Below are 111,885 nucleotides of genomic sequence, written 5' to 3'. Positions count from 1 at the left end.
CCATCGGAAAAATGCTGCTGGTGCTATTGGCAGAGGCCGGCTTCCAGCCGGTCGCCTTGGTACGCAGCGCCACGACGGCGCAGCGACTGGCGGAAAGCTTTTCCGGCGAGATCGTCGCGCAGGCGCCGCTGCCGCCGCTCGATGCGGTGCTTGATGCGGTCGGCGGCGAGCCGGGTAACGGGCTGTTCCGCCATATCCGGCGCGGCGGCGCCTTCGTGCAATATGGCGCGCTGAGCGGGGCGCAGCTCGATCCCATGCTGGTCGCCGCCCGGCGCGACGAGGTCGCCTTCTCCTTCCTCTGGCTGCGCAACTGGGTGCATTCCGCGCCGCGCGCCGCGATCGAAGCGGCGTTCGAGCGCAGTTTTGCGGGCATCCGCGCCGGCCACCTGGGCTCTGCCGTGGATGGCGTCTTTGCGCTCTCCGAGCTCCCCGCGGCGCTAGCCCGTCAGGACGATACGGCACGCACCGGAAAACTGCTCCTTGCGCCGTGACGGTTGAAAAGGCGTGGACACTGGCCCATTTCCCGTGGACCTCGCCAACCGCAATAGGTAGCTTCCGGCCATGACGACGTTTCTCTTCGAGAACCCGATCTTCCTCGAGCACCACACGCCGGAGGGCCACCCGGAGCGGTCGGACCGTATCCGGGCGATCAACCTCGCGCTGGAACACGAGCGCTTCTCGCCGCTCGTGCGCGAAAAGGCGGCGCAGGCGAACGAGGATTTCGTGCTGCTCGCCCATCCCGAAAGCCATCTGCGCGCCGTCATGGACGAGATGCCCGAAGAGGGCATCAACCAGGTCGAGGCGGATACCTATGCGAGCCCGGCGAGCCTGCAGGCCGCGCTGACCGGCATCGGCGGGGCGATCGGGGCGATCGATGCGGTCTTTTCCGGCAAGGCGGACAATGCCTTCGTCGCGGCGCGCCCGCCCGGCCACCATGCCGAGCGCAACAAGGCGATGGGCTTCTGTTTCTTCAACAATGCCGCGATCGCCGCCCGCCATGCGCAAAGGGCTCATGGTGCGGAGCGCGTCGCCATCGTCGACTGGGACGTGCACCACGGCAACGGCACGCAGGACATTTTCTTCGACGACCCCTCCGTGCTGTTCTGCTCGACGCACCAGATGCCGCTTTATCCCGGCAGCGGCGCGAAGGACGAGACGGGGGCGGGCAATATCGTCAACGCGCCGCTTTCGGCCAATGACGGCAGCGATCATTTTCGCGAGGCTTTTCGCTCGCGCGTGCTGCCGCGCGTTGCCGATTTCCGGCCGGACGTGATCATCATTTCCGCCGGCTTCGATGCGCACCACCGCGATCCGCTGGCGCAGATCAATCTCGTCGCCGACGATTTCGACTGGGCGACGGCGAAGATCATGGAACTTTCCGAAAAATCGGCGAACAACCGGGTGGTCAGCCTGCTGGAAGGCGGCTACGACCTCGAAGGCCTCGCCGAATCCGCCGCCACCCATATCTATCGCCTGATGAGAGGCTGACCATGACCAACGCTGTTCCCACTGCCCCCGATGTCTCCGCCCTCTCCTTCGAACAGGCCGTCGAGGAGCTGGAAAAGATCGTTGCGGCGCTGGAGCGCGGCGACGTGCCGCTCGACCGGTCCATCGAGATCTACGAGCGGGGCGAGGCGCTGAAGAAACATAGCGAGACGCTGCTTTCGGCCGCGGAAAACCGCATCGAAAAGATCCGCCTCGACCGCGCCGGCAAGCCGCAGGGCACGGAGCCGCTCGACGGGGCGTAAGCCTACAACTGATCTGCGATCGCGGCCTTGTCGATGATCGACCAGACATTGCGGATGCGCCCGTTCTGAAATTCGTAGAAGACGTTTTCCGTGAACGCGACCTTCCTGCCGTTGACGGGGAGGCCGAAGAGTTCGCCGACGGGCGTGCAATCGAACAGCAGCCGGCTGGCGATGCGCGGCGGGTCGGCCATCAGGAAATCGATGGTGAAGCGAAGATCGGGAATCGCCCGAAAATCGCCTTCCAGCATGGTGCGATAGCCTGACAGGCCGATGCGCCCGCCGTTGTAATGCACGTCCTCATGCACGAAATCGCCGAGGTTCGGCCAGTCCTGTGCGTTCAGGCAGGCGATATAGCCGTGGTAGCGCGTCGCAAGCTCGTCCTTCGTCATGCCGTTCTTCCTCCATCGGGACAATATGGCGTGGTGCGGCGCAAAAGCCAGATGCGCTGAAAGCTTGACCACAGCGTCAACAGGATCGCGCTATCCGCCTCGCCCGCCGCCCGCTAACATCCGCCCATGAACCAACGACAGGAGGGCGTGATGAGCTTCTTTCCCGGCAAGGACCCGGAGGCGGGGGACGCGGCGGCGTGCGATGCGCTGGAGCATCTGATCATTCCGCGCACCAGCGATATCGGCGGTCTGGAAGTGCGGCGCGCGCTGCCGACGGCGAAACGCCGGCTCGTCGGGCCGTTCATCTTCTTCGACCGGATGGGGCCGGCGCTGTTGCGGGCGGGCGACGCGATCGACGTCAAGCCGCACCCGCATATCGGGCTGTCCACCGTCACCTATCTCTTCGACGGCGAGATCAAGCACCGCGACAGCATCGGCACCGAAATGGTGATCGCGCCCGGCGACGTGAACCTGATGACGGCGGGGCGCGGCATCGTGCATTCCGAGCGCTCGCCGGAAAACCTGCGCGGCAGGCCCATGTCGATTTCCGGGCTCCAGACCTGGCTGGCCCTGCCCGACAGCCACGAGGAGATGGCGCCCGTCTTCGCCCACACCACGAAGGCCGAACTGCCCTCGTTTTCGGCCGACGGCATCACGGGACGCACCATCATCGGCCGCTATGAGGGCCACGCCTCGCCCGTCGATGTGCCGACGGACACGCTCTATGTCGACCTGACGCTCGCGCCCGGTGCCGTGGCGCCTCTTGCGGCAGAATGGGAGGAGCGCGCGGTCTATGTGCTCTCCGGCACGCTGGACGTGGCCGGCGACGTCTTCGAGGCGGACCGGCTGCTGGTGTTCCGCGCGGGCGATGCGATCACGCTGAAGGCGGGGCCTGAGGGCTGTCATATCATGCTGTTCGGCGGGGCCGCGCTCGGCTCCAAGCGCTACATCTGGTGGAACTTCGTTTCCTCCTCCAAGGAGCGCATCGAGCAGGCCAAGGAGGAATGGCGCACCGGCCGCTTCGACATCGTGCCTGGCGACGAAGAGGAATTCGTGCCGCTTCCAGCGGGGTGATGCATAGTCGACAGAATATATGAGATAAGGACGCAAAGGAGCGGCCTGCCCGTTTTCGCGCTTCACGTCTTGGCAGGTCCGCCCCCGCTTCCAGTGTCATCCTGGCTTGACCCGAGCATGACGGAGGAGAGGTGGCTTGACATATCCATAGCCAAATAGCTATACGTTATTCATAGTCATCGAGGTATGGATCAAGTGACCGAAGCGCATGATATGCTGTTCCGCACGCTGGCGGACCCGACCCGGCGCGCGCTCTTCGAGCGGCTCTGCCGCGAGGGCGAGAAGACGGTCGGGGCGCTGACGGCGCAGGCCGGCGTCTCGCAGCCGGTCGTTTCCAAACATCTGAGCCTGCTCAAGCAGGCGGGCCTCGTGCGCGACCGGCATCAGGGGCGCCAGACGCATTACAGCGCCCAGCTCGGCGCGCTTGCGCCGCTGATCGACTGGACCAGCCAGATGGCCCGGTTCTGGGAGACGCGCTTCGACGATCTCGAAAATTTGCTGAGGAGAATGGATCAATGAGTGACGCAACACCCGAGATGCGCGCCGTCGTCGTCGAGCGCGAGATCGCCCATCCGCCGGAAAAGCTTTGGCGCGCGCTGACGCAGCCGTATCTGATCTCGGAATGGCTGATGAAGACCGATTTCGCGCCCGTCGTCGGCCATGATTTCACGCTGCGCGGCGATTGGGGGAGTGTCGATTGCCGCGTCCTGACGGTCGATCCCGGCAGGACGCTGACCTATACGTGGGATCATGCGCACGACGACCCGGCCTTCGATCTCCGGAGCGCGTGGTGAGCTTCACGCTGACGCCGACCGCCACGGGAACGCATCTGCGCATGGAGCAGACCGGCTTCCGGCCGGAGCAGAAGCAGGCCTTCGGCGGCGCACGGTATGGCTGGGAACAGCATTTCACGAACCTCGAGCGGGTTCTGGCAGGAATCGCATAACGCGGAGCAAGGACCATGACCGGCGAGACCACCAAGAAACCAGCAAAGAAGCAGGCCGCGCAGCCCGTCCTGCTGTCGGGCGGCAATCCACAGATCGCCAAGGGATATGGCGATGAGCCGATCCAGGCCTATATCGCGGCCATGCCGGGCTGGAAGAGCGATGTCGGGCGCCGCCTCGATGCGCTGATCGAGAAAACCGTGCCGGATGTCCACAAGGCGGTGAAATGGAACTCGCCGTTCTACGGCATCGAGGGCGACGGCTGGTTTCTCGGCCTGCATTGTTTCAACACATACATCAAGCTCGCCTTCTTTCGCGGCACGGCGCTCGATCCCGTGCCGCCGGTTGCCTCGAAAACCGCCGAGACGCGCTATTTCCACATTTACGAGGGCGACACACTCGACGAAACGCAGCTTGCCGACTGGATCCGGCAGGCAAGCCGGCTTCCCGGCGAGCGCATGTGAGGAGCAGGAAAAAATGGACCAGGTAAAGGGCGAACCGGAATCCCCTTCCCGTCTGATCGACAGGAGGATCGAAGAACTCGCCGACTGGCGCGGCGAAACCCTGGCCAGGCTGCGTGCCATCATCCGCCAGGCCGATCCCGACATTGTCGAGGAATGGAAATGGCGCGGCGTGCCGGTCTGGGAGCATGACGGCATCATCTGCACCGGCGAGACCTACAAGGCGGCGGTGAAGATGACCTTCGCCAAGGGCGCATCGCTGCCCGATCCTGCCGGCCTGTTCAATTCCAGCCTGGAGGGCAATACGCGCCGCGCCATCGACGTGCATGAGGGCGAGGCGATCGACGAGGCGGCGCTGACGGCGCTGGTCCAGGCCGCCGTCGCCTTGAACACGGCGAAACGCCCAAAGAAGAAGAAGTAGGAATCAACACAAGTCGAGCGCGGGCGGCCGGCGTCCGCAAATTGCCCCAATTGCCCGGGAGAACTCCGGCAGTGCGTCGGTTTGTGCGGTATCAATCCGGCGAAATACGCTCTAGACTTGCCGGAACGGTTGAAATCGCGCGCCGCATTCTGCATGTGACAGGCTAACGCGGTCAAACCGCATGCCCGGGTCGGGCTCCACAGCGGAGTTTCGGCACGCGGGCGAGAACACGAGGCATGAGAGTGACACAAGCACCCGCCACACCGCTGCTCGACAAGGTCCACATTCCGGCGGACCTGAAGGGCGTGGACGATCGCGACCTGCCGCAGCTGGCAGCCGAACTGCGCGCCGAGATGATCGACGCGGTGTCGCGCACGGGCGGGCATCTGGGCGCGGGTCTCGGCGTGGTCGAGCTCACCATCGCCATCCACAAGGTGTTCGACACGCCGAAGGACCGGCTGATCTTTGACGTCGGCCACCAGTGCTATCCGCACAAGATCCTTACCGGCCGCCGCGACCGCATCCGCACGCTGCGCCAGGAAGACGGCCTTTCCGGCTTCACCCGGCGCGCCGAGAGCGAATACGACCCCTTCGGCGCCGCCCATTCCTCGACCTCGATTTCCGCCGGCCTCGGCATGGCGGTCGCGGCCGATCTTTCCGGCGAGAAGCGCAATGTCATCGCCGTCATCGGCGACGGCGCCATGTCGGCCGGCATGGCTTATGAGGCGCTGAACAATGCCGGCGCGCTCGATGCCCGCCTCATCGTCATCCTCAACGACAACGACATGTCGATCGCGCCGCCGACGGGCGCCATGAGCGCCTATCTGGCGCGGCTTGCCTCCGGGCGCACCTATATGGGCTTCCGCGACCTCGGCAAGAAACTGACGGCCTATCTCGGCAAGAAGATCGACCGCGCGATCACCCGCGCCGTCGAGCATGCGCGGGGTTATGTCACCGGCGGCACGCTGTTCGAGGAGATGGGGTTCTACCATATCGGCCCGATCGACGGGCATTCCTTCGAGCACCTCCTGCCCGTGCTGCGCAATGTGCGCGACAATTCCAAGGGTCCGGTGCTGATTCACGTCGTCACCCAGAAGGGCAAGGGGTATCCGCCGGCCGAGGCCGCGGCCGACAAGTATCACGGCGTCAACACCTTCGACGTCATCACCGGCGCGCAGGCGAAGGCCAAGCCCAATGCGCCCGCCTATACCGCCGTCTTCGCCGATGCGCTGGTGCAGGAAGCCGGTTTCGACGAGAAGATCGTCGGCGTCACCGCCGCCATGCCGAACGGCACCGGCCTCGACAAGCTGGCGGCCGCCTATCCCATGCGCACCTTCGACGTGGGCATTGCCGAGCAGCATGCGGTGACCTTTGCCGCCGGCCTCGCGTCCGAAGGCTACAAGCCGTTCTGCGCGCTCTATTCCACCTTCCTGCAACGCGGCTACGACCAGGTCGTGCATGACGTGGCGATCCAGGGCCTGCCGGTGCGTTTCCCGATCGACCGCGCCGGTTTCGTCGGCGCCGACGGTCCGACCCATGCGGGCTCCTTCGACACGACCTATCTTGCGACGCTGCCCGGTTTCGTCGTCATGGCGGCCGCCGACGAGGCCGAGCTGAAACATATGGTGCGCACCGCCGCCTCGTATGATGCCGGCCCGATCTCCTTCCGCTATCCGCGCGGCGAAGGTGTCGGCATCGACATGCCGGCGCGCGGCGAGATCCTCCAGATCGGCAAGGGCCGCGTCGTCAAGCAAGGGTCGAAGGTGGCGCTGCTCTCCTTCGGCACGCGGCTGGCCGATTGTCTGCTCGCCGCAGAAGACCTCGATGCCGCAGGCCTTTCCACCACGGTTGCCGATGCGCGTTTCGCCAAGCCGCTCGACCACGACCTCATCCGCCAGCTCGCCCGCCACCACGAGGTGCTGATCACCATCGAGGAAGGCGCCGTCGGCGGCTTCGGCAGCCATGTGCTGCAATTCCTCGCCATGGAAGGCCTGCTCGACCACGGGCTGAAGGTGCGCCCGCTGGTGCTGCCGGATATCTGGATGGAACAGGCCAAGCCCGACGCCATGTATGCCAAGGCCGGCCTCGACCGCGCCGGCATCGTCTCCACCGTCTTCAAGACGCTCGGCCAAAAGGCCGTGGGTGTCGGGGCAGCCGGGTGATATAAGCAAACACCGCCCAGGACCCACCAGGGACGGTTTGAAGGACCAAGCTCGGATTGAACCCGCGAGCAGGTGACGCGATGACCACCGCCAGCGCGTAAATGCGCCGCGCGGGGCTTGCCACCCGCGGCGCGAGGCGTCATGAGAGGCAATGTCCGAACCCACAGAAACCATCCGCCTCGACCAGCTCCTGCTGAATGCCGGTCTCGTTGCCAGCCGTTCGCGGGCGCGCGACGCGATTTCGCGCGGCACCGTCAAGGTGAACGGCCGCACCGTCACCAAGCCGAGCTCCACCTTCCCCGCCTCCGCGACAATCGAGATCGATGACCCCGCGCAGGCCTATGTCTCGCGTGCGGCGCTGAAGCTGAAGGCGGCGCTCGACGACTTCGGCCTCGATCCGGCAGGGCTCGATTGCCTCGACATCGGCGCCTCGACCGGCGGCTTCACCGATATCCTGCTGGAGCGCGGCGCCAGCCATGTCATCGCGGTGGACGTCGGCCACGACCAGCTGCACCCGCGGCTGCGCGCGGACGAACGCATCACGAATTACGAGGGGCTGAACGCGCGGGTGCTCGACGAGGACCATCTCGAAGGGCGCGAAATCGGCGCGGTCGTCTCCGACGTCTCCTTCATCTCGCTGAAGCTGGCGCTGCCGCCGGCGCTGACCATGGCCGAGCCCGGCGCCTTCTGCGTGCTGCTGGTCAAGCCGCAGTTCGAGGCGGGCCGCGAGGCGATCAGCAAGGCGGGGCTTCTGAAGGACCCGGACAGCGCGCCTGCGGTTGCCGCGGAGCTGGAGCGCTGGCTCGTCGAGGACATGGGCTGGACGAGCCTCGGCCTCCTGCCCTCGCCGATCACCGGGGGCGACGGCAATGTCGAATTCCTGCTCGGGGGCCGCAAGCCATGACGACGGAAACGCTGACCATCGCGCGGCTCGGCTCGGGCGGCGACGGCATTGCGGAGGCGCCCGGCGGCCCGGTCTACGTGCCCTTCACGCTGCCCGGCGAGACCGTTGCTGTGGCGCGCGTGAAAAACATCGGCACGGTCATGTCGATGTCGGTCGCCTCGCCCGAGCGCGTCGCGCCGCCCTGCATGCATTTCGGCCCGGACGGCAAGAACGGCACTTGCGGCGGCTGCACGCTGCAACATGCAAGCGATGCGCTCTACCACGAATTCAAGCGAGAACTCGTCGTGCACGCGCTGAAATCCAAGGGCCTGACGCCCGAGGTGGCGCCGCTCGTCATCGCCCGGCCGGGCGAACGCCGCCGCGTCGTCTTCACCGCGCGCAAGACGGAAAAGGCCGTGCTGCTCGGCTTCAACCAGGCCGGCAGCCACCACATCGTCTCCATCGACCACTGTCCGATCTCGAGCGACGGCATTATTTCCAGGCTCGACGCGATCCGCCGGGTCGCCGGCGCCATCGCCACCAGCAGCGAACCTTTTCGCGTCACGGTGCTGGAGACGCTCGTCGGCCTCGACCTCGCCTTCGAGGGCATCAAGAAGGTGGGCGACAAGGAACGGCGCGCCGTCACCGCCTGCGTGCTTGCGCTGCCCGGCATCGCGCGGGTCTCCACTGACGGCGAGATCCTGATCGAGCCGCAGCGGCCGGTGCTCGACTTTTCCGGCGTGCGCGTTTCGCCACCCGCCGGCGGCTTTACCCAGGCGACGAAGCCGGCCGAGGATGCGATGGCCGAGCTGGTGCTTGCGGCCCTCGGCAAGGCGAAGCGCGTCGCCGATCTCTTCGCCGGCTCCGGCACCTTTGCGCTGCGGATCGCCCGGCAGGCCAAGGTGCATGCGGTGGAAGGCGAGGAGAAGGCGGTGAAGGCGCTGGACCAGGCCGCGCGCAACACGCAGGGCCTGAAGCCCGTGACGGTGGAAAAGCGCGACCTCTTCCGCCGCCCGCTGATGGCCTCCGAACTGAAGGTTTACGACGCCGTGGTCTTCGATCCGCCGCGCGCCGGCGCGGAAGACCAGTGCAAGGAACTCGCCCGCTCCGGCGTGAAAACCATCGTCGCCGTCTCGTGCAACCCCGTCAGCCTCGCGCGCGACCTTTCGATCCTCACCGCCGCCGGCTACCGCATCCGCCAGGTGACGCCGATCGACCAGTTCCTCTGGTCGGCCCATGTCGAGGCGGTGGCGGTGCTGGACAGGTAGCGTCGGCCGTCCTGTCAGGCGCCGGCCGCGGATCGCGGCACATGAAGCCGGGCGCAGGCGAGCGCGACGGCCCTGTCGACGGGCACGATGCGCTCCGAAAACTCGGGAAGCACGTGATCCTCCATCCAGGTCTTTTCGGGAAAACCGGTTCCCACTTTTCCCCGACAAACTCTAGCGGCGCGCCATGAAGGCCTCGAAGGCGGCGCGGGCTTCCGGGCTTTTCAGCTGCGCCGCGAAATGCCCCGCCTCCTCGTCGATGCGTGCCGCCACCTCGCCACGCTCGCCGCGGATGAGGCCCCGGGCGATCGCGAGCGCCTTCGACGGCTTGGCGGCAAGGCGCGCTGCGGCGGCAAGCGCGTGCTCCTCCACCAGGCCGGGCTCGACGACGGCGTAGATGAGGCCGGCATCCCGCGCGGCGGTGGCGGAAAAGCCGTCGCCCGCGGCGAGCAGCGCGAAGGCGCGCTGGTGGCCCATCAGGCGCGGAGCGAGCAGGCTGGAGGCCGCCTCCGGCACCAGTGCCAGATCGACGAAGGGCGTTCGGAACTCCGTGCGGATCGAGGCATAGGTCAGGTCGCAATGCAGGTGGATCGTCGTGCCGATGCCGATCGCCAGGCCATCGACGCCGGACACCAGCGGCTTGCCGTGGGCGGCGAGCGCATGCAGGAAGTCGATGACTTCCCGGCCCATCGTACCGCCCATGGCGAAGGTCATGAAGTCATTGAGGTCGTTGCCGGCGGAAAAACAGCCCTCGCTGCCGAGGAAGACGGTCGCCCGCACCGCCTCGTCCGCGTCACCGGCCTTCAACGCATCGGTCATCGCCTGGTACATGGCGCGCGTGATGGCGTTCTTCTTGTCGGGGCGGTTGAAGCGGATCACCATGACGCCGGGGGCGTTTTCCGGGCGTTCGATCAGGATTTGGTCGGTCATAGTGTCCTCTTCTTTCGAATGATGTCCGTGCGGTTTTCGGGCGTGGTGGCACCCCCCTCTGCCCTGCCGGGCATCTCCCCCTCAAGGGGGGAGATTGGATGGAGCACCGTTGCGCGTCCATCGCGAAGGGCGCTTCTAGAACTCAGTTCCCGCCTCTTGCCGATCTCCCCCCTTGAGGGGGAGATGCCCGGCAGGGCAGAGGGGGGTCGCGACTGTCTCAGCCCAGAACCGCCCGCGCCGCCGCAAGGCTCGCGGCACCCGACATCACGCGATCCCGCAAGGCCGCCGTCTCGCCGATGATGTTCTCGGCGGCGAAGCGGCAAAGCGCGGCGCGCTCTGCGTTGCGGCCGTCGCCGCCGTCGGCGAGTGCGCCCTTGGCGAGGTAGGCGCCGGTCAGGACGAGGCCGAAGAGGCGCTGGTAGGGCGTGGCGCCGGCGAGCGCTTCGGCTTGCTTTCCGTCCGCGAGTGTCGCGAGCAGCCATTCGGTGGCGGCTTCGAGGTCGGCGATGCTGGTCTCCAGACGGACGCCGGTTTCACCGAGCGCCGGCGTGTTGGCGGCGCCGGCCCTAGCGGCGATGTCGCGCAGTTCGGCGATGAAGCCGCGCACCTGGGCGCCGTCCGACAGCGGCAGTTTGCGCGTGACGAGGTCGATTGCCTGGATGCCGTTGGTGCCCTCGTAGATCGGCGCGATGCGGGCGTCGCGGAACAGGCGGGCGGCACCCGTCTCCTCGATGAAGCCCATGCCGCCATGCACCTGCACGCCGAGCGAGGAAACATCGACGCCGGCATCGGTGGCGAAACTCTTGGCAATGGGGGTGAGCAGGCTGGCGCGCTCGCTCCAGTGTCTGGCCTCCTCGCCATGCGCCCTGTCGACGGCGTGGGCGCAGGCATAGGTGATGGCGCGGGCACCCTGGGTCAGCACCTTCATGGTCAGGAGCATGCGGGCGACATCCGGATGTTCGATGATGGGGCTCATGCCAATTCCCTGCCAGCCGGGCGCCTTGCCCTGGGTGCGATCCTTCGCATAGGCAACCGCCTTCTGCGTCGCGGCCTCGGCGATCGCCACGCCCTGCATGCCAACGGCGAGCCGGGCATTGTTCATCATGGTGAACATGCAGGCGAGGCCGCGGTTTTCCTCGCCCACCAGCCAGCCGATCGCGCCGGCCTCCTCGCCGAAGCGGCCGTCGCCGTAGATCATCGTGCAGGTCGGCGAGGCGTGGATGCCGAGTTTGTGTTCGATCGAATGGCAATAGGCATCGTTGCGGGGGCCGAGCGAACCGTCCTCGTTGACGAGGAATTTCGGCACGAGGAAGAGCGAGATGCCGCGCGTGCCCGCCGGCGCATCCGGCAGGCGGGCGAGCACGAGATGCACGATATTGTCGGTAAAATCGTGTTCGCCATAGGTGATGAAGATCTTCTGGCCGAACAGGCGGTAGGTGCCGTCGTCGCGGCGTTCGGCGCGGGTCTTCATGACGCCGAGGTCCGAGCCGGCATGGGGCTCGGTCAGGTTCATCGAGCCCATCCATTCGCCCGAGACCATTTTCGGCAGATAGGTGGATTTCAGGTGGTCGGAACCGTGCACCGTCAGCGCCTCGATCGCACCCATCGTCAGCGTCGGGCCGATCGCGAAGGCCATGGAACCGCTGTTCCACATTTCGAGCGCCGCGACATGCAGCATGTGCGGCAGCCCCTGCCCGCCGAAATCCGGCGATGCCGTCAGCGCGTTCCAGCCGCCTTCCGCCCAGGCCTTGTAGAGCGCCGGCCAGCCGTCGGGCATTTTCACCGCGCCGTCGGCAAAGCGCGCGCCCTGCCTGTCGCCGATTTCGGCGAGCGGGGCCACTTCCTCGGTGGCGAACCGGCCGGCTTCGGAAAGGATGGCATCGACGAGGTCGTCCGTGAGATCGCCGAGATGGCCGCCTTCCAGCGCAGGCGTCAGCCCCGCCACATGTTTCAGCGTGAACGCAATCTCCTCGACCGGCGCCTTGTACATGTCTATCCTCCTCCACGACGTGCTGGCGGGCAGATTATTGATTTTTACGTAAACGTCAACTTTCCGAAGCGATCCCAAACGGAAACAGGCCGGCCGGTGGTTAGACCGGTCAGCCTGCCTTATGTGCCGGGGGGACCGTCCGGCACTTTGAAATCAACCCTTATCTATAGGGCGAGATGCACTGGCGACGCGGGCCGCCATAGGGCTGGTAGGTGTTGTCGTAAGCGCGATACGAACGGTAGCGGTTTGCGCACCAGTTCACATGCGAACCACCGCCGACATAGCCGCGATCGTTGGCGATAGCGCCGCCGACGATCGTGCCGACGCCGAATGCGGCGAGCGGGAACCAGAAGCCATTGTGGTAGCGGTAACCATCGCGCTGGTAGCGGTAGCCGCGGTGGCCACGATACCAGCCACTGCGATAGCCACGGTCGCCACGCCAGCCGACATCGCGATCCCGGCCGCGCCAGCGGCGGCTGTCACGGTAGTAGCGGCGGTCGTTGTTCCAGTTGCGGCCGCGATCGAAGCGCTCGGCGCGCCAGGTGCTGCGCGAGCCGCGATCGTAACCGCCGCGCCGCCAGATCCGGCGATTGTGATCGCGCACGAGCTGCACCGAGGTGCCACCTTCGGTCGCAGTCGTCTGGATCTTGGCGACGGGAAGCGGCATGGCGTTGGCCGGCACGACCGGCGTGGCGGCGAAAAGCGCCGACATCGCCATCGCAAGGACTTTACTGATAAATTTCATGACAATTCTCCCTAGGCGTGCCCTTCAGCATTTGCTCGAACGGCAATTTGAACGCGAAACGCACGAGAGTCCCTTTCGTTCCATATGCGGTCTTCCGGCGCGCGTTTCAATGGCTCTGTTCGTCACAAATTCGGGAGCCTTGTTCTGGAACCTTGGGCGGATTAGCGCTCCGTTAACCATGTCTCGTTCACCATGCCCGCTTGATCCGGCGCGGGATTCGAACAGGAGCGTCCATGAACCCGAAGCATCTTTCCGGCCTGGCGGCCCTTATCCTGCTGGCGGCCCTGCCCTTTTCGGCGCGCGCGGTCGATGTGGAACCGTGGAGAAAGCCGGAAAACGCCATCGTCATCGACGCTTATGAGCTGAACGAGATCGATTGGTCGGAAATGCTGTCCGACAAGCGCATCGCCGGCTTCATTTCCAAGGCTTCCGACGGCCTGCCGGAAAGCTACAGCTGCAAGGGCGAGCACAGCGGCGACACGGTGGCGCACTGCAAGACCATGTGGCGCAAATATGCAGTGAGCCGCGAACTCTACGAGACCCGCCGGCTGCTCGCGCGCTCGAAGGGCCTGCTCTGGGGCGCCTATCACCTTGCGCGACCGGGCAACCCGGTCGACCAGGCCAACCATTTCCTCGACTATGCCAATCCGCAGGACGACGAGATGATGGTGCTGGATATCGAGGGCATCGATCCGGACACCTATATGTCGCTTGCGGATGCGCAGGTCTTTGCCGGCCATATCAAGACGCGCACGGGCCGCTATCCGGTGCTCTACACCAACCATTCGACGGCACGCTACATCGCCGCGCACCGCGACGAATACCGCATCCTGTCGCGCCTGCCGCTCTGGTATGCCCGCTACAAGCCGGGCATCGAGGGCGCCTTCCCGATGGGCAACTGGGACAATTATGCGCTCTGGCAGTTCTCCGCCGGCGTCAACTGCTCGAAGCGCCGCTGCCCCTACCGCGTGAAGGGCGCGCTCAACGACATCGACGTCAACGTCGCGCCGATGGACAAGGCCGCACTCGGCAAGGCCTGGGCCTTCGGCGGCCTCGTGCCGGAAAAACCCTTCGAGCCGGTCGACGAGATGCTCACCGCCTCCATCCCCACCGGCGGCGCGCTGAAGGCGACCGTCGAAGCCGCGGCCTCCATCGGCGCCGAGGCACAGACGACCGGCGCCATCACGCTCGCCTCCGGCACGACGGCGTTATTCCCGGTGACGGTGACAGCCGAAGTCCGCGCCGGCCTCGCCGCCAAGGGTGCCGCGACTGCGGCGCTTGGGCAGCGGGTGGTCGACGTGACGCCGCTGAATTATCAGGATTTTTGAGAGACCCGCACTCAGCTCGCGTGCTTGACACCCCCCTCTGCCCTGCCGGGCATCTCCCCCTCAAGGGGGGAGATCGGCAAGAGGCAAGGACATCGCGTCAAAGGCACCCTTTATTTTGGGCGAAACGCCTGCTCCATCCAATCTCCCCCCTTGAGGGGGAGATGCCCGGCAGGGCAGAGGGGGGTCTATCGCCCCTCCGCCTCACGCCTCGATCGACACATCCCCGATCGGGCGCGAGCAGCAGGCGAGGATGTAGCCTTCCTCGATTTCGTCGTCGAGGATGCCGCCGTTGTGGCGCATATCGACTTCGCCGGAGACCTTCATGACCCGGCAGGTGCCGCAGAGGCCGCCCTCGCAGGCCGCGCCGATGCGCACGCCGGCCGCGCGAGCCGTTTGCAGGATGGTCTGGCCGGGCGGGCATTTGGCGTCCTTGCCGGCCATGGTGAAGGTGACGGTCGAGATCGCCTCCGCATCCACCTCGCCCGCACCGCCGCGAATGGCGAGCTCTTCGGGGGCCGGTGCCGCGGCCGGCTGGAAACTTTCCTCGTGGTAGCGCTCCATGTTGAAGCCACAGACCTTCAACATGTCCCGCACGCCGCGCATAAAAGGTTCCGGGCCGCAGCAGAAGACGGTGCGGTCGCGGAAATCGGGGGCGAGCAGCGAGAGGCGGGCGGCATCGATGCGGCCGCGCAGGCCATGCCAGCCGTCGCGCGGATTGTGCCCCTCGACGACGAAGCCGAGCGCGAGGTTCGGCATCTGGGCGGCGAGACATTCGAGCTCCGCCTTGAACAACAGGTCCTCCGGCTTGCGTGCGCAGGTGACGAAGGCGACATCCGACTGCGGCGCGCAATCCGACATCCAGCGCGTCATCGACATCATCGGCGTCACGCCGGAGCCGGCCGAGATGAACAGGTATTTTTCCGCCGGATAGCGCACGAAGGAAAAATCGCCGAGCGGGCCGAAGGCCTTGAGCTTCACGCCGGGGCGCAGGTTGTCGAACATCCAGCGCGTGCCGATCGAGTTCTTCTGCACCTTCACCGTCACGGAGACGGCGAAGGGGCGCGAGGGCGTCGAGGACAGCGTATAGGTGCGCATCACCGGATCGTCCGGCGCCACCGGCAGCTCCAGCGTGACGAACTGGCCCGGCAAGTAGCGGAACCAGTTGTCGCGATCCGAGCGGAAGGTGAAGGTCATCACATCCGTCGTCTCCGCCGTGACGGCGATGCATTCCAGCAGGTGCTGGCGATCGTTCCACGGATGGAGTTCGTCGAAATGGTGGAAATGGCTCGCGACCGTCATGTCAGGCCACCCGCGAGAGCGGCTTCTTGGCGCCGTCGAGCCGTTCGATCATGAAGTTGGCATACCATTCGACGAACTGCATGACGCCGCCCTCGTCCTCCGGCGAATAGGGGCCGGGCTGGTAGGCGGGCGAGCGGATGCCGAAGGCGTTTTCCTCGACGATCTTGCGGTCCTGGTCGTTTGTCTCGGTCCAGACATGGGTGAGCTCGTCGAGACGGTAGTCGATGCCTTCCACCGCATCCTTGTTGACGAGCCACTTGGTGGTGACCTGCGTCAGCTCGGGGCCGAGCGGGATGACGCGGAAGGTGATGGCGTGGTCGGCCAGCACATGGTTCCACGTCGTCGGATAGTGGAAGAGCAAGAGCGTGCCGATATGGCTTTCCAGCACGTCGCTCGACAGCGGGCGCTGGACGGCGCGCGCGCCGGACATGGTGTAGCTCTCGGCATCCTGGATCAGCGGCATGCGCGCGGCGCGGAACTGGCCGGTCGGCGACATGCGGAACTCGCTCGGCAGGCCCGCCGCCTCGCACTTCGCCCAGTGCCCGGCGATGACCGGATCGTCCTTTGCGCCCTGCACGCCGGTGGCGCTGGGGGCTTCCGGATAGGTGCGGCAGAGTTCCGGATGGTTGGCGGCGCAGTGGTAGCACTCGCGGTTGTTTTCCCAGACGAGCTTCCAGTTGCCCTTCTCGATGATCGTGCTTTCGAAGGCGACCTTGGTTTCGCCGAGGCGATGGCGCGCGAGATAGGGCTCGACCAGATTGCGGAAGGCGGAGAAATCCGGGGCCTGGTCGGCCAGGCAGATGAAGATGTAGCCGCCGACGGTCTCGCAGTGGATTGGCTTCAGGCTGTGCTGCGTCTTGTCGAAGTCCTCCGCCATGTGGCGGGCGAAGAGCAGCGAGCCGTCGAGCTCGTAGGTCCACTGGTGATAGGGACAGACGAGCTTTGCCGACGTTCCCTTCTGCTGGTTGCAGACGCGCGAGCCGCGGTGGCGACAGGAATTGTGCAGCGCGCGCACGGTGCCCGTGCGGTCGCGCGTGACGACCACGGGATAATCGCCGACCTGGACGGTGAAATAGTTGCCGGCCTTGGGGATCTCGCAATCATGGCCGATGAACAGCCAGTCGCGATACCAGATCGTCTCCATGTCGAGCTTGTAATGGTCGGGGTCAATGTAGAAGGCCTGCTCGAGGCTGTAGCCATCGCGCCGGTTCTTGAGCTTGCGGAGCACGTCGCTGCGAATGTCCATGCCGGATCCTCGGAAAATCTGAATTGGGGCCAAGGCGCGCGGAAGGAGACGGCATCCAGGCAGCAGGGCGCCGGGAATGCACGCATCCCGGCCGCCCGCCGCAGCCAGTCACGATCGTTTCTCCAGGCTGGTTTCCGGGCTGAGGAGCGTTCTTCGGGGCATGACCTTGTCGGGTCATTTCCCTTCGAACCGTCGCGGCGCCTTCCCAGACCTCCCGTCCAGTGACGTATGCCGCGTCTTGCTCCAACACCGTTGCGGGGGCAGCGCCGGATTTCAACCGGCTTCCCAATTCTCCAGGCTCCTTTCGGGGCGTGGCACCTTGAGTGTGCTTATCTAACCGCAAGTATCGCCGCACGACATGTCGGAAAACGACATGTCGTCATGATTTGGCGACAGGATTGTCGCGCGGTTAAAAAGCGGGGTGCGGAGATTTCTGCATATATGTCAGGGTGATATGCCTAGCTTTGCGGCAGTGTGCCCATCCCCTCGGCAGTTTGCTGCCTACGATCATGCTCTTGTCATATTGCGACCCGCCGCATGTGCCTGCGAGGAATGGGGAGCGGGCCGGAAAGGATTGTTTAACGTCGTTTGCATAAACTTCCCCGCGATCAAGGCGCGAGAGCATTTCCGCTTATCTTCGAATCGCGAAAACGCTCTTTCTCCTCGTTTGTACGCAATTCCGGACGCAAAACCGCTACGCACTTTTGCTGGAATTGCTCTTAGATGGGGTGCTCGCCACGTGCAGCAGACGAAGTTCCGATATTACGACGCCGTCGCCTACAAGCGCGCGAACCCGCCGAAATCCGCCGTGCACACGGAATTCCTGCGCACCGGCCGCATCGATCGCAACCTCGACTGGTTGCCGAGCGAGAAGCGTTACCTCACCTACCAGGAGGTCGCCGACCGCACCGGACGCAAGCTGGAACGGGCGGGCAGCGTCACGCATGACCGCATCAACGGCTTCCACCGGTCGATCCAGTTCCCCAAACTGATCTTCCACCGCACGCTCGCCCACACGCCGCATCTCGGCTATTGCCACATCACGGTCGCCAATTCGCGCTTTGCCGAATTCGAGAGCGTGCAATGGGCCTTCTACATGGCGAACTTCTTCTCCGACATCGGTGACGAGGAGCAGTTCTTCGCCGGCATTTCGCAGAAGCCGGGCCGCATGTATTTCGCCGTCGCCATCGTGCCGGGCGAGGAGGAAGGCCGCTTGCGGATCGACCGCAAGGTGCGCGGCAACGGCGTGATTTTTCGCACGGACGATCCTGCCCTCGCCATGAAGAACGTGCTGATGCTCGGCGCCCGCGACGAGGCGCTGCGCAAGATCATCCGCGCGATCTAAGCCCTATAAAGCAGCCATTCCTTGCCCGCCGGCACTTCGTCGCCGCGTCCGTAGACGACCACGAGATCGCCGCCCGCGCCCTTCGCCTCCGCAAGCGCCCGCTCGCAGGCGGACGACAGGTCGAGTGCGCTGTCGGCGCGGTCCGACATGCAGACACCGGCCGAGAGCGTCAGGTGGCCGAGATTGCGGCCCGTGCGCGGATCGCGCAGCGCGATCGTCTGGAAGGCTGCGCGCAGGAGATCGATCAGCCGCGTCACCTCGCTTTCGTCGGCGGTGTGGAACAGGAAGCCGAAGCGCAGCCCATCGATGCGCACGGCGAGCTCTCCGGCCGGGAAGACCTGGCGGATCAGCCCGCCGTAGAAGCTCACGAGATGCTCCGACAGGGCTTCGATCTGGGCGGGCGAAAAGCGGCGGTCGGCATCGACCTCGGCGACCGCGACGCCGCAGAGCATCGGCAGGTCCGGATTGGCATAGATGCGGGCAATCGCCTTGTTGAAGGCGCGGCGGTTGCCGAGCTTGGTCGGCGGATCGACGAATTTCATCGCCTCGAACTCCGCCATCTCCTTCTGGATGCCGTCCATGACGGCCGATTGCGCGGCGACCTTTTCCGCCATTTCCGCCGTGTGGGTGACGCGCAGCTCGGTCGCCCGCTGCAGGGCTTCGAGCGACGAGCCGAGCGCGCCCTCGCCCGCCGCGCTGCGGATGACCTGCGAGGCCTCGCCGATCAGGCGGCCGTAGTCGGACAGCGACGAGCGCTCCTGAGTGAGCAGCTCCATGAAATTGCCCATCTCGCTGCTGATCGCGCCGGCGGAGCGTTGCAGCACGCTCGCCTCGTGCTGGTGCGGCAGGTATTTTCGGCCGAGCTCGTCGAGGGCTGCCTGCGTCTTGTATTTGCCGAGCGCGATGAAATCGCGCACCAGGTCCGGGTTGGCGCCGGCATAGGCCTCGTAGACCAGCTCGTAATTGCGCGGCAGGCCATCGATGCCCATCTGCTTCATGGCCGTTGCGACGCGGAGCGCGATATCGGTCGTCGAGGATTTCTTGTGAGCCATCAATACGGGACCTGTGTGCGGGACGTTTCATCTCCTTGTAACAACCTCCGCTTTCAGTCGCTCTAATCGGGTCGCTCGCATTTTAGGCAAACCGCCCCTCATCCGGCCTGCCGGCCACCTTCTCCCCGCAAGCGGGGCGAAGGGGATATGCCGCCCTGTCTTTTCCCAGCCAATACCCGTCCGTGGGGCAAGTCCCCTCTCCCCGCTTGCGGGGAGAGGGTTAGGGTGAGGGGCAAACCCGCACCGCCGGCCCTTGGCATTTCCCGGCAAAGGGCGGTAAAGGAGGCCGGAAGCGACGGAAGGGCGAGATGGCAGATATCGTGGATACGCGGACGGAACCGGAGGCAGCGCTTGCCCGCGCGTGCGAGGTGCTCGGCCGCGGCGTGCCGGTCGCCATTCCCACCGAGACGGTCTACGGCCTCGCCGCCGACGCCACCAATGCGCTCGCCATCACCCGCATCTATGAAATGAAGGGCCGGCCGCGTTTCAATCCGCTCATCTGCCACATGGCCGATCTAGCCATGGCGGAAGAACACGCGGTCTTCGATCCGCTGTCGCGGCAGCTCGCCGAGGCCTTCTGGCCCGGTCCGCTGACGCTGGTGCTGCCGATCCGGCCGGACAGCGCCATCCATCCGCTCGCCCGCGCCGGGCTGGACACGGTCGGCATCCGCGTGCCGACGGGTTTTTCCAGCCGGCTGCTCGCCGCCTTCGGCCGGCCGCTCGCGGCCCCCAGCGCCAACACGTCCGGCCGCATCAGCCCGACCACCGCGCGCCACGTCGCCGAGGATTTTGGCGCGAAGCTGGAGCTGGTGCTGGATGCGGGGCCTGCCGTTGTCGGGCTCGAATCCACCATCCTCAAGGTCGAGGGCGAGACGATCCGGCTGCTCCGGCCCGGCGGGCTCGATGCCGCCGAGGTCGAACGCATTACCGGCCGCCCGGTGCTGCGCAACGACAAGGCCGGCGCGACGATCGAGGCGCCGGGCATGCTCGCCTCGCATTATGCGCCCGATGCACCCGTGCGGCTCGATGCCCGCGACGTGCGGCCGGGTGAAGTGCTGATCCGTTTCGGCGGCACGCCGCTGCCCGGCGAGGCCGATGCGGCGCTTGTGCTGGATCTGAGCCCCAATGGCGATCTTGCGGAAGCGGCCGCCAATCTCTTCGGCTATATGAAACAGGCGGATGCGACGGGCGCTGCCGCCATCGCCTTTTCGCCGATCCCCTCGACCGGCCTCGGCGAGGCGATCAACGACCGTTTGCAGCGCGCCGCCGCACCCCGCGGATAAAGGAAACACGATGGTCCAGGCAAAGCTTTCCCCCGATCTCGTCGCCCGCTTCGCCGCCATCACCGGCCCGGCCTACGCGCTTGTCGAAGAGGGCGACATCGCGCCCTATCTCGTCGAAAGCCGCGGGCTCTATCACGGCACGTCGCCGCTGGTGCTGCGCCCCGGTTCGGTCGCCGAGGTCTCCGCTATCCTGGCGCTCGCGACCGAGACACGCGCGGCGATCGTGCCGCAGGGCGGCAATACCGGCCATGTCGGCGGTGCCGCGCCGCGCGAGGGCGAAGCCGATATCGTGCTGTCGCTGTCGCGCCTCAACCGCATCCGCGATGTCGACCCGGTCGGCAATGTCATCGTCGCCGATGGCGGCGCGGTGCTGGCGGACATCCAGAAGGCCGCCGAGGCGGTCGACCGGCTGTTTCCGCTGTCGCTCGGGTCGGAAGGCTCCTGCCAGATCGGCGGCAACCTTTCCACCAATGCCGGCGGCACCGCGGTACTTGCCTATGGCAACATGCGCCAGCTCTGCCTCGGGCTGGAAGTCGTGCTGCCGACCGGCGAGGTCTGGAACGGGCTGCGCCGCCTCAAGAAGGACAATACGGGTTACGACCTGCGCGATCTCTTCATCGGCGCGGAAGGCACGCTCGGCGTCATCACGGGGGCGGTTCTCAAACTGTTTCCGCGACCGCTCGGCCATGAGGTGGCCTTTGCGGGGGTGAAATCGGTCACTGACGCGCTCACCCTCTTCGAACGCGCCTCCAGCCGCTGCGGCCATGCCCTCACCGGCTTCGAACTGATGCCGCGTCTCGGCGTCGAGTTCACCACGCGCAACATTCCCGGCGTGCGTGATCCGCTCGCCACCCCGCACGACTGGTATGTGCTGGTCGACATCTCGACCTCGGACGCCGCGGAAACGGCGACGCGCATGATGGAGGCGCTGCTGGCCGAAGGCATCGAGGCGGGGCTGGTGGAGGATGCGGTGATCGCCTCGAGCGAGGAGCAGCGCCGGGCGCTCTGGCATATGCGCGAAAGCATGTCGCCGGCGCAAAAGCCCGAGGGCGGCTCGATCAAGCACGACGTCTCCGTGCCGGTCTCGGCCATTCCGGCCTTCATGGCCGAGGCGGACGCGGCGGTGATGGCGGCCATTCCGGGCGCGCGCATCTGCTCCTTCGGCCATATGGGCGACGGCAACATCCACTACAACATCTCGCAGCCCGTCGGCGCCGACAAGCAGGCCTTCCTCGACCGCTGGAGCGAGATCAACCATCTCGTGCACGGCATCGTGCTCTCCTACAATGGCTCGATTTCCGCCGAACACGGCATCGGCCAGCTGAAGCGGGACGAACTGGCCGCCGTGCGCGAGCCGATCGAGATGGACCTGATGCGGCGGGTGAAGCGGTCCTTCGACCCCGCCGGCATCATGAATCCCGGCAAGGTCGTCACTGTCTGAGCGCGTGGGTCGCGCCCGTCAGACCAGGACCATGCCGCCATCGACGACGATCGATTGGCCGGTGACATAGTCCGAACCCGATGACGCGAGAAACTGGGAAATACCGATCAGGTCATCCGCCGCCGACGACCGGCCAAGCAGGATGCCGGAGGAAAAGTTCTCGAAGGCTTCGTTCTCGCGGCTGGTCAGGCCTTCATCCTTGAAGCCCTTGTCGATGAGCTTCCACATGTCGGTCGCGACCACGCCGGGGCAGATCGCGTTGACATTTATCTTGTGGGCACCGAAGGCCCGGGCCGCCGCCTGGGTCAGCGCCACGACGGCGAACTTGCTGGCACTGTAGTGCGCGAGCGGCTCATAGCCCTGCTTGCCGGCGATCGATGCGGTATTGACGATCTTGCCGCCGCCGCCCTGGCGGATGAATTACTTCACCGCCTCCTGAATGCCGATCAGCACGCCAAGCCCGTTGACGTCCATGACGCGATGCCAGTCGTTTTCGGTGATGTCGAGAAATTGCCGCACCTGCGCGATGCCGGCATTGTTGAACATGACGTCGAGACGGCCATGGGCGGCGACAGTGGCCTCGATCATCGCCTTGACGCTGGCGCGATCGACCACGTCGACGGCAACGCCGATCGCCGTTCCGCCCGCGCTGGTGATGCTCTCGGCAACGCTTCTGGCACTCTCTTCGTTGATATCGGCGATCGTCAATCTGGCGCCGGCGCCGGCAAGGCCGCGGGCAATCGATTCACCGATACCGCGACCGGCCCCCGTTACGATGATGGAACGATCTTTGACGCTGTTGGACATGGCTTCCTCCCTGTTGAACCCTCGCGGGGTCGGATGGAGAAGAGCAAAGGCCGTGCCATTTTTCTCTGATTGAGGATAATCAATAAGTTACGCCGTAAACGGCGACGCGGCCACCCATGGCATGTGTGGCACACGCCACAGGCGGTGTGGCGCGGCGCCACACATACCGCGGCATGAAGGATCAGCCGCCGGTGCGCAATTGCGCCAGCGACATCATCAGGTCGGCGCTGATGCCGGCGGAGCCGGAGCCGTTCAGCACGGACAGCGCCGGATCGACGGTGGTCTGGTTGTCGAGATCGTAGAGAACGGCGAACTTGACGATCATCTTGGAAACCTTCTCCGGGTCCTGCAGGTCCTCAAGCTTGAGATAGCGCTCGATCATGCTGGCCTGGGCATCGATATCGGCGCTGCCGATCTCGTCCGGCAGCTGGTAGATCGTCTTGAATACCTGGAACAGCGCGTCGTCGGCGAGCATGTCGTAGGGGCTGGAGATGGTTGCCGCCTTGCGCTCGAAATAGAGCGCCAGGCGCACGCCGGCATTGTCGTTGCCGGCCTCCTCTTCCAGTTTCTGGCGCACATAGCTGTCGAGCGTCTCGTAGATGCCGCGGCGCGACTGGATCTGCGCGTCGTCCGGACGCTCGACCAGGCCTTCGGCATTGAAGTTGAACGAGGCGACGAGCTTGCGGTAGTCGCGATCGGCCTGCTGGTTGACGAAGCTCTTCGGGTCGTCGAGGTCGGAGGTGAAGATCTTTGCCATGAACTCGGCGTCGACGCTTTCCGGATCGATGCCGTTGGCCGTGAGCACGAAGGCGACGAGGCGCGGATCGGCGAGGAATTCCTTGACCGATTCCACCTTCTGCATCTGCACGGAGTAATATTTCGCCTCCTCCTCGGCGAGCGTGCGGTCGTCCTTCGTGCCGAAACGGGATTTCTCCACCACATAGGCGCGCGACATCACCAGGATCTCGGCCTCGGATTGTGCCAGCTTCGGCACGGTGATGTTGCCGTCCGACCCGAAATTGAACGCCTTGGCGAGTTCGACGTAGCGCTCGTCCTTCAGCTGGTACACATAGCTCCTCGGATCGTTGAGGTCGCTTTTCAGCACGTTCTTGATCGTCAGCGGCGTCACCTTGGCCGGATCGAGGCCGAAGGCTTTCAACGCGAAGTCGTAGATCGTCGCTTCGCCGACAAAATCCTGCACGGTCTTCACCGCGCCGATCTGGCTCTTGAAGCGGTTGATCGCGAGCTCGTCCGCCTCGTCGTCGACGTCGTTGTAGCGGATCATGTAACTGTTGGCGGTCGTCGTGGTCTGCGCGGCCGTCTGCGGCGGATCGCCGGGCGCAAGCGTGCCGTCCTCTTGGAAGTTGAAGGCGGCGCGCAAGGCCTGGTACTGTTCCTTGTCGGCACCGCCGAACAGGTTGATGTAGCTCGTGGGGTTGTCCGGGTCCGGATCGCTCTCGATGATGTTGCGGATCGTCAGGTTGGTGACGGCCGGCTTGTCGAGCCCGAAGGCGACCTTGAGATAGGCGACCAGGCGCGGGTCGTTGGCGATCTCGTCGGCCGTGGTGATGCTGCCGATCCGGCTTTCGAAATAGTCCCGGTGGATCAGCGCCGCCGCCGTCGTCACGCGCGGGTTGGAGAGCGTGTAGAGTTCCTTCGTGCTGGCCTTCTGGGCGTCGGTCTGCACGGTGCCTGCCACCGCCGTGCCGTCCGCCTCGAAATTATAGGCGTAGGCGAGCACCTGGTATTTGTCGACATTGGCAAGCACACCGTTCTGGCTGGCGATCTCCGCCTTCAGCGCGGCGATGCGCGCCGCCGCCTGCGCGCGCGGAACGAGCACCGCGTCGAGATCGGCGACGGCGACCTGCTTGTCCGCCAGCTCCGTCTGGTATTCCGCCCGCCGGGTCTGGAACAGCGTGATCTCCGCCCGCTTGCCGTCGATGATTTCCTCCAGCTCCGCCGCCGGCAGGCCGTTGGGATTGGTGGAGAGCGTGGCGATCTCGGCTTCCAGCGCGGTGATGCGCGTCTGCATGGCGGGAATGTCGGTTTGCAGCTTGGTGATGCGCTTCAGATGGCTCTCGCGCAGTTCCAGCGGCTCCAGCGCGTCGCTCGCCGCCTGGCGGGCCGCCAGGGCATCCGCCGCCCGGCCGCCGAACTGGGTGTTGAAGAAGCTGTTCGGGTCGTCGAGGTCGCTCGTCAGCACGTTGCGGATCGTCTGGCGCGAATAGGTATCCGCGTTGATGCCGAAGGCGGTCAGCATGTAGTTGCGCAGGCGGTCGTTGTTCAGCAGCTGGTCGACGCTCGTCACGCTGTCGATGACGGCATTGTAGTAGCGCGTCTCCTCCTTGATCGCCGTGCCGGCATTGGCGGCGGTCGACGAATAGAGGCCGATGATCTCGTCGAGCTGCACTTCGGTCTGGGCCGTGGCGGCCGTCGAGGCCTCGAAGCTGAAGGCGTTGGCGAAGGTGCGGTAGCGTTCGTCCGTCAAGAGGTTGACGAAGCTGTTGGCGTCCGACAGGTCGCTTTCCAGGACCTTGCGCATGAAGGCCTTGGCGTAGCTCATCTCCTCCAGGCCGTGGGCTTTCATGGCATAGGTATAGAGCCGGTAATCGTCGAGGAACTCGTCCACCGAGGTGACCTTGCCGATCGTCTCCTTGTAATAGGCCGTGTCGCGCGCATTGACCGTTTCGTTCGCCGTGCGGTCCAGCGACGTCAGCATGTCGCGCGTGATGAGGTTGTAACTCGTATAGGTGGACAGCATCGAAAGCTCTCTTTTGCGGGCGCGGGCAGGCCGATCAGATGCCACTTTCGCGCGCGAGGCTTGTCCCGGCCTGTCGACGGGGCGGCACATATCGGTGTGCCCGCGTTCACCTCTCCTAAACCCTAGCCCGTGGAGTTTTGCTAACCATCAGGAACTGCAAAGTTTTCTTAACCGCGATTTTTAAGCGGCTCGGAAGGGGCCGCGCCTATTCTCGCCCTCAGAGGACGAAAAGTCCCGATGAGAAGACCGGACACCGGCTCTCAAGGAAAACAAGGGCGAAAGACATGCTGAATACCGTTTCCAAGCCGGCCTGGGCCGGCACCACGCTCCGGCTCGATCCCAAGCGCTTCCCGCAGCAGGTGACATTCGAGCTGCGCACCGAGGGAACCGACGCCACGATCACGCTCGACGAACGCGGCGCCGTGATGCGCAAGGTGCTGCCGTCGAGCGGCCTGCCGCTCTCGATAGCCCTGCCGCCCCGCGCCTTCAAGGGTGTGGCCGCCCGCGCCATCGACCACGGCAACGGCCAGGTCACCGTCACCCTCGAACTGCACCATGACGACCCGGACCTCTGCATCCCGCTGCTGGTGGCGCACGATCTCTGCGATATCGCCGCCGACTGGCGCAGCTGGGCGGACGCCTATCGCATTCCCATGCTGATGGTCGAGGCCGACGGCATCGCCCGGCCGCTCGACGACAACCTGACGGTCGGCAACCGCCCGGCAAAACCGCGCCGCCGCCACTCCTTCTTTGCCGACCGCCGCCCGCGCTTCCTCGTGCGCCGCACGACCGGCAAGCTCGGCGTGCAGATGAAGATCAACGGCCGGGAGATCACCGCCCGGAGTTGAGCCTGCGGTGAAAAAATGACCTCCGAGAAGCCGGCCGTCCCCTGCGGCCGGCTTTTTCATGTGCTCTTGCCTGTTCCCCCAGGAACACTTTTCACGCCCGCGGCGTGGGAAACAGCGTCAACAACGCGAAGCAAGGGACAGATCGCCATGGCAAAGTTCATCACCACCCTCCTCGGCCGCATCCGCACCGTCGAGACCACCACCACCGAACGCGCCCGCCCGCCCCGCCGCGGCTTCGAGATCGCCCCGCACCCCTCCATGCTGCGCCGCCTGGAAGACCGTCCGCAGACCGGCGCCCGCAGCCCGCGGCACCGCTGAAGCTCAGGCGAAGGGGATCGCGATCGTCAGGGCGAGGAAGAGGCAGAGGCCGACGATGCCGTTGAACCTGAAGAGTGCCAGGCACTGTTCCGGGTCGTCGATATCGAGGGTGGCGATCTGCCAGGCGAGCATGAGGGCCGCGATGGCGAGGCCGAGCCAGGCGACGAGGCCGACGCCGGCGAACCAGAAGGACAGCGCGACCAGCACGACGGTCAGGCCGTAGAGGCCGATCAGCCACTGCGCCGTGCGCTCGCCGAACAGGCGCGCGGTGGAGCGCACGCCGATCAGCGCGTCGTCTTCCTTGTCCTGGTGGGCGTAGATCGTGTCATAGCCGATCGTCCATGCGATGGCGGCGATATAGAGCGTGACGGAGGCGCTCGACACTTCCGCGAATTCCGCCGCCCAGCCCATCAGCGCCCCCCAGGAGAAGGCCATGCCGAGGAAGAATTGCGGCCAGTCGGTAAAGCGCTTGGCAAACGGATAGATCGCGACGACGGCGAGCGAGGCGACACCGAGCCCGATGGTGAAGAGATTGAATTGCAGCAGCACGAGGAGGCCGACGAGCGCCTGCAGGCCCATGAAGATCTTCGCCTGCCGGCGCGTGACGCGGCCGGACGGCAGCGGGCGCGAGCGGGTGCGGGCGACGGCCTGGTCGATCTCGTGGTCGACGAGGTCGTTATAGGTGCAGCCGGCGCCGCGCATCGCGACGGCGCCGACGAAGAACAGGAAGATCTGCGTGACGAAGCGCATCGTATCGAACGTGCCGATCGCCGCCGAGACATTGGCCGCTAAAGCCGTCGACCAGAGGCAGGGCAGCAGCAGCAGCTGCCAGCCGATCGGCCGGTCCCAGCGCGCCAATTGCGCATAGGGCCAGGCACCGCGCGGCAACACGCGGTAGACCCAGTTTCTGGACGGCGCATCGGCGACGCGGCCGGAATCGGACGGAGAGCTGATCATGTCCCTCAATCGCAAGCGGCACCGCGCCGGTCAAGCCGGCGCGGTGCCGCAGCGCTCAAGGCACCGTGAAATCGAAGCGGTAGGTGGCCGAAAGGCCGATCAGCAACTGGTCGCGGTCGCCGCGCTGTTTGACCAGGCTGGACTTGGCCGCGTCGCCGACGAGGCGCTTGTATTCGGCAAAGGCGCTCGTCTCGATCTTCTCGTTGACCTGCCAGGTGATCGCCGCACCCGCGCCGACCGAATGGATGCCGCCGTCCGGATCGTAGGCGGCAAGGCCGGATTTGGCGACCTGGTTGCGGTTCACGCCGTAATAGGTGTCCATGTAGTCGTTCGAGGCGAGCGTCACGCGGGGACCCGCGGAAACGCGCACGTCCGGCCGCACGTCGACGAAGGCGTCGGCCGCGATATCGGCGACGATGCCGTCATGGCTGCGGATGCCGTGGCGCACTTCGCCGCGCACGCGCAGCCAGTCCGTCGGATAGGCTTCGGCGAAACCGCCGAGTTCGCCGCCGAACTTCACCGGCGTCAACCCGCGCAGATCCTTCGAATCGTCGTCGTCGCGCGGCATGATGAGCTTGCCGGTGGCGCCGGCACGAAAACGGCCATTGTCGATCAGCGCGAAGGACGGATTGTCGTTGCGCGAGGAGAAACGCACCGTGCTGCCGGCCTTGCCGAGCGAGATCATCGGCGTGACCTGGAACAGGTATTTTTTCGCGCCCTCGTAACGCGGCGCGGCAAAGCCGGCAGCGCCGACCTTCAGATACCAATCGCCGGACCAGAAATAGCCGCCATCGCCGGCAAGGGCGGAAACGGGCGCAAAAAGGAGAGCGGCTGCAGTCATTGCGGTCGAAACACGGATACTCAAAACACAATCCTCGCTTCACCGGCTGGCCCGCCGCGGGCCGCCGAAACCTTTGATTGCGTCAACATTAGCCGTCTTTCATTACCGTTTCGCTAACCATCCGCCGGGTCGGCCCCACAGGAACGATTCGCCCCAGTCTGCGTTTTCTGCGGGATGAAACCCAAGTCCGAAACCAGGAGTTTCCCGATGACCGTCAGCACGATGGAACTGAAGTTGCAGGCAATCCGCACCGACGAGGGGCTTTCGCGCAAGGAGAAGATCGAACGGCTGGAAAAGCTGCGCACCGAGGCCCGCGCCCTGCAACGCGCCGCCAGCGAAAGCGCGATGGTGGAGGATGACGGCTGGTACGAGGACGTGCACCTGATCGACACGGAGCTCGAAAATCTCGGCCGCAGCGCGCCGGAACAGGGTGCGGCCACGCTCTGACGCCGCGCAACCCTTGACCTTTCAGCCCCATCCCCTTAACCCGCCAACAACCAAGGACGGATCGAGGGTATGGGCATGAAGGTTCTGTTGATCGGATCGGGCGGACGCGAGCACGCGCTGGCCTGGAAGCTTGCGCAATCCCCCCTCCTCACCACGCTCTATGCCGCCCCCGGCAATCCCGGCATCGCCGAATGCGCGACGCTCGTTCCCCTCGACATCGACGACCACGCCGCCGTCGCCGCCTTCTGCAAGGAAAACGGCGTGACCTTCGTGGTGGTCGGACCGGAAGCACCGCTCGTCGCGGGCATTGCCGACGTGTTGCGTGCCGCAGGTATCGACGTGTTCGGCCCCTCGGCCGCCGCGGCGCAGCTCGAAGGCTCCAAGGGCTTCACCAAGGATCTCTGCGCCAAATACGACATCCCGACCGGCGCCTATCAGCGTTTCACCGATGCCGCTTCCGCCAAGGCCTATGTCGAGGCTGAGGGCGCGCCGATCGTCATCAAGGCCGACGGGCTTGCCGCCGGCAAGGGCGTGACCGTCGCCATGACGCTCGACGAGGCGCTCGCGGCCGTTGCCGACTGCTTTGACGGCGCGTTCGGCGCGGCGGGCGCGGAAGTCGTGGTGGAAGCCTTCCTCGATGGCGAGGAGGCGAGCTTCTTCTGCCTGTGCGATGGCGTGAACGCGCTGCCGCTCGCCTCCGCCCAAGACCACAAGCGCGTCGGCGACGGCGACACCGGCCCGAACACCGGCGGCATGGGCGCCTATTCGCCGGCCCCCGTCATGACGCCCGACATGGTCGCGCGCACCATGCAGGAGATCATCGAGCCGACGATCCGCGGCATGGCGGCGGATGGCCATGCGTTCCAGGGCGTGCTCTTCGCCGGATTGATGATCACCGCGAAGGGTCCCGAACTCATCGAATACAATGTGCGTTTCGGCGATCCGGAATGCCAGGTGCTGATGATGCGGCTCGAAAGCGACTTCCTGCCCATCCTGCATGCGGCCGCGACCGGCCGGCTCGACACGGTTTCCGCCGGCTGGCGCGATGCCCCGGCGCTCACCGTCGTCATGGCCTCGAAGGGGTATCCTGGCGCCTATGAGAAGAACACGCCGATCCTCTCGCTGCCGGCCGACGACGCGGCGACGAAGGTGTTTCATGCCGGCACAGGCCTGAAGGACGGCCAGCTCGTCGCGACCGGCGGACGCGTGCTCAATGTCACGGCCGTCGCACCGAGTGTCGCCGAGGCGCAAAAGGCGGCCTACCAGGCGCTCGACCGGGTCGAATGGCAAAACGGCTTCTGCCGCCGCGACATCGGCTGGCGTGCCGTCGAGCGCGAAAACGGCTGAATCCGGCCGACAAAAAACGCGTGATCGTTCAAAGTTTACCATTTCCCCTGACGGGACCGTAACCGGCGGGCGCTATTCTCCTCTCAACCCTGAGGGAGAACCGTTCATGCGTACCCTGCTGCCGACCCTTGCTTTGATGCTTTTCGCCGCTCCGGCCTTTGCGGGCTCGATCGAACCGCTCGCCAGCGCCACCGTCGACGGCACCAGCGTCGAGACGATCCGCTGCGAGGATTGTCCGGCGCTGAAGCCAAAGGCCAAGTCTGTCACCTACCATGTCGACGCCATCGAGCCCGGCACGCAGAAGGTGGAGATCCGCGAGCAGAACGGCGAGCGCAAGGTGTTTCGCACGGAAGCCTGGATGGGCGGCTCGCCCGTGCTCTTCGTGAGCAAGGCCCCGGCGGAGACGGTGCAGGCCGCCGACGCCGAAACGCCGCTGGACGAGAAGGCCACTGCGACGGAAACCGTCGATGCCGGCGCCAGGACCGGCGCGCTCGACGAGAGCGCAGCGCGCGCGGCAAGGACTGCCGCCATGGCCACTTCACGGGAGTTTGATCCGGCAGGATTTGAACTTCGGCTCAACTGACCGCATACTGGCGGTCCCTGCCTCTCAGTCCCTCCAGGCTGACAGCAATCCGCGAGAGCGGACGTTTTGCGCCCCTGACCTCAAGCGGGGGCGCAATCGTGTCGGCCGGCTTCTCCCAAATCGCTGACGAGCTGGTCGACCTCAAGGTCGGAATAGACGGCGATGCCGTTTCGGCGCAACAGCGCTGCCGTCACCCCCTGCCCCGCATGCCTGATCCCTGAAAAGCTGCCGTCATAGACGAAGCCGGAGCCGCAGGACGGGCTGCCGTCGATCAAGAGCGCATGCAAACAGCCGTTTTCCCGCGCGACATCGAGCGCGATGCGCGCGCCGTCGATATAGGCCGCCGAAACATCCCCGCCGGAAAGCTCCAGCACGCGCGCCCGCCCGTCGAGCACGTCGTCGCCATCGCACCCCGCTTCGATCTCCGCCGGCGGCCGCGGCACCTGGAAGCCGCCCGCAAGCTCCGGACAGAGCGTCACCAGCCGCCCCTCCGACCGCCAGCGATCGACGGCGTCGTGCAGGAGCGGTTTCGCCGAGCCGTTGTAACGGACCGGCAGGCCGGCAAGACAGGCGCTGATGAGGATTTTTCCCGACATCAGCGCCTTCCCCTCATCCCGTTATCCTGGAGAAATCCGCCACCGTGCCGGTTGCCGCGCGGATGGCGGCGAGAAGTGCCAGACGGTTGGCGCGGATGGCCGGGTCCTCGTCGTTGACGAGCACGTCCGTGAAGAACTGATCGACCGGCGCGCGCAGTGCCGAGAGCGCTTCCATGGCGGAGCGGAAGTCTTCGCAGGCGACGGCGGCGGCGGCCTCCTTCGAGGCGGTCTCCACGGCGGCGTGGAGCGCCTTTTCAGCGTCGAGCTTCAGCAGGTCCGCCGAGACTGCGCCTTCGACGACGGTGCCCTTCTTCTCTTCGGCGGCGAGCAGCTGCGTCGCGCGCTTGGTGCCGGCAAGCAGGTTCTGGCCGTCTTCCGAGGTGATGAACGCCGTCAGCGCCTCGACACGGCGGGCGACCATCAGGAGGTCGTCAGCCTCCGGCGTCAGCACGGCGTCGATCAGGTCGTGGCGCGCGCCGAGATCGCGGAGGTAGACCTTCAGGCGATCGTGGAAGAAGGCGATGAGGTCCGCATCCTTCGCGACCGACGCGAGCGGCAGGCGGATGTTCTTTTCGAGCAGCATGCGGATGACGCCAAGGGCCGCGCGGCGCAGCGCATAGGGGTCCTTCGAGCCGGTCGGCTTCTCGTCGATCGCCCAGAAGCCGGTTAGCGTGTCGAGCTTGTCGGCAAGCGCCACGGTCACGCCGATCTTGTCGCCCGGCAGGCGGTCGGAGGGGCCGTTCGGCTTCCAGTGGTCCTCGATCGCCTCGGCGACCGCGGCGTCCTCGCCCTGGAGGATTGCATATTTGCGGCCCATGATGCCCTGGAGTTCCGGGAACTCGCCCACGGCTTCAGTGCGCAGGTCGGCTTTCGCGAGCACCACGGCGCGGTCGACGAGCGCGGTATCGGCACCGGTCACCTTGGCGAGTTCGGCGGCGAGCCTGCGGATGCGCTCGACGCGGGCACCCTGCGTGCCGAGCTTGGCATGGAAGGTGACGTTCAGCGCGTCGAGCTTGGCCATGCGCTGGTCGAGCGGCTTTGCGAGATCGAGGTCGAACTTTTCGGCGGATGCCTTCAGCGTGTCGAGGTCGGGCAGGTCGCGCTGGTCGCGCTGCCAGAAGTGCTTGGCGTCCGACAGGCGGGCGCGCACGACCTTACCGTTGCCATGCACGATCTCCTTGCCGCCGTCCTTGGCCTCGATATTGGCGATGAGGATGAAGTGGTTGGAAAGCGTGTCGGCGCCCGGCTTGCGGGTGACGAAACATTTCTGGTTGGTCTTGATGGTCAGGCGGATGATTTCCGACGGGATCGCCAGGAATTCCTCCTGGAACGTGCCCATCAGCACCTGCGGCCATTCGACGAGGCCGGAAACTTCCTCCAGCAGGCCCTCGTCCTCGACCAGTTCGAGGCCGTTGGCGAAGGCGATATTGTTGGCGTCCGTCGCGATGATCTGCTTGCGGCGCTCGGCATCGAGCACGACCCTGGCCTTTTCGAGATTGGCGGAATAGTCCTCGAAGCGGCGCACGGTGATGGCATCCGGCGCATGGAAGCGGTGGCCGTAGGTGACGTTGCCGGCCACCAGCCCGTCGACCTCGAAGGGCACGACGCGCGTCTCTTCCGTCTCCGAGCCGAAGGTGCAGACGATCGATTGCAGCGGGCGCACCCAGCGCAGCGCGCCGGGTTTTGCCGAGGCGGCGCCGGAGCGCATAGACTTCGGCCAGGGGAAATTGCGGATGATGCCCGGCATCACCTCGGCGATGATCTCATCGGCCGGGCGGCCCGGCTTGACCGTATGCGCGACGTAGAAATCGCCCTTCTTGGGATCGCTGTGCACATGGGCCTCAGCGACCGATGCCAGGCCCGCCTTGCGCAGAAAACCCTGGATCGCCTGCTCGGGCGCCGAGGTCGCCGGTCCCTTGATATCCTCGCGCACGTCGCTCGAGCGGGCATTGAGGCCGCGAATATCGAGCGTCAGGCGCCGCGGCGTCCAATATTCGCGCGCACCCTCATAGGTCAGGCCCGCCTCCACCAGCGCGTCCGTGACGAGTTTCTTCAGATCACCCGCCGCCTTGCGCTGCATGCGGGCGGGGATTTCCTCGGAGCGGAGTTCAAGCAGAAGATCGGGCATAAGGGTCACTGACTGGTGGAGTTTTCGACTGGCGGGGACTTAGCAAGCCCCATGCAAAAAGTCATCCAGTGATTGCCCGAAAAGTCGCATATCAGGCCGCGTCGTGAACGGGGATGCGCGCGATGTCGGCCTTCTTGCGTTCGGCCTCGATCTTGAGTTCGTATGCCGTCTGCAAATTCATCCAGAATTCCGGTGTGGTATCGAAGAATTTCGCGAGACGAAGCGCCGTGTCCGACGTGATGCCGACACGGCCTGCAACGATGCGTTCGACACGCGTGCGCGGCACGTTCAGTTTACCCGCCAGTGCGCCGGCGCTCATCTCCAGCGGTGCCAGATAGAGGTCGTTCAGGATTTCCCCCGGATGAATGGGCGGCAGCTTTACCGAAACCATGACGTCATTCCTATCTCAGTGGTAGTCGACAATTTCGACATCTTCCGGCCCCGCATCGGTCCAGCGAAAACAGATCCGCCATTGCCTGTTGATACGGACCGAATGCTGGCCGTCCCGATTACCGACCAGTTTTTCCAGCCGATTTCCCGGCGGTGAACGAAGGTCGTCCAGGGTGACCGCCGCGTGCAGCACGGTGAGCAACTGTTGGGCACGTCGAACGAGTTCAGGCGGAAACCCCTTCTTCACCGTGCCGTCGGCGACCGATTCGACAAGCTTCCCCCTGTACGAGCGGATCATTTCATTGCCTTCGCATTTGTATCATTGAATGATACATCCGTCCATCCACTGTTTCTGGCGGACCTACCACCCGCCGCCACCGCCCCCACCGCCGCCTCCCCCCGAGGAGCCGCCACCGCCGCCGCCGCCGGAGGAGAAGCCGGAGGACGAGCTTCTGGGCGGGGCGGGGAGCGAGGCGGTCATGGTGCTGGCCATGGAGCCGGTAAAGCCGCCCATCTGGTCGGAGAAGCGGCCGGAGGAGAAGCTGTCGCCGTGATACCAGGCGGGCTGGTAGGCGGCAGCGGCGGCACCGGCCGCGGCAGCCGCGAGAAGCCAGCGGTCGAAGGTTTCCGACCAGGGTTTTTCGACGCCGAGCGCCACGGCATAGGGCAGCAGCGTTTCGAAATGGCGGGGCGACATTTCCGGCGCGCCGGCCATGTTCATGCGGTCCTTTTCGGCGAGCGTCAGATATTGGCGCAGGCCCTCGATGCCGTCCATCAGCTTGCGGCCGAGCGGTGTCGGTGCGCCCATCAGGAAGAAGAAGACGAGATTGGCGACGATGATGCCGCCGACGGCGGCAAAGAGCGGCATCTGGCCGGAGGCGGCGCTCGTGACGAACAGCGCGACGGTGATGCTGCCGAAGACGGTGAGCGACACGAAGCCGACGAAGGCGATGATGACGACGGCGAGGATGCGTGCGCCGAGCGATTTCGCCCGCTTGAAATTCTGCCCGAGCGCCACGGCGAAGATCGACACGAAGACCGAGGCGAAGAGCGGCAGGATGACCAGCGCGATGCCGTCCTCCGAGAGCCCGCCGAAGATCAGCAGGGTGGCCAGGCAGACGAGCGACAGGAGGATGCCGCCGATCACCTGCGGCCAGTTGGCGAGGTAATATTTGCGCCGGTGCTCCTTTTCCATCGCATCGCGAAAATCGCTGCCGAGCGTCTGCACGCGCTTGCCGTTGCTCTTGTCGATGACGAGGCTGGCGCCGGGGCTTTTGAGCGCGTTGAGCAGAACCTTCTCGCCCGTCGGCAATTCGCCCTCGACGGGTTTTTCCGTGCGGGTGACGGTGAGCGAGGTCTTGAGGTCGGTGAGCTCGACCAGCCCCTTGACCGCGAGGTTGAGGAAGGCGGCCGACACCGCCGTCCAGCCGCGTCCGCCAAAACCCTTCTCCTCGATATAGTTGACGAGGGCGGGCGACAGGCCCTCCGGCGCATCCCAGCGCGGCACGACGACGCCCCCCGGCGGATCGCGGCCGACGGAGAGCCAGGCCCAGAGATAATAGCCGACGACGAGGACGAGACCGCCGAAGGCCAGGAAAAGGCTGCGGTTGTCCTTGAAGAACAGTGCGCGTTCTTCCGCCGCCGTCGGCTTGTCGATGCTGCCGGCCGGCATCTTCACGCCGATCGTCAGGCCCTCCTGCGGCCCAAGCTCCCGCGTCGTCTCGAAAGTCGCCCGGTTGCCGCGATTTTCGGCGCGGGCGTTCTTGTCGGTGGCGCCGAAGGGGCCGGTGAAAAAGGTCAATTCCTCCGCATTCACGCCCGGCGGCAGCGTGACCGTCGCGCTCGCCCGGTGGATCGGGAAGGCCCATTCGGTGCCGGTGACGTTCCAGAACAGTTCGTCATGCGTGTCGAAGAACCGGATCTGCCGCGTCGTCTCGTAGGTCAGGCGGTATTGGTGGAAGCCGGGATCGATGAGCACATCGGCGGAGCCGAAATAGATGCGGACGCCGCGGCGGATGCTTTCCGTGCGGTAGGGTTCCGGACGGCCGTCGCGCTCGACGCTGAGGATCTTGAAGCCGACTTCGCGCTCGCGGCCTTCGGCGTCGACGAAGGTCAACGGGAAATCGCGGTAGATGCCGCGGCGGATCTGGTTGCCCTCGGCATAGACGCGGATCGCCTCCGTCACCGTCAGCGTGCCGTTTCTGGCGACCGCGATATCGGAATGGTAGCGGTCGAAATATTCTTCCGCCCGGGCCGCGCCCCCGACCAGAAGGCAGAGCCACAGCGTCAGGAGGGCGGCAATCCGCATCATGAAGAACTCCAGATCTAGAACTTTACGGTCGGCACGGCCCGGTCGGCCGGGTTTTCGATCTCGAAATAGGGCGCCTTCAGGAATTTGAAGAGACCGGCGACGAGGTTCGAGGGGAAGCTCTCGACCTTGACGTTCAGATCGCGCGCCGCACCGTTGTAGTAGCGCCGCGACATCTGGATCTCGCCTTCCAGCGTTTCCAGCGTCTGCTGCAACTCCGCAAAGTTCTGGTTGGCCTTGAGGTCCGGATAGGCTTCGGCGAGCGCAAAGATGCGGCCGAGCGCCTGGCTCAGCATGCCTTCCGCCTGGGCGCGGCCGGCGACGTCGCCGGCGGGCACGGCCTGGGCGCGGTTGCGCAGGTCCACGACGTTTTCCAGCGTCTCCTTTTCGTGCGCGGCATAGCCCTTCACGGTTTCGATGAGGTTGGGGATGAGGTCGGCGCGGCGCTTCAGCTGCACGTCGATGCCGGACCAGGCCTCCTCCTTCACCTGCCGTGCGCGCACGAGGCCGTTGTAGATGATGATGGCGTAGATGACGACCACCGCCGCGATTGCCAGACCGATCATGAGGTTCTCCGCTCCTTCAGTGCGTTCTGCCCTGAGCTTAGCATCCGAAGCGCCGCAGGAAAGCCCCGCAAGGCCGGATGAAGCGTCAATTTTCCCAAAGACATCAGCGTCCTGTCACCCCGGGAACCGCGGAAGGACGGGCTTTCATCGATAGTCGCTTCATCAACAACACGAACCCCGAAGCAACCGCCATGAAAGCCCTCGTCCTCACCATCAACGTTATCGGTTTCACCGCCCTCTTCCTCGCCTATACGATGGGTGCAGCGGTCGACCGTCCGAAGGGTGTACGCCGGGCGCTCCAGACCTATGCCGGCCAGCTCCCCACCGGCGCCTTCCCCACCCTGAAGCCCGTCTGGGAACTCGGCGTAAAGGCTTCGACGCTGGCCTGAACGAAAACGCCTCCCCGGCGAAACCGGAGAGGCGAAAACAGTCGCAATGTTTGCCGTGTCAGATGGAGCGGGTGATGCCGCCGTCGACGCGGATGTTCTGGCCGGTGATGTAGCCGGCACCGTCGGAAGCGAGGAAGGCGACCGTGGCGGCGACCTCCTCGCTGGTGCCGTAGCGCTTCATCGGCACGCCGTCGCGCCGCTCTTCCGTCGCCGGCAGGCTGTCGATCCAGCCGGGCAGCACGTTGTTCATGCGGATGTTTTCGGCCGCATAGGTATCGGCGAAGACCTTGGTGAAGGAGGCGAGGCCGGCGCGCGCGACCGCCGAAGTCGGGAACATGGCGCTCGGCTCGAAGGCCCAGGCGGTCGAGATGTTGATGATCACGCCGGATTTCTGTTTCTGCATGATCGGGGTGACGAGACGCGTCGGGCGCACGGCGTTCAGGAAATAGACGTCGATGCCGGCGTGCCAGTCCTCGTCGGTCAATTCGAGGATCTGCTTGCGCGGGCCGTGGCCGGCGCTGTTGACCAGCACGTCGATGCGGCCCCAGCGCTCCATTGCGCCGTCGACGAGGCGCTTCAGGTCGTCGTTCGACTGGTTGGAGCCGGTGACGCCGAGGCCGCCGAACTCTTGCGCCAGCGCCTCGCCCTTGCCGGAGGAGGAGAGCACGGCGATCTTGAAGCCGTCCGTCGCCAGCCGCCGGGCAGCCGCCGCGCCCATGCCGCTGCCGCCTGCGGTGATGATTGCCACTTTTTCGACTGTCATGCCTTGTCCTCCCGGTTGCGTCTATGCCGCGTCCTTATTCCAGTTCACGCCGCCCGCATCCGTCAGCAGGAAGGCCTCGCCGCATTCCTTGGCCAGCACACGAACGCGCGCGATATAACGTTCGCGCTCTGTCACGGAGATAACCCCGCGGGCATTCAGCAGATTGAAGATGTGCGACGCCTTGATGCACTGGTCGTAGGCCGGCAGCACGCATTTGTGCAGGCGCTGGTTATCGGCATCGCCCGGGGCGCCGGCGGCCAGAAGCGCCTGGCATTCCTTTTCCGCATCGATGAAGTGGCGGTGCAGCATGGCGGTGTCGGCGAATTCGAAGTTGTGGCGGGAATATTCCTGCTCGGCTTGCAGGAAGACGTCGCCATAGGTGATCTTCTCGTCACCCTCGCGGCCGTTGAAGTTCAGGTCGTAGACGTTGTCGACGCCCTGCACATACATGGCGAGGCGCTCGAGGCCGTAGGTCAGTTCGCCGGCGACGGGCGCGCATTCGATGCCGCAGACCTGCTGGAAATAGGTGAACTGCGAGACTTCCATGCCGTCGCACCAGCATTCCCAGCCCAGCCCCCAGGCACCGAGCGTCGGGCTTTCCCAGTCGTCCTCGACGAAGCGCACGTCATGCAGCAGCGGATCGAGGCCGATCGCCGCCAGCGAGCCGAGATAGAGTTCCTGAAGGTTCGAAGGGTTCGGTTTCAGGATGACCTGGTACTGGTAATAGTGCTGGAGACGGTTGGGATTTTCGCCGTAGCGGCCATCCGACGGGCGGCGCGAGGGCTGCACATAGGCGGCGCGCCACGGGCGGGGGCCGAGCGCACGCAGCGTCGTTGCCGGGTGGAACGTGCCGGCGCCCACTTCCATGTCATAGGGCTGAAGCACCGCACAGCCCTTGTCCGCCCAATAGTTGTGCAGCGTCAGGATCAGCCCCTGGAAGGAGCGCGTCGGGTTCATATGGTCAGGCAGGGTGGCTGAGGTCATCGGTTTCGTCCGGGCATTCTTTGAAAAAGCTGGCGGACTGGTGCCACGATGCGCCGGAAGGGTCAAGGGATGGGGAGGCGTTAGGCAGTAGGCAGTAGGGAGTAGCGAAGGGAATAGGCCACGCGTCTCTTCCGCCCTACAGCCTGTCGCCTGTTTCCTCAGTGCCGTTCGAGCGAGCGGAACAGGCCGGAGCCGGCGGCCTGGGTGACGGCCTGCACGCGCTGGGGTGCGAGGTCCGGCACCTGATGCAACTGCCGGCGCAGGCCCGCGGGCACGCGGGCGCCATACCAGGCGGCGAGCATCGGGAGTTCGCGGCGCAGCGTGCTCTTCGCCTGCCAGCCGAGCGCCTCCAGCGCACGCGTATCGAGCGGCGGGCGGCCGACATTGTCGGGCCGGCCGGCGGTGAAGCTCACGCCGGAGACCGGGTCCTGCACGGCATCGAGCACCAGGCGGGCGACGGAGAGGATGTCGTGCAGGTCATCGCCCGCGACATTGTAGGTGGCGTTTTCCGCGCCCCGGGTCACGACCGTGCGCAGCGCCGCGCAGAAATCCGTCATGGTGACGAAGGCGCGCGTCTGCATGCCGTCGCCATGCACCGGCAGCGGCCGGCCGACGGCCGCAAGTTCCAGAAAGCGCGGCAGAAGCTTTTCGGTGTTCTGGCGGGTGCCGACGATGTTGACCGGGCGCAGCACGCGGATATCAAGGCCGAAGGAGCGGCGCAGCCCCGCGATCAGCATTTCGGCGGCGGCCTTGGAGGCGCCGTGCGGATTGTCGGGAAGCAGCGGCGCAAGCTCGCCGACCAGCCCGCCACTGCCGGCGCCATAGACCTCCGCCGAGCTGACATGGATCATCAGCGGCACGTTGCGGCGGCCCATCGCCTCCACCAGCACCTGGGTGCCCAGCGCATTGGCGAGCGTAAACCGTTCCGGCACGGAAAAGGCGCGTTCGACATGGCTTTCGCCGGCCGCATGCACGACGAGATCGGCATCCTTCAGAACCTCGGTGACGAGATCGAGATTGCCGACGTCGCCTTCCTGGAGCGTCACGCGGCCCGTGCGGAAGGCGGCGTCGAGATGGGACATGTCGGCGGCATAGGTGAAGGAATCGAGCACGCGCACGCGGGCATTCGGGCAATGCTGGAGCAGGTCGTCGACGATGTGCGAGCCGACGAAGCCGGCACCGCCCGTCACGACGATGGTGCGGATCCGATCGAGATCGAGCGAGGCCATGGCATACTCCGTTCATCGCAGGCGCTTTGCGGGACGCCGTCATGGCAACCCTAGCCGTTAAATCGGGTTTCCTGCGCGCAGGAGCAACGCCAACCTTGGGCTGCAAAGGAATAAATGCGGCATTAACCTTACGACGGTTGGTTAATGTACCGGCACGGCACGGCGCGAGCCGCAGGCCGCTCCCGTAACGGCACAAAAACGTGCCGAAAGGCTATTCGTCGTCGCGGCGCAGGCGGTATTCGCCGGTTTCCGGATCCTTGACGAGCGTGCCCGTCGCGCCGGTGCGGCGTTCCTCCTCGCCGCGCTTGCGCAGCTTGCTCAACCGCTCGGCATCGGACACGAACTTGCGATAGCCGAACCAGGCAAGGCCGACGACCAGAAGCAGAAAGATGATCTGGGCCATCGCCCCTCCCCTATTGTTTTATCGTACGCGCTGTCAGGAAAGGCCGAAGCGGCCCCACAGCGCTTTTTCTTCCGCGAGACTGGCCACCGCCGCCACGCCGGCCGAGCTTATACGCTCCGCCACGTCGCCGGAAAGCCCCCCGACGCCCGGCGCCTTGCGGCCAAACAGCCCCTTGGGCGCCGAAACCAGCTCCAGCCGCGTCTTCGGCCCATATCGCCGCTTCAGCTCCGAGCGCATGTCCGAGAGACCATCGACCAGGCCCAGCGCGACGCCGCGCCCGCCGGTCCAGAACAGGCCGGAAAACAGGTCCGGATCGTCGGCGAGTTTCGCCCCGCGGCGGTCCTTCACCATGTCGATGAAGACCTGGTGGATTTCGAGTTGCAGGGATTTCAGGTATTCGATCTCGTTTTCGCGCTCCGGCTGGAACGGGTCGAGGATCGCTTTGTTGGTGCCCGCGGTATAGACGCGCCGCTCGACGCCGATCTTCTTCAGCATTTCCGGAAAACCGAAGCCGCCGGACACGACGCCGATCGAACCGACGATCGAGGTGGGATCGGCAAAGATTTCGTCGCCGGCGAGCGCGATCATGTAGCCGCCGGACGCCGCGACATCCTCGACGAAGACCAGCACGCGCTTGTTCTTCTCCGCGGCGAGCTCCCGGATGCGCTGGAAGATCAGCCGCGACTGCACCGGCGAGCCGCCGGGCGAATTGATGGAGATCGCCACCGCCGGCGCATCACGATAGGCGAAGGCCTTTTCCAGCGCCGGCGCTGCGGTCGAAAGGTTCAGCGGCGGCCGGAACTGGCTGCCCGCCGCCATGATCGCCCCTTGCAGCCGGACGACGGGGATCGCGATCCCCTCCTTGCGAAACCTCTTCGGCACCAGCGACTTCAAAAATCCGGCCATCGCGCGATCCTGTCTCCTGTTTCCTTGCCCGGCTGATGTATGCACGGCGGGGGAAAACACAATGGCGAGTGCCGAAATTCAGGGTTTTCGCAGGCGCGGATAGCTCGCGCGGCCATTGTTGAGATCGTCCACGAAGAGTGTGAAGGCGTGGTGCGGGCCGTCGTGCATGACGAGGGGCATGCGCAGGGCGAGGCGGGCGCGGGAGCCCTTGATGGCGGTGACGAGGATGCGCAGCGCGCTTTCGCCGGCGCGGGGGTGGATGGGGGTGATTTCGATGCCGCCGAAGCGGCGGCCGCAGGCGGCGAGGATTTCGCCAATCGATTCCGGGCGGGCGATGAGCGAGAGTTGGCCGCCGGGTTTCAGGATGGCGCCGGCCGTGCGGATCCAGCGCTCGAAGAGGTCGTCCTCCATGGCATGCGCCTCCGCCTTCAGCGCGTCCGGCGTGCGGCGGTCGGCGCCGTCGTTGAAGGGCGGGTTCATGATGACGTGATCGTGAACGTCATCGGCAAGGCCGGCGGCGACGCGCGCCCTGCCGATGAGCGCAACGTCGGCTTCGAGCACCGAGACACGGCCGGCGAAGGCGGCGTTCAGGTCCAGGGCGAGCGACTTGCGGGCGAAACCGGCCATGAGCGCAGAACGCTCGACGAGCAGCACCTCCGCTTTTTCGAGACGGGAGGCGACGGCGAGCCCGGCTGCACCGGCGCCGGCGCCGAGATCGGCGACGCGCATCGGCCCCTCGCCGCTAACGAGGGCGGCGAGCAGCATGGCGTCCATGCCGGAGCGGTGCCCGATGCCCTTCGGCTGGACGACATGGAAGCGGCCGCGGTGGAAGGCGTCGACGGTTTCGGTGACGGTCATGGGTGGGGCGCCTCGTGGGAAACGAAGCGTGTGCCGCCTTCCCCCCTCTGCCCTGCCGGGCATCTCCCCCGCAAGGGGGGAGATCGGTCCGCTGCAACGTCTCGCCCCAAACAGGTGTCGATGGGTAAGCTATGCGCCCTCCCCTTGCCAATCTCCCCCCCTGAGGGGGAGATGCCCGGCAGGGCAGAGGGGGGTGCCACGTATGCCGCCTCCCCCGAAAGAAAGCCCGCCATCATCACGGCCGCAACTCCGCCGCCAGCCCCGCGCCCTTGAGGATGCGGCGTGCCTCGTCTTCCCGGTCGCCTTCCACCAGGAAGCGGCGCGGCAGCATGCCGAGCGAGCCTTCGAGGATGCTCATCGCCTCGTCGGCGATCAGGCAGTGGATGCCGGCCTCCTTCATCAGGCTTTCCGCGAAGGAAAGCAGGACGGCGTCGTTGGTGCGGATCAATTCGATCATACGGGTTCTTTTTCCAGCCATAATTGCCGAGGCGGGACAATTCGCCTCTTGCCGCAGGAAGCCCCGCTTTCTATTGTCTTTCAACAAAAATGAACAGGAGTCCGGGCATTTGGGCGTCGTGATACCGCTTGAAGAAGGCAAAAACAAACAGGCATCGGTGAAGCCGCTCGTCGATCTGACAAAGGCCGACATGGAGCGGGTGAACCAGCTTATCCTGTCGAAAGCCGGCTCCGACGTGCAGATGATCCCGGAGGTCGCCAACCACCTGATCTCTTCGGGCGGCAAGCGCCTGCGCCCCATGCTGACGCTCGCCGCCGCCTCGATGTTCGGCTACGACGGTGACCATCACATCAAGCTCGCGACCAGCGTCGAGTTCATGCACACGGCGACGCTGCTGCATGACGACGTCGTCGATGAAAGCGACCTTCGCCGCGGCAAATCCACCGCGCGCATGATCTGGGGCAACCAGGCGAGCGTGCTGGTCGGCGATTTCCTGCTCGGCCAGGCTTTCAAGATGATGGTCGAGGTCGGGTCGCTGGAAGCGCTCGACGTGCTCTCGACCGCCGCCACCGTGATCGCGGAAGGCGAAGTCTTGCAGCTGTCCGTCGCCAAGAACATGGAGACGACCGAGGACGACTATCTCCAGGTCATCCGCGCCAAGACGGCGGCGCTCTTTGCGGCCGCATCGGAAGTCGGGCCGATCATCGCCAACACCAACCGGGCCGAGCGCAACGCGCTGAAATCCTACGGCATGAATCTCGGCCTCGCCTTCCAGCTCGTCGACGACGCGCTCGACTATGGCGGCAAGGCGGCCGATCTCGGCAAGAATACCGGCGACGATTTTCGCGAGGGCAAGATCACGCTGCCGGTCATCCTCGCCTGGCGCCGCGGCACGACGGAAGACCGCGCCTTCTGGCGGGAAGCCATCGAGGGCGGCAAGAGCGACGATGCCAACCTGGAGCGCGCCTTCGGCCTCATCACCCGATATGGCGGCCTGACGGATACGATCGCCCGCGCCCAGCACTACGGCATGATCGCCCGCGACGCACTCGCCCCGCTGCCGGCATCGCCATGGAAGGATGCGCTGCTCGAGGTCATCGACTTCTCGATTGCCCGCGTCAGCTGACGGTTGTCAATTGGGGCGGTCGTGGTAAACTTCTCGATGGAACGGCCGCTCCCTTGTGGCGCTTTCAACGGTGACCACGTTAGCACTTGATGCTCGGCGCGCGCCGTTCCACTTCCCCGATGAAAAACGGCACGGCAGGATTTTCTTGCCGCACCGCGCCAAAAAAGCCATTCTCTGCCGTCATGAGTCCGTGACTGATTTGGGCCTGATCGTGGCCGGATTTGGCGCGACCGGCCTCCGGGGCGAACTCTACACTTTCTGGCGAAAGGCATTTTGATGCGGCATTCCCTTCTCCTTCGGCTTCTCTCCGGCGTGGCGATAGCGGCCAGCATCGTGCTTGCCGGTTCCCTGGCCGGCCCCCAGGCGGCCTATGCGGAGGACAAGCCCGCAGCGGCAGCCGCCGAGGAAACGCCGTTCGATCCCTTGAGCGTCAACACCTTCTCCGGCGCGTTCCTGGCCGCCCGCACCGCGGATTTCGACAAGGACTACGTGACCGCCGTCGCGCTCTACAAGATTGCGCTGCAGTTCGACGCCACCAACACCGACGTCAAGCAGCGCCTGATGGTGACGCAGCTGATGAACGGCGACTTCGAGGAGGGCGTGAAGCTCGCCGATGCGCTGCGCAACGACCCGGCCGTCGAGCGCATCACCGCCGTGGTGCGTGGCATGGAGGCGATCCGCAAGCGCGAATACAAGAGCGCGGAAAAGATCCTCGTCTACAAGGGTCCGAACGATCTGGACCGCATGATGAACGACCTGCTGCTCGCCTGGGCCAAGTTCGGCGACGGCAAGTCGAAGGACGCGATCAAGCTGATCTCCCGCATGGACGGGCCGGAATGGCTCGCCATCTTCAAGAACTACCATGCCGGCGCACTCGCCGCCGCGGCCGGCGACAAGGCGACGGCACGCGCCCGCCTCAACGACGCGGTGCTCGACCGCAATGGCGCGAGTGCAGCACCGGATACGTTCATCCGTGCCGTCATGGCGCTCGCCCGGCTGGAAGCCCATGAGGGCAACAAGCAGAAGGCGCTCGATGCGATTTCGGTCGGCGACAGCTTCATCACCAGCTACGCGCCGCTGAAGGCGCTGCGTCAGAGCATCGAGGCCGGCGAAAAGCAGGAACAGCAGGTGCGCACGGCAGCCCAGGGGGCTGCCGCCGTGCTGTTTTCGATCGGCGGGGCGCTGAACCGCGAAGGCGCGGAAGACATCGTCTCGCTCTATATGCAGGCGGCGCGCGCGCTCGACCCGGATAGCGACGACATGCTGGTGCTGCTCGGCGGGCTTGCCGAAAACCAGAAGAAGCCGGAACGCGCCATCGAATATTACCGCGCCGTGCCGGAAAAATCGCCGATGCGGCGCATTTCCGAATTGCAGCTCGGCCTGAACCTCGCCGATACCGGCAAGGTGCCGGAAGCCAAGAAGCACTTGCAAGAGCTGATCGAGGCCGATCCGTCGGACCTGCGCAGCTATCTGGCGCTCGGCAGCGTGCTGTCTGATGCCAAGGACTACAAGGACATGGCGGCGCTCTATGACCGCGCGGTCGAGGCCATCGGCCCGGTGCCGACGCGCAACCACTGGAGCGTCTTCTTCCAGCGCGCCATCGCCTATGAGCGTCTGAAGGAATGGGAAAAGGCCGAGCCGAACTTCCGCAAGGCGCTGGAGCTCAACCCGGAACAGCCGCAGGTGCTGAACTATCTGGGTTATTCCTGGGTGGACATGAACATCAACCTCGACGAGGGGCTGGACATGATCCGCCGCGCCGTCAGCATCAAGCCTGACGACGGGTACATCGTCGACTCGCTCGGCTGGGCCTATTACCGCCTCAACCGCTTTTCCGACGCCGTGGCGGAGCTGGAGCGTGCGGCGGAGCTGAAGGCCGGCGACCCGACGATCAACGACCATCTGGGGGATGCCTACTGGCGCGTCGGCCGCAAGCTGGAAGCTACCTTCCAGTGGAACCGTGCGCTCGGCCTGAAGCCGGAAGAGGCGGAAATCCCGAAGATCAAGGTGAAGATCGAGAACGGCCTGCCCGAACTCAAGAAGACCGAGCCGGCTTCCGCCGAAGCCAAGGACGAAAAGCCGGTGGAGAACCCCTCGCCGGAAGGCACGGCGGTCGACCGCAAGTCCTGACCACATGCCGGCAGAAGACAGCCTGGCGGGTTTCACGCTTATCGAACCGGCGCCGGCCAAGATCAACCTCGCGCTCGCCGTCATCGGCCAGCGCGAGGACGGTTATCACCTCCTCGAAAGCCTCGTGACCTTCACAGCCTATGGCGACCGCATCGGCCTGTCGCCGGCGGCGGAAGACCGGTTCACGCTGTCCGGCCGCTTTGCAGAGGCGCTCGCGGCCGATGGCGACAATCTCGTCATCCGCGCGCGCGACCGGCTGCGGGCCGCGCTGGAGCGGCGCGGACAGGCGGCTCCGCCCGTGCACATCCATCTCGAAAAGAACCTGCCCATCGCGTCCGGCATCGGCGGCGGATCGGCGGATGCGGCGGCGACCCTGCGCGGGCTTCTGGCACTCTGGCAGGCGGATCTGCCGAAGAGCGAGCGCGACGCCATCGCCATCGGCCTCGGCGCCGACGTGCCGATGTGCCTTGTCGGACAGCCGCTGATGGCCCGCGGCGTCGGCGACAGCCTCACGCCGCTGACCATGCCGTCCATGCCGATCGTGCTCGCCAATCCCATGGTCGGCGTCTCCACGCCGGCAGTCTTCAAGGCGCTCGCCTCCAAGCACAATCCGCCCTTCGTTCCCGTCACCGGCCGGGAAGATTGGGTGAGCCTGCTGTCGCGGTTGCGCAACGACCTGGAAGCCCCTGCCCGGCAGCTCTGCCCCGAGATCGCGTCTCTTTCGCAGAGCCTCTCGGCCACGGGCGCGGATCTCGTGCGCATGTCCGGTTCCGGCGCGACGTGCTTCGCGCTATACCCGTCGGATGACGCCGCAAAGGCCGCGGCCGCTGTCCTTGGCGAGCAACACCCGCAGTGGTTCTTCGTGGCGACCCGCACAATTGGAGCAACCCATGGCACGCATTGACGAGACAAGGTCCTTCATCCCGGTCGGCATCGCCGTGCTCACCGTCTCCGACACGCGCACCCCCGATACGGATCGATCGGGCGACACGCTCGTCGCCCGCATCGCGGAGGCAGGCCATCGCCTCGCCGCCCGCGCCATCGTGACGGACGACGTCGCCGAAATCCGTGCAACGGTGGAGGCCTGGACGCGCGACGACGCGATCGACGTGGTCATCACCACCGGCGGCACGGGTTTTACCGGCCGCGACGTGACGCCGGAAGCGCTGGAGCCGATCTTCGAAAAGCGCATGGACGGCTTTTCCGAGGTCTTCCACCGCATCTCCTATGACAAGATCGGCACCTCGACGATCCAGTCGCGCGCGACCGGCGGCGTCGCCAACGCCACCTTCATCTTCGTGCTGCCGGGCTCGCCGGGCGCCTGCAAGGACGCCTGGGACGGCATTTTGAAGGCGCAGCTCGACTATCGCCACATGCCCTGCAACTTCGTGGAAATCATGCCGCGCCTCGATGAACACCTGAAGCGCACCGCCGGCTGACCTGTTCCATGGGTGACTGCGCGCCGCAGCATAGCCCCCTATGACTTTCCCAGCAATCGAAAAGTTGAGGAGAGACCAATGGGACGCACGATCAACGGCACCAACCGCGCAGACCGCTTCGTACAGGGCAGCAGCTTCGACAATGTCGAAGTGACGATTTTTGCGCGCGGCGGCAACGACACCATCATCCTCAACCGCACCGACGATTTCGGCGGCCGCAACCAGGTGGATGCCGGCGCCGGAAACGACAGCGTCGTCAACATGAAGGAAGACGGCAGCGTCATCCTGCTCGGCGCCGGCAACGATACCTATGTCGGCACCGGCTTCGGCTCCTTCGTCAACGAGCGCGCCGACATCGTCAAGGCCGGTGCCGGCAGCGACAAGATCGTCGTCAGCACCTTCAAGAGCAGCTATTTCGGCGAGGGCGGCAACGACCGCTTCTTCTCCGTCGGCGAGCAGAACACCTTTCATGGCGGCTCGGGCGTCGATTCGATCAGCTACCTGCCGCGCGACGACGACAATGTGGTCGGCGGCTCCGGCGTCGGCATCGATCTCGGCTCGGGCCTGGCGCAGACCGGCTCCAACCGCTTCGAGCGCCTGATCAGCATCGAGAATGCCGCGGGCACCAATGCCGGCGACATTCTCTTCGGCTCCGGCGTGGCGAACCTCTTGAAGGGTCTTGGCGGCGACGACCAGATCGCCGGGCGCGGCGGCAACGACGTGCTGACCGGCGGCCGCGGCATGGACCTGTTGCAGGGCGACAGCGGCGCCGACCGTTTCGACTTCAACGGCGTGTTCGAATCGGCGGTGGGTGCCCGGCGCGACGTCATCCTCGACTTCAGCGACGGCGACAAGATCGACCTGCGCGACATCGACGCCGATGCCGGCCGCGGCGGCAACCAGGCCTTTTCGTTCATCGGCGGCAACGGCTTTTCCGGCGATGCCGGCGAGCTCCGCTTCGAAGGCGGCGTGGTGTCCGGCGACGTCAACGGCGATGGCCAAGCAGACTTCGAGATCGAGGTCCAGGGGCTTGGCAGCCTGTTCCGCAGCGATTTCCTGCTCTAGCAGTATGTCAGGTTCAGACTGAACCAGACATACTGCTAGTTTCCTTTGTTTTCGTTTGTCTTTTCGGGAAAACCGGTTCCCACTTTTCCCTGACAAACTCTAATCCGCGATCTCGGCCCGCATCGCCCTGACGGCCCAGGCGGGCACGATCTCGGCGACCAGTTTTACGCCCGAACCGCTCGCCACGTCGGCGAGCGCCATGCCGGTGCGCACGGTCGCCGACGCCTGGCGCTTGCTGACGAGAAAACCCTGCTCCAGCGGCGCGGTGCGCCGGGCAAAACGCTTGAAGAACGGCCGGCGGTGGCTGCGCGACGCGAGGAAGCGCGCCGGGTTCTTGCTCATCGAGACATGGTCGGCGATGGCATCGACCCAGCCCGTCAGCGGGCGCGCGCCCGGCTCCAGCAGCAGCAGCCAGTCGCCGCGCGCCGAGCGCACCACATCCTTCATGTCCCAGTTCGTCAGGAAGCGGCAGCCGGCGGCATCCGCCACCCTGGCCGAGCCGTCGCGCGAGCCGTGGTCGAGCACGATCACGTCGCGCACCAGGCCCTGCACGGCGCCGATCACCAGCGCCGACAACGTCTGCGCAAGCTCGGCCTCGTTGTCCCGGCATTCCATGATGATTGTCAGCATCCCTCTGCAATACCGCATCGCAGCATGAATTTCCACCGCCCTCGCAAGGCTATGTTCCGGCATGGTTAGCCCGCATGGTTAGCGGCAAACGGAATTTTGTTCTTGCATTGTTCTCATATCGGCGATAGGAATATAGTCATTGAACCGGGGCCCTGCCCCGCCGGAGACAGCCATGAACGATCTTGCCGATCTCAGGCAGGGTGCACTCGCGCCCGGCCACACGAAAGACGTTGCCGAAGCGCTGATGGCACAATCGGGCATGCGCGTCGAGGCGGAACGCCGGCGTGGCCGTGGCGCCGGGCTCAACTTCACCGGCCGGTTCGAGCCGGTGACGCGGGAGACGGTCGACGACGGCTGGCAGACGCTGGAAGACCTGCCGCCCTTCCGCACCGAGGTGCAGGTGGAAAAGCCGCGCACGATCATCACCAGCAACGATTCGCCCGACATCCCCTTCGACCGCTCGATCAACCCCTATCGCGGCTGCGAGCATGGCTGCATCTATTGTTTCGCCCGGCCGACCCATGCCTTCATGGGCCTCTCCGCCGGCCTAGACTTCGAGGCCAAACTCTTTGCCAAGCCGGATGCGCCGAAACTCTTGGAGCGCGAGCTTTCCAAGCCCGGCTACAAGCCGCGCGTCATCGCGATCGGCACCAATACCGATCCCTACCAGCCGATCGAGAAGGAATGGCGCATCATGCGCCAGATCCTCGAAGTGCTGGATGCCGCCAACCATCCGGTGTCGATCGTCACCAAGTCGGCGCTCGTCATGCGCGACATCGACATTCTCGGCCGCATGGCGGCGCGCGGGCTGGCCTGGGCGGGTATTTCTGTCACCACGCTCGACCGAAAGCTGGCCCGCACCATGGAGCCGCGCGCCGCGACCCCGCCGCGCCGGCTGGAAGCCATTCGCGCGCTGTCGGAGGCCGGCATTCCCGTCGCCGTCATGATGGCGCCGGTCATTCCCGGCCTTAACGACCACGAGATCGAGCGCGTGCTCGATTCGGGCAAGGCGGCCGGCGCCTGCGAGGCGAGCTATGTGCTGCTCCGCCTGCCGCTGGAGGTGAGCCCGCTCTTCCGCGACTGGCTGCTGCAGCACTATCCGGATCGCTACCGCCACGTCATGTCGCTGGTGCGCTCCATGCGCGGCGGCAAGGATTACGACGCCGAGTTCGGCAAGCGCATGAAGGGCGCCGGTCCCTATGCCTGGCAGATCGCCCGGCGCTTCGAGATGGCGGCCAAGCGGCTGGAACTGACCCGCACCCGCCGCAGCCTCGCCAGCGACCAGTTCGTGCCGCCCTCGGGCATCGGCGTACAGCTCTCGCTGCTTTGAAGGCTGCGCCCGACAACCAAATCTGACGGGCGTCCGCGCCCGGCACCATCTTCCGGCCCGTCTTCCCCGGGCGCGCCGGTTGCACCTCCGGCATCCGCCTCCTGCCGGGGGACTTGCAGGGAATCGGATGGATGTGCGAGGTTCGCCGCATGTCCCGTCCCGCATCCTCCGATTCCCGCCTTCTTTTCGACCTGCCCGAAGGGCCGGATTTCCTGATGGAGCTTGCCGCCCGCAAGCGCGGCCTCTGGCCGGTCGCCGGCACGGACGAGGCCGGCCGCGGCCCGCTCGCCGGTCCCGTCGTCGCGGCGGCCGTGGTGCTCGACCCGGACAACATCCCCGACGGCCTGAATGATTCCAAGCAGCTCACCGCGGCCAGGCGCGAGCAGCTCTTCGCCCTCATCCTGCAATCGGCCTTCGTCTCCGTCGCTTCCAGTTGTTCGCAGCGCATCGACGTCATCGACATCCGCAAGGCGAGCCTCGACGCCATGCGCCGCGCCGTCGCCGGCCTGGAGGTCACGCCGAAGCTGGTGCTGGCCGATGGCCGCGACATCCCGCCCGGCCTCGCCTGCGAGGGCCGCGCCGTCGTCAAGGGCGACGCCCGCTCGCTCTCCATCGCCGCCGCCTCGATCGTCGCCAAGGTCATGCGCGACCGCATGATGGCGCGGGCCGAGGCGACCTTCCCCGGCTACGGCTTCGCCCTGCACGCCGGCTATGCCACCGAGGTCCACCGCAAGGCCATCCAGGCCATCGGCCCCTGCCGGCTGCACCGCATGAGTTTTCGCCCGCTGAGGCAGGAATAATCCCGCCCTGTTCCATCCGGAACAGCGGACGTCGGGGCGATATGGGAAAGTCTGGTCACTGGACGAGAGAGGCCCATCCAACCGAACAGACCCAACCAATCAGGAGAGACCCCCATGCGCAAGTTGATCGTTTCCGCCACCGTCGCAATCGTCGCCGCCGTTTCCTTCGCGGCCCCGTCGCAGGCCGGCTATTACAGCTACGGTTACCAACCCCATTGCTTCGTCAAGAAGATCCACTCCTACGACTACTACGGCAACCTGGTCGTCAAGAAGATCAAGATCTGCAGGTAAGCGTCGCCCTCCCCGAAGAACCAAAAGCAAAAAGGCCGGATCGCTCCGGCCTTTTTTTTCAATATCACGCTGTGGAAGGGCCTCAGTTGAGGCGGGTCTTCACTTCGCTGATGGCGTTGGCGAAGAGCGTCTTGTCGGTTGCGGCATCGGCCTTGGCGGCGATGACCTTTTCGGCGGCGGCGACCGCGAGGTCGACGGCGGCGGCGCGCACGGCGTTGATCGCGTCGGTTTCGGCCTGCTTGATCTTCTGCTCGGACAGCACCGTGCGACGGGCGACGTATTCCTCGGTCTTCTGCTTGGCTTCCGCGGTCAGCGCGCTCGCCTCGCGTTCAGCGGCGGCGACGATGCTGGCGGCTTCCGCCTCGGCATCCTTGCGCTTGCGCTGGTATTCGGCGAGCAGGTGCTGGGCTTCCTCGCGAAGACGCTTGGCTTGCGCCAGCTCGTTCTGGATCTTTTCCGCGCGGGCGTCGAGGCCCTTGGCCATCATGCCCGGAACCTTGAGGTAGGCGATGAGGGCCAGGAACAGGAGGAGGCCGACAAAGGCATAGAATGTTGCGTCGAATGCCATGGGATCCTCCTTATTCGCCTGCGGCCGATTTGACGGCCGAAGCGACTTCGGCCTTGCTGGCCTTGGCGCCGATCAGCTGTTCGACCAGGGCGGTCGTGGTTTCCTCGGCGATCGAGCCGACATCGGCAAGCGCCTTGGCCTTGATGTCGCCGATGCGGGCTTCGGCGCCGGCGATCTTTTCCTGCAACGAGGCTTCGATCTTGGCGCGCTCGGCGTCGGCCTTGGCCTTGGCTTCGTCGCGGGCGGTCGAGGCGATCGCATTGCCCTTGGCGCGGGCCGTCGCGAGGTCCTGCTCGTAGGCAGCGATCGCGGCGTCGGCTTCGGCCTTCAGGCGCGAGGCTTCGTCGAGATCCTGCGCGATGCGGTCATGGCGCGTCTCGAGGATCGAGCCGATGCGCGGAATGACGACCTTCGACATGAGAAGGTAGAACAGACCGAAGGTGATCGCCAGCCACAGGAGCTGCGATGCGAAGGTGGTCTGGTCGAAAGGCGGGAAGACGCCGGTGGCGTGTTCGTCGCCATGGGCCACACCCGTTTCGGTGTGCGTTTCGCCTGCCGGCTGAGCCGCATGCGCGTCCGCAGGGGTCTCATGCGTTTCCGCAGAGGTTGCCGCCTGGGCGATTTCGAAAGGGGTGGACTCGGCCGATGCCAAGGTCACAGACATGCTGACCTCCAGGGGGCATTCTCAATCATGTACGAAACGTACGATGGACCACGGCCCGCAGGGGCCATGGTCCAGTCCTCGGCCGATATCAGACGGCGAAGAGGAGAAGGAGAGCGATGAGCAGCGAGAAGATGCCCAGAGCTTCCGTAACGGCGAAGCCGAATACGAGACGGCCGAACTGGCTGTCAGCGGCAGACGGATTGCGCAGAGCGCCGGCAAGGTAGTTGCCGAAGATGTTGCCGAGGCCGAGAGCCGTGCCGGCGAGACCGAACGTGGCAAGACCTGCGCCGATGTACTTTGCTGCTTCCGCTTCCATGATGAACTCCTTGAATGGGTTGTTGCGGCTTATGAGCGACGCCCTGGGGGCGCCGACGACTGTTTCCTAGTGACCACCCGGATGCACGGCATCGTTGAGGTACATGCATGTCAGAACTGCGAAGACATAGGCCTGCAGGAACGACACGAGGAATTCGAGACCGGTCAGGGCGACGGTCATGAGAAGGGGCAGGATCGAACCGACCACACCGACGGCGCCAAGGGCGCTGAGCGAGGTGACGAAGCCGGCGAAGACCTTCAGCGTGATGTGACCCGCCAGCATGTTGGCGAAAAGACGGATCGAGAGGCTGATCGGACGCGAGAGGAACGAGATGACCTCGATCGAGACGACCAGCGGCAGAAGCGCTCCGGGCACGCCCGACGGCACGAAGAGCTTGAGGAAGCCGAAACCGTGCTTGTAGAAACCGTAGACCACGACCGTGCCGATGACGAGCAGCGCAAGCGCGAAGGTGACGATGATCTGGCTGGTGACGGTGAAGAAGTAGGGCATCATGCCGAGCAGGTTCGCGGTCAGCACGAACATGAAGAGCGAGAAGACGAACGGGAAGAACTTCATCCCGTGGCTGCCCGCCCCTTCGCGGAGCATCGAGGCGATGAACTCGTAGGACATTTCCGAGACCGACTGCATGCGGCTCGGGACCAGGCCGCGCTGGCCGGTCGTGAAGTAGAGGAAGCCCGTGGCGGCCGCGACGGTGGCGACCATGAAGAGCGAGGCGTTGGTGAACGAGAAATCGATGCCGCCGATCTCGATCGGAACAATCTTGTTGACCAGGAACTGATGGGTCGGATCGTTGGACACCGCTTATCTCTCTCGCTTGCCCGCCTTGCGGCGGAAGTCACCCATTAAGTGGACCGCACCCTCAGGCGCCATCCTTCGTCTCGGTTTCTTTCCGCCTGCTCTCGGCCTTGGCGGGATCGCGCCCGGCCAGCCTGTCGACCGGATGGGGCGATGCCACCATGCCAGCCGCGCGCATGACGTTCAGAACGCCGGCGCAGAAGCCGAGGAGCAGAAGAATGATCATCCCCCACGGCCCTGTACCTGCAAAATGGTCCAAAAGATAGCCCAGAAGCGCCCCGACGATGACGGCAGCGACGAACTCGCTCGAGAGCTTCATGGCCACCGCGTAGCCCTTGCGACTCTCGGATGCCCGTGCCTCGGCGGCCTGTTCCGCCCCGTCGTCCTTGCGCCTTTCCGCGAGTTCCGCGTCCAGGCGTTTCAGCCGGTCTTCCAGACTTCCCTTTTGCTGATCGGTCATGGCGTCCTCCCGTTCGTTCCCGCCGGCGCTTTCGCCCCATTGCGGACATATTGAAGGCTAGGATTCAAGCCATATCCGACCCCTTTCGAAGTCGGCCGCAACATAGTTTTAGGTGCCAGCATAGTCAAGGCACGGCGAAGCTTTGTGCCACAGCAAATATATTGAGCAAAATCAATAAATTATCGGGATTGGCGCTTGAGGCGCGACCGATCGTCCCGGGAATCGTTCCGGCTGGCGCGCGGACTCAGCCACGGCCGCAACAGCTCACCCTCAGCTCCAGCCGCCGCCATAGGTGCGGTAGAAAATGTGCTGGCCGATCTTGGCGACCTTCTTCATGGTGCGGCCCCACGGCGGGTTCACATAGGTCGCATGATAGTGCGTGGCGGAGCCGACGTCGTCGAGCCAGATCTTGCCCGCGGTGACGGCCATGGCGATCTCCTTGGCGGTCTTCCAGTGCCAGGGCGCGAGAATGAGGTCCGGAATGCGGTCGCAGGCAAAGGAGAACTGGCAGCGGTTGCGCCAGTTTTGATTCTGATAGACGACGCCGCAGATGGTTTTCGGATAGGCGGGGTTGCGCACGCGGTTGAGGATGACCTGCGCCACCGCCGCCTGGCCCTTCACCTCCTCGCCGCGCGCCTCGAAATAGATGCCTTCGGCAAGGCATTTCTGCTCTTTCGCGGTAAAGACCTCGGCCGGGAGCGGGGTCGCTGCCCAGGCATGATCCTGCGGAGAAATGTCGGGGATGAAGCGCCCGAGTTCCTTGTTCGGCTTCAGGATCGAATCGAAGGGTGATTCCCGGGCGTAATCCGGCTCGACGCGGGCATAGGCGGTGGCGAGGATGTCGGCCTTGTCGCTGGTGACGAGGCTTGCGATCATCGGCGAGAGGCCATCGTCTTTATGGACCGGCTTCTTCTTGTAGAAGGCCGTGGCGATCTCGATTTCCTTGCCCTTGATCTGCGGCTTGGCGAAGGCCATGCGCTCGCCGGTGTCGAAGACCGGCGAAAAGATCGCGCTGGAGCGTTCCAGGATCGAGCCTGCGGTAAAATCCTTCGGCGGCGTGACCTGCAGGACGGCGACGATGCGACCTTTCTTGTCGCGGCGGTTGACGCGGTCCTCGTCGGGACTGCCGCCCTTGCCCTTGTGTTCGCTGCGCAACGCCGCCTTGATGCCCCCCGGCAGTTCCACGCCGGCGCCACTCTCGACGCCGCCGGTGGTCATGGCGTCTGCAAAGGCGATCTCGACGTCGTGGATGGAGCCGGCGGGCGAGCGGGTCAGCACCATGGTCTGGTTGCCGCCCTTGCGGTTGAGGCCGGAAAGGTAGGTGGCGAGGTCCGTATGGGCCGCTTGCGTGGGAAAGCCGACAATGAGGCCAAGGCCGACGGCGAGCGGGATCTTCCATTCCCGCTTTGCAAGGGTCTCGCGCAATTTCGCTGCGCATCCTTGCCGGAACTGCCGCAGGAAGGCCAGGAAGCGCCCTGCCCCTGCATGACGAATGCTACGCTTACGCAACTTTTTACTCCGCACGCATGCGCAGGCACGCCGCCCTTGTCCGATGGCGTGTCTTCCTGCCCGAAACTGACTGTATGGGAGCCCTGCCGCGCCGAAGCACGGGACCGAAGCGGCTCGTTGTCAGGGTAAAATGAAGCATTAACCTTGATGGCTGTGCGTTTTGTACGCTTAGCGCAAGCTTAATTCCTCATCGCTACCCTGTGTCCATTAACCATAGGCGCCTCATGGTTAATGGTGATTTAATGGAAGAATACGAAATGAAGTTTGCCGAGGACACCGTCGCCTACTCTTATATCCGTATCAGTTCCAGCAAGCAGGCATTGGGCGACGGCCCCGGTCGTCAGATCGCTTTGTCTGAGGCGTATGCGGCCCGGCATGGCCTGAAGCTCGACGAAGCGCTTGAGGATATCGGCCGGTCAGGCTGGAGTGGTGCAAACGTATATAAAGGCGCTCTTGGCCGCTTTCTCGACATGATATCGTCAGGGCAAGTCGTTCGCGGTTCGGTTCTGTTGGTTGAATCTCTCGACCGCCTGTCTCGTCAGCACCCAATGGACGCGCAGGTCATATTGACCTCGATCCTCACAAGCGGCGTGAACGTGGTCACGCTCGATGACAATAATGTGTACTCCGCTGAAAGCCTTCGCGAAGACTGGACCGAGCTAATCCGCATCATCTCAATTCAGGCACGCGCCCATGGAGAAAGCCAGCGCAAGTCGAGCCTCTCGAAATCGGCCATTCAAAAGCGCCGCGCTCTCGCCCTCGAAGGAAAAGCCAAATTCACGACGAACGTTCCCGCGTGGATCAGCCAGTACAAGGACAGGGATGGCGTAACCCAATATGAACTGAACGAACATGCAGACACGATCCGCAAGATCTTCGCCTTGGCGAAAGACGGCTGCGGTCAGATGACGATCACCAAGGAACTCAACCGGCTCAAGCTGCCCACCTACCGCAAAAAAAGCGCCGGTTGGCATCAAACAGGTATTGGTCGTATTCTCGACAACCACGCCGCGTACGGAACATTTATACCGATCCTGAAAGTTGGCGAAGGGAAGGAACAGATCGCTGATCCTATTCCAAACTATTTCCCTGCCGTCATCTCGGAAGAAGATTTCCATATTGCGCAACGCCACCGCGCCCGCCGGATCGTGAAAGGTCGAAAGGGCAACCGCTTCACCAATCTGTTCAACGGCATGTGCTCCTGTGAACATTGCTTCGGCAACATGAGCATCAATTATTCAGGCCCACCAGGCAAACAGAAGCCGATCCTGCGTTGCTATAACAGTTGGCGCGGCGTCGGCTGCTCCATGCCAGCGAAATATTTTGACTATGAAAGCCTTGAACGCGTGGTCCTCGACACGGTACGCGAATTCAGCATTTCCGACTTCGTGGGTCATAAAACCAAAAACACGGAATTGACGGCCATTGAGGAGGCGATACGGAGATCACATACCGCATTGGCAGAAATCGAACGCAAGGAAGAAAACCTTGTAGGACAGATGCAAATGGTATCGGCTGCCTCTGCAGGCGTTCTGCATAAAGCGCTGGACAAGTTGCAGATCGAAAAGACCGATACCGAAAAGGCGCTCAAGCTGGCGAAACGGGAACGCGACATTATGCTAGGGGCGATGTCGGATTTCAGCGATATTGACCGGATCATTCAAGAGAACCGCCGGCAATGGCCGATGATGGATGACATTGAGGTCTTTCGCAGCCGGAGCCAAGTCAATGCAGCCCTACGCTATTTATTCTCGCACTTCTTGTTCGATGCTCAAAAACACGTTGCATCGCTCGTCTTTGAGAACGGTCTATTTGCCTATCATTTCAAAGACGGAAAGCTGGAGAGCACCACAGACCTGATAGCGAGTGGCGTTGTAGGCCCCAAGGCCGGCGCGATGACCCTCGATCACTTCACCAGCTATATTTCCAATCCGACCGACGAAGCAGGTCGACGGGTGCTGGAGACAGCACAAGATAGGATCGAGAAGTATATGATCGCTCGCAATCAACGCTCCCCATCAAATCGGGAAGCTGCCACGAACCCGCGTCTCGACGACCCAACGGTGCAGCGCCTGAAAGCAGAACGGCAGGCCCGTGCAAAGGAATGGCTTGAGAAGACAGAGGAGCGAAAAGGGTCGAAGCGATAAGCGGCCACACATCCTTCAACGGATATTGCCAGTTGCACTTCCCGCAAGTTCCGGGAAACCCTCCTTCAGTATGCGAAACACGAACGCCGCATGGAAGGGATAAATTTGGGAGCCGCAAAGACGAGATCAGGCCGATCAAAGGCATCCTTGAGTGAATTGGCCTCCCGTATCACTATTCCGCTACTCGGCGCCTCCGCAATGATCGCTCTTTGGGCCGCGTATGTGTGGCAGTCGGAAGTGCCGCCGTACATCCTCCCCGGACCCGACAAAGTTGTCGCAACCCTGATCTCCGACTGGCCCAAACTGGGGCCGGCGCTCGGCATCACGACGAGAACCACCTTGCTTGCCTTGCTATGTGCGGTCGTTGGCGGCGGCAGCATCGCCCTGTTTCTGGCGCAAGCTCGCTGGATCGAAGCCCTTTTCTATCCCATCACGGTAACGCTGCAAGTCACGCCCATAGTTGCGATTGCTCCGCTGATCCTGATTTACGTGCCGACACCTGAAACTGCACAATTGATCTGCGCGTTCGTCGTGGCCTTCTTCCCGATCATGCTGAACACGCTACAGGGACTAAAAAGTGCCGAACGCCACCATGCCGATCTGCTTCGTACCTACGGCGCATCCCGATGGCAGACGATCCGCTATTTGAGCGCTCCAACTGCATTACCCCATTTCTTCGCGGGCCTCAAAGTCGGCGGCGGTCTCGCACTTGTCGGGGCCATCGTCGGAGAGTTCTCCGTGGGACAGGCTGGTGACAATGCCGGGCTGGCTTTTCGGCTGCTGGAAGCGCAAAGCCGCCTGAACACACCACGCGTCTTCGCCGCATTGGCTTTGCTCGCCGTCTTAGGGAGCGTCATCTTTGCTGTAACATCACGCCTGTCCGAGCTTGCTCTTCGCCATTGGCACGAAAGCGAAGTCACGTCGAAGGGGTGATCCAAGCAGACATGGCCACTTTGGGGCCGACAACGGACAGGCGGGTAATAAGCCAGGGAGATGCGTTAGCCGCCGGCGTTGGCCGTTGTCCCATGCCGACCCACAGGGGCAACATGCAAGAGCGGCGAGAGCGGGCTGGTGCGTCGTCGCTCCAGTGAAATCCGAGACCGTAGAGGGCTTGGCTGAGGGCGAAGCTCAAGGCTTCCTTAGATCCCGCGTGATAGAGCCGCTGGCAGGTTTCCCGAAGCCTCACAAAGGCAGGGGCCGCATATAGATTTCCAGCTATCGGACCATCGTGACGCCACAGCGCGTCGACCGCGGATGCGAGATCAAAGGGAAGCGGGTTGTTCAGGACGCGAACTCCTTTTGACTATAGGAAGCTGTCCGAGTGCGGCGAATCAAATAACGTACGGTGCAGCGAGCTGAAATGTAACGGCTGCGGAGCGCGTTAGGAGATTATCCGTGCGATCGATCGTTCCCATTGCAGAGCAACTGGACCGCGCACTTGCTGAACTTGCGATAGATCACCCGCTCAATGGTCGGATCGCACTTATCCTCGTCGATAATGGCTTGGAGCTGATGTGCCATCAAAAATGCGCTGACCTATTGTTCGAGGATCGGCACAGGAATTCCCGCCGGCTCACGCCGCAACAGCGCAACGATGCTCGTGGCCGAGCCTTCGACAGGAAGATCCACTTTCTAAAGGAGCTCGGGCACATCCCTGACGATCAGGTTCGGGCGATGGCGATCCTGGGCTACCAGAAGTTCTAAGTTGCGAGAGATATATATCGGGGCGGGCGTGCCGGTTCCGCCCGGCGAAGATTAGTGTTTGTCGCGTGAATCCTGATTTTATAGGGAGTTTAGATATTTCCTTCTCAAACGGCAGATCATGTATGGAACCCTGTTAAAATGTATGGCGCAATATAATGGCTACGCTGTTTGATGACGCGCTCGATGAAAAGCGCCTTCTGCGCCCTGCATTCCTTCTGGCACGCGGGCTCGGATCTCGGGTATTCCCTGATGTTCTCGATAGGGACGCATTCCTTGCCCTGGCAAGGATTGCTGGAACGCCCGGAGGGTCCGTCAGCATCCATCATGCCGAGTTCGGCAAGCGATCGGAGAAAACCACCAGAATCGATCCGGTTCGCGCATGGGACGGCCTTTTCCAAGTTTTCCACGAGGACGTCATTTTGGAGTTCTCCCCAAGCCCGCTATTTGTTTGGCTGCCCGCTGGCGAGCGTTTTCACGTCGTGTTCGGGAGCAAAAATATGATCGCCCAAATCGACAACATGCGGAATGAGGCTGGCTCGTTCTGCGCATTCGTTGACGCATCGAGCTTGACCGAGAAAGGCAAGCAATTCCTACTCGAAGCCTATGAGCGATACACGATCTGATGTTGCCCGTTTCAGAGTGCGTTAGGTCAGCCATGTCGCGCAATCGCCTGCGTTCGAGCAGCGCCGGTGGCAGCCTGATCAACGGAGCGGAAGATGACAGCAGCGTACCAATTCCGGGCAACTTTTTCAGCGGCGATACTGTGGATAGGTTTGGCTATCAATGTCGCGTCAGCAGAATCTGACAACGATCAGGCCCGCGACTGGATCATCAGCGGGACTGAGCTGATCAAGGCGCTCGAAGGAAAGTCCGATGATGGCACTCTGCAGAGTGAGGCTGGTCGTATCACGTCGGGCGCCCGCGGTATTGCTTATATAGCTGGGGTGGCTGATGCTACCAGCGGGACGGGGTGGTGTGGGGCCGGATCGGTTCTCCTCCATGAGCTTACAGATCACGTATACACGCATCTTCGAAGCGTCACGCCGGAGCGTATCAAAGGGAGAGCATCGACATTGGTGATTGAGACGCTGGCTGCTATTTATCCCTGCCCTGCGAATTAAAGAGGCGTTTTCGAGTTATGCTATTATTGGAAATCTTGATTTTTTCTGCTGCGTTTGTGGCGGTCATTCTTCTGGCGGCTCACCAAATTGTCGCGCAGGTCAGGGAATACCGATTTTATAAGAGTAACGGCGGTGATTTTTCCGTCGATAGCGGCGCGGACAATCTGAAGCTTGATGAGCGCGTTTACATCAATGCTCTCGGCCTCACGAATTGGCAGCGTTTCTATCTATTTCGTCCGTTTTACATCGTGCCGCTTATAGCGTTCGCCGGCATGATGATCGTCTCTTTGTTCTGACGGCATGAAATATTTCGCTCCTGTCAACCTTCTTACAGAATTCGCGAAAGTCCTGACTTCCGCTACGAAATCGGCGGCTATGAATTTTTAGAGGAATTTCCGTCGTAATAGTCGGTCGCAAAACTTAGTCTTTTGCGACCGATTTTTGCGACAAAATCCGAGCCGCTAGGACTTCTTCAATGTCAGTCCGACGCCCTTGCAGGAAAAGCGAGCATCGTAGGCCTTGGTGTAATCGGTTTCCTGCTTCAACAGCCCCACCTTGACCAACTCGTCGGCAAGCCATTTGTAACGCTCGGCGGTCAGGCAGCCGATTCCCTTATCCAGCGCATCACCGCTATCAACGATGCCGTATTTGTTGATCTTGTCGATGGCGTACTCGATCTGGCCATCCGTCATATCGGGGTTCGTTGTCTTAATCAGCGCGTTGGCGGCCGAGTTGTCCCGGTACAGATAGTTGTACCAGCCCTCAATCGACGCATCGACAAACCGCTGCACGAGGTCAGGATTTGTGTCGATGAGGTTTTGCTGAACTGTGATCGTGGTCGCATAGGGCTTATAGCCGGCATCAGCGAGCAGGAAAATCGTGGGTTCCACGCCGGTCTGCTCCTTGATCTGGAAAGGCTCAGCCGTGATCAGACCTTGTTGCGCGGACTGCTTGTTCGCAAGGAAAGGAGCCGGGCTATACGTGTAGGGTCGGAATTGCTCGTCGCGGAAACCACCGTAATTGGCTTTCATCCACTCAAAATACGCGCCGAATCCACCCTGCGTCATGAAGATGGTTTCGAGCTTGGCAAGGTCTCCGAACTTCTCGATCCCACTTTCCGGGTGAGCCACAATGACCTGAGCATTCTTCTGGTAGAAGGCAGCGACATCAACTAGCGGAATGCCCTGCTCGATGCCGACAAGCTGCTCCTGCTGCGTACCAAGGTAGAAGTCGAGCTTGCCGGCGAGCAAAAGGGCGCGGTTCTTCGCGTTCGGGCCGCCTTGGACGATTTCGACATCGAGGCCATAGCGGGCATACGTGCCATCAGCGACGGCTTGATAGAAACCTCCATGATCGGCTTCAGCAAGCCAATCCGTGCCGAAGCGAACCTTATCCAACGAATAAGCGGGAGATGCGAGAAAGGTCGCGGCGAGTGCCAGCAGGCCAGCGATGGCAGGCTTGTTGAGGGAGATTTTCATGTCCATGGGGATTTCCTGATATGCGGGTGCGATAAACGCACAGATTGTATTCGCTGCCCCTTGGCCAAACGTTAAGATCGATGCCGGCGAATGTCTGTGATCGCCCGCCGGTTGATTTCATCGGCAAGCTGCTGCTTAAGTTCTAGCAGGATAGGTTTCCCGCTCAGGGGCATCCGATCCAGTCGCCATGCGATCCCGCAAAGCGTGGCAAGACCCGGCTCCCGCTGGGTCGCGATGAGGTGTGAATAATAGCGCGGGCTGCGGCCAAGCCAGACTTGGGAAAACTCCATCTGCGAATTGGCAAGACCTGCCGCTGCCATCGCCTCATAGATTTCTTTCACCTTCATCGTCACTATCTCCTTGTTTTAAATATTTATTCTCCAGAGACCTAGGTGTTAAAATTGCTGGATAAATAGCAGGCAATTTTCAGAGGAGATTTTCATGACCAAGGCTATGAACAAGGTACGGGCGGAACTGATGCGTCAGAGGCAACTCGATTGGCGGGAACGAAGGCGGCTTCGGTGGCTATCCCCGAAAAACGAAGAACAACGGCAGATGGTGATGAACGCGCTCGGGCCGGATCACCCGTTAATGCCGCGAATGATCCGTTGTGGCGAGATCAGCGCGTCCAACAACATGTTCTACTGCGGCGTTCCCCTGTGCCCGCGTTGCTTCATGCGGGAAAGAGGCAGGCAGACACGACACGCTATCCGAGAAACATTTTTGGATGCCGCCAACGCTGATGTTGCCTTTGTGACTATCCTGCTTCCGGCGAGGACCGATCTGTCGGACGTGCATGATGTCATTGAGAAGGAGAAACGGCGGCTGCGCAACTTCGTTGAGCGTCAACGCCGCCTCGACAGCCGGTGGGATGATTTCCAGTTGGTCGGTTTCTGGGAAATGGGTCGTATGAACTTTGGGGAATTTGAAAGCGCCGGCAGGAAGACCAAGCTTGCACTGGGTAGCCTAGGATTTCCTTTCATCGGCAAAGACGACGAAACCGTCTGGCTTCCGCATCTGCATGCGATCGTCAGCAAAGGCAGACTGACCGAGAAGGAAATTGCCAAGGCTCTCCGCAATGACGGACATTCGGCTCCCTACCAGATCGATGTGCGACCGTTCCACACGTATAGGAAGATCGAACATAATCTCCAGAACGTGACACGGTACTCGCTGAAATTCCGGATCGAGAGCGCTCCCCGTGTCCCCGACCCGTTGGATTTCATAGCAACGGATGGTCACGTAGCTGCGACACGCGATTGGTGGCCAGAGAAAGACATCAAAGCCTATGCGGAGTGGTTATGCATGGAGCGATCCGGCTTTCAGTCGCTTCGCTTTGTTCTCAGCAAGAAGAGCAACAATGCGATGGAAAACATTGCTGCTGAACTCGGAAACGTTGGCTCTTCGTCCGAGCGGTTCCCTTGCCGTTCAATCGATCAAGGCGCTTCAATTGATCAGCACGAAAGCACGGAGGTGAAATTCCATGAGTCTTCTGATGAGGACTTTGATGCTCTGTGCGTAGTGGATGATCATGTAGGCTATGTGGGGGATGCATATGGGTATGTAAGGAATAATAATCCACTACTGGATACTAACTGGACATCAGCGAACCGAAGCCCTCGCCTCCCGCTTGGGACACAGGCGCGGCCAAGCCAGCAGACAACGGTCGTACAGACACCCAGATACGCCGGGAACGTGATCAGCCTTGCCGAACGCCTACGTATCATTCGAGCCGCGGAGCAAGCGAGTGGCGATCAGAGGACCGGTGCGATACATTGAAAAAGTTCGCCCGCAGAACTTTTCGGCCCTTAAGAACCTCCAGCACCCACAGCATAATCTTCGTAGATCGACCTCCCTTGCAGCTTCGCAAGCGCGGGATTGTGATCGCATTCTTGCTGGAAGATCGCTGCAACGCTGCGCGATGAGGGCGGCACGGGAAGAGGCGCGACAGAGCCGGTGAGCGACATGCTCAACAGTTCCGCCTCCTCCACGATCTGCCCATGTATCCCGGCGGCTTCCAGATAGGTGCTGATCGGCATGGATGCGGAAAACGTATCGTCTCGCACCAGCCCGATATCGAGCATCGGACTCAGGGCCATGATGTCTGATATCCAGAGCGGCTGGAACACCGGCCCGCCTTCCGTGAGATTGTGAAGCGCATCAACCGCATGCCCGCAGAACCGGCTTCTTGTCACCAGCAGAACTGCTTTGCCATGGGGATCGTAGAACCGGGCGACGGGCGGGAAGTCTGCCTTCGGCCTCGCATGCCATTGCAGGCGGCGAAGCAATGTAGCCGGAAACATGCGTCGGTAACGGCCCGGCTGGTCCATTTCGTGGATGGTGACGGTCCTGTTTTCGGTCAGTGCCAGCAGCATCGTGATCCGCCAGGACAGCGCCGAATTGTAGCTGCGCCAGCGCATGTCGCCATCGACATCGAATTGCAGGTTCAGCGTCGTCCCCTTGCGCTTCATCTCGTGGAGGCGCTTAGAGCCGACATGCAGATCGGTCGTAAACAGCAAGGCGAGGTCGATCCGCGCTTGCTCGATGCGCTTGAAATTGTGGTCGCTGCCGTGCTCGCTGTTCTGTCTCTGCTCGTCCTGCATATGGCCCTCGCTGTTGTGTCGGCGGGAGAGAAGTTCCAAACGACAGGGAGGGCGAGCAGAGATTGCCAGCGGTTGGCCTCGCAGCGTGACCCGCGGTGCATCTGCGCCGCAGGCGCGCAACGGGGCGCAGCGCATCCGGGAAGAAGCATAGACGCGTCAAAGAATGCGGTGCAGGGCGAAAACACATCTTGGCTGCGCCCGGCGCCGAACGCGCGTCCGTGGCGCTCTTTGACTGCGTTCCGGCAAGTGCCGAAATGCACGAAGGGCATGTGATCCGTATGGATCCCATGCCCTTCGGATGCTTACCGTGAGAAAACTGCGCGGTTTACTTCGCCTTGCGCAGCATCTGACCGCGCTCGGCGGCGGCGGCGGTCAGTTGCGTATCGAGCTCACCAGCGCTAACGGCTTCAATGAGCGTCTCGATGATCGTCGGCAGCGCCAAAAGCTCGCCGGCCTCGATGGCGTTCTTGTCCTTGGCAAACTCGATGGGCTTGCCGGCATAGCGGATGCCGAAAAACACCTTGCCGTTGGCATCGGTGAACCAGTCCTGGCGCACGCGCTTGGCCGTTTCGACCTCGACGCGGACGCCCTCGGCATTCTTCTTGCGCACGACATGCGTGGGCGTGAATGCCTGACCGGCGATCTTCGCCTCGGCCATCTGTTTCTGCTCGGCCAGAACGGCGATCATCTTCTCGCGTGCGCGCTGCACTGGATCGGCGGCAGAGCGAACCGGAACTGCGCTGGCGAGCTTGAGGGCCTTGAGATGGGACATGCTGCAATCCTTTTCCGAAACCGTTGAACGTGTTCTCGGGATACAGCCATCTGCCAAAAGGGCGAGCAAAGAGTTCGCGAAAGGTTACCTGAACAATTGCATAATGTTTTCGGCGCTCGTGTTGGCAATGGATAGCGACTGGATTGCAAGCTGCTCCTGCGTTTGCAAAGCCTTCAATCGAGTGGACGCTTCATTCATATCAGCATCGACTAGACGGCCAATACCCTTGTCGATGGTATCCATGAGCGTATGCGCGAATGCGGTTTGTATATCGATGCGGGTCTTCAGCGCCCCCAGCGTGCCGGCGCTGCTGATCGCTTCCTTCAGCATATGCTCGACGCCCTCGATATATTCGTCCGCCGTGAAGGCATCCGACGTCACGTCGATCTCGGCAAGATCGAACCGAAGGGTGAAGGGCGGATCCGGCCTAAAGGTAGAGATTCGGAACGGTGTCGCCTTCGTGCCGTAGCCCGGGTAGACTGTCTGGTCGAGGCGGAAGGCCAACTGATTGCCGGTGACGTCGACATCGAGGCCGATGCCAGCGGTCAGGTGGTCGACAATTGTCTTAAGATCGTTCGCGCTGTTGATCATGCCATCGCTCGTGCCCAGGGCTGCGTCCACGATGGCGCGGTTTATGGTATACGTCATCGGTGGCGCATTGTTGATGCTGATGTCGAATTCGATGGTCGCATCCAGATAGAGCTTGAACGGCTGAATGAAGTGCATCACTCCATTGGGGTGCATGTTGTCGTGATCCACATTCGAAGCCGTATTCAAGCCAAGTTTGTTGAACGGGCCGGTCAATGAAGTCAGATAAACGCTCGACCCCTCGTTGGGAGAGGTTTCACGAGACTCGATAGCAAATCTGCCCGGAGATGGCGTCCACGTACCGTTGAGCGTCACGAATGGCGTAGCGCCTGCGTTGTCAAACGCTTCTTCGAGAACCAGCTTCAACTGCGCAACGGTGTTGATCACCCCGTCCGTGGTTCCCAGCACCGCATCGATAACCGCCTTGTTGACAGTGACGGGATAGGTATTGCCGGGCGACATATCGCTTTCATCGACGATGAGATCAAAGGTAACCGTTTCCGTCGCGTCGAAGGCGACAGGCCCTGTGAACAGATGGTCCTGATGTCCCTCATGGTAGAAATTCTCCAGAAACATCGCTCCAAGGGGCATGTAATAGTCGAGCATATCCTTCTGTAGAATGCCGCCGCCACCGACATTCAGCATGCTTGATCGCCGGAGATCGACCTCAGCCGTCTTCACCGATACATCCCCCGTCGCCCCCCTTACAAAGGAGGTAACCAAGCGGTCCGAGAAGACACTCATATCCTGAAGGTGTGTGGCGGCGTCGGTTTCCAGCCAGTTGACGCCGCTGAAACCCGCCGATTTCACCGTACTTTCGGCCTGGGCGTTTAATTGGTCCAGTTCCTGTTGGATTTTGGCCCGGTCGACGCCCGCCTCTGAGGCCGCAACCAACCTCGCTTTGAATTCGCTGAGAATATCGACAATGCTATCGGTCGCCGCATAGGCGACGTCCAGTTTTGCCGCGCCAAGGCCAAGCGCATCGGCGACCGCTGAAACAGCCATGGCATCAGACCGCATCGTCGTGGAAATCGACCAATAGGCCGCATTGTCGGCAGCGATCTGCACGCGCTGACCGGAGCTTACCTGCCGCTGTGTCTCGGCCATGGTGTTGCCGATCGTGCGCAAGGTTTGCAGCGCTGCCATTGCGGAATTGTTCGTGAGAATGCTGGTCATAGTCAAAAGGCCCGAGGCAACAAGCTATCCAGCGGACATGTGAAGACCAGTCCGGCAACGGTAGCGATGATGGGAACACTTTTGACGGTTAACCACGAGGGTGCCCGCCCTAATGGCGAGACCGTCACCCTGAGGGCCGCAACGGCCGATAGCTCAGGATTGCTCAGCAGGCGTCTGATTCTTAACCAAGCCGAGCGCTTTCATTAACCTCTTTGCACGAAAATTGGTTAACAGATGCTTAAAGCAACCTCTTCCCGCCAATCCATTTTAACGCACGAACAGCGGCACCACGCTCGCCACCAATTCGAACTCCGGCCCGAAGCTTGTAACCAACTCCGTGAACTTATTTTCCACCTCGTTCACATCACGAATGTCGCTAAGATCGATGGAATTCTCCAACAAGAATCGTGAGTAAAGGCGTCCTTTATCCAAAGCGCCGGTTGGGAACTGGATACGCTCCAAGCCTTCTTGGGTCGCGGCTATCTGGATCGCCTCAATGATTCTCTTACGGGCTTTATGATCTGAAACGGGACCGACTTCGGCATTCAACTTGAGGAAACCCGTAATGCCGTCATCGTTAACTCGCATCTCTACCATGGCGATAAGCGGATAACCTGCCCACCAGTTTTCACAGCCAAGCCATACATGCTTTCTCGCATCCAACTCCTCAGCCCATCGTACTGGCAAAAAGCTCACAAGGTTTTTGGCGAATTTTGAGATTTTGAACTTGTGATTGCCGATCCTGACCGTTTTCCCACGTTCGCATTTGTCACCAAACAAACGACGAACAGCGGCTTCGAAGCCCAGGGCAGGGCTTTTCTGCCGAATGAGATCCAGTGTTTGCTTTTGATCCCGGTAAAGCTGACGGACAAGATTTTCCATTTCAGACGTCCTTTGCTCAGGTCAACTGGCGCACCCCACTATCATCGCTGCGTGTCCGTAAGCCGAACCGGCGTGCGTATGGCGTCCTTTGCACCCGCGGGAATCAACGGTTTCCTTAACCCCTAAAGCTACGCTAACATACCCCCGAATCAACGGTGATTTGCGCCCTCCGATCCGACAAGCCGCACCTGCACGCCGCTTTCGCCCTTTACACTCCCCTGCCTTCGCGCTCGATCCTCACCACTTCTGGTGCTAGCGGTCCTACGCAAAGGAAGCTCTATGCAGGACGATTTTACGGGCATTCATAGTTCTTTACGTCCAGTGCGGGCCTATTCCTACGTCCGCATGAGCACCCGCAAGCAGCTTCGCGGGGATAGCCTGCGCCGACAGCTTGAACGGTCGAAGGCGTTTGCGGACGAACACTCTCTGCTTCTAGACGATAGCTTGCAGGACCTGGGCGTCAGCGCATGGAAGGGCCGCAACTTCAAGACCGGCGCGCTTGGCCGGTTCTTGGCCATGGTCGAGAACGGGCAAATCCCCAAAGGCAGCTATCTGCTGATCGAAAGCCTTGATCGGCTGTCACGTGAGGCCGTCCCGGACGCGCTGACCCTATTCATGGCGATCATCAATGCCGGCATCGTCATCGTGACATTGGGCGAAGATCGGCAGATTTACAGCCGAAGCGGCCTCAACGGAGACTGGACGAAACTGATCATCGGCCTTGCGGTCATGTCGCGAGGTCATGAGGAAAGCCAGACGAAGAGCGAGCGCATCCGGGCGGTCGCCAAGAGAAAGCGAGAGCAGGCGCGAGAGGGCAAGGGGCATATCACAAGCATCACGCCCGCATGGATCGATGCCGAGCGGATAGAGGCGAGCCGCTATGTCTTCACGCTGAACCACCATGCCGAGACCGTCAGGGCCATCTATGAGATGGCGGCACGCGGGCTCGGTGCGACGGCGATTGCCCGTAAGCTCAATGCGGACGGCGTTGCTGCCTTCAAGAGTAAGGACGGCTGGTATCAGAGCATCATCAAGGCGCTTCTAACCCGGCACGATGTTATTGGCACATTCCAGCCGCATCGGATCGCCGATGGCAAACGCGTACCGGATGGCGATCCGATTGCCGACTATTTCCCTGCCGCTATCGACAAGGATTTATTCCTGCGCGTGCAGGCGATGCGCAGCAACCCCGGCCGGCCCGGTCGCAAGGGCAACACCTTCGCGAACCTCTTCACTGGCCTTTGCCATTGCACGCATTGCGGCGGGCCGATGACGATGAAGATGAGCCGGGTCAAAGGCAACGAGAACGGCCGTTATCTCGTCTGCGCAAACTATGTACGCGGTCATCGCTGCATCGATGGCAACCGGCATTTCCGGTACGAGCCGCTTGAAGCTGCGATCCTCGACCACGTCAAGGAAATCAATCTGGCGGAGACGCTGCAAAGCAACCGCTTTGACGATGCGCGAAAGGAGGTCGAAGAAGCTATTGCCGCCCTCACCCTGCAACTAGACGAGCTTCACAGGAGGGAGCGCCGGCTTGCGCAGGCCATCGAAGATAACAATCAGCCGCTGGATGCCATTCTAACACTCCTCAAAGCTCGACAGACAGAACGGCAAGCCATTGAGGCGCAGCTACGACATCAGCAGGCTGAGCGGCAAAGGCTCACGCATCGGCACAGTGATCCAGCCGACACATGTAACCGCATTGCACTGCTACGCGAGGCTTGGGAAAAAGCGAGTGATGAGACGGTGCGCTATAGTCTTCGCTCGGAAGCTCATGCTGCTGTCCGGGAGTTCATTTCGGAAATCGTCTTCGACAGCAGCGACCAATCAGCGGTCGTCATCATCGCCAACGGAGTTTCCGCATATCGTATCCAAGATAGATGTATAAGCGGGCGGTTCCGAGCGCTGGCAGCGTAGTCGTACGACCACCTCGGCCAAAAGTTCGCTCCACCGAACTATTGCACCTTTTAATACGATTAAATACTTGAAATTAAATAATTTATTCCATCCTGCCAATATGCGTACAAAGCGCACATCTTGCTTGATGCTTGGTTAATGCTGATAAACCGCTTCGGGGGAGGATAGCCATATGCTCACAGCCGGTGAGGCCCGCAAACCTCTCCTCCGTCATGGTCGGGCCTGACCCGACCATCCATAAGCCGCTGAGAAATATGGATCCTCGGCTCAAGGCCGAGGATGACATCGAGGATATGGCAAGGTTCGCCGAGAATACGGGGAGGCCAGTCACCTCCCCTTCACGTTTTCGTCAGATGACGACGTGCGATCCGAGTTCCACGACGCGGTTGGTTGGTAGGCGGAAGTAGTCGGAAGGATCCGTCGCGAGGTTGGCAAGCCCGATGAACAGCCGGTCCTGCCACATCGGCATGCCCGATTCGGCGTCCGGCACCAGCTTGCGGCGGCCGAGATAGAACGAGGTCGACATGATGTCGAACTTGTGCCCCGCCTTGCGCATCAGGCCGAGCGCCTGGGAGACGTTCTGCGTCTCCATGAAGCCGAAACGCATTTCGATCCGCGAGAATCGGTCGGAAATCCGCTCCACCGAGAATCGCTCGGCGGGGATGACGCGCGGCGTGTTGGCGGTCTTGACCGTGAGGATGAAGTTCTGCTCGTGCAGAACATGATTGTGCTTGATGTTGTGCAGCAGCGCCGCGGGGGCGAAATCCGGGTCGCTCGTCAGGAAGATCGCCGTGCCGGTGACCTGCACCGGCGCGTGCGCGCTCTGCTTTTCCACCGACTTGATGAAGGCCGGCAGCGGTACCTCGATGCGCCGCGTCTTGTGGCGCAGGATCTTCGTCCCGCGCGTCCAGGTCCACATCAGCACCACGACGGCGCCGGCGATCGCCACCGGCACGTAGCCGCCGTCATGCACCTTCAGGAGATTGGCACCGAGGAAGGTGAGTTCGAGCAGGAAGAGCGGGGTGAGCACGGCGACGGTGGCGAGCAGCGACCAGCGCCAGCGCTTGCGCAGGAATTCGAAGGCGAGCACGGTCGTCACCACCATCGCGCCGGTGACCGAGATGCCGTAGGCGGTTGCCAGGGATTCGGACGAGCCGAAGATGAAGACGAGCATCATCACGCCGAACAGCAGCACCGTGTTGACCCCCGGCAGGTAGATCTGGCCGGTCTGGGTTTCCGACGTGTGGAAGATTTCCATGCGCGGCAGGAAGCCGAGATGGATCGCCTGGCGCGTCAGCGAGAAGGCGCCGGTGATGACGGCCTGGCTGGCGATGATGGTGGCCGCCGTCGCCAGGATGACGACGGGCAGCAGCGCCCATTTCGGGAACATCAGGAAGAACGGATTGCCGATCGTCTCCGGATGCGCCAGCACCAGCGCGCCCTGGCCGAGATAGTTCAGCGTCAGCGCCGGGAACACCAGACAGAACCAGGCCCACTGGATGGGCCGGCGGCCGAAATGGCCGAGGTCGGCATAGAGCGCCTCCGCACCGGTGACCGTCAGGAAGACAGCGCCCAGCACGACGAGGCCGACATAGCCCTCGTTATACATGAAGAGCACGGCGTAATAGGGATTGAAGGCCGCCAGGATGCCGAGGTCGTCGCTGATATGGTTGATGCCGGCGACGCCCATGACGATGAACCAGACCGCGGTGATCGGCCCGAAAAACCGCGACACGGCGGCCGTGCCCCAGGACTGCGCGGCAAAGAGCAGCACCAGGATGACCACGGAAATCGGCACGACATAGTCGCCGAGCGTCGGCGTCACCAGCTTCAGGCCCTCGACGGCGGAGAGAACCGACAGCGCCGGCGTGATCATCGCATCGCCGATGAAGAGTGCGGCACCGGCCGCCCCCATGAAGAACAGCACGGTGGTGCGGCGGCCCGCCGTCTTCATCAGCAGCGCCAGCAGCGAGAGCGTGCCGCCCTCGCCGTGGTTGTCGGCGCGCAGCAGGAAGAGCACGTATTTCAGCGTGACGATGATGGTCAGCGTCCAGATCATCAGCGAGATCAGGCCGATCACCTCGACGCGCGACACGCCATCGTCGGCAACGGGGCGCAGCGCCTCGCGGAAGGCATAGAGCGGGCTCGTGCCGATGTCGCCATAGACGACGCCGACGGAGCCGAGGGCGAGGACGAACAGCGTGCGTGCCCGGCTGCGGGGATGCGGGGCGTTACCGGCGTGTGCGTGCATGGGGCGATCAGGCTCTAGAGCCAGCCTTTCCAGCGAAAGAAGAAGAACGGGAGGATTGCCGACAGCAGCATGGCCGCGAGCGTCAGCGGGTAGGCATAGGCAATGTGCAGTTCCGGCATGAATTCGAAGTTCATGCCGTAGGTGGAGGCGATCAGCGTCGGCGGAAGCAGCACGACGGAGGCGATCGAGAAAATCTTGATGATGGCGTTCTGCTCGAGATTGATGAGGCCGAGCGAGGCGTCGAGCAGGAAGGTGATGTTGCCGGCGACGAAGCTCGCATGTTCGGACAGCGACTGCACGTCCCGCGTCACGGTGCGGCAGAGTTCGAGGCTTTCGCGATCGGATTGCAGCGCCGGCACGCCATGCAGGAAGGTCAGCATGCGCGAGAGCGACATGAGGCTGTCGCGCGTCTTGGCGACGAGCCGGTGCAGCGCGGAAACCTGCACGACCCGGTCTTCCAGGTAATGCGCCGGCCGGCGGCTGAGATGGTGGTTGCCGAAGACCTCCAGCGAGAGCTTGTCGGCACGACCGACCGCGATTTCGAGGATTTCGGCGGTACGGTCGGCGATGGTTTCCAGAAGCCGCGTGATCAGCACGGTCGGCGAGGCGCAGCCGCCCGGGATGCGGTGCATGCCGGCCTTGAACAGCGAAAACGACCGCGGCTCGGCATAACGCACGGTCAAAAGCCTGTCCGGCGTCAGGATGAAGGCGACGTCGGTCAGGTGCGGCAGGTCGCTTTCGGCCTTCACCATCAGCGACGCCGTCATATAGGTCGCGTTGCCGTCGGTGTAGAGGCGGCTGGACGGCTCGATGTCCTTGAGTTCGTCGCGGGTCGGCACCTCGATCCTGAGCGCCTGCTCGATCAGCGCCTCGTCCTCGCGGGTCGGCTCGGTGAGATCGACCCACACGGCGCGGTCGAGAATCTCGGCTTCGGCGGAATCGTTTTCCGCCGGCAGGGTGCATGCCTCGCCGTTGGGACGGAAAACCGTGATCACCGGCGAATGGCTCCTGAACGGACCATCGCTCACACTCCTGATTGAACGCCGCCTAAGACGGGTTGGCCGCGCATATTGCGCGGCGCAACATAAAAATCAAGCTTATGGCGTGAAACGTGCCTGGAGGCGGATGGTTCGCCTATTCGAAGACGATCGCGGGTGCTTCGCGAGAACCCTTGCCCTGCACCGCTTCCAGCTCCTGCCAGACGCGGGTGGCGATGGCGCGGTAGGTTTTGGCGGCCGCGCCTTCCGGGTTGGAGACGACGACCGGCGTGCCGGCATCGGAGGTCTCGCGGATATCCATGGTCAGCGGCACCTCGCCGAGGAAGGGCACGCCAATGCGTTCCGCCTCCTTGCGCGCGCCGCCATGGCCGAAGATGTCGTAGCGGTTGCCGGTGTCGGGGGCGATGAAATAGCTCATGTTCTCGACGATGCCGAGTACCGGCACCTCGACCTTGCTGAACATGTTTAGGCCTTTGCGCGCGTCGATCAGCGCGAGGTCCTGCGGCGTCGAGACGATGACGGCGCCGGCGAGCGGCACCTGCTGGGCCATGGTGAGCTGGGCGTCGCCCGTGCCCGGCGGCATGTCGACGACGAGCACGTCGAGCTCGCCCCAGGCGACCTCGCGCAGCATCTGCATCAGCGCCGACTGGATCATCGGGCCGCGCCAGATCATCGCCACGTCTTCGTCGACGAGGAAGCCCATCGACATGACCTTGATGCCGTAATTCTCCATCGGCTTGATGATGCGGCCGTCGATCTGCTGCGGCCGGCCAGAGATTTTCAGGAGCCGCGGCATGGAGGGGCCGTAGATATCGGCATCGAGAATGCCGACCCGCAGGCCATTGACCTTGAATCCGAGCGCCAGGTTGACCGCGGTCGTCGACTTGCCGACGCCGCCCTTGCCCGAGGCGACCGCGATGATGGCGCCGACGCCCGGAATACCGGACTTTGCGCGGTGCTGCGGCTGGCTCGGCGCCGCATGGGCGTGGCCGGCATGGGAGTGCCCCGCATGAGAATGACCGGCGTCGCCGCGGCCCGGCGGCGGGGGGGCCGGCGCACGGGCGGCGGCGGGGCCGGTGGCGGCGCGCTTGTCTGCGGTCAGCGCCACCATGGCGGCCTTGATGCCGGGGATTTCCTTGACGACACGCTCGGCGGCGGCGCGCATCGGATCGAGCTCACGGGCGCGATCCGCCGGCACGGTGATGGAGAAATAGGCCTTGCCGTCGGAGATGAAGACGTCCGAGACGAGGCCGAGATCGACGATATTGCCGTCCATCTCCGGCCCGCGCACCGTGCGCAACCGTTCCAGCACCTGTTCCTTGCTTACATCCGTCATAAAACCCTCGATCGTCCTGTCGTGGCGTCAAACCACAGCCCTTCCCCCGTAGATAGTGTACGGGACGGCCATCGCCAAACGAATTTCCCTGCGACAGAAAGCTCAGGCGATCAGCCCGCGGCGGATCGCCTTGACCACGGCCTGGGTGCGGTTGACCGCCTCCAGCTTGCGGGTGACCTGGTTGAGGTAATGGTTCACCGTATGCTCGGAAAGGCCGAGGATTTCGGCGATCTCCAGGCTGGTCTTGCCCGCCGCCGTCCAGCTCAGGCACTGGATCTCGCGTTCGGTGAGCACCACCTGGCCGGATTTCCAGGCCGCGCCGATCTCGGCCAGCCGGTTGAACAGGTGCACGGAGATCATCTGCAGCATCAGCCGGTCGTCACGCGCCAGCGTCGGGCCTTCGCCGCCCCACACGACCGCGCCACGATTGCCGAGCGCATCGTGAACCGGGAAGAAATGGCCGACCAGCATGCCGTGGCTGGTCATGACGTCCAGCAGTTCGGTGAAATCCGTCTGGTCGGAGGATTCGCCGATCCATTCGCGCATGTCATAGGAAAACGGCACCGTGGTAAGCCGCAGCTTCCGGATGCCGGCGGAGTGGCGCACCATGCGCAACGCATCGTATTTGCCGAGAATTTCCTGCGGCCAGTTGCTGACGATGGAATAGGCCGACAGCTTCTCCGCCTCGAAACCCGGCAGGTTGAAGACGATGAAGAATTTGAGCCCGTATTCCTCGCACTTGCGCCGCATGTAGCGCACAATATCGAACTGCGTTTCGAGGGCGGCGATGTCGCTGCCTTCGTCCTGTAGCTGGTTATCGGTGCTGCTTGTCTCGTCAGCTGTCATGGTCCCCCGCAATTTTGTTCTTAGCCTTGAGCAACTGGAACCGAGCCGCACGTGTTCCCGAAAATCGCAAGGTTTTTTTGTGCATCAGTTCAAAAGTCCGGCGCGGATCGCTTTTGCGACCGCCTGGACCCGGTTGACGGCATCAAGCTTGCGCGTCGCCCGGTTGAGATAGTGGTTGACCGTATATTCGGAGAGGCCGAGAATTTCCGACATCTCGACACTGGTTTTTCCGGCAGACGCCCAGGACAGGCACTCGATCTCGCGGCGCGAGAGCGAAACGTTCTGCCGGCGGCCGGCGCGCAGGTCGACGACCTCGGTGAAGATGAGGTTGGCGACCGCGTTGAGTTCGGCCATTTCGCGCGGATTGAGGGTTTCGCGCGTGCCGCCGAAGGCAAGCGCGCCGCGCAGGCCGGCCGAATTGTGCGCCGGGAAATAGGCCCCGCGCGACAGGCCGTGCCGATCGAAGAGGCCCGTCGCAATCGCCGCCTTGCCATCGATCCGCCGGCGGTTCGTGCGGTCCGAATCATAGGTGAAGGGGTTGGTGCTCTGGCGCAGGCGCTCGATGACGGGGCTGCCGAAAATCAGGCCGGCATGGTCGTAGGTCTTGAGCATGTCGTCCGGCCAGGACGTGAGCAGCACGTTGGAAGAGAAATCGGTCGATGTTTCGGAGGGAACGTTGATCAGCAGGTAGCTGCGGAAACCATAGTGCTTGGCGAGGCCGTCCAGCGTCTCGGCAACATCCTCCTCAGAGCCCAGAGTCGAGGGACTGACGTCCCATCGATGCCGAAGCTGTGCAGATGTCGTGTGAAATCGATCCGCCATATCCATTTTCCTTCAGCACGCACGCGAACGTGCGGCAAACATGCCAACACGATGCACTGCTTGCTTCAGGAACCCCCGTATCCCAATGCAAGTATATAAGATGAACCGCGCCTCAAGTTCGCGGGTGAGCGACGCAAATCTGAGCCAGCCGAGAGGGAAGCTAATGATGCCCCCACCCCGCGTCCAGCGCGATTTTCTAATTTACCGTAAAATGGGGATATAAGACAACCGTGCGATCATTTACGTACCTCAGGCCTCGACCTACCGTTGCGGACCGAGCCGGGCCGCCAGTTCCGACGTCATGGCGCGGGCCGCATGGCTGACACGCGGCGCCCAGTCGTCGAGCTGCTCCTGCCCGACGCGATAGGCCGGTCCCGTCACCGAAACGCCCGCGACGAGCGCGCGGCCGGCATCGAAGACCGGGGCTGCGACGCAGCGTATGCCGGGCTCGTGCTCCTCCCTATCGAAGGCGATGCCGCTCTTGCGGATTTCAGCTAGTTCCACCAGAAGCGACGCGCGGTCGGCGAGCGTCTGCGGCGTGAAACGGCGGAACTCCAGGCCCGACAGGATGGCGTCGAGCGCTGCTTCATCGAGCACCGACAGCGCCGCCTTGCCGACGCCGGTGCAGTAGACGGGTGAAGCATTGCCGATCTGCGAATTCATGCGCACGGCCTGGCGGCTCTCCACCTTGTCGAGATAAATGATCTCGCGTCCGCGCAGCACGCCCAGATGCACGGTCTCGCCGGTTTCCCGGTGCAGCGCTTCGAGAAAGGGGGCGGCGACGGCGCGGAATTCGTTGCGCGCCCAGCTCGCGGAGGCGAGTTTCAACAGGCGCAGGCCCGGCATGTAGGAATGGTCGGGGCGCAGCTCCAGGAGCCCCTCCTGCACCAGGTGGGAGAGCTGGCGGTGCAGCGTGCCGCGCGGCTGGCCACTGACGGCGAGCACGTCGGTGAAGCGCATGGGGCGATCGGCAAGCGCCACCGTCTCCAGCACCGCGATCGCCTTGCCGAGCGTGCCGGTGCCGGCACCACCCTCGTCCTGCCGTTCCGGTTCCATTGTCGCAGCTCCCGCCGATCCCTTGACAGGGGACGATAGTAACGGAATAATTCCGAATAATCAAACTCGGTTCCAAATAATGGAATTAATATCGGGAGCGTGACGATGGCGGGCCGCTATCCGGACCTCGCAGGACAGGGCGTCTTCATCACCGGCGGCGGATCGGGCATCGGCGCGGCACTGGTGGCCGGTTTTGCCGCCGAGGGTGCCCGCGTCGCCTTCCTCGACATTGCCGAGGCGGAAAGCCGCACGCTCGTCTCCGAACTCGACGGCAAGGTCGCGCACCTTCCCCACTATATACGGGCGGACCTGCGCGATATCGCAGCCCTGCGTGACGCGGTCGCCGAAGCCGCGACGGTGCTCGGCGGCATCCGCGTGCTCGTCAACAATGCCGCGCGCGACGACCGTCACGATCTCGACACGGTCGAACCCGACTATTGGGACGAGAACCAGGCGGTCAACCTGCGCCCGAATTTCTTCGCAGCGCAGGCGGTCGCGCCCCATATGCGAAAGGCCGGCGGCGGCGCGATCGTCAATTTTTCGTCGATCGCCTATCTGCTGAACATGGGCGAGTTTCCGGGTTATGCGACGGCCAAGGCCGGCATTGTCGGCCTCACCAAGTCGCTCGCCGGCCGGCTCGGCCCGGACAGGATCCGCGTCAACGCCATCCTGCCCGGCATGGTGCTGACCGAGCGGCAGAAGCGGCTGTGGATCGACGAGGCGGCGATTGCCGGCGGCATCGAGCGGCAATGCCTGAAGCGCTCCCTGACGGCCGACGACATGGTCGGCCCCTGTCTTTTCCTGGCGTCGGATGCGTCCGCCGCCATCACCGCACAAACGCTCATCGTCGATGGAGGCATGCTCTGATGACTGAACCCGCTTATGTGGCGGTCGACTGGGGAACGTCCAGCTTCCGCCTCTGGCTTATCGGCAAGGACGGCAACGTGATTGCCGAGCGCCGCAGCGGCGAAGGCATGACGACCGCCGCGCGCACCGGCTTTGCCGACGTGCTGGCAAGCCACCTTTCAGCAATCGCCGCACCTGCCGGCCTGCCCGTGCTGATCTGCGGCATGGCCGGCGCCAAGCAGGGCTGGGTCGAGGCCGGCTATCTCGATACGCCGGCGGCACTTTCCGCCATTCCCACTGCGGCCGTACGCATTCCAGGCTTCGAGGCCGACATCCGCATCCTGCCCGGCCTTGCCCAGCGCGATGCCGCGGCACCCGACGTCATGCGCGGCGAGGAGACGCAGCTTCTGGGGGCTGCCGGCGAACTCGGCAGCGGCGACCACCTCGTCTGCATGCCCGGAACGCACAGCAAATGGGTGCGCCTCTCCGGCGGCAAGGTAGAGGGCTTCTCCACCTTCATGACCGGCGAACTGTTCGAGGCGATCGCCAAGAACACGATCCTCAGCCATGCCATCGCCGATGCCGGTGCGATTTCCGGCGAAAACGCCGCTTTCCGGGCGGCCGTGACGCGCATGGTCGCCAACCCCGCCATCGCCACCAGCCAGCTTTTTTCCGTGCGCGCGGGCTCGCTGATCGCCGGGCTGTCGCCGGAAGATGCCAAGGCGCGGCTTTCCGGCACGCTGATCGGGCTGGAGATCGCCGGCGCGCTCTCGCTCGTCGCCGCCGGCACGCCCGTGGCACTGGTCGTCTCGGGCGGGCTTGGCGCACTCTACAAGGCGGCGCTTGCCGCCGCCGGCCTTTCCCCCACCATCATCGATGCCGACAGCGCGGTGCGCAACGGCCTTGCCGCGGGCGCCAAGGCGCTCTGGTCCCTCTGAGAAAGCAAACCAATGACTCGCGTCCCCTTCCCCCCGATGACATACCCGTTGATCGCCATCCTGCGCGGCCTGAAGCCGAGCGAGACGGAGGCGGTCGTCGGCGCGCTGATCGAGACCGGCCTGACGGCGATCGAGATCCCGCTGAACTCGCCCGAGCCCTTCAAGTCGATCGAGATCGCCGTGAAGATGGCGCCGGAAGGCTGCCTGATCGGCGCCGGCACCGTGCTGACCGTCGAGGATGTCGGAAGGCTTGCCGATGTCGGCGGGCGGCTGATGGTGAGCCCGAATGTCGATCCCGACGTCATTTCCACCGCCGCCGCCCGCGGCATGGTGACGATGCCCGGCGTCTTCACGCCCACCGAGGCGCTTGCAGCGGCGCGCGCCGGCGCCACGGGGCTCAAATTCTTCCCGGCCAGCGTGCTCGGCCCAGCAGGCATCCAGGCGATCCGCGCGGTGCTGCCGGCCGAGCTGGAGATTGCCGCCGTCGGTGGCGTTTCGGAGAAGAACTTTGCCGATTATGCCGCCATAGGCGTGCGCAGCTTCGGCCTCGGCTCCAGCCTCTACAAGGTGGGCATGGGCGCCGACGAAGTGCGCGCCCGGGCCAAGGCGACGATCGAAGCCTATGATGCCGTTTATGGAGCCAACCGATGACCGACACCCATTCCTTCAGCGGCCGCATCCTCTGCGACACGAACTGCCAGCTCGGCGAAGGCCCGACCTATGACCCGGCGACCGACACGGCCTTCTGGTTCGACATCCGCGGCCAGAAGCTGCATGCGCTGCATCTCGCGACGATGGCGAAGACCGTGCACGACCTGCCCTTCCTCGGCAGCGTGCTTGCCGTCATCGACGCGGAGCGCCAGCTCGTCGTCTCCGACCAGGGCCTGTTCATCCGCGCTACCGCCAATGGCAAGCTGACGCCCTTCGCGACGCTGGAAGACAGGGCGCAGAACCGCTCCAACGACGGCCGCGTGCACCCTTCCGGCGCGCTGTGGGCGAGCACGATGGGGCGGCGCGCCGAAAAACATTCCGGCGCGATCTACCATGTGGCCGGCGAGACGGTGACGAAACTCTATTCCGACATCACCATTCCGAACGGCATCTGCTTTTCGCCGGATGGCAGCATCGGCTATTTCACCGACACCGATATCAACCACCTGATGCGCGTGGCGCTCGATCCGAAGACCGGCCTGCCCACCGGCGAACCGCAGGTCCTGAGCGACGAAAGCGGCACGCCGGGCGGCGTCGACGGCTCGGTCTGCGATGCGGACGGGCTGATCTGGAATGCCCGCTGGGGCTCGAATGCGGTGGAGGTCTACAAGCCGGACGGGACGAAGATCGCGCGCTATCTGGTGCCGGCCTCGCAGTCGAGTTGCTCCGCCTTCATCGGCGAAAAGGCCGACAGGCTACTGGTGACATCCGCCTGGCAGGACATGGATGCCGCGGGGCGTCTGGCCGATCCGCATGCCGGCCAGACCTTCGAGCTCGGCATCCCGGTCAAGGGGCGATTCGAACCGAAATTCCTGCTCTAGACGCATAGCTTCAATCAAAAAGAAGGCAATTTTTATCGGAACCAAAGCCAGGGGTCGCCGTTCATTGTCCATCAGCCGGTGCGGACGGGCACTTTAAAACAGCCGCCGCGCCTTGATGCCAACGAGACGAAAGGCAGGTTCCACAATGACCAACAAGCTTCTTACTTCCGTTGCCGCTGGTGCAATTTTCCTGGGCGCGGCTCTTGCTCCGGCAGCATATGCGCAGGACACCACCCAGCCGGCCGCCGGTGAAACCCAGACCATGCAAAAGCCGGCCGTAACGCCGGGCGATGACGCCACGGGCACGACGCCCGGCGACACCGCCGTAAACCCGACGACGACCCCGACCGATGACACGGCCCAGACGCCGGCCACCGGTACGCAAACCCAGGATACGGCCGAGACGCCGGCAACCGCCACGGAAGATACCGCCCAGGCTCCGGCCGCCGGTGGCGACTATCTGACCGCCCAGTCGCCGGAGCAGATCAGCGCCAACACCTATCTCGGCCAGGCTGTCTATAACAGCGCCGACGAAAGCATCGGCAAGATCTCCGACCTGATCATGGAGAAGGATGGCGGCATTACCGCTGCTGTCGTCGGTGTCGGCGGCTTCCTGGGCATCGGTGAAAAGTGGGTCGCCGTTCCGTTCGAGAAGATCTCGATCGCGCAGGTTCCGGACTCGGACGACGTCAAGCTGACGACGACCGAAACCGCCGAAAGCCTGCAGGCCGCGCCGGAATTCAAGACCACGGCGCAGCAGGTAGCCGAACGCCAGGCCAATACCCCGGTCGATAGCTCGACGACCTCGTCGACGACCGATACGGGCACGGCCCCGACCACAACCCAGCCGGCTGAATAACCGCCCAGCCGGTTGAACAATCCGGCAGGTACTTTCTGACCTCTCCAGCCCGATGGCGTCCCCTGCGCCATCGGGTTTTTTCATTTCCGCTAATCCTCTAAAACAGCACCCCGTATCGCAGGGCATCGTAGATGCCGGCGTGGATGTTGCGGCTGTGGACCGCGTCGCCGATGCGGATGAGGTCGAAGGCGCCTTCCGGATTGCGGGCCCGGATCGGATTTTCCTGGCGGATCAGCGCCTTGTAATCGACCGCGCCGAGATTGCGCGACAGGGGTTTCAGTTCGAAATAGAGATCGGCCATCGGCAGGGTGCCGTGTTCGACCACGACCTGCGCGACGCGGCGTTCGGCTGACGCCGTCGGCGAAAAATCGGAACAGAGCGTTGCCACCAGCGCATTGCCCTCGCGGCGCACCGATTTCAGCCGCGTGTTGATGGTGACGCGGACATTCTTCTCCGCAAAGGTCTTTGCATAGGGAACGTGGTTCATGCCGCCGATTTCCGGGGCGAAGAACCGTTCCGGCGAGACGACTTCGAGCTCGGCGCCGGATTTGGCGATGAGTTCCGCCGCCGTCATGCCGCTATGCGCGCCGTTGTCGTCGTAGAGCAGCACCGGGCCCTCCGGCCGGACGGCACCGGCGATGATGTCCCAGCTCGAGACGACCAGATCGTCGCCCGCTTCCAGCTCGGGGTTCTGCGCGATGCCGCCTGTGGCGATAACGACGAGATCGGGGTTAAGGGCGAGCACATCGTCGCCGCCGGCAAAGACGTTGTAATGAAGGGGCACGCCAAGGCGCTCCAGTTCGGCAAGCCGCCAGTCGACGATGCCGACCAGTTCCTTGCGGCGCGGGTTGCGGGCGGCAAGCAGGATCTGCCCGCCGGCCTCGCCGGTCGCCTCCAGCACCTCGACCGCATGACCGCGCTCGGCGAGCACGCGGGCCGCCTCCAGCCCCGCCGGGCCGGCACCGACCACGACGGCCTTGCGGACCGGGCCAGCAGTCTTCGAGATGACGTGCGGGATGGTCGCCTCGCGGCCGGTCGCCGCGTTGTGGATACAGAGCGCGCCGCCGCCCTCGTAGATGCGGTCCAGACAGTAGGTCGCGCCGACGCAGGGGCGGATCTGCGCCTCCCTGCCCTCCTCGATCTTCCTGACGATATGCGGATCGGCGATGTGGGCGCGCGTCATGCCCACCATGTCGAGCTTGCCTTCGGCGATCGCGTGCCGAGCCGTCGCGACATCGGCGATGCGGGCGGCGTGGAAGACCGGGAATTTCGTCGCGGCGCGCACCTCGCCGGCAAAATCCAGATGCGGCGAGGCGGCCATGCCCTGGATCGGGATGACGTTGGTCAGGTGCGCATCGTGGTCGATATGGCCCTTGATGATGTTGAGGAAATCGACCTTGCCGGAGCCGGCAAGCCGGCGGGCGATCTCGATGCCTTCCTCTCTTGAAAGGCCGATATCCCAATCCTCATCCGCCACCATGCGGATGCCGACAATGAAATCCGGGCCGACAGCCTTGCGCACCGCCTCCAGCACCATGTCGGAAAAGCGCAGGCGATTGTCGAGCGAGCCGCCGTATTCGTCCTCGCGCCGGTTGGTGGCAGGCGACCAGAAGCCGTCCATCAGGTGGCCGTAAGCCTCGAACTCGATGCCGTCGAGGCCGGCGGCCTGCATGCGTTGCGCGGCGGCGGCATAGTCGCCGACGATGCGCTCGATGTCCCAGTCCTCGATCTCCTTCGGGAAGGCGCGGTGCGCCGGCTCGCGCACGGACGAGGCGGAGAGCACCGGTAGCCAGTCGCCCTTGTTCCAGCCGGTGCGGCGGCCGAGATGGGTGAGCTGGATCATCACGGCGCAATCATGCTCATGACAGTCGTCGGCGATCTTCTTCAGCCACGGCACGATCTCGTCCGAATAGGCGTAGAGATTGCCGAAGGCGGGCGGCGAATCCTCCGAGACGATGGCGGAGCCTGCCGTCATCGTCAGGGCCATGCCGCCCTTGGCCTTTTCAAGGTGATAGAGCCGGTAGCGGTCCTTCGGCATGCCGTCTTCGGAATAGGCCGGCTCATGCGAGGTCGACATGATCCGGTTCTTCAGCGTCAGGTGCTTCAGCCGATAGGGCTGGAGCAGCGGGTCTTTCGATTGCATCATTTCAGAGTCTCAATACCACGCATCTGCCATGGCGGCCTTCTTGCGGTCCATATAGTCGCAGAGCGCCGCGTCGATGGCGATATCCAGCGGCGGCGCTTCATATTCGGCGAGCGTCTTTTTCCACTGGCGATTGGCCCGCGTCGCGATGTCGGTCGAGCCGCCCTCCTCGCTCCATTTCTCGAAGGGCTCGTTGTCGGACAGCGTCGAATCCCAGAAGGCGGTCTGGTAGTTGCGCATCGTGTGATCGCAGCCGAGGAAATGGCTGCCGGGGCCGACCTGCAGGAAGGCATCCATGGCGAGCGTGTTGTCGTCGACGACGACGCCGGCGAGATAGGAATGCAGCGCGCCGCAGAGATCCGCATCCATCACGAACTTTTCGTAGGACATGGCGAGCAGGCCGTCGAGGAAGCCTGCGGAATGCAGGATGAAGTTCGCGCCGCAATGCACGGCCGACAGCATGGACATCAGCCCTTCCTGCATGGCCTGCCCATCCGGCAGCTTGGAGTTGGAAAAATTGCCGGCGCAGCGCAGCGGCAGTTTCAGACGGCGCGCAAGCTGGCCGACGACCATGGAGCCGATCGCCGGCTCGGGCGTGCCGAAGGTGGGCGAGCCGGAGCGCAGCGACATCGACGACAGGAAATTGCCGAAGATGACCGGGGCGCCCTTGCGCTCAAGCTGGGTCAGCGCGCAGCCGGCGAGCGTTTCGGCGAAGGATTGCGCGATGGCGCCGGCATTGGTCACCGGCCCCATGGCGCCGCCGAGAATGAAGGGCACGATGACGGCGGCCTGGTTGGCGCGGGCATAGGCGCGCAGCGACTTCGTCATGGTGCCGTCCCAGACGAGCGGCGAGTTGACGTTGACATTGCCGAGGATGACGCAGTTTTTATCGACGAAATCGGCGCCGAACAGGATCCGCGCCATGTCGATGGAATCTTCCGCGCGCTCTTCCGCGGTGATCGAGCCCATGAAGGGCCGGTCGGAATATTTCATATGGCTGTAGACCATGTCGAGGTGGCGTTTGTTCACCGGAATATCGACCGGCTCGCAGATCGTGCCGCCGGAATGGTGCAGCCAGGGGCTCGACTGGGCGAGCTTGATGAAATTGCGGAAATCCTCGAGCGTGCCGTAGCGCCGGCCCTTGTCGAGATCCATCACGAAGGGCGAGCCATAGGCGGGCGAGAAGACCACCTTGTTGCCGCCGATCTGCACGTTATTGGCGGGATTGCGCGCATGTTGGGTGAATTCCGCGGGCGCCGAGGAGACGATCTCGCGCAGCATGCCGGGCTCGAAACGCACGAGCAGACCTTCGACCTTCGCACCGGCGCGTTTCCAGTGCTCGATCGTCGCGGGGTCGTCGCGGAATTCGATGCCGACCTCGGCGAGGATGCGGTCCGCAGCACCCTCGATCTTCCGGAGGTTTTCCTCCGACAGCACGTCATAGGTGGGGATGCCGCGCACGATATAGGGCACGCCGAGCGGCTTTGCGCTGTTGTCCCGACGCGTCCCCCTCGTCCGCCGTGCCGGTGCTTCGATCGTCGCTGCCTCGCCCATGCTCGCCTCCATAATTTGAGCCGAGGCTAGGCGTGAAAAACCCCGCTGTAACGCTGGAAAAAACTTACCGAGACTATAAGCTGTGTTTATGGAAACCCTGCGCCGCCTGCTCCCCTCCGCCTCCAGCCTCATCATCTTCGAGGCCGCCGGGCGGCACCAGAATTTTACCCGCGCCGCCGGCGAGCTCGGCATGACGCAGGCGGCCGTCTCCTACGCGGTGCGAAACCTGGAGGAACAGCTCGGCGTCGCGCTCTTCCACCGCGCCCACCGCGCCGTGGAGCTGACGGACGCCGGCGAGCGTTTCCATGCCGACGTGACGCTCGGCCTGTCGCGCATCCAGAAATCGGCCGACGATATCCGCGCCAAGGGGCGCGAGGCGAATGTGACGCTCGCCGCCTCGACCGCCTTTGCCTCGATGTGGATGCTGCCGCGGCTCGGCAAGCTGCGCGCCGACCTGCCGGACGTCGACCTGCGCATCCAGACCAGCGTGCGCGATCTCGATCTCGACGAGGAGCCGATCCCGCTCGGCATTCGCGGCGGCGATCCGGCGAAATGGCCGCGCTACCATGCCGCGCTGCTGGCGCCGGAGGTGATCACGGCCGTGGCGAGCCCCGCCTTCATCGAAAGCCGCGGGCACCCGAAGACGCCGGAAGAGCTGTTGAAACTGCCGCTCATCCATCTGGAGGAGCCGGTCCGGGCCGCCTGCGACTGGCCGGAATGGTTCGCCTCGGCCGGCATGCGCTATCCGGCGCAGGCGCGGCGGCTGTCGATCAACGATTATGTGCTGGTGATCCAGGCGGTGCTGGCGGGGGAAGGTGTGGCGCTCGGCTGGCAGCACCTCATCGAGGGGCAGGTGCGCTCGGGCGCGCTCGTTACCGTCGGCGGCCATGTGCTGCGAATGGAAGAGGCGTTCTATGTGGTGTGGCCGCGCTCGCGGGAATTGAACGGCCCTGCCCGACGCGTGCGCGACTGGCTCGTGGAGGAAGGCCGGCAGAGCCGGACCGGCGAGGCCTGAGCCCTAACGACGCAGGACCGGGCGCACCTCTTCGTGGAAGAAGCGGAAATAGGAGGTGATCTGCGCCAGCGCATTGGTCGACAGCTTGTACTGGATGCCGAGGCGGCCGTTGCGGAACCAGCGGATCGTGCCGCTGAGCCTGCCGAGTTCCTCGCTCTCGATGGTGACGAGCTGGCCGGGTATCGCCTGCACCGGCTTTTCAAGGTCGAGCGCCATGCCGTTTTCCGACAGGTCGACCACGCGGCCGCGCGTCGACTGGTGCATGACATTGACCGTCGCGAAAATCCGCACATTGGAACGGGTGGCTGCCCTGACGGGCATGTCCTTGATCGTCGTCATCCGTGGCTCCCTCACGTATTCGTTCTATGGAACCACCATAGCGCGAGGTGTTTGCCATCCCGCTAACCGGAAACGAAGAAGTTTAACGAACTGGCCTATTCGGAGACGGCCCGTCAGGCGGAAGCCGCGCGGCCTTCGATGCTGACATAGCGGTCGGAAAGGTAGCGCATAGTGGCGACGGCGTCGGCCGGCTTGCCGTAGAAATAGCCCTGCCCCATGCCACAGCCGAGCGCCTTCAGCTTCAGCGCCTCGGAAAAATCCTCGATGCCCTCGGCGACCACGGCGAGGTCCAGGCCCTCGCACATGGCGACGATCGCCTTGATGATGTGCTCCGAGGCCTTGTCGTTGGAGATGCGCGAGACGAAGGCGCGGTCGATCTTCACCTTGTCGAAGGTGAAATCGCGAAGCCGCCCGAGGCTCGACTGGCCGGTGCCGAAATCATCGAGCGAAATGCGAACACCGGCAGCGCGCAGCTCGCCGACGATCTTCTGCGCCGTGTCGGCATCGGTCATGACGGCCGTTTCGGTGATCTCCAGCTCCAGCCGGCGCGGATCGAGCCCGACGCGGTTGAGGATCGCCAGCGTGTTGAAGGCGGTCTTCGGGTCCATCAGCTGGGCGGAGGAGAGGTTGAACGACAGGAAGAGTTCGCGCGGCCAGGAAAGCGCCGCTTCCGCCGCCTTGCGCAACAGCGTGTCCGACAGCGCATCGATGAAGCCGCGCTCTTCGGCGAGCGGCACGAAGACGGCGGGCGAGACATAGCCGAGATCGGCATCGCACCAGCGCGCCAAGGCCTCGAAACCGACGACCGTATCGTCGCGCAGGCTGACGATCGGCTGGAAATGCACGTCCACCTCATTGGCGATGATGGCATTGCGCAGCGCCTGTTCGAGCTGCGTCGCGCGCTTCATCTCCTGGGCGATTTCCTGCGAATAGACGGTAATCTGGCCGCGGCCGCGGCGCTTGGAACGGTAGAGCGCGGTATCGGCGCTTTTCAGGAGCTCGGTGAAGTCCTCACCGGCGAAGGGGTAGATGGCGAAGCCGAAGGAGGCGGAAAGCCGCACGTTGCGGTCACCGAGATCGAAGGGCGCGGAGAGCACCTCGCGCAGCATCTGGCCGAGCTTTTCCGCACCCTTGCGCTCGAAGACCAGCGGCAGCACGAAGGCGAATTCGTCGCCGCCGTGGCGGGTGACGGTCGCGCCATCCGGAATGCAGGCCTTGAGGCGATGGGCGACCTGGCAGAGGATCTCGTCGCCGGCGCGCGGGCCGAACAGGTCGTTGATGGGTTTGAAGCCGTCCAGATTGGCGATGCCGACGGCGAAGGGCGCGGGATCTTCCTCGCGCTCCTTGGCGATCTGGCGGACCTTGTCGCGCAGGCGGTAGAGATTGCCGAGCCCGGTCAAGGGGTCGGTATAGGCCATGGCATGGAGGTCAGTCTGGGAAACATCCAGCGCCGCATGATTAGCAGACTTCATCAATGATTTCCCGTACTTGCCTCGACCTCCGACGACCGCTTCACGATGAGGCATGATCGTTAACAAAAGCATATCAAACGATCGTCACTCCTGTCCTCACGCCTCCCCAAATCTGGGGAGTTGACCGGTCCTTTTCAACTTATGCGACAGATTTCTCCGGTTGCGCGATGGCATAGCGCCGGTAGATCGCCTCGATCATGTCGGGGCTGACGGGCTTGGTGATATAGTCGTCCATGCCGGCGTCCATGCAGTTCTGCATGTCGACATTGAGGGCCTGGGCGGTGACGGCGACGATCGGCGTGTGGGTGCCGGTCAGCTTCTCGGCGGCGCGGATTTCCATCGCCGCGTCGATGCCGTTCATCACGGGCATGGAGATGTCCATCAGCACGAGGCGCGGCTGGTGCTTGCGCCAGAGCATGACGGCCTCTTCGCCATTCTCGGCGATGCGGTGCGAGATGCCCATGCCTTCGAGGATCTGCGAGAAGACGAACTGGTTGATCTGGTTGTCTTCCGCCACCAGCACCTCGATATCGCCGACGGCGCCGGGCAGCATGGTGGAGATGTCGGTCGCGATGTACCAGTCGTCGGCGTGCGAGACGGGCGTCATGATGTCGCCGAGCGGCGACTGGTTTTCCGAGAGCAGTTCGTGCTCCTCGACGAGCCCGCGCATGAAATCCGGGCCGATGCCGTCCGGCGCGATCACCTGCGCGGCGATGCCGCGGCCATTGTCTATGATGGCCTCGTGGTCCGGCATGTTGGCGTCGATCACCACCGCGTCGAGGCTGAAACCCTGTCGGGCGGCAAGGGCGAGGAAGGCATCGTGTTCACTGACGCTGCGCACCGCGCAGCAATCGGCACCGCGCGCCTTGAACTCGCCGACGAGGATTTCCTCGATGCGCGGATTGGGCGTCGCGATCAAAACGCGTTTGCCGGGAAGCGCGCGCAGCTCCTCGGGGTTCAGCTGGTCGAGCAGCAGCCGGCGTTCGGCGTCGTGCACCGGGTCGAAGCAGTTCTGCGCCTCGACGAAACCGCCGGGCACCCGCAGGAACGCGTCTTCGTCGTCCGACACGGTCCTGGTGCCGGCGACGAAGGCGCTGACGTCTTCCATGACCGTCACCAGCGCGTGGTGGCCGGGGGCGCCGATGCGGTATTTGTGGGTGATGATATAGAGGTCGGAGCCGTCGGCGCGGATGACGTGCTCGGGCACGCGGAAGGGCTCGCCCGTCTCCAGCACGGCGCGGTCGCTGCGCTCGATGCGCTCGGCGTTTTCCGCATCCGCCAGGTCCCAGACCGTGCGGCCGAGGACGCCGTCTGCATTGACGTCGTAGATGGCGCAGAAGGCTCGGTTCGCCGCGATGTAGGCAAGGCTGCGGTCCTTGATGATCACCGGCGACGGCAGGGTCTCGAGGATCTCCTCGGTCAGCGCGATGCGCTCGAGGTCCGAGCGCCACTGCTCTTCCTGCTTCTTCTGTTCGGAAACGTCGACCAGCGTCGTGACATTGTAGCCGTTCGGCAGGCGGCGCTTGCGGAAATGGATCCAGCGGTCGCGGCCGAGCCGCTCGACGGCGTCGTACTGCTCGCGCCAATGGGCGGAAATGCGGTTGGAGATCCACTCCTCGCGATTGACCGCCTTGTGGCGTTGTTCGGGCGGAATGCCGTAGCGCACGCCGCTGTCGAAGATCGCGCCGAGCACGTCGCGCAGCCGCGTGCCGGCCTTCAGCGTATCGGCGGGGATCGGGAAATAACGGAGAACCTGGCGGCTGGCGAAGACGAGGCAATCGTTCTTGTCGTAGACGATCACGGCGGCGGCGAGGATATCGCACGCGGCTTCAAACATTCCCAGCCGGATGTTCGCGTCTGACGACGCTACATCATTCATAGTGGCAGACCTCGCCTGTCTGGCATTCCCGGTATCATGCTGATCGGTGCGGTTCGCACCTTCGGACGTCAGGGAATGACAGCGGCCAGCGACGCTGAAATTGTCCACCGGAGGACCCGGCCGGCCTGTGTTCATACAAGCGTCCGGGCACGTTCGCAGCATTTTATTAAAGCCTGATTAAACGATTTCAGAAGGCCCTTCGACGCAAGCCGGGATAAGGCAAGTTGGCCCTTCCAAGCCCGCGCCGAATCCGCGAAAATGGCGGCATGACCATCAGGCAGCTTTCCGAAACCCTCATCAACCAGATTGCCGCCGGCGAAGTGATCGAACGGCCGGCAAGCGCTGCCAAGGAACTGATCGAAAACGCGCTGGATGCCGGGGCGACACGCATCGAGATCGCCACGGCCGGCGGCGGCAAGACGCTGCTGCGCGTCACCGACAATGGCAGCGGCATGGCGCCGGCCGAGCTGGAACTGGCGATCCGCCGGCACTGCACCTCCAAGCTCGAAACGGATCTCCTGGACATCCGCACGCTCGGTTTCCGCGGCGAGGCGCTGCCATCGATCGGCTCCGTCGCGAAACTCTCGCTGCTGAGCCGCACGGCAGACGCCGGCGAAGGGGCGGAGATCAGCGTGACCGGCGGCAAGGTGCAGCCGGTGCGGCCGGCTGCCGCCAATCGCGGCACGGTGGTCGAGGTGCGCGACCTGTTCTTCGCCACGCCCGCGCGCCTCAAGTTCCTGAAGAGCGAGAAGGCCGAGGCGTCGGCGATTTCCGACGTGGTGCGGCGCATGGCGATCGCCTTCCCGCAGGTGCGCTTCGTGCTGTCGGGCTCCGACCGCACGACGCTGGAATTTCCCGCCACCGGCACGGACCGGCTCGCCCGCATCGCCCAGGTGCTCGGCCGCGATTTCCGCGACAATGCCATCGAGATCGACGCGGCGCGCGAGGACGTGCGGCTGACCGGCTTTGCCGGCGTGCCGACCTTCAACCGCGGCAACAGCCTGAACCAGTTCGCCTTCGTCAACGGCCGGCCGGTGCAGGACAAGCTGATCTGGTCGGCGCTGCGCGCGGCCTATGCGGAGACGATCCCGCACGGGCGCTATCCGGTCGCGGTGCTGGCGATCGACATCGACCCGGCACTGGTTGACGTCAACGTGCATCCCGCGAAATCCGACGTGCGCTTCCGCGACCCCGGACTGGTGCGCGGCCTGATCATCGGCGCCATCCGCGAGGCGCTCGCCCGCGAGGGCGACCGCGCGGCGACGACGGGGGCCGCCGGCCTGATGCGCGCCTTCCGGCCGGAGACCGCCCGCCCCGCCGCAGCCTGGACGCCGTCCGCCTCGCCCTACCGCCCCTTCGAGACGGCCGGGGCCGCCCCGAACCATTTCCGCGAGCAGCAGGCCGGTTTTGCCGATTTCGCAACGCCCTCGGCCCGCAGCGAGCCGGTCTTCCCCTCGCCGGCCGCCCGGGAAGAGGAGCCGCCGCAGCGCCATCCGCTGGGTGCTGCCCGCGCCCAGCTTCACGCCAACTATATCGTCGCGCAAACCGAGGACGGGCTCGTCATCGTCGACCAGCACGCGGCGCATGAGCGCCTGGTCTTCGAGGAAATGCGCAATGCGCTGCATTCGCGCGCCGTGCCGGCGCAGGCACTGCTCATTCCCGAGATCGTCGATCTCTCCGAGGACGATTGCGACCGGCTGGTCGCCCATGCCGACGAATTCGCAAAACTCGGCCTCGGCATCGAGCGGTTCGGTCCCGGTGCCGTCGCCGTGCGCGAGACGCCGGCCATGCTCGGCGAGATGGACGCGGCCGGCCTCATCCGCCAGCTTGCCGACGAACTGGCGGAATGGGACACGGCGAGCGGGCTGAAGAACAAGCTGGACTATCTTGCGGCCACCATGGCCTGCCACGGCTCGGTGCGCTCGGGCAGGCGCATGCGGCCGGAAGAGATGAACGCGCTGCTGCGCCAGATGGAGGCGACGCCCGGCTCCGGCCAGTGCAACCACGGGCGGCCGACCTATATCGAGCTGAAGCTCTCCGATATCGAGCGGCTGTTCGGGCGAAGCTGAGAGGGAAACCGCTGGAAATTTAGCCTATGCCGCGATATGGCATAGGTATCACATGAGATGGATATTGAAATCGATGATGAACCGTTTTGAAGGCCGCGGCAGCCGCGAAGCGAAGATCCGCTATCTCGACGGCGATTTCCAGATCCTGATGCCGGGTTCGCACGTCACCTGCGCGATGACCGGCGAGACGATCCCTGTCGACGAATTGCGCTACTGGAGCGTCGGGCGGCAGGAACCCTATGTCAGCTGCGAGGCCTCGCTGGAGGCCGAAAAGCGCGCCGGCGCGCTGCCGACGCAGAAGAGGCAGTAGGCAGTAGGCAGTAGATGCTGCCAGCCGAGTTCGCAGACGCGATCCCTATTGGCTACTGCCTATTGGCTATCCCCTAAAAACCTATTTCTCCGCCAGCCGGTGCAGCTTGCGCCGCCGTGCGCTGGCAATCGCCGCGTCGATGATCGCATCCGGCCCCTTCGGGTCATCGAAGCGGATTTCCACCTCGATCACCCGGCTCTTTTCCTTCAATTCTTCCGAGCGGCCATGCCCGCCGGCAAGGCGCACGCTGTCCTTCGCCGTGGTGACGAGCTGGTAGCCGAGGCCTGCGGCATGGTCGAGGATATCCGCCGCCTCGTCGTCGCTGAGGTAGTGATGATCGGGAAAGCCGCGCGTGACGTAGAGATGGGCGCCGGTCTCGGTGACGGTGCGGAAGAACTTTTCGTTATCGGCGATGCCCGACCAGGCCATGACGACCTGGTCGCGCAGGTCGGCCGCGCCAACGGTGGCGAGCGTCGCGGAATGAATCGCCTTGCCGGCGCGGGCCGCCTGGCGGATCAGCCGGTCGGCGGCATTGCCGTCGCCGATCGCCAGCAGCGCATTGGCCTGGCGCATCTGTTCGGCGAGCGGCGCGCGTACCGGACCGCTCGGCACGAGATGGCCGTTGCCGATGCCGCGGCGGGTGTCGATGACCAAAAGCGCATAGTCGAAGGCGAGCTGTGCGCTCTGGAAGCCGTCGTCCATGATGATGAGGTCGGCGCCCTCCTCCACCAGTTTCCTGGCGCCCTTGACGCGGCGGCGCGCGATCACCGTCAGCGCCTCGCGGGCAAGCAGCAGCGGCTCGTCGCCGACCGCACGGGCGCGGTGGTGGTGCGGATCGACGACGGTGGTGACATCGAGCGAACCGCCATAACCGCGCGACAGGAAGCCGGGTTTCAGGCCGCGGGCCTTCGCCGCGCGGGCGAGCGCGATCGCCGTCGGCGTCTTGCCGGCGCCGCCGACGGTGAAATTGCCGACGCAGATGACGGGCACCGAAATCTCGGCACGCCGGCCCTTGCGCATACGCCGGCCGGCGATGAGCCCATAGAGGCGCGAGACCGGCCAGAGCGCATAGGCGCGCCAGTCAGCCTTCGTCCACCAGAAAGGCGGCGCTTCACTTACCATTCAGTCCCCCACGGGCGTCCCGACCCGGTCGCTTCCAAGAAACGCGAGAAGCGGCGGAAAATCAACCATGCGAAACGGGCCAGGTGAACGAGCGGTGGTTTTCTCACGCTGCCGGGCGCGCGATGGCCGCTTCGGGGAAGAGGGGCACGAGTTCGGTGATGTCGTTGAGGCAGTAGTCGGAGGCGTCGGCGAGCGACTGGCGTGAACCGGTGCCGGTCAGCACGGCGACGGTGAGGCCGGCGCCGGCATTGCGGCCCATATGCATGTCGTGGTTGTTGTCGCCGACGACGGCGATCTGGTGCGGTTCGAGGCCCGTCACCGCGCAGAAGCCCATTACCATGCCGGGTTCGGGCTTGGTGCCATAGCCGCTGTCGTAGCCGGCGACATAGTGCAGATAGCTATCGAAGCCGAAGCGCTTGGCCGTCGCGCGGATCGAGGCCTCGTTGTCGCTGGAGGCAACGCCGAGCCAGTAGCCGCGGGCGTGCATGGTGGCGAAGAACTGGGCGAGGTCCGTGACGGCGACGGCAAGCTGCGCGGAATTGGCGAAAAGCCCGTCGAAATGGGCGGCCAGCGCGTCCACCGTGAAGGGAGAGCCGGCGGCGACCATGCCTTCCGCGATCTCGACCGTGTTGCCGGCGGCCAGCAGGCTGTCGGGCGTGACATAGCCGGTGTCCGGGTTCATGCCGCCTGCCAGCAGCAGCACGCGGGCCAGGTCCTCGTCGCCGGCGGCGGCGATGCGGGCAAGCTCGTAATTCACCGGCACCCAGCTCTTGACATAGTCGAGCAGCGTCCCGTCCTTGTCGAAAAGGATGCCGGAGATGGTCTGCGCCTTGGTCATGGCCGGGTCTTTCGTCAGGAAGTTTGGCGCGGATGAAGCCGGGCCTTCACGGTGAGCGGATTGATATAGGGTTCCAGCCCCTTGATGGTGGCACGCAGCGCGCCGCGCATCTCCTGCACGGTCTCCTGCCCCGCCTCGATCATCTGCTTGCGCATGTCGTCGTTCATCATGAGGTAGTGCACGCCCTTGGCCAGCATCTCGACGTCGCGCACCATCTTGGCGCTGCCGTTGCGGGCGAGCTGCTGGTAGGATTCGCGAAAATTTTGCACGTTGCCGCCGGACAGGATGGCGCAGCCGAGCATGGCGGGCTCCAGCGGGTTCTGCCCGCCCTCGGCAAAGAGCGAGCGGCCGACGAAGGCGATCTCCGTCATGCGCAGGTAGAGCCCCATCTCACCGATCGTGTCGCCAAGGAAGATATCGGTCTCCGGCGTCAGCGGATCATTCAGCGTGCGGCGAGCGACCTTGAGGCCGCGCGCCGTCAGCATGTCGGCAATGGCGTCGCCGCGCTCGGGATGGCGCGGCACGATGATGGTGAGCAGGCCCGTGCGCTCCTTGAGCGCGCGGTGCACATTGCCGGCGGCCGCCTCCTCGCCCTCGAAGGTCGAGATCGCTGCCCAGGTGCGCCGGTCGCGGATCTGGTCGAGATAGCCGCGGAGCACGGCGGAATCGGCCGGCGGCGCATCCGTGTCGACCTTGAGATTGCCCGAGACCATGACGGGCAGCGCGCCGAGTGTGCGAAACCGGTCGGCATCGAGTTCCGACTGGGCGATGACGAGGGCGAAATTCTCGAAGATCGCGTCGGCGATCGACATGCGCCGCTTCCAGCGCGGGAAGGACCGATCCGAAATGCGGCCGTTGACCAGGACCTGCGGGATATGGCGCTTGCCGAGCTCCAGGATGGTCATCGGCCAGATCTCCGACTCCGCCATGATGGCGAGGTCGGGATGCCAATATTCGAGGAAGCGGCTGATCGCCGGCTTCACGTCGAGCGGCACATATTGGTGGATGACATCCGGCCCGAGGCGTTCGCGCACCACCTTGGCCGAGGTGATGGTGCCGGTGGTGAGCAGGACGGCGATGCCGCGGCGGCGCACTTCCTTGATCAGCGGAATGACGGCCATCGTTTCGCCGACACTTGCCGCATGGAACCAGACGAGCGGGCCGGTGGGGCGCGCGACGCTCGCAAACCCGTAGCGTTCGCGGCGGCGGGACCGGTCTTCCTTGCCCTTCGCGGCGCGAAACCCGAGATAGGGCCCGACGATCGGATAGAGCGCGACACCGCCCCAGCGATACAGCGACAGCGCGAAACGGGCGAGCCGTCTGCTCATGCGCAGGGCACTTTTGCTGGAGCTGTTCTGCGGTTTTTCGGGATCATGAAGGGGTCCGGTCTTTCTGTTCGGCGCGGCGCCGGGCCGCGCGGAACGATGTCGGGGAACTTGGCTCAGCCGTTCTGCGGGTCCAGAAGGCGATGCATGTGGACGATGAAATAACGCATATGCGCATTGTCGACGGTCAGCTGCGCCTTGCCCTTCCACGCGGTGAGCGCGGATGCATAATCGGGGAAGATTCCGACGATATCGAGATTGTTGAGGTCGCGGAACTGCATGTCCGCGAGTGTCTTCAGCTCGCCGCCAAAGACGAGGTGGAGGAGTTGTTTCGGTTCGGTGGTTTCGGTCATGTCTTCTCTCTTTTTCTTACCGATTTCGGCAGGTGGTTTGCGGTATTCCGCACCAAAGGTCAATGGCCGGCAAGGTGCCGGGAGGCCTCCACAAGCCCGGAAAGCCGGGACAAACCGGCAGCAGCCAGCGTCTCGTGGCTGACGGTCGGCCGATTGTAGAGGAGCGGCTCGCCATCGAGCGTCACGAGCGATCCGCCGGCGCGCGCGAGGATGAGGTCGGCGGCCGCCAGATCCCAGTCGTGGGCGTTGCGCTTGACCAGCGTCGCATCGATGCGCCCGTCCGCCACCATGGCAAGCCTGTAGGCGAGCGACGGCACATGCGAGATGCGCTGCACGCCGCCGGAGAGGCCCCGGTGGAGGTCCTGCGTCATGTCCTCGGGGATCGCCATGCGCGTCGAACGGCCGGCATCCGGCTCGGTGACGTTGATCGGCTGGCCGTTCTTCAGCGCCACGCCATCGGCGGCGGCGGTGAACAGTTCATCGAGCGACGGCGCAAAGAGCACGCCCGCGACGGGGCGGCCCCGGTGCACGACGGCGGCGCTGACGCACCAGATGTCCTTGCCGGCGATGAAGGCGCGCGTGCCGTCGATCGGGTCGATGACAAAAACCGTCTCGCAGTCGAGCCGGCCGGCATCGTCGTCCGTCTCCTCCGACAGCCAGCCATAGTTCGGCCGGGCGGAGAGCAGCTCCTTCTTGAGGATATCGTTGGCCGCGAAATCGGCGGCACTCACCGGCGAGTGGCCGCCGTTCTTCCACCAGACTTCCGGCCCCTTGCGGAAGAAATCGAGCGCGCGCGCCCCCGCCAGCCGCGCGGCACCGACGAGCAGATCGAGATCGGCGGTCCAGGGGTTGGCGGGGTTCGGCATGGTGTCACGTCCCGGCAAGCGTCATGCCTTCGATGGCCAGCGTCGGCGCGGCGACGCCGAACGAGCGGTCGATGTCGCTTGCCGGCGTGATGCGCATGAACATGTCGACGAGGTTGGAGGCGATGGTGACTTCCGAGACCGCGAAGGTCAACTCGCCGTTCTCGATCCAGTAGCCGGAGGCGCCGCGGCTGTATTCGCCCGTCACCATGTTGACGCCCTGGCCGATCAGCTCGGTGACGTAGAAGCCGGTGCCGACGGAGCGGATCAAATCCTCCGGCGAGATATCGCCGGGCTCCAGCGCGAGGTTGGTGGAGGCCGGGCCGACCGAGGTGCCGCCGCGCACGCCGCGACCGTTGGTCTTGAGGCCGAGTTCGTTGGCGGTGGAGGTGGAGAGGAACCAGTGCTGCAACACGCCGTCCTCGATCATGGCGAGGCGCTTGCCGGTGACGCCCTCGCCGTCGAAGGGGCGGGAGGAGGAGCCGCGCACGATGAGCGGATCATCGGTGACCGAAAGCCTGGCCTTCAGCACCTGCTTGCCCATGCGATCGCGCAAAAAGCTCGTCTTGCGGGCGACGGAGGCGCCGTTGATCGCGCCGGCAATGTGGCCGGTTATGCCGCGCGCCACGCGCGGATCGAAGACGACGGTGACGTTCTTGGCCGTCGGCACCTGGCGCGGGTTGAGCCGGCGCACGGCGCGGGCCGCCGCCTCGCGGCCGATCTCCCCGGCATCGCGCAGGTCGGCGAAATAGAGGCTCGAATCGAAGTCGTAGTCGCGCTCCATCTTCGTGCCTTCGCCGGCAATGACGCTGACGGAGCGGCCGAAGCGGCTGCCGCTATAGGCGCCGGAAAAGCCGTGCGATGTGGCGAGCACCAGGCCGCCCATGCCGGCGGAAGCACCGCCGCCGCCCGAATTGGTGATGCCGGAGACCGCCAGCGCCGCTGCTTCGGCGGCAAGTGCTGCCTCGGTCAGCTGTTCGGCGGAGACGTCGGTCGGGTCGTAGAGTTCGAGGTCCGGCCAGTCCCGCGCGAGGTCGGCCTCGGCGGCGAGCGACGCATAGGGGTCTTCCGGCGAGGCCTTGGCCATGGCGACGGCGCGCTCGGCGAGCACCGTCAGGTCGAAGCCGGGATTGGCGGAAACGCTGGCGACGCGCTTGCCGACGAAGACGCGCAGCGAGAAGTCGTCGCTCTCCGAGGCCTCCGTGCCCTCGACCTTGCCGAGCCGCACGCTGACGGACGAGGAGCGGCCACGCACGACGACGGCATCGGCCGCCTCCGCCCCCGCCTGTATGGCGCGGTCGATGAGTTCGCCGGCGCGCGCGAGAAGGCTTGCGGAATCGATCGTCTCTGACATGACTTGGCCTTTCTTTGCTGACCCATTTATTGTGCAGTAGCACGAGCATCAAGGGCAGCCGCGCCTTTTTTGCCCTCGCGCCCGCGCCCCTCGAAGAAAGCCTTCCGCATGTCCTATACCCACAGCCCGTATAACGAGGTCCTGCTGATGCTCGGCGGCGCGCTTCTCGCCGCGCCGATCTTCAAGCGGCTGGGGCTCGGCACCATTCTCGGCTACCTTGCCGCCGGCGTGGTGATCGGCCCGATCCTGCACCAGATCCGCGACGGCGAGGAACTGCTCGGCGTCGCCGAACTCGGCGTCGTCTTTCTGCTCTTCCTGATCGGGCTGGAGCTGAAGCCGTCGCGACTATGGGCGATGCGCCACGATATTTTCGGGCTCGGCCTGGCGCAGGTCGTCGTCACCGGCCTGGTGCTGGCGGGGCTTACGCTGCTGTTCGGGCTTGAGGCCTGGGACGGGGCACTGATCATCGGCTTCGGCCTGGCGCTCTCCTCCACCGCCTTCGCCATGCAGATCCTCGACGAGAAGGGCGACACCAACACGCGCTTCGGCCAGCGCGCCTTCTCGATGCTGCTGTTCCAGGATCTCGCCATCGTGCCGCTGCTGGCGCTGATCCCGCTGCTTGCCGAACAGGCGCCGCAGGACACGACGACGGCCTTCCAGGACTTCCTCGTCGCCATCGCCGCCATTGCGGCACTCTTCGTCGCCGGCCGCTACCTGCTCAATCCGCTGTTCCAGATCATTGCACGCACCGGCGCGCGCGAGGCGATGATTGCGGCCGCCCTCTTCGTCGTGCTGGCGGCCGCCATGCTGCTGCAGCTGGCCGGCCTCTCCATGGCGATGGGCGCGTTCCTTGCCGGCGTGCTGCTGGCCGATTCCTCCTATCGCCATGAGTTGCAGGCGGATGTCGAACCGTTCCGCGGGATCCTGCTCGGCCTGTTCTTCATGGCCGTCGGCCTGTCGCTGCATCTCGACGTGATCTTTTCGAGCTGGCTGACGATCCTGATCGCCACGCCCGCCGTCATGCTGGTGAAGGGCGTCGTGATCTACGGCCTCTGCCGCTTCACCGGCTCCTCGCACAATGATGCGGTGCGCATTGCGCTGCTCTTGCCGCAGGGCGGCGAATTCGGCTTCGTGCTGTTCACCGCGGCGGCCGCCGCCGGCATCTTTTCCGGCGGCCTCGCCTCGCTGCTCATCGCCATCGTGACGACCTCCATGGCGCTGACGCCGATTGCGGCGGCGCTCTCGCGCTTCCTGCTGGTGGCCGATGTCGAGGAAGAGATAGAGGAGGATTTCGAGGGCGCGGGGGCGGACGTGCTGATGATCGGCTTCTCGCGCTTCGGCCAGATCGCCGCGCAGATCCTGCTTGCCGGCGGGCGCGAGGTCACCGTCATCGACCACTCGACCGACCGCGTGCGCCAGGCCGCGAATTTCGGCTTCCGCATCTATTTCGGCGACGGTACGCGCAAGGACGTGCTGCGCGCCGCCGGCATCGAGCGCGCCAAGATCGTCGCCGTCTGCACGCAGGGCAAGGCCTCGACGGACCGCATCGTCGATCTCGTACAGTCGGAATATCCCAACGCGACGATCTTCGCTCGCTCCTACGACCGGATACACACGCTGTCGCTGCGCGCCCGCGGCGTGCAGCACGACGTGCGCGAAACCTTCGAATCCGCCCTCGTCTTCGGCCGGGAAACGCTGGAAGCGCTCGGCGTCGAGCCGGACGACGCCCTGGCCATCGGCGACGACATCCGCCGCCGCGACGTGGCCCGGCTGGAGCTCCAGGCCGCCGAGGGGATTTCCGCCGGACGGCACATGCTGCACTCCAAGCCCGTCAAGCCGGAGCCGCTGCTGAAGCCGAAGAACGTGACGCAGGCGGATGAGGGGGAGAGCGTCTGACCACTGTGTGCCGTTACCCCCCTCTGCCCTGCCGGGCATCTCCCCCTCAAGGGGGGAGATTGGATGGGGCAGGCGTTTCGCCCAAAATAAACGGTGCCCTTGAAGCAATGTCCTTGCCGCTTGCCGATCTCCCCCCTTGAGGGGGAGATGCCCGGCAGGGCAGAGGGGGGTGTCGTGCACTATGCCTTAACGGCGGCAGACAGTTTTTCGTCGAGCGCGCGTTTCAGCTCGTCACGGATACCGGCGGAGGTGGCGAGGACTTCGCTGGCCTTGACGAAATCGAGCACCCGGAAGCGGCCGACATCCGGGCGGAGGTAGATGTCCGGCGCGCCCTTTTCGAGCTTCAGCGTGACGATGGAGCGCATGGTGAGCTGGGTCGCGCCATAGAGGCTGTCGATGCTGTTGGGCAGTTCCGCGGTGCCGGCCGCCGGCTGGCCGATCACGTCGACGCCGATGGTGATGTCGGCGTGGCCGATGAGGTGGTCGAAGGGCACGGGGTTCCACAGCCCGCCGTCGATCATCACCCGGCCGTTGATCATCACCGGGCGGAAGACGGCCGGAAGTGCGGCGGAGGCGGCGATCGCCGGAAACAGCGGCCCACTCTCGCAGACGCATTCGCATTGCCCGTAATAATCGGACGTCACGACCTTCAGCGGGATCGCCAGCTCCTCGAACGTCTCCGGCAGGCGATCCGGTAGGAAGGCCTTCAGCACGCGCTCCAGGTTGAACTGCCCGACGCGGAAGCCGACTTCGGAGAGCCGCGTCGGCCTGAGGCTCCAGAGCCGGTTCATGATGCTGCTCGGATGGCCGATCGTGGCGAGCGTGTGCTCGCGGATTTCCCTGCCCGACATGCCGGCCGCCATGGCGGCGCCCAGGATGGCGCCGATCGAGGCGCCCGAGATCAGCACCGGGCGGATGCCGAGTTCGTCCAGCACTTCGATGACATGGATATGGGCGAGGCCCCGCGCGCCGCCGCCGCCAAGCGCGATGGCGACCGTCGGGCCGCCTGGCCGCGACACGTCCGCGGAAACGAGGGCATCGGTCATCGCGGCGGTCTCCTGCTCGCTTTTTGTTTCCGCCGCATTATCCGACGCCGAAGCGATGCCGCTTCGGCTGGAAATGCTCTACGGTTCAGCCGGACCGGTAGCGGTAGAAATGCATGCGCGTGTCGCCGAAGGTGCGGACTTCGAGAAGCTCGTAGCCATCGACGGCGGCAGGCTGAATATCGGCACGCTCCTCGAGGATGGCAAGGGCGCCATCGACGAGCCAGCCGCCGCGCGCCGCCGCATCGAGCGCCCGCTCGCCAAGCCCCTTGGCATAGGGCGGATCGGCGAAGAGAAAGTCGAACGGCTCCACCGTGCCGACGCTGCCGAGCGACGTCGCATCGCGCCGGAAAATCTTGGCGCGGCCGATGAGGCCCAGCGTTTCGATGTTGGAATGCAGGAGCCCCCTGCCCTCGACGCTCTGCTCGACGAAGAGAGCCGCCCGCGCACCGCGCGACATCGCCTCCAGGCCGACCGCGCCGGTGCCCGCGAAGAGATCGAGCACGCGCGTGCCGTCGAGCGCTTGCGGATAGGCATGCGACAGGATGTTGAACAGGCTTTCGCGCGTGCGGTCCGTCGTCGGACGAATGTCATCCGACTTCGGCGTCGCAAGCGCGCGGCCGCGAAACTCTCCGCCGACGATCCGCACGGGCGCTTACTTGCCCTTGCCGCGCGGACGGCTGCCACCGGCGGGCTTGCCGCCGGAGGGGCGTCCACCCCCCGGCTTGCCGCCGAAGGATTTGCCGCCGGACGGCTTTGCGCCGAAAGGCTTGCCGCCATCGCGACGCGGCGGGCGATCCGAGAAGGTGCGTTCACCCTCCGCGCGAGGTTTGCGGTCGTCACGGGCCGGACGGTCGCCGAAGGAGCGGTCGCCGCGTGGCGCGCGGTCACCGAAGTCGCGGGGGGCACGGTCGTCGCCGGCGCCGGAGCGCTTGCGGCCGAAGCCGCCGCGACCGCCGTCGTCACGATCCTGCTCGGAGGCGCGGATCCACTCGCCGTCCTCGTCGCGGGTCTTCAGCACGCGCGGCTTGTCGGCGCGGTCGTCGCCGGGGCGGCCACGGGCCGGTCCCTTGCGGTCGGGATCGAATTTCTTCGACGAGCGCGTCGGCGCGCCATCGGCCGTGCGGCCGTAGCGCTTGGTCTTCGGCGCACCTTCGGGCCGTTCGCGCGGCTCGCGCTTCACGCCTTCGGCGGTCTCCGCCTTCTTTTCGGCAACCGGACGGGCCCCGGGCGCCATCCAGACATTCGACTTGCGGGCGCGCCCGGCAGGCTCGCGCTTCGGCTTGCCGTCGAAACGATCGTCGGTGCGGTCGCGAGGGCCGCCGCGCGGCTTCTCGCCAAAGCGGTCGTCGCGCTTGGTGTCGAGGCGGGCGCGGGCCTTTTCGCGGCGGTCTTCCGGCTTGTCGCGGCGGCCGGCGGGCCTTTCGCCCCAGGCGGGCGGCGCGGCATCGCGGGTCTTGGCGGCCGGCTTCTCGTCCGCATCGTCGACCGCGTGGTCGAAGAGCGGCGCATCGAAATTCGCCTTGGCTTCCTCGATGAGGCGGGGGCCGAGCTGGTCGCGCAGCGTGCGGCCGCGGATCTCCTGGGCGTGGCCTTCCGGCAGTTCGCCGAGCTGGAACGGACCGTAGGAGATGCGGATCAGGCGGTTCACGTCGAGACCGAGCGCGCCGAGCACGTTCTTGATCTCGCGGTTCTTGCCTTCGCGAAGGCCCATGGTGATCCACACATTGGTGCCCTGCACCTTGTCGAGCGTCGCGTCGATCGCGCCATAGAGCACGCCGTCGACGGCGAGGCCGTCCTTCAGCTTGTCGAGGTCAGCCTGCTCGATCTTGCCGTGGGCGCGCACGCGGTAGCGGCGCAGCCAGCCGGTCGTCGGCAGCTCCAGCATGCGCGCGAGGCCGCCGTCATTGGTCAGTAGCAGCAGGCCTTCGGTGTTGATGTCGAGGCGGCCGATGGACATGACGCGCGGCAGGTCTTCGGGCAGGTTGTCGAAGACCGTCGGGCGGCCTTCCGGGTCGGCATTGGTGGTCACCAGGCCGGCCGGCTTGTGGTAGAGCCAGAGGCGCGTGCGCTCGATGCCGCGGATCGGCATGCCGTCGACCTCGATGCGGTCGGCGAAGGTGGCGTTGAGCACCGGCGTGTCCAGCACCTTGCCGTTCACGCTGACGCGGCCTTCCATGATCATGCGCTCGATATCGCGGCGCGAGGCGACGCCCGCACGGGCGAGCAGTTTGGAGATGCGCTCGGGCGCGAGGTCGGCGCTTGCCGAAGCGCTCGGCGCCGCCTTGGCAGGCTTCGCATCGCGGGCCGGCTTGGCGTCACGCGCGGGTTTTCCGGCGAAGGGTTTGCCGCCCGGTTTCTTGCCTGCCGGCTTGCCGGCGGCAAAGGATGGCTTGCCCTCGCCGGCCGATGCGGCGGCACGGGGCTTGCGGTCACGGCCCGCGGGCTTGTCACCCGGCCGTTTTGGCTTGTCTTTGAATGTCATTTGTGCTGCCTGCGTTTTGGCGTGTCCTATCAGGTCACACGCCCCGGGTTAAGAGGAATTCGTGCCGCTAATGACAAATCGCTTCATGGAGATCGCGCTGGCCGAGGCGCGTGCGGCGGGCGAGCGGGGCGAAGTGCCGGTCGGCGCCGTGCTGGTGCTCGACGGCGCGGTCGTGGCAAAGTCCGGCAATCGCACGCGGGCGGAGAGCGACATCACCGCCCATGCCGAGGTCGCCGTCATCCGCGAGGCGTCCCGCAGGCTCGGCCAGGAGCGCCTGACGGGTGCCGATCTCTACGTGACGCTCGAACCCTGCACGCTCTGCGCCGCCGCCATTTCCTTCGCCCGAATCCGAAGGCTCTATTACGGTGCGGAGGACCCGAAGGGCGGCGCGGTGGACAATGGCGTGCGCTTCTTTTCGCAGCCGACCTGCCACCACGCGCCGGATGTCTATTCCGGCATCGGCGGCCTGGAAGCGGCGGAAATCCTCAAGGATTTTTTCGCCGAACGGCGCTAGATTCTTGTTTCGCCGCATTATCCAACGCCGAAGCGTCGCTTCGGCTGGAAATGCTTTAGCCTTCAGCGAACTGTCTAAGCTTGTCGCCAGACAGCCGGTAGCGGATCCATTCGGACTGCGGCTCGGCGCCGATCGCGTCATAGACGCGGATCGCCGGGGTGTTCCAGTCGAGCACGCTCCATTCGAAACGGCCGCAGCCCTCTTCGATCGCGAGGCGCGCGAGATGGCGCAGCAGCATCTTTCCGACGCCGGCGCCGCGGTGATCGGGCGTCACATAGAGGTCTTCGAGATAGAGGCCGTTCTTCGCCTGCCAGGTGGAATAGGACATGAACCAGACGGCGAAACCGGCGGGCTCGCCCGCCTCCGTCTCGCAGATCACCGCACGGGTGACGGAGCTTTCGCCGAACAGCGAGGCGGCGATGGTCTCCTCGGTCGCCGCAACCTCGTGCAGCGCCTTTTCGTAATCGGCAAGTTCGCGGATGAAACGCAGGATGGTCGCGGCGTCGCTGACCGACGCCGGACGAATATTGTAAGCCGTCATCGGCCTAGAACGGCCACCAGGCGGAACCGCTCTGCTTGGCCGCCTTCGCTTCCTTCTTGCGTCGGCGCTCCTTGGTGCGCTCCGGCTCGCCGAGATCGGCCGAGGCCTCTTCCGGAAGGCGGCGATAATCGACCGGCGGGTCGCTCAGGTAACGGCGCTTGTCGGAATAGGCGCCCATCTGCAACCGGCGTGCGTCACGATAAGCGGCAGTCTGCTCGGCGGCGGAAAGCTTGCGGTTCGTGGTGTTCTGGGCTGCGAGCGGGGAACGGTAGTTGCCATCGTCGCTGTTGGCCGCAGCCTCGGTGCGCAGACGCTCGCGCATATCCTCGGGGCTTTCGATCCACTCCGGATTGTCCTTGCCGGCGACGGATTGCTGCGGCGTGGTCAGCGCGAGCTCATCCTTCGGCACCACGAGGCCGCCGCGCGGCTGGTAGCGGATGTTCTTCTTTTCCTTGTCGTCGGGCCGCAGCGTCACGGCATTGCCGATGTCGTCCACCAGCTGCTCGCCCGCGGTCTTGCCCGTGCCGTAGGTCGGCCCCATGCAGCCGGTCAGCAGGAGGCTTCCACCGAGGAGGCCGATCAAGCCGGTACGCAGCCGAATATTTCGCGTCATTCCCATGAATACCCTTCCAGCGGAGCCGGCGCCCAAAGCCCGAACACGGCAATAGATCGCCGTGCCATGGCGGAAAAATCCGACCATTTTCAGGCAGCAATACCGGATGAAGACCACAAGCGCAATTCACCCGGCATATCGACGGCCGGAAAGCCCCGGCCGTCAACAGTGCTATGCCTTACGCCGCGCGACGAAAACCGATCTCGCGCAGCGCCGCCGCGTCGCGGGCCGAGACGTCCGGATAGTCCGGATCGGCACCGACATCCGTGGTGATGCGCCAGGAGCGGGCGCATTTACGGCCTTCGGCAAGCTTCGGCTCGACGGAGACCTTTGCGACGTCCGGCAGACGAAAGGCATCGGCCGGGCCTTCGCCGGCAACCAGCGTGATGGCCGAGGTGATGCAGATCTCCGCAAAGTCCTGGCCTTCGAGTGCGGCGAGCAGTTCCGGATCGGCGATGGAGACGATCGGGGCGGCCTCCAGCGAGGCACCGATGCGCTTTTCGCGACGCTCGATCTCCAGCGCACCGGTGACGACCGAACGCACGGCGCGGATCTTCTCCCACTTGGCTTCGAGCGCGTCGTTGCGCCATTCGGCCGGCACCACCGGGAACTGTTCCAGATGCACCGAAACGGCATCCGGCTTCAGCGACAGCCAGGCTTCCTCCGTGGTGAAGGGCAGCATGGGCGCCAGCCAGGTGACGAGGCACTCGAACAGCTTGCGGATGACGCAGAGCGAGGCACGGCGCTTCAGCGACGACGGGGCGTCGCAGTAGAGCGCATCCTTGCGGACGTCGAAGTAGAAGGCCGAGAGCTCGACATTCGAAAAATCGATGAGCGAGCGGGCGATCTTCTTGAAATCGAAGGCGTCGTAGCCTTCACGCACGACGGCGTCGAGCTCCGACAGCCGGTGCAGGATCAGCTTTTCGAGCTCCGGCATGTCGGCAAGAGCGATCTCCTCGCCCGTATCGTGCGCCAGCGTGCCCAGCATCCAGCGCAGCGTGTTGCGCAGCTTGCGGTAGGCGTCGATGTTGGTCTGGATGATCGTCTTGCCGAGGCGCTGGTCTTCCCAGTAGTCGGTGGTCATCACCCAGAGGCGCAGGATATCGGCGCCCGATTCCTTCATCACATCCTGCGGCGAGACAACGTTGCCCTTCGACTTCGACATCTTCTCGCCCTTCTCGTCCATGGTGAAACCATGGGTGATGACGGCGTTGTAGGGCGCACGGCCACGGGTCGCTGCCGATTCCAGCAGCGAGGAATGGAACCAGCCGCGATGCTGGTCGGAGCCTTCCAGATAGACGTCGGCCGGCCACTTCAGGTCGGGACGGTCTTCCAGCGTGAAAGTGTGCGTCGAGCCCGAATCGAACCAGACGTCGAGGATGTCCATGACCTGCGTCCACTTGGCCGGGTCGTGGTCGTTGCCGAGGAAACGTTCCTTGGCGCCCTCGGCGAACCAGGCGTCCGCACCCTCCTGCTCGAAGGCGTCGAGGATGCGAGCGTTGACGGCCTCGTCTACGAGAACTTCGCCCTTCTCGTCGGCGAAGACGGCGATCGGGACGCCCCAGGCGCGCTGGCGCGACAATACCCAGTCCGGGCGGCCTTCGATCATCGCGCGCAGGCGGTTCTGGCCGGCGGCGGGCACGAAACGCGTGTCGTCGATGGCTTTGAGCGAACGCGAGCGCAGCGTGGTGCCGTCGCCGAGTTCCTTGTCCATATAGACGAACCATTGCGGCGTGTTGCGGAAGATGACCGGCTTCTTGGAGCGCCAGGAATGCGGATAGGAGTGCTTGATGCGGCCGCGGGCAAACAGGTTATTGGCGGCGATCAGCGCCTTGATGACGCGCTCGTTGGCATCGCCCTTCTTGCCGTTGTCGTCCATGACGCGCGCGCCATCGAAGCCGGGGGCGTCGGTGGTGTAGAAGCCGGCGTCGTCGACGGTGAAGGGGATCTTCGACGAGATGCCCCGCGCCTCAAGCGCGCGGGCCGCCGCCGTCCAGGCGTCAAAGTCCTCGCGGCCGTGGCCGGGTGCCGTGTGCACGAAGCCGGTGCCGGCATCGTCGGTGACGTGATCGCCATCGAGCAGCGGGACCTTGAAGTCGTAGCCGAGAGAAGCCAGCGGATGGGCGCAGACGACCGCCGCCAGCTCTTCCGGCGCAACGTCGCGGAGGAACTTGAAGGTGAGCTTTGCTTTCGCGGCCGCCTCATCCGCAAGACGCGTCGCGAAGATCAGCTTTTCACCCGGCTGCGGGCCGAAATCGTTCTGCGCGCTTTCCACTTCGTAGAGGCCATAGGGATAGCGCGACGAGAAGGCGATGCCGCGGTTGCCGGGGATCGTCCAGGGCGTGGTCGTCCAGATGACGACGGAATTGCCGAGCAGCTCGGCCGGACCTTCGGTCACCGGGAATTTTACCCAGATCGCATCGCTCTCGACATCGGCATATTCGACTTCGGCTTCGGCCAGCGCCGTGCGCTCGACGACCGACCACATGACGGGCTTGGAGCCGCGGTAGAGCTGGCCGCTGCGGGCGATCTTCAAAAGTTCGCCGGCGATGCGGGCTTCCGCGTGAAAATTCATCGTCGTGTAGGGGTTGTCGAAGTCGCCTTCGATGCCGAGGCGCTTGAACTCTTCCGCCTGGATCTTGATCCAGCCGGCGGCGAAGTCGCGGCATTCCTGGCGGAATTCGTTGACCGGAACCTCGTCCTTGTTCTTGCCCTTCTCGCGGTATTTTTCCTCGATCTTCCATTCGATCGGCAGGCCGTGGCAGTCCCAGCCGGGCACATAGTTGGAATCGAAGCCGCGCATCTGGAAGGAGCGGGTGATGACGTCCTTCAGGATCTTGTTCAGCGCGTGGCCGATATGGATGTTCCCGTTGGCATAGGGCGGGCCATCGTGCAGCACGAATTTCTCGCGGCCGGCGGCGGAGGCGCGCAGCTTTTTGTAGAGACCCATCTGCTGCCAGCGGGCCACCGTTTCCGGCTCCTTCGTCGGCAGGCCGGCGCGCATCGGGAAATCCGTCTGCGGCAGGTAGAGGGTGGGCGAATAATCGACTTTTTCGGGCGTATCGGTCATGGATATGGCTATCGTCTTTTTTCGCGCGCGTTTGCGCATGCGGGGATATTGTCAGGCTTCGACGGCGGGGGCGCTTTTCGAAAACGCCCAAAATCCCGGACCTTCCGGCCTCGCTCAGAGCGCGCGGAAGGCCGGGCCACTAATTCGCAGATCGATGGTCAGCCGGTTGAGCATCATGCGCGCGGTATTACGGCCTTTTCGTTGGTTTGAAAAGACGGGAGGAGCGGCAAAGCGGCCATGGAGCGCTGACAAAAACCACCAAACCTTTCCTTCGTCATCCTCGGGCTTGACCCGAGGATCCATAAGCCGTTGAAAAGAATGGATCCTCGGGTCTAGCCCGAGGATGACGGGGAGAGTGAGGCGAGGTTTGTCAACAAATTGCCGGCTCTAAAAGCGCCGTTCGCCTTCAAAAACAGAGACGCTGGTCGATCAAGCCAAGCGGCGTGACGCCGGACAGCAACGCCCGCGCCTCCTCCTCGTCGCGCTTCATCTGGATGACGAGCGGGTCGAGGCCGTCGAATTTCAGCTCGTCGCGCAGGTGGCCGAAGAAGGAGACGGCGGAGACTTCGCCGTAGAGATCGCCGGAGAAATCGAAGAGGAAGGTTTCGAGCAGCGGCGCGCCATTCGACGTGACCGTCGGGCGGCGGCCGTAGCTGGCCACACCATCATGCAGGCTGCCGTCGGGGCGGCGGAAGCGCACGGCATAGATGCCGTTGCGCAGTTCCACTTCCGGGGGGAGCTGCATGTTGGCTGTGGGATAGCCGAGCGTGCGGCCGAGCTTCTTGCCGTCGATGACCTCCGCCTCGACCGTATAGCGGTAGCCGAGCTGCCCGGCCGCCTCCACGACGGCGCCCTCGCCGAGCAGGGCACGGGTGAAGCTCGACGAGATGACCGAGCCGTTCTCGTCACGAAAGGCATCGACCAGCGTCACGCCGAAACCGTTGTCCTGGCCGGCGGCCATCAGGAAGGCCGGGCCGCCTTCCCTGCCCTTGCCGAAGTGGAAATCGAAACCGGTGACGACCTCGGAGCCATGCAGCCAGTCCAGCAGCACCGAGCGGGTGAAATCATGCGCCGACATTTCGGAAAAGCCGCGGTCGAACGGGTATTCGATGACGGCGGCAAAACCCATGCCTTCGAGGATACGGGCCTTCAGCGGCGCCGGCGTCAGGCGGAAGACCGGGCGCTCGGGCCGAAAGACCGTGCGGGGATGCGGCTCGAAGGTCAGCACCAATGCGGGAATGCCGCGGTCGTTCGCAAGGTCGAGGGCGCGTTGCAGCACGGCCTGGTGGCCGCGGTGCACGCCGTCGAAATTGCCGATGGCGATGACGCCGCCGCGCAGGTGTTCCGGCAGCGGCTGTTTCGTCTCGTTCCTGTGAAATACCGTCATGACGACCGTCTCCGTCACTGCAGCCGGGGCATCCACCATTTCGGGTGGGAACCTTCGCGCGTCAGGAAAGCCGCGAGCTTCGCCTCGTCGGTGCGGCCCGCTTCGACATATTCCTGCGCATGGATGCCGCCGGAAATATAGAGCACATCGAGGCCGAAGGCTTCCGCGCCGCGCACGTCCGTCGGCATGCCGTCGCCGATAGCGATGACGCGCGACAGGTCGAAGTCGCCGCGCACGTCCTTCGCCTCGGCGATCGACTTCTCGTAGATCGGCCGATGCGGCTTGCCGGCGATCAGCGTCGTGCAGCCGAGGTCCTCATAGAATTTCGCCAGCGCGCCGGCACATGGGATGAGCCGGTGGCCGCGCTCGACGACGAGGTCGGGATTGGCGCAGATGAAGGGCAGCTTTTTCGCGGCGAGCCTTTCCAGCTCCTCGCGATAGTCATCGACGGTTTCCGTCTCGTCGCTGCGCAGGCCCGCGCAGACCACGATGCCGGCCTCGTCCAGGCCGACGGTCTCGACGCCGAGGCCGTCGAGCAGCGGCAGGTCCTTTTCGGCGCCGATGAAATAGACCTTCTTCGGTCCTTCGGCGATCAGCGCGCGGGTGACGTCGCCGGAGGTGACGATGCGATCATAGGAATCGTCGGCGACGCCGAGGCCGCGGATCTGCACCTTGACGCCCGGATGCGGGCGCGGCGAATTGGTGATGAGCACGACGGTAAGGCCGGCGGCGCGCGCGGCGGCAAGCGCTTCCGAGGCATAGGAGAAGGCTTCGACGCCGTTGTGCAGGACGCCCCAGACGTCGCAGAGCACGACGTCATAGTGCGAAGCGATGTCGCGGAAGGATTGGATGCGTTCAGCCATCAGGTAGTCCTGTTCGAAATCGAGCCCGGCTGACATTGCAAAGCGAGGCCAAGAAAACAAGCCTCTCCACACAATTTTGCCCCATCAACAGGCAAACTGCCGGAAATTCATGGTCCTGACTTGATGGCATGCGAATTCGCTCCCATCTGCCGGCTGCGGTAACCATTCGGGGCAAAATAATTTCCGAACGTCATCCTTGACTCGAAAAGCCCCGGCGCCTATCTCCGGCTCGCTAGCACTCCTAAACGGTGAGTGCTAACATCCATCCATCGGGTCCACATCGGGATCCGCAATGTCATTCGATCGAGGGATAAGACAATGGCAAGCACCACCTTCCGCCCGCTTCACGATCGCGTCGTCGTACGTCGCGTCGAATCCGAAGCCAAGACCAAGGGCGGCATCATCATTCCGGACACCGCCAAGGAAAAGCCGCAGGAAGGCGAAATCGTCGCCGTCGGCTCGGGCGCCCGTGACGATTCCGGCAAGGTCGTTCCGCTGGACGTCAAGGCCGGCGACCGCGTTCTGTTCGGCAAGTGGTCGGGCACCGAAGTCAAGCTCGACGGCGAAGACCTTCTGATCATGAAGGAAGCCGACATCATGGGCATCATCGGCTGATTAGCCGGTAATCCTTTTCCAATTCAGCTGATATCTCTTCAGGAGTTCTCACAATGGCAGCCAAAGAAGTCAAATTCGGCCGCACCGCGCGCGAAAAGATGCTGCGTGGCGTCGACGTTCTCGCAGACGCAGTCAAGGTAACGCTCGGCCCGAAGGGTCGTAACGTCGTCATCGACAAGTCCTTCGGCGCTCCGCGCATCACCAAGGACGGCGTTTCCGTCGCCAAGGAAATCGAACTGGAAGACAAGTTCGAGAACATGGGCGCCCAGCTCGTTCGCGAAGTCGCGTCCAAGACCAACGACATCGCCGGC

Annotated in this window: 110 protein-coding genes, 2 pseudogenes and 1 riboswitch (2 of these 113 running past the window's edge); of the genes and pseudogenes, 50 read left to right on the top strand and 62 right to left on the bottom strand. The window is 64.2% G+C overall.

The window, feature by feature from the left end:
- The 3 genes from VGN93_RS02445 to VGN93_RS02435 all read left to right on the top strand — a co-directional run.
- Positions 1-491 carry the end of a zinc-dependent alcohol dehydrogenase family protein gene (locus VGN93_RS02445; protein WP_327506203.1) on the top strand. The gene continues 658 nt to the left of window position 1, outside the view, so the window shows 491 of its 1,149 coding nt (coding positions 659-1,149); its start codon lies off the left edge, out of view; the stop codon is at positions 489-491.
- Positions 492-561: 70 nt separating this feature from the next.
- Positions 562-1,488 (top strand): histone deacetylase family protein, encoded by a 927-nt coding sequence (locus VGN93_RS02440; RefSeq protein ID WP_327506202.1) that lies wholly within the window; start codon positions 562-564, stop codon positions 1,486-1,488.
- 2 nt (positions 1,489-1,490) lie between these two features.
- On the top strand, positions 1,491-1,748 hold the full coding sequence (locus tag VGN93_RS02435; protein WP_327506201.1) for an exodeoxyribonuclease VII small subunit: 258 nt from the start codon (positions 1,491-1,493) through the stop codon (positions 1,746-1,748).
- Positions 1,749-1,750: 2 nt separating this feature from the next.
- Here the strand turns inward: VGN93_RS02435 and VGN93_RS02430 are convergent, their stop codons facing one another.
- Positions 1,751-2,137 (bottom strand): ester cyclase, encoded by a 387-nt coding sequence (locus VGN93_RS02430; protein WP_327506200.1) that lies wholly within the window; start codon positions 2,135-2,137, stop codon positions 1,751-1,753.
- A gap of 150 nt (positions 2,138-2,287) precedes the next feature.
- Here VGN93_RS02430 and VGN93_RS02425 point away from each other — a divergent pair, with 150 nt between their 5' ends.
- From VGN93_RS02425 to VGN93_RS02390, 8 genes and pseudogenes are all read left to right on the top strand, one after another.
- Positions 2,288-3,211, top strand: a complete 924-nt coding sequence (locus VGN93_RS02425) for a pirin family protein (protein WP_327506199.1) — start codon at positions 2,288-2,290, stop codon at positions 3,209-3,211.
- Positions 3,212-3,397: 186 nt separating this feature from the next.
- Positions 3,398-3,730 (top strand): ArsR/SmtB family transcription factor, encoded by a 333-nt coding sequence (locus VGN93_RS02420; RefSeq protein ID WP_413818586.1) that lies wholly within the window; start codon positions 3,398-3,400, stop codon positions 3,728-3,730.
- Positions 3,727-4,157 (top strand): annotated as a pseudogene (locus VGN93_RS02415) (SRPBCC family protein). The gene VGN93_RS02420 and the pseudogene VGN93_RS02415 overlap by 4 nt, the downstream one beginning before the upstream one ends.
- 15 nt (positions 4,158-4,172) lie before the next feature.
- A complete protein-coding gene (locus VGN93_RS02410; protein WP_327506198.1) occupies positions 4,173-4,619 on the top strand; it encodes a DUF1801 domain-containing protein in 447 nt (148 codons plus the stop codon).
- A 13-nt stretch (positions 4,620-4,632) separates the two neighbouring features.
- A complete protein-coding gene (locus tag VGN93_RS02405) occupies positions 4,633-5,037 on the top strand; it encodes a DUF1801 domain-containing protein (RefSeq protein ID WP_327506197.1) in 405 nt (134 codons plus the stop codon).
- 242 nt (positions 5,038-5,279) lie between these two features.
- Positions 5,280-7,199: a 1-deoxy-D-xylulose-5-phosphate synthase gene (gene dxs / locus VGN93_RS02400; protein WP_327506279.1), complete on the top strand. Its 1,920-nt coding sequence runs from the start codon at positions 5,280-5,282 to the stop codon at positions 7,197-7,199.
- 151 nt (positions 7,200-7,350) lie between these two features.
- Positions 7,351-8,103 carry a TlyA family RNA methyltransferase gene (locus VGN93_RS02395; protein WP_327506196.1) on the top strand — a complete coding sequence of 251 codons (753 nt, stop codon included), beginning with the start codon at positions 7,351-7,353 and terminating at the stop codon, positions 8,101-8,103.
- A complete protein-coding gene (locus tag VGN93_RS02390; RefSeq protein WP_327506195.1) occupies positions 8,100-9,350 on the top strand; it encodes a class I SAM-dependent RNA methyltransferase in 1,251 nt (416 codons plus the stop codon). Before VGN93_RS02395 ends, VGN93_RS02390 begins: the two co-directional genes overlap by 4 nt.
- Before the next feature lie 171 nt (positions 9,351-9,521).
- On the opposite strand, the gene VGN93_RS02385 is transcribed toward VGN93_RS02390, so the two are convergent.
- The 3 genes from VGN93_RS02385 to VGN93_RS02375 all read right to left on the bottom strand — a co-directional run bounded on the left by VGN93_RS02385 (position 9,522) and on the right by VGN93_RS02375 (position 13,003).
- Positions 9,522-10,277: a crotonase/enoyl-CoA hydratase family protein gene (locus VGN93_RS02385; RefSeq protein ID WP_327506194.1), complete on the bottom strand. Its 756-nt coding sequence runs from the start codon at positions 10,275-10,277 to the stop codon at positions 9,522-9,524.
- A 217-nt stretch (positions 10,278-10,494) separates the two neighbouring features.
- Positions 10,495-12,267, bottom strand: a complete 1,773-nt coding sequence (locus tag VGN93_RS02380) for an acyl-CoA dehydrogenase (RefSeq protein ID WP_327506193.1) — start codon at positions 12,265-12,267, stop codon at positions 10,495-10,497.
- A gap of 160 nt (positions 12,268-12,427) precedes the next feature.
- Positions 12,428-13,003: a BA14K family protein gene (locus tag VGN93_RS02375; protein ID WP_414713996.1), complete on the bottom strand. Its 576-nt coding sequence runs from the start codon at positions 13,001-13,003 to the stop codon at positions 12,428-12,430.
- A gap of 242 nt (positions 13,004-13,245) precedes the next feature.
- On the opposite strand from VGN93_RS02375, the gene VGN93_RS02370 reads away from it, so the two are divergent.
- The gene (locus VGN93_RS02370) at positions 13,246-14,340 is read left to right on the top strand and encodes a glycoside hydrolase family 25 protein (RefSeq protein WP_327506191.1); all 1,095 of its coding nucleotides are present in this window, start codon (positions 13,246-13,248) and stop codon (positions 14,338-14,340) included.
- A gap of 201 nt (positions 14,341-14,541) precedes the next feature.
- Here VGN93_RS02370 and VGN93_RS02365 read toward each other — a convergent pair whose 3' ends face one another.
- Entirely contained in the window at positions 14,542-15,639 is a 1,098-nt protein-coding gene (locus VGN93_RS02365; RefSeq protein WP_327506190.1) for a hybrid-cluster NAD(P)-dependent oxidoreductase, read from the bottom strand.
- A gap of 1 nt (position 15,640) precedes the next feature.
- Entirely contained in the window at positions 15,641-16,885 is a 1,245-nt protein-coding gene (locus tag VGN93_RS02360) for an aromatic ring-hydroxylating dioxygenase subunit alpha (protein WP_327506189.1), read from the bottom strand.
- A gap of 108 nt (positions 16,886-16,993) precedes the next feature.
- A riboswitch (cobalamin riboswitch) is annotated at positions 16,994-17,222 on the bottom strand.
- A gap of 402 nt (positions 17,223-17,624) precedes the next feature.
- Here VGN93_RS02360 and VGN93_RS02355 point away from each other — a divergent pair.
- Entirely contained in the window at positions 17,625-18,230 is a 606-nt protein-coding gene (locus VGN93_RS02355) for a DUF6656 family protein (RefSeq protein WP_327506188.1), read from the top strand.
- Here the strand turns inward: VGN93_RS02355 and VGN93_RS02350 are convergent.
- On the bottom strand, positions 18,227-19,282 hold the full coding sequence (locus tag VGN93_RS02350) for a GGDEF domain-containing protein (protein WP_327506187.1): 1,056 nt from the start codon (positions 19,280-19,282) through the stop codon (positions 18,227-18,229). The genes VGN93_RS02355 and VGN93_RS02350 overlap by 4 nt on opposite strands.
- Before the next feature lie 308 nt (positions 19,283-19,590).
- Between VGN93_RS02350 and VGN93_RS02345 the strand changes: the two genes are divergently transcribed.
- Together VGN93_RS02345 and VGN93_RS02340 are read left to right on the top strand one after the other, a co-directional pair.
- Positions 19,591-20,565, top strand: coding sequence for an L-threonylcarbamoyladenylate synthase (locus VGN93_RS02345; protein WP_327506186.1), 975 nt, complete (start codon positions 19,591-19,593; stop codon positions 20,563-20,565).
- Positions 20,566-20,575: 10 nt separating this feature from the next.
- Positions 20,576-22,006, top strand: coding sequence for an FAD-binding oxidoreductase (locus VGN93_RS02340; protein WP_327506185.1), 1,431 nt, complete (start codon positions 20,576-20,578; stop codon positions 22,004-22,006).
- 18 nt (positions 22,007-22,024) lie between these two features.
- On the opposite strand, the pseudogene VGN93_RS02335 reads toward VGN93_RS02340, so the two are convergent.
- Both VGN93_RS02335 and VGN93_RS02330 read right to left on the bottom strand, forming a co-directional pair.
- Positions 22,025-22,813 (bottom strand): annotated as a pseudogene (locus VGN93_RS02335) (SDR family NAD(P)-dependent oxidoreductase).
- A 181-nt stretch (positions 22,814-22,994) separates the two neighbouring features.
- Positions 22,995-25,574, bottom strand: a complete 2,580-nt coding sequence (locus VGN93_RS02330; protein ID WP_327506184.1) for a DUF1217 domain-containing protein — start codon at positions 25,572-25,574, stop codon at positions 22,995-22,997.
- Between the two features lie 284 nt (positions 25,575-25,858).
- On the opposite strand from VGN93_RS02330, the gene VGN93_RS02325 reads away from it, so the two are divergent.
- Together VGN93_RS02325 and VGN93_RS02320 are read left to right on the top strand one after the other, a co-directional pair.
- Positions 25,859-26,422 carry a DUF6101 family protein gene (locus VGN93_RS02325; protein WP_327506183.1) on the top strand — a complete coding sequence of 188 codons (564 nt, stop codon included), beginning with the start codon at positions 25,859-25,861 and terminating at the stop codon, positions 26,420-26,422.
- A gap of 147 nt (positions 26,423-26,569) precedes the next feature.
- Positions 26,570-26,740 (top strand): hypothetical protein, encoded by a 171-nt coding sequence (locus VGN93_RS02320; protein ID WP_319310522.1) that lies wholly within the window; start codon positions 26,570-26,572, stop codon positions 26,738-26,740.
- A 3-nt stretch (positions 26,741-26,743) separates the two neighbouring features.
- On the opposite strand, the gene ubiA is transcribed toward VGN93_RS02320, so the two are convergent.
- Both ubiA and VGN93_RS02310 read right to left on the bottom strand, forming a co-directional pair.
- Complete coding sequence (gene ubiA, locus VGN93_RS02315; RefSeq protein ID WP_327506182.1) at positions 26,744-27,697, bottom strand: 4-hydroxybenzoate octaprenyltransferase; 954 nt, start codon at positions 27,695-27,697, stop codon at positions 26,744-26,746.
- Positions 27,698-27,752: 55 nt separating this feature from the next.
- Positions 27,753-28,538: a MipA/OmpV family protein gene (locus VGN93_RS02310; protein WP_327506278.1), complete on the bottom strand. Its 786-nt coding sequence runs from the start codon at positions 28,536-28,538 to the stop codon at positions 27,753-27,755.
- 207 nt (positions 28,539-28,745) lie between these two features.
- Here VGN93_RS02310 and VGN93_RS02305 point away from each other — a divergent pair, with 207 nt between their 5' ends.
- From VGN93_RS02305 to VGN93_RS02295, 3 genes are all read left to right on the top strand, one after another.
- Positions 28,746-28,985 carry a hypothetical protein gene (locus VGN93_RS02305; protein WP_319310520.1) on the top strand — a complete coding sequence of 80 codons (240 nt, stop codon included), beginning with the start codon at positions 28,746-28,748 and terminating at the stop codon, positions 28,983-28,985.
- A 75-nt stretch (positions 28,986-29,060) separates the two neighbouring features.
- Complete coding sequence (gene purD / locus VGN93_RS02300; protein WP_327506181.1) at positions 29,061-30,332, top strand: phosphoribosylamine--glycine ligase; 1,272 nt, start codon at positions 29,061-29,063, stop codon at positions 30,330-30,332.
- Between the two features lie 106 nt (positions 30,333-30,438).
- Positions 30,439-30,915, top strand: a complete 477-nt coding sequence (locus tag VGN93_RS02295; RefSeq protein WP_327506180.1) for a plant virulence effector HPE1-like domain-containing protein — start codon at positions 30,439-30,441, stop codon at positions 30,913-30,915.
- 80 nt (positions 30,916-30,995) lie between these two features.
- Here VGN93_RS02295 and VGN93_RS02290 read toward each other — a convergent pair whose 3' ends face one another.
- From VGN93_RS02290 to VGN93_RS02265, 6 genes are all read right to left on the bottom strand, one after another.
- Complete coding sequence (locus tag VGN93_RS02290) at positions 30,996-31,511, bottom strand: DUF523 domain-containing protein (RefSeq protein WP_327506179.1); 516 nt, start codon at positions 31,509-31,511, stop codon at positions 30,996-30,998.
- A gap of 13 nt (positions 31,512-31,524) precedes the next feature.
- Positions 31,525-33,639: a glycine--tRNA ligase subunit beta gene (glyS, locus tag VGN93_RS02285; RefSeq protein WP_327506178.1), complete on the bottom strand. Its 2,115-nt coding sequence runs from the start codon at positions 33,637-33,639 to the stop codon at positions 31,525-31,527.
- Between the two features lie 91 nt (positions 33,640-33,730).
- Positions 33,731-34,030 carry a HigA family addiction module antitoxin gene (locus VGN93_RS02280; protein WP_319310510.1) on the bottom strand — a complete coding sequence of 100 codons (300 nt, stop codon included), beginning with the start codon at positions 34,028-34,030 and terminating at the stop codon, positions 33,731-33,733.
- A 15-nt stretch (positions 34,031-34,045) separates the two neighbouring features.
- The gene (locus VGN93_RS02275) at positions 34,046-34,327 is read right to left on the bottom strand and encodes a type II toxin-antitoxin system RelE/ParE family toxin (RefSeq protein ID WP_327506177.1); all 282 of its coding nucleotides are present in this window, start codon (positions 34,325-34,327) and stop codon (positions 34,046-34,048) included.
- Positions 34,328-34,390: 63 nt separating this feature from the next.
- Positions 34,391-36,340, bottom strand: coding sequence for a DUF2207 domain-containing protein (locus VGN93_RS02270; protein ID WP_327506176.1), 1,950 nt, complete (start codon positions 36,338-36,340; stop codon positions 34,391-34,393).
- A 14-nt stretch (positions 36,341-36,354) separates the two neighbouring features.
- Positions 36,355-36,903, bottom strand: a complete 549-nt coding sequence (locus VGN93_RS02265) for a LemA family protein (protein WP_256118549.1) — start codon at positions 36,901-36,903, stop codon at positions 36,355-36,357.
- A 191-nt stretch (positions 36,904-37,094) separates the two neighbouring features.
- Between VGN93_RS02265 and VGN93_RS02260 the strand changes: the two genes are divergently transcribed.
- Complete coding sequence (locus VGN93_RS02260; RefSeq protein ID WP_327506175.1) at positions 37,095-37,292, top strand: hypothetical protein; 198 nt, start codon at positions 37,095-37,097, stop codon at positions 37,290-37,292.
- A gap of 58 nt (positions 37,293-37,350) precedes the next feature.
- On the opposite strand, the gene VGN93_RS02255 is transcribed toward VGN93_RS02260, so the two are convergent.
- The 7 genes from VGN93_RS02255 to VGN93_RS02225 form a co-directional block, all read right to left on the bottom strand.
- On the bottom strand, positions 37,351-38,055 hold the full coding sequence (locus VGN93_RS02255; RefSeq protein WP_327506174.1) for an SDR family oxidoreductase: 705 nt from the start codon (positions 38,053-38,055) through the stop codon (positions 37,351-37,353).
- A 21-nt stretch (positions 38,056-38,076) separates the two neighbouring features.
- Entirely contained in the window at positions 38,077-39,039 is a 963-nt protein-coding gene (locus VGN93_RS02250; protein ID WP_327506173.1) for a glycine--tRNA ligase subunit alpha, read from the bottom strand.
- A 158-nt stretch (positions 39,040-39,197) separates the two neighbouring features.
- On the bottom strand, positions 39,198-40,268 hold the full coding sequence (locus VGN93_RS02245; RefSeq protein ID WP_327506172.1) for a dTDP-glucose 4,6-dehydratase: 1,071 nt from the start codon (positions 40,266-40,268) through the stop codon (positions 39,198-39,200).
- A gap of 211 nt (positions 40,269-40,479) precedes the next feature.
- Positions 40,480-40,671: a hypothetical protein gene (locus VGN93_RS02240; protein WP_327506171.1), complete on the bottom strand. Its 192-nt coding sequence runs from the start codon at positions 40,669-40,671 to the stop codon at positions 40,480-40,482.
- Between the two features lie 33 nt (positions 40,672-40,704).
- Positions 40,705-41,577 (bottom strand): S49 family peptidase, encoded by an 873-nt coding sequence (locus tag VGN93_RS02235; RefSeq protein ID WP_327506170.1) that lies wholly within the window; start codon positions 41,575-41,577, stop codon positions 40,705-40,707.
- 78 nt (positions 41,578-41,655) lie between these two features.
- Positions 41,656-42,435, bottom strand: coding sequence for a tRNA1(Val) (adenine(37)-N6)-methyltransferase (locus VGN93_RS02230; RefSeq protein WP_327506169.1), 780 nt, complete (start codon positions 42,433-42,435; stop codon positions 41,656-41,658).
- A 235-nt stretch (positions 42,436-42,670) separates the two neighbouring features.
- On the bottom strand, positions 42,671-42,892 hold the full coding sequence (locus VGN93_RS02225) for a DUF2007 domain-containing protein (protein ID WP_327506168.1): 222 nt from the start codon (positions 42,890-42,892) through the stop codon (positions 42,671-42,673).
- Between the two features lie 109 nt (positions 42,893-43,001).
- Between VGN93_RS02225 and VGN93_RS02220 the strand changes: the two genes are divergently transcribed.
- The 6 genes from VGN93_RS02220 to VGN93_RS02195 all read left to right on the top strand — a co-directional run bounded on the left by VGN93_RS02220 (position 43,002) and on the right by VGN93_RS02195 (position 48,652).
- A complete protein-coding gene (locus VGN93_RS02220) occupies positions 43,002-44,018 on the top strand; it encodes a polyprenyl synthetase family protein (RefSeq protein ID WP_319310484.1) in 1,017 nt (338 codons plus the stop codon).
- A gap of 70 nt (positions 44,019-44,088) precedes the next feature.
- Entirely contained in the window at positions 44,089-44,295 is a 207-nt protein-coding gene (locus tag VGN93_RS02215) for a hypothetical protein (RefSeq protein ID WP_327506167.1), read from the top strand.
- Positions 44,295-46,148, top strand: coding sequence for a tetratricopeptide repeat protein (locus tag VGN93_RS02210; protein ID WP_327506166.1), 1,854 nt, complete (start codon positions 44,295-44,297; stop codon positions 46,146-46,148). The genes VGN93_RS02215 and VGN93_RS02210 overlap by 1 nt, the downstream gene beginning before the upstream one ends.
- Before the next feature lie 4 nt (positions 46,149-46,152).
- The gene (locus VGN93_RS02205) at positions 46,153-47,052 is read left to right on the top strand and encodes a 4-(cytidine 5'-diphospho)-2-C-methyl-D-erythritol kinase (protein WP_327506165.1); all 900 of its coding nucleotides are present in this window, start codon (positions 46,153-46,155) and stop codon (positions 47,050-47,052) included.
- Positions 47,039-47,587 (top strand): molybdenum cofactor biosynthesis protein B, encoded by a 549-nt coding sequence (moaB, locus tag VGN93_RS02200; protein ID WP_327506164.1) that lies wholly within the window; start codon positions 47,039-47,041, stop codon positions 47,585-47,587. Before VGN93_RS02205 ends, moaB begins: the two co-directional genes overlap by 14 nt.
- A gap of 78 nt (positions 47,588-47,665) precedes the next feature.
- Positions 47,666-48,652: a calcium-binding protein gene (locus VGN93_RS02195; RefSeq protein ID WP_327506163.1), complete on the top strand. Its 987-nt coding sequence runs from the start codon at positions 47,666-47,668 to the stop codon at positions 48,650-48,652.
- 99 nt (positions 48,653-48,751) lie between these two features.
- Here the strand turns inward: VGN93_RS02195 and VGN93_RS02190 are convergent, their stop codons facing one another.
- Positions 48,752-49,282: a glycosyl transferase gene (locus VGN93_RS02190; protein ID WP_327506162.1), complete on the bottom strand. Its 531-nt coding sequence runs from the start codon at positions 49,280-49,282 to the stop codon at positions 48,752-48,754.
- A 172-nt stretch (positions 49,283-49,454) separates the two neighbouring features.
- Here VGN93_RS02190 and VGN93_RS02185 point away from each other — a divergent pair, with 172 nt between their 5' ends.
- The 3 genes from VGN93_RS02185 to VGN93_RS02175 all read left to right on the top strand — a co-directional run bounded on the left by VGN93_RS02185 (position 49,455) and on the right by VGN93_RS02175 (position 51,703).
- Complete coding sequence (locus VGN93_RS02185; protein WP_319310470.1) at positions 49,455-50,612, top strand: PA0069 family radical SAM protein; 1,158 nt, start codon at positions 49,455-49,457, stop codon at positions 50,610-50,612.
- 149 nt (positions 50,613-50,761) lie between these two features.
- A complete protein-coding gene (locus VGN93_RS02180; RefSeq protein WP_327506161.1) occupies positions 50,762-51,412 on the top strand; it encodes a ribonuclease HII in 651 nt (216 codons plus the stop codon).
- A gap of 114 nt (positions 51,413-51,526) precedes the next feature.
- The gene (locus VGN93_RS02175; protein WP_327506160.1) at positions 51,527-51,703 is read left to right on the top strand and encodes a hypothetical protein; all 177 of its coding nucleotides are present in this window, start codon (positions 51,527-51,529) and stop codon (positions 51,701-51,703) included.
- 82 nt (positions 51,704-51,785) lie between these two features.
- Here VGN93_RS02175 and VGN93_RS02170 read toward each other — a convergent pair whose 3' ends face one another.
- The 6 genes from VGN93_RS02170 to VGN93_RS02145 all read right to left on the bottom strand — a co-directional run bounded on the left by VGN93_RS02170 (position 51,786) and on the right by VGN93_RS02145 (position 55,952).
- Positions 51,786-52,271, bottom strand: coding sequence for a F0F1 ATP synthase subunit B (locus VGN93_RS02170; protein WP_327506159.1), 486 nt, complete (start codon positions 52,269-52,271; stop codon positions 51,786-51,788).
- A gap of 10 nt (positions 52,272-52,281) precedes the next feature.
- The gene (locus tag VGN93_RS02165; protein ID WP_319310461.1) at positions 52,282-52,935 is read right to left on the bottom strand and encodes a F0F1 ATP synthase subunit B; all 654 of its coding nucleotides are present in this window, start codon (positions 52,933-52,935) and stop codon (positions 52,282-52,284) included.
- Between the two features lie 88 nt (positions 52,936-53,023).
- Positions 53,024-53,251, bottom strand: a complete 228-nt coding sequence (locus VGN93_RS02160) for a F0F1 ATP synthase subunit C (protein ID WP_117368645.1) — start codon at positions 53,249-53,251, stop codon at positions 53,024-53,026.
- Between the two features lie 66 nt (positions 53,252-53,317).
- Positions 53,318-54,070 (bottom strand): F0F1 ATP synthase subunit A, encoded by a 753-nt coding sequence (locus tag VGN93_RS02155; RefSeq protein WP_319310455.1) that lies wholly within the window; start codon positions 54,068-54,070, stop codon positions 53,318-53,320.
- A gap of 61 nt (positions 54,071-54,131) precedes the next feature.
- Positions 54,132-54,527, bottom strand: coding sequence for an AtpZ/AtpI family protein (locus tag VGN93_RS02150; protein WP_319310454.1), 396 nt, complete (start codon positions 54,525-54,527; stop codon positions 54,132-54,134).
- A gap of 270 nt (positions 54,528-54,797) precedes the next feature.
- Complete coding sequence (locus VGN93_RS02145; protein WP_327506157.1) at positions 54,798-55,952, bottom strand: cell wall hydrolase; 1,155 nt, start codon at positions 55,950-55,952, stop codon at positions 54,798-54,800.
- Between the two features lie 326 nt (positions 55,953-56,278).
- On the opposite strand from VGN93_RS02145, the gene VGN93_RS02140 reads away from it, so the two are divergent.
- The 6 genes from VGN93_RS02140 to VGN93_RS02115 all read left to right on the top strand — a co-directional run bounded on the left by VGN93_RS02140 (position 56,279) and on the right by VGN93_RS02115 (position 61,304).
- A complete protein-coding gene (locus VGN93_RS02140; protein ID WP_327506156.1) occupies positions 56,279-58,183 on the top strand; it encodes a recombinase family protein in 1,905 nt (634 codons plus the stop codon).
- Between the two features lie 90 nt (positions 58,184-58,273).
- Entirely contained in the window at positions 58,274-59,116 is an 843-nt protein-coding gene (locus VGN93_RS02135; protein WP_414713988.1) for an ABC transporter permease, read from the top strand.
- Between the two features lie 462 nt (positions 59,117-59,578).
- The gene (locus VGN93_RS02130) at positions 59,579-59,887 is read left to right on the top strand and encodes a hypothetical protein (RefSeq protein WP_327506154.1); all 309 of its coding nucleotides are present in this window, start codon (positions 59,579-59,581) and stop codon (positions 59,885-59,887) included.
- A gap of 155 nt (positions 59,888-60,042) precedes the next feature.
- Entirely contained in the window at positions 60,043-60,510 is a 468-nt protein-coding gene (locus VGN93_RS02125; RefSeq protein ID WP_327506153.1) for a hypothetical protein, read from the top strand.
- Between the two features lie 93 nt (positions 60,511-60,603).
- Positions 60,604-61,008, top strand: a complete 405-nt coding sequence (locus VGN93_RS02120) for a Rap1a/Tai family immunity protein (RefSeq protein WP_327506151.1) — start codon at positions 60,604-60,606, stop codon at positions 61,006-61,008.
- Between the two features lie 17 nt (positions 61,009-61,025).
- The gene (locus VGN93_RS02115; protein WP_327506150.1) at positions 61,026-61,304 is read left to right on the top strand and encodes a hypothetical protein; all 279 of its coding nucleotides are present in this window, start codon (positions 61,026-61,028) and stop codon (positions 61,302-61,304) included.
- A gap of 165 nt (positions 61,305-61,469) precedes the next feature.
- On the opposite strand, the gene VGN93_RS02110 is transcribed toward VGN93_RS02115, so the two are convergent.
- Together VGN93_RS02110 and VGN93_RS02105 are read right to left on the bottom strand one after the other, a co-directional pair.
- A complete protein-coding gene (locus VGN93_RS02110) occupies positions 61,470-62,486 on the bottom strand; it encodes an ABC transporter substrate-binding protein (protein ID WP_327506277.1) in 1,017 nt (338 codons plus the stop codon).
- A gap of 71 nt (positions 62,487-62,557) precedes the next feature.
- On the bottom strand, positions 62,558-62,833 hold the full coding sequence (locus VGN93_RS02105) for a DUF6626 family protein (RefSeq protein WP_327506149.1): 276 nt from the start codon (positions 62,831-62,833) through the stop codon (positions 62,558-62,560).
- Positions 62,834-62,927: 94 nt separating this feature from the next.
- Here VGN93_RS02105 and VGN93_RS02100 point away from each other — a divergent pair, with 94 nt between their 5' ends.
- Complete coding sequence (locus tag VGN93_RS02100) at positions 62,928-64,265, top strand: hypothetical protein (protein ID WP_327506148.1); 1,338 nt, start codon at positions 62,928-62,930, stop codon at positions 64,263-64,265.
- Positions 64,266-64,294: 29 nt separating this feature from the next.
- Here the strand turns inward: VGN93_RS02100 and VGN93_RS02095 are convergent, their stop codons facing one another.
- The 4 genes from VGN93_RS02095 to VGN93_RS02080 all read right to left on the bottom strand — a co-directional run bounded on the left by VGN93_RS02095 (position 64,295) and on the right by VGN93_RS02080 (position 68,507).
- Complete coding sequence (locus VGN93_RS02095; protein WP_327506147.1) at positions 64,295-65,089, bottom strand: DUF2958 domain-containing protein; 795 nt, start codon at positions 65,087-65,089, stop codon at positions 64,295-64,297.
- A 325-nt stretch (positions 65,090-65,414) separates the two neighbouring features.
- A complete protein-coding gene (locus VGN93_RS02090) occupies positions 65,415-65,861 on the bottom strand; it encodes a hypothetical protein (RefSeq protein ID WP_327506146.1) in 447 nt (148 codons plus the stop codon).
- A gap of 84 nt (positions 65,862-65,945) precedes the next feature.
- Positions 65,946-67,625 carry a flagellin gene (locus tag VGN93_RS02085; RefSeq protein WP_327506145.1) on the bottom strand — a complete coding sequence of 560 codons (1,680 nt, stop codon included), beginning with the start codon at positions 67,623-67,625 and terminating at the stop codon, positions 65,946-65,948.
- 267 nt (positions 67,626-67,892) lie between these two features.
- Positions 67,893-68,507, bottom strand: coding sequence for a hypothetical protein (locus tag VGN93_RS02080; protein WP_327506144.1), 615 nt, complete (start codon positions 68,505-68,507; stop codon positions 67,893-67,895).
- A gap of 279 nt (positions 68,508-68,786) precedes the next feature.
- On the opposite strand from VGN93_RS02080, the gene VGN93_RS02075 reads away from it, so the two are divergent.
- Positions 68,787-70,427, top strand: a complete 1,641-nt coding sequence (locus VGN93_RS02075; protein ID WP_327506143.1) for a recombinase family protein — start codon at positions 68,787-68,789, stop codon at positions 70,425-70,427.
- 349 nt (positions 70,428-70,776) lie between these two features.
- Here the strand turns inward: VGN93_RS02075 and VGN93_RS02070 are convergent, their stop codons facing one another.
- The 6 genes from VGN93_RS02070 to VGN93_RS02045 all read right to left on the bottom strand — a co-directional run bounded on the left by VGN93_RS02070 (position 70,777) and on the right by VGN93_RS02045 (position 77,736).
- Positions 70,777-72,678, bottom strand: coding sequence for a potassium transporter Kup (locus VGN93_RS02070; protein WP_327506142.1), 1,902 nt, complete (start codon positions 72,676-72,678; stop codon positions 70,777-70,779).
- Positions 72,679-72,692: 14 nt separating this feature from the next.
- Positions 72,693-73,673 (bottom strand): magnesium transporter CorA family protein, encoded by a 981-nt coding sequence (locus VGN93_RS02065; RefSeq protein WP_413818585.1) that lies wholly within the window; start codon positions 73,671-73,673, stop codon positions 72,693-72,695.
- Positions 73,674-73,812: 139 nt separating this feature from the next.
- On the bottom strand, positions 73,813-75,012 hold the full coding sequence (locus tag VGN93_RS02060; protein WP_327506141.1) for an Mrp/NBP35 family ATP-binding protein: 1,200 nt from the start codon (positions 75,010-75,012) through the stop codon (positions 73,813-73,815).
- 102 nt (positions 75,013-75,114) lie between these two features.
- A complete protein-coding gene (locus VGN93_RS02055; RefSeq protein ID WP_319310446.1) occupies positions 75,115-75,858 on the bottom strand; it encodes a LuxR family transcriptional regulator in 744 nt (247 codons plus the stop codon).
- Positions 75,859-75,942: 84 nt separating this feature from the next.
- Positions 75,943-76,680: a LuxR family transcriptional regulator gene (locus VGN93_RS02050; protein WP_319310444.1), complete on the bottom strand. Its 738-nt coding sequence runs from the start codon at positions 76,678-76,680 to the stop codon at positions 75,943-75,945.
- Between the two features lie 261 nt (positions 76,681-76,941).
- On the bottom strand, positions 76,942-77,736 hold the full coding sequence (locus VGN93_RS02045) for an IclR family transcriptional regulator (RefSeq protein ID WP_327506140.1): 795 nt from the start codon (positions 77,734-77,736) through the stop codon (positions 76,942-76,944).
- 105 nt (positions 77,737-77,841) lie between these two features.
- Between VGN93_RS02045 and VGN93_RS02040 the strand changes: the two genes are divergently transcribed.
- The 5 genes from VGN93_RS02040 to VGN93_RS02020 all read left to right on the top strand — a co-directional run bounded on the left by VGN93_RS02040 (position 77,842) and on the right by VGN93_RS02020 (position 81,911).
- Positions 77,842-78,603 carry an SDR family NAD(P)-dependent oxidoreductase gene (locus VGN93_RS02040; RefSeq protein ID WP_414713986.1) on the top strand — a complete coding sequence of 254 codons (762 nt, stop codon included), beginning with the start codon at positions 77,842-77,844 and terminating at the stop codon, positions 78,601-78,603.
- Entirely contained in the window at positions 78,603-79,520 is a 918-nt protein-coding gene (locus tag VGN93_RS02035; RefSeq protein WP_327506138.1) for a 2-dehydro-3-deoxygalactonokinase, read from the top strand. The genes VGN93_RS02040 and VGN93_RS02035 overlap by 1 nt, the downstream gene beginning before the upstream one ends.
- Positions 79,521-79,532: 12 nt before the next feature.
- On the top strand, positions 79,533-80,171 hold the full coding sequence (locus VGN93_RS02030; protein ID WP_327506137.1) for a 2-dehydro-3-deoxy-6-phosphogalactonate aldolase: 639 nt from the start codon (positions 79,533-79,535) through the stop codon (positions 80,169-80,171).
- Complete coding sequence (locus VGN93_RS02025) at positions 80,168-81,052, top strand: SMP-30/gluconolactonase/LRE family protein (protein WP_327506136.1); 885 nt, start codon at positions 80,168-80,170, stop codon at positions 81,050-81,052. Before VGN93_RS02030 ends, VGN93_RS02025 begins: the two co-directional genes overlap by 4 nt.
- 145 nt (positions 81,053-81,197) lie before the next feature.
- Positions 81,198-81,911 carry a PRC-barrel domain-containing protein gene (locus VGN93_RS02020; RefSeq protein WP_319310432.1) on the top strand — a complete coding sequence of 238 codons (714 nt, stop codon included), beginning with the start codon at positions 81,198-81,200 and terminating at the stop codon, positions 81,909-81,911.
- A 97-nt stretch (positions 81,912-82,008) separates the two neighbouring features.
- Here VGN93_RS02020 and VGN93_RS02015 read toward each other — a convergent pair whose 3' ends face one another.
- Positions 82,009-84,054: an NAD(P)-binding protein gene (locus tag VGN93_RS02015; protein WP_327506276.1), complete on the bottom strand. Its 2,046-nt coding sequence runs from the start codon at positions 84,052-84,054 to the stop codon at positions 82,009-82,011.
- 12 nt (positions 84,055-84,066) lie between these two features.
- On the bottom strand, positions 84,067-85,608 hold the full coding sequence (locus tag VGN93_RS02010; RefSeq protein WP_414713985.1) for a trimethylamine methyltransferase family protein: 1,542 nt from the start codon (positions 85,606-85,608) through the stop codon (positions 84,067-84,069).
- 88 nt (positions 85,609-85,696) lie between these two features.
- Here VGN93_RS02010 and VGN93_RS02005 point away from each other — a divergent pair, with 88 nt between their 5' ends.
- Entirely contained in the window at positions 85,697-86,623 is a 927-nt protein-coding gene (locus tag VGN93_RS02005; protein ID WP_327506275.1) for a LysR substrate-binding domain-containing protein, read from the top strand.
- Between the two features lie 3 nt (positions 86,624-86,626).
- Here VGN93_RS02005 and VGN93_RS02000 read toward each other — a convergent pair whose 3' ends face one another.
- From VGN93_RS02000 to VGN93_RS01990, 3 genes are all read right to left on the bottom strand, one after another.
- Complete coding sequence (locus VGN93_RS02000) at positions 86,627-86,962, bottom strand: PilZ domain-containing protein (protein WP_319310425.1); 336 nt, start codon at positions 86,960-86,962, stop codon at positions 86,627-86,629.
- Positions 86,963-87,075: 113 nt separating this feature from the next.
- On the bottom strand, positions 87,076-88,434 hold the full coding sequence (locus VGN93_RS01995; RefSeq protein WP_319310423.1) for a putative bifunctional diguanylate cyclase/phosphodiesterase: 1,359 nt from the start codon (positions 88,432-88,434) through the stop codon (positions 87,076-87,078).
- A 139-nt stretch (positions 88,435-88,573) separates the two neighbouring features.
- Positions 88,574-90,271, bottom strand: a complete 1,698-nt coding sequence (locus VGN93_RS01990; protein WP_327506134.1) for a response regulator — start codon at positions 90,269-90,271, stop codon at positions 88,574-88,576.
- 308 nt (positions 90,272-90,579) lie between these two features.
- On the opposite strand from VGN93_RS01990, the gene mutL reads away from it, so the two are divergent.
- Complete coding sequence (mutL, locus tag VGN93_RS01985) at positions 90,580-92,382, top strand: DNA mismatch repair endonuclease MutL (RefSeq protein WP_327506133.1); 1,803 nt, start codon at positions 90,580-90,582, stop codon at positions 92,380-92,382.
- A 76-nt stretch (positions 92,383-92,458) separates the two neighbouring features.
- Positions 92,459-92,692 (top strand): DUF2093 domain-containing protein, encoded by a 234-nt coding sequence (locus tag VGN93_RS01980; protein WP_319312289.1) that lies wholly within the window; start codon positions 92,459-92,461, stop codon positions 92,690-92,692.
- A gap of 81 nt (positions 92,693-92,773) precedes the next feature.
- On the opposite strand, the gene lpxK is transcribed toward VGN93_RS01980, so the two are convergent.
- The 6 genes from lpxK to VGN93_RS01950 all read right to left on the bottom strand — a co-directional run bounded on the left by lpxK (position 92,774) and on the right by VGN93_RS01950 (position 98,547).
- Positions 92,774-93,814 carry a tetraacyldisaccharide 4'-kinase gene (gene lpxK / locus VGN93_RS01975; RefSeq protein WP_327506132.1) on the bottom strand — a complete coding sequence of 347 codons (1,041 nt, stop codon included), beginning with the start codon at positions 93,812-93,814 and terminating at the stop codon, positions 92,774-92,776.
- Positions 93,815-93,917: 103 nt separating this feature from the next.
- Positions 93,918-94,652: an HAD family hydrolase gene (locus VGN93_RS01970; protein WP_327506131.1), complete on the bottom strand. Its 735-nt coding sequence runs from the start codon at positions 94,650-94,652 to the stop codon at positions 93,918-93,920.
- A 14-nt stretch (positions 94,653-94,666) separates the two neighbouring features.
- Positions 94,667-95,980 carry a lipid IV(A) 3-deoxy-D-manno-octulosonic acid transferase gene (waaA, locus tag VGN93_RS01965; protein WP_327506130.1) on the bottom strand — a complete coding sequence of 438 codons (1,314 nt, stop codon included), beginning with the start codon at positions 95,978-95,980 and terminating at the stop codon, positions 94,667-94,669.
- Between the two features lie 113 nt (positions 95,981-96,093).
- The gene (locus VGN93_RS01960) at positions 96,094-96,330 is read right to left on the bottom strand and encodes a DUF4170 domain-containing protein (protein WP_327506129.1); all 237 of its coding nucleotides are present in this window, start codon (positions 96,328-96,330) and stop codon (positions 96,094-96,096) included.
- 59 nt (positions 96,331-96,389) lie between these two features.
- Complete coding sequence (locus VGN93_RS01955) at positions 96,390-97,196, bottom strand: 3'(2'),5'-bisphosphate nucleotidase CysQ (protein ID WP_327506128.1); 807 nt, start codon at positions 97,194-97,196, stop codon at positions 96,390-96,392.
- Positions 97,197-97,200: 4 nt separating this feature from the next.
- Positions 97,201-98,547, bottom strand: coding sequence for a TldD/PmbA family protein (locus tag VGN93_RS01950; RefSeq protein WP_327506127.1), 1,347 nt, complete (start codon positions 98,545-98,547; stop codon positions 97,201-97,203).
- 108 nt (positions 98,548-98,655) lie between these two features.
- On the opposite strand from VGN93_RS01950, the gene VGN93_RS01945 reads away from it, so the two are divergent.
- Positions 98,656-100,443, top strand: a complete 1,788-nt coding sequence (locus tag VGN93_RS01945; protein ID WP_327506126.1) for a monovalent cation:proton antiporter-2 (CPA2) family protein — start codon at positions 98,656-98,658, stop codon at positions 100,441-100,443.
- Positions 100,444-100,622: 179 nt separating this feature from the next.
- Here the strand turns inward: VGN93_RS01945 and VGN93_RS01940 are convergent, their stop codons facing one another.
- The 3 genes from VGN93_RS01940 to VGN93_RS01930 form a co-directional block, all read right to left on the bottom strand.
- On the bottom strand, positions 100,623-101,489 hold the full coding sequence (locus VGN93_RS01940) for a patatin-like phospholipase family protein (RefSeq protein WP_327506125.1): 867 nt from the start codon (positions 101,487-101,489) through the stop codon (positions 100,623-100,625).
- An 85-nt stretch (positions 101,490-101,574) separates the two neighbouring features.
- Positions 101,575-102,135, bottom strand: coding sequence for a 16S rRNA (guanine(966)-N(2))-methyltransferase RsmD (gene rsmD, locus VGN93_RS01935; RefSeq protein WP_319310397.1), 561 nt, complete (start codon positions 102,133-102,135; stop codon positions 101,575-101,577).
- 6 nt (positions 102,136-102,141) lie between these two features.
- Positions 102,142-103,971, bottom strand: a complete 1,830-nt coding sequence (locus VGN93_RS01930) for a pseudouridine synthase (RefSeq protein ID WP_327506124.1) — start codon at positions 103,969-103,971, stop codon at positions 102,142-102,144.
- 70 nt (positions 103,972-104,041) lie between these two features.
- Here VGN93_RS01930 and VGN93_RS01925 point away from each other — a divergent pair, with 70 nt between their 5' ends.
- Positions 104,042-104,485, top strand: a complete 444-nt coding sequence (locus VGN93_RS01925) for a nucleoside deaminase (protein ID WP_327506123.1) — start codon at positions 104,042-104,044, stop codon at positions 104,483-104,485.
- A gap of 55 nt (positions 104,486-104,540) precedes the next feature.
- Here VGN93_RS01925 and VGN93_RS01920 read toward each other — a convergent pair whose 3' ends face one another.
- The 5 genes from VGN93_RS01920 to VGN93_RS01900 all read right to left on the bottom strand — a co-directional run bounded on the left by VGN93_RS01920 (position 104,541) and on the right by VGN93_RS01900 (position 110,959).
- Positions 104,541-105,026, bottom strand: coding sequence for a GNAT family N-acetyltransferase (locus VGN93_RS01920; RefSeq protein WP_327506122.1), 486 nt, complete (start codon positions 105,024-105,026; stop codon positions 104,541-104,543).
- A 4-nt stretch (positions 105,027-105,030) separates the two neighbouring features.
- Positions 105,031-105,645 (bottom strand): hypothetical protein, encoded by a 615-nt coding sequence (locus VGN93_RS01915; RefSeq protein ID WP_319310389.1) that lies wholly within the window; start codon positions 105,643-105,645, stop codon positions 105,031-105,033.
- A gap of 172 nt (positions 105,646-105,817) precedes the next feature.
- A complete protein-coding gene (ileS, locus tag VGN93_RS01910; protein WP_327506121.1) occupies positions 105,818-108,709 on the bottom strand; it encodes an isoleucine--tRNA ligase in 2,892 nt (963 codons plus the stop codon).
- A gap of 406 nt (positions 108,710-109,115) precedes the next feature.
- Positions 109,116-110,096 (bottom strand): bifunctional riboflavin kinase/FAD synthetase, encoded by a 981-nt coding sequence (locus tag VGN93_RS01905; RefSeq protein WP_327506120.1) that lies wholly within the window; start codon positions 110,094-110,096, stop codon positions 109,116-109,118.
- A 14-nt stretch (positions 110,097-110,110) separates the two neighbouring features.
- Positions 110,111-110,959 carry a TIGR01459 family HAD-type hydrolase gene (locus tag VGN93_RS01900; protein WP_327506119.1) on the bottom strand — a complete coding sequence of 283 codons (849 nt, stop codon included), beginning with the start codon at positions 110,957-110,959 and terminating at the stop codon, positions 110,111-110,113.
- Positions 110,960-111,277: 318 nt separating this feature from the next.
- Between VGN93_RS01900 and groES the strand changes: the two genes are divergently transcribed.
- Both groES and groL read left to right on the top strand, forming a co-directional pair.
- Positions 111,278-111,574 carry a co-chaperone GroES gene (gene groES, locus VGN93_RS01895; protein ID WP_256118493.1) on the top strand — a complete coding sequence of 99 codons (297 nt, stop codon included), beginning with the start codon at positions 111,278-111,280 and terminating at the stop codon, positions 111,572-111,574.
- Positions 111,575-111,627: 53 nt separating this feature from the next.
- Positions 111,628-111,885: the beginning of a chaperonin GroEL gene (gene groL, locus VGN93_RS01890; protein WP_327506117.1), read on the top strand. The gene runs 1,383 nt beyond the window's last position; 258 of the gene's 1,641 nt are visible here — the first part of the coding sequence; it begins with the start codon at positions 111,628-111,630; its stop codon lies beyond the right edge, outside the window.

Source organism: Shinella sp. (assembly GCF_035998705.1).
In the GTDB taxonomy this organism is placed as follows: Bacteria; Pseudomonadota; Alphaproteobacteria; order Rhizobiales; family Rhizobiaceae; genus Shinella.
Note: the sequence above shows the minus strand (reverse complement) of the source record. Positions and strands in the feature narration are given on the sequence as shown.

Coding starts and splice junctions, on each gene's coding strand:
- VGN93_RS01995 (WP_319310423.1), bottom strand. CDS start 88,434: ATGAAGTCTGCTAATCATGCGGCGCTGGATGTTTCCCAGACTGACCTC.
- VGN93_RS02050 (WP_319310444.1), bottom strand. CDS start 76,680: ATGGCGGATCGATTTCACACGACATCTGCACAGCTTCGGCATCGATGG.
- VGN93_RS02405 (WP_327506197.1), top strand. CDS start 4,633: ATGGACCAGGTAAAGGGCGAACCGGAATCCCCTTCCCGTCTGATCGAC.
- VGN93_RS02010 (WP_414713985.1), bottom strand. CDS start 85,608: ATGGGCGAGGCAGCGACGATCGAAGCACCGGCACGGCGGACGAGGGGG.
- VGN93_RS01905 (WP_327506120.1), bottom strand. CDS start 110,096: ATGACGGTATTTCACAGGAACGAGACGAAACAGCCGCTGCCGGAACAC.
- VGN93_RS02025 (WP_327506136.1), top strand. CDS start 80,168: ATGACCGACACCCATTCCTTCAGCGGCCGCATCCTCTGCGACACGAAC.
- VGN93_RS02120 (WP_327506151.1), top strand. CDS start 60,604: ATGACAGCAGCGTACCAATTCCGGGCAACTTTTTCAGCGGCGATACTG.
- VGN93_RS02245 (WP_327506172.1), bottom strand. CDS start 40,268: ATGGCCTCGCTCGATCTCGATCGGATCCGCACCATCGTCGTGACGGGC.
- VGN93_RS02185 (WP_319310470.1), top strand. CDS start 49,455: ATGAACGATCTTGCCGATCTCAGGCAGGGTGCACTCGCGCCCGGCCAC.
- VGN93_RS02305 (WP_319310520.1), top strand. CDS start 28,746: ATGACCGTCAGCACGATGGAACTGAAGTTGCAGGCAATCCGCACCGAC.
- VGN93_RS02325 (WP_327506183.1), top strand. CDS start 25,859: ATGCTGAATACCGTTTCCAAGCCGGCCTGGGCCGGCACCACGCTCCGG.
- VGN93_RS01915 (WP_319310389.1), bottom strand. CDS start 105,645: ATGGGAATGACGCGAAATATTCGGCTGCGTACCGGCTTGATCGGCCTC.
- VGN93_RS01920 (WP_327506122.1), bottom strand. CDS start 105,026: ATGACGGCTTACAATATTCGTCCGGCGTCGGTCAGCGACGCCGCGACC.
- moaB (WP_327506164.1), top strand. CDS start 47,039: ATGGCACGCATTGACGAGACAAGGTCCTTCATCCCGGTCGGCATCGCC.
- VGN93_RS02255 (WP_327506174.1), bottom strand. CDS start 38,055: ATGACAGTCGAAAAAGTGGCAATCATCACCGCAGGCGGCAGCGGCATG.
- glyS (WP_327506178.1), bottom strand. CDS start 33,639: ATGCCCGATCTTCTGCTTGAACTCCGCTCCGAGGAAATCCCCGCCCGC.
- VGN93_RS02390 (WP_327506195.1), top strand. CDS start 8,100: ATGACGACGGAAACGCTGACCATCGCGCGGCTCGGCTCGGGCGGCGAC.
- VGN93_RS02265 (WP_256118549.1), bottom strand. CDS start 36,903: ATGATCGGTCTGGCAATCGCGGCGGTGGTCGTCATCTACGCCATCATC.
- VGN93_RS02240 (WP_327506171.1), bottom strand. CDS start 40,671: ATGGCCCAGATCATCTTTCTGCTTCTGGTCGTCGGCCTTGCCTGGTTC.
- VGN93_RS02235 (WP_327506170.1), bottom strand. CDS start 41,577: ATGGCCGGATTTTTGAAGTCGCTGGTGCCGAAGAGGTTTCGCAAGGAG.
- VGN93_RS01970 (WP_327506131.1), bottom strand. CDS start 94,652: ATGACCAAGGCGCAGACCATCTCCGGCATCCTTTTCGACAAGGACGGG.
- VGN93_RS02280 (WP_319310510.1), bottom strand. CDS start 34,030: ATGGTTTCGGTAAAGCTGCCGCCCATTCATCCGGGGGAAATCCTGAAC.
- VGN93_RS02425 (WP_327506199.1), top strand. CDS start 2,288: ATGAGCTTCTTTCCCGGCAAGGACCCGGAGGCGGGGGACGCGGCGGCG.
- VGN93_RS02210 (WP_327506166.1), top strand. CDS start 44,295: ATGCGGCATTCCCTTCTCCTTCGGCTTCTCTCCGGCGTGGCGATAGCG.
- VGN93_RS02295 (WP_327506180.1), top strand. CDS start 30,439: ATGCGTACCCTGCTGCCGACCCTTGCTTTGATGCTTTTCGCCGCTCCG.
- VGN93_RS02075 (WP_327506143.1), top strand. CDS start 68,787: ATGCAGGACGATTTTACGGGCATTCATAGTTCTTTACGTCCAGTGCGG.
- mutL (WP_327506133.1), top strand. CDS start 90,580: ATGACCATCAGGCAGCTTTCCGAAACCCTCATCAACCAGATTGCCGCC.
- VGN93_RS02165 (WP_319310461.1), bottom strand. CDS start 52,935: ATGTCTGTGACCTTGGCATCGGCCGAGTCCACCCCTTTCGAAATCGCC.
- VGN93_RS02070 (WP_327506142.1), bottom strand. CDS start 72,678: ATGCACGCACACGCCGGTAACGCCCCGCATCCCCGCAGCCGGGCACGC.
- VGN93_RS01945 (WP_327506126.1), top strand. CDS start 98,656: ATGTCCTATACCCACAGCCCGTATAACGAGGTCCTGCTGATGCTCGGC.
- VGN93_RS02370 (WP_327506191.1), top strand. CDS start 13,246: ATGAACCCGAAGCATCTTTCCGGCCTGGCGGCCCTTATCCTGCTGGCG.
- VGN93_RS02330 (WP_327506184.1), bottom strand. CDS start 25,574: ATGCTGTCCACCTATACGAGTTACAACCTCATCACGCGCGACATGCTG.
- waaA (WP_327506130.1), bottom strand. CDS start 95,980: ATGAGCAGACGGCTCGCCCGTTTCGCGCTGTCGCTGTATCGCTGGGGC.
- VGN93_RS02105 (WP_327506149.1), bottom strand. CDS start 62,833: ATGAAGGTGAAAGAAATCTATGAGGCGATGGCAGCGGCAGGTCTTGCC.
- VGN93_RS02045 (WP_327506140.1), bottom strand. CDS start 77,736: ATGGAACCGGAACGGCAGGACGAGGGTGGTGCCGGCACCGGCACGCTC.
- VGN93_RS02055 (WP_319310446.1), bottom strand. CDS start 75,858: ATGACAGCTGACGAGACAAGCAGCACCGATAACCAGCTACAGGACGAA.
- VGN93_RS02410 (WP_327506198.1), top strand. CDS start 4,173: ATGACCGGCGAGACCACCAAGAAACCAGCAAAGAAGCAGGCCGCGCAG.
- VGN93_RS01940 (WP_327506125.1), bottom strand. CDS start 101,489: ATGACCGATGCCCTCGTTTCCGCGGACGTGTCGCGGCCAGGCGGCCCG.
- VGN93_RS01925 (WP_327506123.1), top strand. CDS start 104,042: ATGACAAATCGCTTCATGGAGATCGCGCTGGCCGAGGCGCGTGCGGCG.
- VGN93_RS02350 (WP_327506187.1), bottom strand. CDS start 19,282: ATGGCTCACAAGAAATCCTCGACGACCGATATCGCGCTCCGCGTCGCA.
- VGN93_RS02135 (WP_414713988.1), top strand. CDS start 58,274: ATGGAAGGGATAAATTTGGGAGCCGCAAAGACGAGATCAGGCCGATCA.
- VGN93_RS02160 (WP_117368645.1), bottom strand. CDS start 53,251: ATGGAAGCGGAAGCAGCAAAGTACATCGGCGCAGGTCTTGCCACGTTC.
- VGN93_RS02015 (WP_327506276.1), bottom strand. CDS start 84,054: ATGCAATCGAAAGACCCGCTGCTCCAGCCCTATCGGCTGAAGCACCTG.
- VGN93_RS02320 (WP_319310522.1), top strand. CDS start 26,570: ATGGCAAAGTTCATCACCACCCTCCTCGGCCGCATCCGCACCGTCGAG.
- VGN93_RS02340 (WP_327506185.1), top strand. CDS start 20,576: ATGGTCCAGGCAAAGCTTTCCCCCGATCTCGTCGCCCGCTTCGCCGCC.
- purD (WP_327506181.1), top strand. CDS start 29,061: ATGAAGGTTCTGTTGATCGGATCGGGCGGACGCGAGCACGCGCTGGCC.
- VGN93_RS02115 (WP_327506150.1), top strand. CDS start 61,026: ATGCTATTATTGGAAATCTTGATTTTTTCTGCTGCGTTTGTGGCGGTC.
- VGN93_RS02090 (WP_327506146.1), bottom strand. CDS start 65,861: ATGTCCCATCTCAAGGCCCTCAAGCTCGCCAGCGCAGTTCCGGTTCGC.
- VGN93_RS02035 (WP_327506138.1), top strand. CDS start 78,603: ATGACTGAACCCGCTTATGTGGCGGTCGACTGGGGAACGTCCAGCTTC.
- VGN93_RS02180 (WP_327506161.1), top strand. CDS start 50,762: ATGTCCCGTCCCGCATCCTCCGATTCCCGCCTTCTTTTCGACCTGCCC.
- VGN93_RS02080 (WP_327506144.1), bottom strand. CDS start 68,507: ATGGAAAATCTTGTCCGTCAGCTTTACCGGGATCAAAAGCAAACACTG.
- VGN93_RS01960 (WP_327506129.1), bottom strand. CDS start 96,330: ATGACCGAAACCACCGAACCGAAACAACTCCTCCACCTCGTCTTTGGC.
- VGN93_RS02170 (WP_327506159.1), bottom strand. CDS start 52,271: ATGGCATTCGACGCAACATTCTATGCCTTTGTCGGCCTCCTCCTGTTC.
- VGN93_RS02275 (WP_327506177.1), bottom strand. CDS start 34,327: ATGATCCGCTCGTACAGGGGGAAGCTTGTCGAATCGGTCGCCGACGGC.
- VGN93_RS01930 (WP_327506124.1), bottom strand. CDS start 103,971: ATGACATTCAAAGACAAGCCAAAACGGCCGGGTGACAAGCCCGCGGGC.
- VGN93_RS02440 (WP_327506202.1), top strand. CDS start 562: ATGACGACGTTTCTCTTCGAGAACCCGATCTTCCTCGAGCACCACACG.
- VGN93_RS02040 (WP_414713986.1), top strand. CDS start 77,842: ATGGCGGGCCGCTATCCGGACCTCGCAGGACAGGGCGTCTTCATCACC.
- VGN93_RS02395 (WP_327506196.1), top strand. CDS start 7,351: ATGTCCGAACCCACAGAAACCATCCGCCTCGACCAGCTCCTGCTGAAT.
- VGN93_RS02230 (WP_327506169.1), bottom strand. CDS start 42,435: ATGACCGTCACCGAAACCGTCGACGCCTTCCACCGCGGCCGCTTCCAT.
- ubiA (WP_327506182.1), bottom strand. CDS start 27,697: ATGATCAGCTCTCCGTCCGATTCCGGCCGCGTCGCCGATGCGCCGTCC.
- VGN93_RS02345 (WP_327506186.1), top strand. CDS start 19,591: ATGGCAGATATCGTGGATACGCGGACGGAACCGGAGGCAGCGCTTGCC.
- VGN93_RS02365 (WP_327506190.1), bottom strand. CDS start 15,639: ATGACGGTCGCGAGCCATTTCCACCATTTCGACGAACTCCATCCGTGG.
- VGN93_RS02110 (WP_327506277.1), bottom strand. CDS start 62,486: ATGAAAATCTCCCTCAACAAGCCTGCCATCGCTGGCCTGCTGGCACTC.
- VGN93_RS02085 (WP_327506145.1), bottom strand. CDS start 67,625: ATGACCAGCATTCTCACGAACAATTCCGCAATGGCAGCGCTGCAAACC.
- VGN93_RS01990 (WP_327506134.1), bottom strand. CDS start 90,271: ATGTTTGAAGCCGCGTGCGATATCCTCGCCGCCGCCGTGATCGTCTAC.
- VGN93_RS02250 (WP_327506173.1), bottom strand. CDS start 39,039: ATGACCTCAGCCACCCTGCCTGACCATATGAACCCGACGCGCTCCTTC.
- VGN93_RS02100 (WP_327506148.1), top strand. CDS start 62,928: ATGACCAAGGCTATGAACAAGGTACGGGCGGAACTGATGCGTCAGAGG.
- VGN93_RS02360 (WP_327506189.1), bottom strand. CDS start 16,885: ATGGACATTCGCAGCGACGTGCTCCGCAAGCTCAAGAACCGGCGCGAT.
- VGN93_RS01980 (WP_319312289.1), top strand. CDS start 92,459: ATGAACCGTTTTGAAGGCCGCGGCAGCCGCGAAGCGAAGATCCGCTAT.
- VGN93_RS02060 (WP_327506141.1), bottom strand. CDS start 75,012: ATGACGGATGTAAGCAAGGAACAGGTGCTGGAACGGTTGCGCACGGTG.
- VGN93_RS02030 (WP_327506137.1), top strand. CDS start 79,533: ATGACTCGCGTCCCCTTCCCCCCGATGACATACCCGTTGATCGCCATC.
- VGN93_RS02380 (WP_327506193.1), bottom strand. CDS start 12,267: ATGTACAAGGCGCCGGTCGAGGAGATTGCGTTCACGCTGAAACATGTG.
- VGN93_RS02310 (WP_327506278.1), bottom strand. CDS start 28,538: ATGACTGCAGCCGCTCTCCTTTTTGCGCCCGTTTCCGCCCTTGCCGGC.
- VGN93_RS02150 (WP_319310454.1), bottom strand. CDS start 54,527: ATGACCGATCAGCAAAAGGGAAGTCTGGAAGACCGGCTGAAACGCCTG.
- VGN93_RS02195 (WP_327506163.1), top strand. CDS start 47,666: ATGGGACGCACGATCAACGGCACCAACCGCGCAGACCGCTTCGTACAG.
- VGN93_RS02005 (WP_327506275.1), top strand. CDS start 85,697: ATGGAAACCCTGCGCCGCCTGCTCCCCTCCGCCTCCAGCCTCATCATC.
- VGN93_RS02430 (WP_327506200.1), bottom strand. CDS start 2,137: ATGACGAAGGACGAGCTTGCGACGCGCTACCACGGCTATATCGCCTGC.
- VGN93_RS01950 (WP_327506127.1), bottom strand. CDS start 98,547: ATGTCAGAGACGATCGATTCCGCAAGCCTTCTCGCGCGCGCCGGCGAA.
- VGN93_RS02000 (WP_319310425.1), bottom strand. CDS start 86,962: ATGACGACGATCAAGGACATGCCCGTCAGGGCAGCCACCCGTTCCAAT.
- VGN93_RS02270 (WP_327506176.1), bottom strand. CDS start 36,340: ATGATGCGGATTGCCGCCCTCCTGACGCTGTGGCTCTGCCTTCTGGTC.
- groES (WP_256118493.1), top strand. CDS start 111,278: ATGGCAAGCACCACCTTCCGCCCGCTTCACGATCGCGTCGTCGTACGT.
- VGN93_RS02190 (WP_327506162.1), bottom strand. CDS start 49,282: ATGCTGACAATCATCATGGAATGCCGGGACAACGAGGCCGAGCTTGCG.
- ileS (WP_327506121.1), bottom strand. CDS start 108,709: ATGACCGATACGCCCGAAAAAGTCGATTATTCGCCCACCCTCTACCTG.
- VGN93_RS02225 (WP_327506168.1), bottom strand. CDS start 42,892: ATGATCGAATTGATCCGCACCAACGACGCCGTCCTGCTTTCCTTCGCG.
- VGN93_RS01955 (WP_327506128.1), bottom strand. CDS start 97,196: ATGCCGAACCCCGCCAACCCCTGGACCGCCGATCTCGATCTGCTCGTC.
- VGN93_RS02385 (WP_327506194.1), bottom strand. CDS start 10,277: ATGACCGACCAAATCCTGATCGAACGCCCGGAAAACGCCCCCGGCGTC.
- VGN93_RS02290 (WP_327506179.1), bottom strand. CDS start 31,511: ATGTCGGGAAAAATCCTCATCAGCGCCTGTCTTGCCGGCCTGCCGGTC.
- VGN93_RS02125 (WP_327506153.1), top strand. CDS start 60,043: ATGGCTACGCTGTTTGATGACGCGCTCGATGAAAAGCGCCTTCTGCGC.
- lpxK (WP_327506132.1), bottom strand. CDS start 93,814: ATGGTAAGTGAAGCGCCGCCTTTCTGGTGGACGAAGGCTGACTGGCGC.
- VGN93_RS02205 (WP_327506165.1), top strand. CDS start 46,153: ATGCCGGCAGAAGACAGCCTGGCGGGTTTCACGCTTATCGAACCGGCG.
- VGN93_RS01900 (WP_327506119.1), bottom strand. CDS start 110,959: ATGGCTGAACGCATCCAATCCTTCCGCGACATCGCTTCGCACTATGAC.
- VGN93_RS02260 (WP_327506175.1), top strand. CDS start 37,095: ATGAAAGCCCTCGTCCTCACCATCAACGTTATCGGTTTCACCGCCCTC.
- VGN93_RS02020 (WP_319310432.1), top strand. CDS start 81,198: ATGACCAACAAGCTTCTTACTTCCGTTGCCGCTGGTGCAATTTTCCTG.
- VGN93_RS02420 (WP_413818586.1), top strand. CDS start 3,398: ATGGATCAAGTGACCGAAGCGCATGATATGCTGTTCCGCACGCTGGCG.
- VGN93_RS02435 (WP_327506201.1), top strand. CDS start 1,491: ATGACCAACGCTGTTCCCACTGCCCCCGATGTCTCCGCCCTCTCCTTC.
- VGN93_RS02095 (WP_327506147.1), bottom strand. CDS start 65,089: ATGCAGGACGAGCAGAGACAGAACAGCGAGCACGGCAGCGACCACAAT.
- VGN93_RS02175 (WP_327506160.1), top strand. CDS start 51,527: ATGCGCAAGTTGATCGTTTCCGCCACCGTCGCAATCGTCGCCGCCGTT.
- VGN93_RS02140 (WP_327506156.1), top strand. CDS start 56,279: ATGGAAGAATACGAAATGAAGTTTGCCGAGGACACCGTCGCCTACTCT.